This is a genomic window from Cellulomonas sp. SLBN-39 (assembly GCF_006715865.1).
GTDB lineage: Bacteria > Actinomycetota > Actinomycetes > Actinomycetales > Cellulomonadaceae > Cellulomonas.
Map to the genome: position 1 here is coordinate 2,743,369 of NZ_VFOA01000001.1, position 115,343 is coordinate 2,858,711.

Annotated in this window: 99 protein-coding genes, 1 tRNA gene and 1 riboswitch (2 of these 101 only partly in view); of the genes, 52 read left to right on the top strand and 48 right to left on the bottom strand. The window is 75.3% G+C overall.

The window, feature by feature from the left end; all coding sequences use genetic code 11:
- Nucleotides 1-2,042: the 3' portion of a DNA helicase PcrA gene (gene pcrA / locus FBY24_RS12685; protein ID WP_174243492.1), read on the top strand. The gene continues 538 nt to the left of window position 1, outside the view; 2,042 of the gene's 2,580 nt are visible here — the last part of the coding sequence; the start codon falls outside the window, past its left edge; the stop codon is at nt 2,040-2,042.
- On the opposite strand, the gene FBY24_RS12690 is transcribed toward pcrA, so the two are convergent.
- A complete protein-coding gene (locus FBY24_RS12690) occupies nt 2,039-2,740 on the bottom strand; it encodes a uridine kinase (protein ID WP_142161048.1) in 702 nt (233 codons plus the stop codon). The genes pcrA and FBY24_RS12690 overlap by 4 nt on opposite strands.
- A gap of 152 nt (nt 2,741-2,892) precedes the next feature.
- On the opposite strand from FBY24_RS12690, the gene sucC reads away from it, so the two are divergent.
- The 5 genes from sucC (at nt 2,893) to FBY24_RS12715 (ending at nt 10,201) form a co-directional block, all read left to right on the top strand.
- On the top strand, nt 2,893-4,074 hold the full coding sequence (gene sucC, locus FBY24_RS12695) for an ADP-forming succinate--CoA ligase subunit beta (RefSeq protein WP_142161050.1): 1,182 nt from the start codon (nt 2,893-2,895) through the stop codon (nt 4,072-4,074).
- A 34-nt stretch (nt 4,075-4,108) separates the two neighbouring features.
- Complete coding sequence (sucD, locus tag FBY24_RS12700) at nt 4,109-5,011, top strand: succinate--CoA ligase subunit alpha (protein WP_140457228.1); 903 nt, start codon at nt 4,109-4,111, stop codon at nt 5,009-5,011.
- Between the two features lie 153 nt (nt 5,012-5,164).
- Nucleotides 5,165-6,895: an ABC transporter ATP-binding protein gene (locus FBY24_RS12705; protein ID WP_142161052.1), complete on the top strand. Its 1,731-nt coding sequence runs from the start codon at nt 5,165-5,167 to the stop codon at nt 6,893-6,895.
- Nucleotides 6,892-8,763 (top strand): thiol reductant ABC exporter subunit CydC, encoded by a 1,872-nt coding sequence (gene cydC, locus FBY24_RS12710; RefSeq protein ID WP_142161054.1) that lies wholly within the window; start codon nt 6,892-6,894, stop codon nt 8,761-8,763. The genes FBY24_RS12705 and cydC overlap by 4 nt, the downstream gene beginning before the upstream one ends.
- 76 nt (nt 8,764-8,839) lie before the next feature.
- Complete coding sequence (locus FBY24_RS12715; RefSeq protein WP_222117246.1) at nt 8,840-10,201, top strand: DUF6350 family protein; 1,362 nt, start codon at nt 8,840-8,842, stop codon at nt 10,199-10,201.
- On the opposite strand, the gene FBY24_RS12720 is transcribed toward FBY24_RS12715, so the two are convergent.
- Nucleotides 10,164-10,727, bottom strand: coding sequence for a hypothetical protein (locus FBY24_RS12720; protein ID WP_142161056.1), 564 nt, complete (start codon nt 10,725-10,727; stop codon nt 10,164-10,166). The genes FBY24_RS12715 and FBY24_RS12720 overlap by 38 nt on opposite strands.
- A 65-nt stretch (nt 10,728-10,792) precedes the next feature.
- Between FBY24_RS12720 and purN the strand changes: the two genes are divergently transcribed.
- Entirely contained in the window at nt 10,793-11,452 is a 660-nt protein-coding gene (gene purN, locus FBY24_RS12725) for a phosphoribosylglycinamide formyltransferase (RefSeq protein WP_142161058.1), read from the top strand.
- 76 nt (nt 11,453-11,528) lie between these two features.
- Here purN and FBY24_RS12730 read toward each other — a convergent pair whose 3' ends face one another.
- Entirely contained in the window at nt 11,529-12,500 is a 972-nt protein-coding gene (locus tag FBY24_RS12730) for an NAD-dependent epimerase/dehydratase family protein (protein WP_142161060.1), read from the bottom strand.
- A gap of 129 nt (nt 12,501-12,629) precedes the next feature.
- Between FBY24_RS12730 and FBY24_RS12735 the strand changes: the two genes are divergently transcribed.
- Nucleotides 12,630-13,442, top strand: a complete 813-nt coding sequence (locus FBY24_RS12735) for a TetR/AcrR family transcriptional regulator (RefSeq protein ID WP_222117247.1) — start codon at nt 12,630-12,632, stop codon at nt 13,440-13,442.
- 31 nt (nt 13,443-13,473) lie between these two features.
- Here FBY24_RS12735 and FBY24_RS12740 read toward each other — a convergent pair whose 3' ends face one another.
- Nucleotides 13,474-14,436 carry a hypothetical protein gene (locus tag FBY24_RS12740; RefSeq protein WP_160158503.1) on the bottom strand — a complete coding sequence of 321 codons (963 nt, stop codon included), beginning with the start codon at nt 14,434-14,436 and terminating at the stop codon, nt 13,474-13,476.
- A gap of 283 nt (nt 14,437-14,719) precedes the next feature.
- Here FBY24_RS12740 and purH point away from each other — a divergent pair, with 283 nt between their 5' ends.
- Nucleotides 14,720-16,330, top strand: coding sequence for a bifunctional phosphoribosylaminoimidazolecarboxamide formyltransferase/IMP cyclohydrolase (gene purH / locus FBY24_RS12745; RefSeq protein ID WP_142161064.1), 1,611 nt, complete (start codon nt 14,720-14,722; stop codon nt 16,328-16,330).
- A 58-nt stretch (nt 16,331-16,388) separates the two neighbouring features.
- Here the strand turns inward: purH and FBY24_RS12750 are convergent, their stop codons facing one another.
- Complete coding sequence (locus FBY24_RS12750; RefSeq protein ID WP_142161066.1) at nt 16,389-17,612, bottom strand: NAD(P)/FAD-dependent oxidoreductase; 1,224 nt, start codon at nt 17,610-17,612, stop codon at nt 16,389-16,391.
- A gap of 116 nt (nt 17,613-17,728) precedes the next feature.
- On the opposite strand from FBY24_RS12750, the gene FBY24_RS12755 reads away from it, so the two are divergent.
- Nucleotides 17,729-18,145, top strand: a complete 417-nt coding sequence (locus tag FBY24_RS12755) for a DUF3017 domain-containing protein (RefSeq protein ID WP_142161068.1) — start codon at nt 17,729-17,731, stop codon at nt 18,143-18,145.
- A 65-nt stretch (nt 18,146-18,210) separates the two neighbouring features.
- On the opposite strand, the gene FBY24_RS12760 is transcribed toward FBY24_RS12755, so the two are convergent.
- The gene (locus FBY24_RS12760) at nt 18,211-19,284 is read right to left on the bottom strand and encodes an aquaporin (RefSeq protein WP_142161070.1); all 1,074 of its coding nucleotides are present in this window, start codon (nt 19,282-19,284) and stop codon (nt 18,211-18,213) included.
- A 244-nt stretch (nt 19,285-19,528) separates the two neighbouring features.
- Here FBY24_RS12760 and FBY24_RS12765 point away from each other — a divergent pair, with 244 nt between their 5' ends.
- The 11 genes from FBY24_RS12765 (at nt 19,529) to FBY24_RS12815 (ending at nt 37,741) form a co-directional block, all read left to right on the top strand.
- A complete protein-coding gene (locus FBY24_RS12765) occupies nt 19,529-20,746 on the top strand; it encodes an NADP-dependent isocitrate dehydrogenase (protein ID WP_142161072.1) in 1,218 nt (405 codons plus the stop codon).
- A gap of 186 nt (nt 20,747-20,932) precedes the next feature.
- The gene (locus FBY24_RS12770) at nt 20,933-22,237 is read left to right on the top strand and encodes a methyl-accepting chemotaxis protein (protein ID WP_142161074.1); all 1,305 of its coding nucleotides are present in this window, start codon (nt 20,933-20,935) and stop codon (nt 22,235-22,237) included.
- Nucleotides 22,238-22,326: 89 nt separating this feature from the next.
- Nucleotides 22,327-23,322, top strand: a complete 996-nt coding sequence (locus FBY24_RS12775) for a malate dehydrogenase (RefSeq protein WP_142161076.1) — start codon at nt 22,327-22,329, stop codon at nt 23,320-23,322.
- Nucleotides 23,323-23,353: 31 nt separating this feature from the next.
- Nucleotides 23,354-23,626, top strand: coding sequence for a DUF167 domain-containing protein (locus FBY24_RS12780; RefSeq protein WP_142161078.1), 273 nt, complete (start codon nt 23,354-23,356; stop codon nt 23,624-23,626).
- 180 nt (nt 23,627-23,806) lie between these two features.
- Entirely contained in the window at nt 23,807-29,725 is a 5,919-nt protein-coding gene (gene pulA / locus FBY24_RS12785; RefSeq protein WP_142161080.1) for a pullulanase-type alpha-1,6-glucosidase, read from the top strand.
- A gap of 394 nt (nt 29,726-30,119) precedes the next feature.
- Entirely contained in the window at nt 30,120-31,274 is a 1,155-nt protein-coding gene (chvE, locus tag FBY24_RS12790; protein WP_142161082.1) for a multiple monosaccharide ABC transporter substrate-binding protein, read from the top strand.
- A gap of 79 nt (nt 31,275-31,353) precedes the next feature.
- Nucleotides 31,354-32,904 (top strand): multiple monosaccharide ABC transporter ATP-binding protein, encoded by a 1,551-nt coding sequence (mmsA, locus tag FBY24_RS12795; protein WP_142161084.1) that lies wholly within the window; start codon nt 31,354-31,356, stop codon nt 32,902-32,904.
- Nucleotides 32,901-34,076 (top strand): multiple monosaccharide ABC transporter permease, encoded by a 1,176-nt coding sequence (gene mmsB / locus FBY24_RS12800; RefSeq protein ID WP_142161086.1) that lies wholly within the window; start codon nt 32,901-32,903, stop codon nt 34,074-34,076. Before mmsA ends, mmsB begins: the two co-directional genes overlap by 4 nt.
- 129 nt (nt 34,077-34,205) lie before the next feature.
- Complete coding sequence (locus tag FBY24_RS12805) at nt 34,206-35,378, top strand: ROK family transcriptional regulator (RefSeq protein ID WP_142161088.1); 1,173 nt, start codon at nt 34,206-34,208, stop codon at nt 35,376-35,378.
- A 154-nt stretch (nt 35,379-35,532) separates the two neighbouring features.
- Entirely contained in the window at nt 35,533-36,303 is a 771-nt protein-coding gene (locus FBY24_RS12810) for an ATP-binding cassette domain-containing protein (RefSeq protein ID WP_142161090.1), read from the top strand.
- 283 nt (nt 36,304-36,586) lie between these two features.
- Nucleotides 36,587-37,741, top strand: a complete 1,155-nt coding sequence (locus tag FBY24_RS12815) for a sugar-binding protein (protein WP_142161092.1) — start codon at nt 36,587-36,589, stop codon at nt 37,739-37,741.
- 103 nt (nt 37,742-37,844) lie between these two features.
- Here FBY24_RS12815 and FBY24_RS12820 read toward each other — a convergent pair whose 3' ends face one another.
- From FBY24_RS12820 to purU, 3 genes are all read right to left on the bottom strand, one after another.
- Complete coding sequence (locus FBY24_RS12820; protein ID WP_142161094.1) at nt 37,845-38,342, bottom strand: aromatic ring-opening dioxygenase LigA; 498 nt, start codon at nt 38,340-38,342, stop codon at nt 37,845-37,847.
- 177 nt (nt 38,343-38,519) lie between these two features.
- Complete coding sequence (locus FBY24_RS12825) at nt 38,520-39,947, bottom strand: PHB depolymerase family esterase (protein WP_142161096.1); 1,428 nt, start codon at nt 39,945-39,947, stop codon at nt 38,520-38,522.
- A gap of 146 nt (nt 39,948-40,093) precedes the next feature.
- Entirely contained in the window at nt 40,094-40,960 is an 867-nt protein-coding gene (gene purU / locus FBY24_RS12830; RefSeq protein ID WP_142161098.1) for a formyltetrahydrofolate deformylase, read from the bottom strand.
- Nucleotides 40,961-41,008: 48 nt separating this feature from the next.
- Between purU and FBY24_RS12835 the strand changes: the two genes are divergently transcribed.
- A complete protein-coding gene (locus FBY24_RS12835) occupies nt 41,009-41,509 on the top strand; it encodes a GNAT family N-acetyltransferase (RefSeq protein ID WP_142161100.1) in 501 nt (166 codons plus the stop codon).
- On the opposite strand, the gene FBY24_RS12840 is transcribed toward FBY24_RS12835, so the two are convergent.
- Nucleotides 41,496-42,431 (bottom strand): DMT family transporter, encoded by a 936-nt coding sequence (locus FBY24_RS12840; protein ID WP_142161102.1) that lies wholly within the window; start codon nt 42,429-42,431, stop codon nt 41,496-41,498. The genes FBY24_RS12835 and FBY24_RS12840 overlap by 14 nt on opposite strands.
- Before the next feature lie 117 nt (nt 42,432-42,548).
- Here FBY24_RS12840 and FBY24_RS12845 point away from each other — a divergent pair, with 117 nt between their 5' ends.
- From FBY24_RS12845 to FBY24_RS12855, 3 genes are all read left to right on the top strand, one after another.
- Nucleotides 42,549-43,028: a MarR family winged helix-turn-helix transcriptional regulator gene (locus tag FBY24_RS12845; protein WP_142163517.1), complete on the top strand. Its 480-nt coding sequence runs from the start codon at nt 42,549-42,551 to the stop codon at nt 43,026-43,028.
- Nucleotides 43,029-43,065: 37 nt separating this feature from the next.
- A riboswitch (ZMP/ZTP riboswitch) is annotated at nt 43,066-43,155 on the top strand.
- A gap of 83 nt (nt 43,156-43,238) precedes the next feature.
- Complete coding sequence (gene glyA, locus FBY24_RS12850; protein ID WP_142161104.1) at nt 43,239-44,519, top strand: serine hydroxymethyltransferase; 1,281 nt, start codon at nt 43,239-43,241, stop codon at nt 44,517-44,519.
- Between the two features lie 12 nt (nt 44,520-44,531).
- A complete protein-coding gene (locus FBY24_RS12855; protein WP_142161106.1) occupies nt 44,532-45,413 on the top strand; it encodes a bifunctional methylenetetrahydrofolate dehydrogenase/methenyltetrahydrofolate cyclohydrolase in 882 nt (293 codons plus the stop codon).
- Between the two features lie 62 nt (nt 45,414-45,475).
- On the opposite strand, the gene FBY24_RS12860 is transcribed toward FBY24_RS12855, so the two are convergent.
- Nucleotides 45,476-46,045 (bottom strand): GXWXG domain-containing protein, encoded by a 570-nt coding sequence (locus FBY24_RS12860; protein ID WP_142161108.1) that lies wholly within the window; start codon nt 46,043-46,045, stop codon nt 45,476-45,478.
- 155 nt (nt 46,046-46,200) lie between these two features.
- Between FBY24_RS12860 and FBY24_RS12865 the strand changes: the two genes are divergently transcribed.
- The gene (locus tag FBY24_RS12865; protein ID WP_370510987.1) at nt 46,201-46,674 is read left to right on the top strand and encodes a VOC family protein; all 474 of its coding nucleotides are present in this window, start codon (nt 46,201-46,203) and stop codon (nt 46,672-46,674) included.
- Between the two features lie 132 nt (nt 46,675-46,806).
- Here FBY24_RS12865 and FBY24_RS12870 read toward each other — a convergent pair whose 3' ends face one another.
- The 7 genes from FBY24_RS12870 to FBY24_RS12900 form a co-directional block, all read right to left on the bottom strand.
- Complete coding sequence (locus FBY24_RS12870) at nt 46,807-47,472, bottom strand: M15 family metallopeptidase (RefSeq protein ID WP_142161112.1); 666 nt, start codon at nt 47,470-47,472, stop codon at nt 46,807-46,809.
- Nucleotides 47,473-47,489: 17 nt separating this feature from the next.
- Nucleotides 47,490-48,173, bottom strand: coding sequence for a M23 family metallopeptidase (locus FBY24_RS12875; protein WP_142161114.1), 684 nt, complete (start codon nt 48,171-48,173; stop codon nt 47,490-47,492).
- Between the two features lie 133 nt (nt 48,174-48,306).
- Nucleotides 48,307-48,642 carry a hypothetical protein gene (locus tag FBY24_RS12880; protein WP_142161116.1) on the bottom strand — a complete coding sequence of 112 codons (336 nt, stop codon included), beginning with the start codon at nt 48,640-48,642 and terminating at the stop codon, nt 48,307-48,309.
- A 17-nt stretch (nt 48,643-48,659) separates the two neighbouring features.
- On the bottom strand, nt 48,660-49,088 hold the full coding sequence (locus tag FBY24_RS12885) for a hypothetical protein (protein WP_142161118.1): 429 nt from the start codon (nt 49,086-49,088) through the stop codon (nt 48,660-48,662).
- Nucleotides 49,085-49,984, bottom strand: a complete 900-nt coding sequence (locus FBY24_RS12890) for a peptidoglycan-binding domain-containing protein (protein WP_142161120.1) — start codon at nt 49,982-49,984, stop codon at nt 49,085-49,087. Before FBY24_RS12890 ends, FBY24_RS12885 begins: the two co-directional genes overlap by 4 nt.
- Entirely contained in the window at nt 49,981-50,358 is a 378-nt protein-coding gene (locus FBY24_RS12895; RefSeq protein ID WP_142161122.1) for a hypothetical protein, read from the bottom strand. The genes FBY24_RS12890 and FBY24_RS12895 overlap by 4 nt, the downstream gene beginning before the upstream one ends.
- Nucleotides 50,355-50,606: a helix-turn-helix transcriptional regulator gene (locus FBY24_RS12900; protein ID WP_142161124.1), complete on the bottom strand. Its 252-nt coding sequence runs from the start codon at nt 50,604-50,606 to the stop codon at nt 50,355-50,357. The genes FBY24_RS12895 and FBY24_RS12900 overlap by 4 nt, the downstream gene beginning before the upstream one ends.
- A gap of 153 nt (nt 50,607-50,759) precedes the next feature.
- Here FBY24_RS12900 and FBY24_RS19020 point away from each other — a divergent pair, with 153 nt between their 5' ends.
- The 3 genes from FBY24_RS19020 to FBY24_RS12910 are packed head-to-tail and all read left to right on the top strand — an operon-like array spanning nt 50,760 to nt 52,469.
- Nucleotides 50,760-51,197, top strand: coding sequence for a hypothetical protein (locus FBY24_RS19020; protein ID WP_160158504.1), 438 nt, complete (start codon nt 50,760-50,762; stop codon nt 51,195-51,197).
- Nucleotides 51,197-51,598 carry an ImmA/IrrE family metallo-endopeptidase gene (locus FBY24_RS19025; RefSeq protein WP_160158505.1) on the top strand — a complete coding sequence of 134 codons (402 nt, stop codon included), beginning with the start codon at nt 51,197-51,199 and terminating at the stop codon, nt 51,596-51,598. The genes FBY24_RS19020 and FBY24_RS19025 overlap by 1 nt, the downstream gene beginning before the upstream one ends.
- A 58-nt stretch (nt 51,599-51,656) precedes the next feature.
- A complete protein-coding gene (locus tag FBY24_RS12910; protein ID WP_142161137.1) occupies nt 51,657-52,469 on the top strand; it encodes an exodeoxyribonuclease III in 813 nt (270 codons plus the stop codon).
- A 57-nt stretch (nt 52,470-52,526) separates the two neighbouring features.
- On the opposite strand, the gene FBY24_RS12915 is transcribed toward FBY24_RS12910, so the two are convergent.
- The 12 genes from FBY24_RS12915 to FBY24_RS12970 all read right to left on the bottom strand — a co-directional run bounded on the left by FBY24_RS12915 (nt 52,527) and on the right by FBY24_RS12970 (nt 65,846).
- The gene (locus FBY24_RS12915) at nt 52,527-53,735 is read right to left on the bottom strand and encodes an ABC transporter permease (protein ID WP_142161139.1); all 1,209 of its coding nucleotides are present in this window, start codon (nt 53,733-53,735) and stop codon (nt 52,527-52,529) included.
- A complete protein-coding gene (locus FBY24_RS12920) occupies nt 53,732-54,583 on the bottom strand; it encodes an ABC transporter ATP-binding protein (protein WP_142161141.1) in 852 nt (283 codons plus the stop codon). Before FBY24_RS12920 ends, FBY24_RS12915 begins: the two co-directional genes overlap by 4 nt.
- The gene (locus FBY24_RS12925) at nt 54,580-55,602 is read right to left on the bottom strand and encodes a secretion protein HlyD (protein WP_142161143.1); all 1,023 of its coding nucleotides are present in this window, start codon (nt 55,600-55,602) and stop codon (nt 54,580-54,582) included. Before FBY24_RS12925 ends, FBY24_RS12920 begins: the two co-directional genes overlap by 4 nt.
- A 331-nt stretch (nt 55,603-55,933) precedes the next feature.
- Nucleotides 55,934-57,178 carry a galactokinase gene (gene galK / locus FBY24_RS12930; protein WP_142163519.1) on the bottom strand — a complete coding sequence of 415 codons (1,245 nt, stop codon included), beginning with the start codon at nt 57,176-57,178 and terminating at the stop codon, nt 55,934-55,936.
- Nucleotides 57,179-57,228: 50 nt separating this feature from the next.
- On the bottom strand, nt 57,229-58,419 hold the full coding sequence (gene galT / locus FBY24_RS12935; protein ID WP_142161146.1) for a galactose-1-phosphate uridylyltransferase: 1,191 nt from the start codon (nt 58,417-58,419) through the stop codon (nt 57,229-57,231).
- Complete coding sequence (locus FBY24_RS12940) at nt 58,416-59,249, bottom strand: DeoR/GlpR family DNA-binding transcription regulator (protein WP_142161148.1); 834 nt, start codon at nt 59,247-59,249, stop codon at nt 58,416-58,418. The genes galT and FBY24_RS12940 overlap by 4 nt, the downstream gene beginning before the upstream one ends.
- 106 nt (nt 59,250-59,355) lie before the next feature.
- Complete coding sequence (locus FBY24_RS12945) at nt 59,356-60,534, bottom strand: Mrp/NBP35 family ATP-binding protein (RefSeq protein WP_142161150.1); 1,179 nt, start codon at nt 60,532-60,534, stop codon at nt 59,356-59,358.
- A 99-nt stretch (nt 60,535-60,633) separates the two neighbouring features.
- Nucleotides 60,634-61,182, bottom strand: coding sequence for a DUF1003 domain-containing protein (locus FBY24_RS12950; RefSeq protein WP_142161152.1), 549 nt, complete (start codon nt 61,180-61,182; stop codon nt 60,634-60,636).
- Nucleotides 61,175-62,479 carry a magnesium transporter MgtE N-terminal domain-containing protein gene (locus FBY24_RS12955; RefSeq protein WP_142161155.1) on the bottom strand — a complete coding sequence of 435 codons (1,305 nt, stop codon included), beginning with the start codon at nt 62,477-62,479 and terminating at the stop codon, nt 61,175-61,177. The genes FBY24_RS12950 and FBY24_RS12955 overlap by 8 nt, the downstream gene beginning before the upstream one ends.
- 123 nt (nt 62,480-62,602) lie before the next feature.
- Complete coding sequence (locus tag FBY24_RS12960) at nt 62,603-63,403, bottom strand: energy-coupling factor transporter transmembrane component T (RefSeq protein WP_255432380.1); 801 nt, start codon at nt 63,401-63,403, stop codon at nt 62,603-62,605.
- The gene (locus tag FBY24_RS12965) at nt 63,400-65,172 is read right to left on the bottom strand and encodes an ABC transporter ATP-binding protein (protein ID WP_142161157.1); all 1,773 of its coding nucleotides are present in this window, start codon (nt 65,170-65,172) and stop codon (nt 63,400-63,402) included. Before FBY24_RS12965 ends, FBY24_RS12960 begins: the two co-directional genes overlap by 4 nt.
- Entirely contained in the window at nt 65,169-65,846 is a 678-nt protein-coding gene (locus FBY24_RS12970) for an ECF transporter S component (protein WP_160158506.1), read from the bottom strand. The genes FBY24_RS12965 and FBY24_RS12970 overlap by 4 nt, the downstream gene beginning before the upstream one ends.
- A 186-nt stretch (nt 65,847-66,032) precedes the next feature.
- Between FBY24_RS12970 and FBY24_RS12975 the strand changes: the two genes are divergently transcribed.
- The gene (locus tag FBY24_RS12975) at nt 66,033-66,662 is read left to right on the top strand and encodes a general stress protein (RefSeq protein WP_142161161.1); all 630 of its coding nucleotides are present in this window, start codon (nt 66,033-66,035) and stop codon (nt 66,660-66,662) included.
- 25 nt (nt 66,663-66,687) lie between these two features.
- Here the strand turns inward: FBY24_RS12975 and FBY24_RS12980 are convergent, their stop codons facing one another.
- Nucleotides 66,688-68,229 (bottom strand): aminopeptidase P family protein, encoded by a 1,542-nt coding sequence (locus FBY24_RS12980; RefSeq protein WP_142163523.1) that lies wholly within the window; start codon nt 68,227-68,229, stop codon nt 66,688-66,690.
- 68 nt (nt 68,230-68,297) lie between these two features.
- On the opposite strand from FBY24_RS12980, the gene FBY24_RS12985 reads away from it, so the two are divergent.
- Nucleotides 68,298-69,140, top strand: coding sequence for a PHP domain-containing protein (locus tag FBY24_RS12985; RefSeq protein WP_142161163.1), 843 nt, complete (start codon nt 68,298-68,300; stop codon nt 69,138-69,140).
- Nucleotides 69,137-69,754, top strand: coding sequence for a MarC family protein (locus FBY24_RS12990; protein ID WP_140460783.1), 618 nt, complete (start codon nt 69,137-69,139; stop codon nt 69,752-69,754). The genes FBY24_RS12985 and FBY24_RS12990 overlap by 4 nt, the downstream gene beginning before the upstream one ends.
- 75 nt (nt 69,755-69,829) lie before the next feature.
- Here the strand turns inward: FBY24_RS12990 and FBY24_RS12995 are convergent, their stop codons facing one another.
- Entirely contained in the window at nt 69,830-71,563 is a 1,734-nt protein-coding gene (locus tag FBY24_RS12995; RefSeq protein ID WP_370510988.1) for a DEAD/DEAH box helicase, read from the bottom strand.
- 397 nt (nt 71,564-71,960) lie between these two features.
- On the opposite strand from FBY24_RS12995, the gene FBY24_RS13000 reads away from it, so the two are divergent.
- Complete coding sequence (locus tag FBY24_RS13000) at nt 71,961-72,752, top strand: ferritin-like fold-containing protein (protein ID WP_142161167.1); 792 nt, start codon at nt 71,961-71,963, stop codon at nt 72,750-72,752.
- A gap of 594 nt (nt 72,753-73,346) precedes the next feature.
- A complete protein-coding gene (locus FBY24_RS13010) occupies nt 73,347-73,715 on the top strand; it encodes a hypothetical protein (RefSeq protein ID WP_142161169.1) in 369 nt (122 codons plus the stop codon).
- Between the two features lie 38 nt (nt 73,716-73,753).
- On the opposite strand, the gene FBY24_RS13015 is transcribed toward FBY24_RS13010, so the two are convergent.
- From FBY24_RS13015 to FBY24_RS13025, 3 genes are all read right to left on the bottom strand, one after another.
- Nucleotides 73,754-73,978, bottom strand: coding sequence for a hypothetical protein (locus FBY24_RS13015; protein WP_142161171.1), 225 nt, complete (start codon nt 73,976-73,978; stop codon nt 73,754-73,756).
- Nucleotides 73,979-74,497: 519 nt separating this feature from the next.
- Complete coding sequence (locus tag FBY24_RS13020; RefSeq protein ID WP_140460780.1) at nt 74,498-74,722, bottom strand: DUF3107 domain-containing protein; 225 nt, start codon at nt 74,720-74,722, stop codon at nt 74,498-74,500.
- A gap of 62 nt (nt 74,723-74,784) precedes the next feature.
- Nucleotides 74,785-75,453 (bottom strand): TetR/AcrR family transcriptional regulator, encoded by a 669-nt coding sequence (locus FBY24_RS13025; RefSeq protein WP_142161173.1) that lies wholly within the window; start codon nt 75,451-75,453, stop codon nt 74,785-74,787.
- A 170-nt stretch (nt 75,454-75,623) separates the two neighbouring features.
- Between FBY24_RS13025 and FBY24_RS13030 the strand changes: the two genes are divergently transcribed.
- Nucleotides 75,624-78,908: a UrvD/REP family ATP-dependent DNA helicase gene (locus FBY24_RS13030; RefSeq protein WP_174243494.1), complete on the top strand. Its 3,285-nt coding sequence runs from the start codon at nt 75,624-75,626 to the stop codon at nt 78,906-78,908.
- Nucleotides 78,905-82,411, top strand: coding sequence for an ATP-dependent DNA helicase (locus FBY24_RS13035; protein ID WP_142161177.1), 3,507 nt, complete (start codon nt 78,905-78,907; stop codon nt 82,409-82,411). Before FBY24_RS13030 ends, FBY24_RS13035 begins: the two co-directional genes overlap by 4 nt.
- Here the strand turns inward: FBY24_RS13035 and FBY24_RS13040 are convergent.
- Nucleotides 82,405-83,337, bottom strand: a complete 933-nt coding sequence (locus FBY24_RS13040) for a phosphotransferase (protein WP_142161179.1) — start codon at nt 83,335-83,337, stop codon at nt 82,405-82,407. The genes FBY24_RS13035 and FBY24_RS13040 overlap by 7 nt on opposite strands.
- A 127-nt stretch (nt 83,338-83,464) precedes the next feature.
- Between FBY24_RS13040 and nudC the strand changes: the two genes are divergently transcribed.
- Nucleotides 83,465-84,508 carry an NAD(+) diphosphatase gene (nudC, locus tag FBY24_RS13045; protein ID WP_255432382.1) on the top strand — a complete coding sequence of 348 codons (1,044 nt, stop codon included), beginning with the start codon at nt 83,465-83,467 and terminating at the stop codon, nt 84,506-84,508.
- A 49-nt stretch (nt 84,509-84,557) separates the two neighbouring features.
- Here the strand turns inward: nudC and FBY24_RS13050 are convergent, their stop codons facing one another.
- Nucleotides 84,558-84,818, bottom strand: a complete 261-nt coding sequence (locus FBY24_RS13050) for a mycoredoxin (RefSeq protein WP_142161183.1) — start codon at nt 84,816-84,818, stop codon at nt 84,558-84,560.
- Nucleotides 84,819-84,985: 167 nt separating this feature from the next.
- On the opposite strand from FBY24_RS13050, the gene FBY24_RS13055 reads away from it, so the two are divergent.
- The 3 genes from FBY24_RS13055 to FBY24_RS13060 all read left to right on the top strand — a co-directional run bounded on the left by FBY24_RS13055 (nt 84,986) and on the right by FBY24_RS13060 (nt 87,903).
- Nucleotides 84,986-87,058 (top strand): ATP-dependent helicase, encoded by a 2,073-nt coding sequence (locus tag FBY24_RS13055; RefSeq protein WP_142161185.1) that lies wholly within the window; start codon nt 84,986-84,988, stop codon nt 87,056-87,058.
- Nucleotides 87,059-87,242: 184 nt separating this feature from the next.
- Nucleotides 87,243-87,416, top strand: coding sequence for a hypothetical protein (locus FBY24_RS19030; RefSeq protein WP_160158507.1), 174 nt, complete (start codon nt 87,243-87,245; stop codon nt 87,414-87,416).
- A gap of 145 nt (nt 87,417-87,561) precedes the next feature.
- Nucleotides 87,562-87,903, top strand: a complete 342-nt coding sequence (locus tag FBY24_RS13060; protein ID WP_370510989.1) for a WhiB family transcriptional regulator — start codon at nt 87,562-87,564, stop codon at nt 87,901-87,903.
- A 132-nt stretch (nt 87,904-88,035) separates the two neighbouring features.
- On the opposite strand, the gene FBY24_RS13065 is transcribed toward FBY24_RS13060, so the two are convergent.
- A complete protein-coding gene (locus FBY24_RS13065) occupies nt 88,036-89,079 on the bottom strand; it encodes a ThiF family adenylyltransferase (protein ID WP_142161187.1) in 1,044 nt (347 codons plus the stop codon).
- A gap of 161 nt (nt 89,080-89,240) precedes the next feature.
- Between FBY24_RS13065 and FBY24_RS13070 the strand changes: the two genes are divergently transcribed.
- Nucleotides 89,241-89,852: a YgjP-like metallopeptidase domain-containing protein gene (locus tag FBY24_RS13070; RefSeq protein WP_142161189.1), complete on the top strand. Its 612-nt coding sequence runs from the start codon at nt 89,241-89,243 to the stop codon at nt 89,850-89,852.
- A 50-nt stretch (nt 89,853-89,902) separates the two neighbouring features.
- On the opposite strand, the gene FBY24_RS13075 is transcribed toward FBY24_RS13070, so the two are convergent.
- Complete coding sequence (locus FBY24_RS13075) at nt 89,903-91,315, bottom strand: zinc-dependent metalloprotease (RefSeq protein ID WP_142161191.1); 1,413 nt, start codon at nt 91,313-91,315, stop codon at nt 89,903-89,905.
- 150 nt (nt 91,316-91,465) lie between these two features.
- On the opposite strand from FBY24_RS13075, the gene FBY24_RS13080 reads away from it, so the two are divergent.
- Nucleotides 91,466-92,596 carry a PDZ domain-containing protein gene (locus tag FBY24_RS13080; RefSeq protein WP_255432384.1) on the top strand — a complete coding sequence of 377 codons (1,131 nt, stop codon included), beginning with the start codon at nt 91,466-91,468 and terminating at the stop codon, nt 92,594-92,596.
- A 34-nt stretch (nt 92,597-92,630) separates the two neighbouring features.
- On the opposite strand, the gene FBY24_RS13085 is transcribed toward FBY24_RS13080, so the two are convergent.
- Entirely contained in the window at nt 92,631-93,212 is a 582-nt protein-coding gene (locus FBY24_RS13085; RefSeq protein ID WP_255432385.1) for a PPA1309 family protein, read from the bottom strand.
- 103 nt (nt 93,213-93,315) lie between these two features.
- Between FBY24_RS13085 and FBY24_RS13090 the strand changes: the two genes are divergently transcribed.
- On the top strand, nt 93,316-96,324 hold the full coding sequence (locus tag FBY24_RS13090) for a UPF0182 family protein (protein WP_142161193.1): 3,009 nt from the start codon (nt 93,316-93,318) through the stop codon (nt 96,322-96,324).
- A gap of 148 nt (nt 96,325-96,472) precedes the next feature.
- On the opposite strand, the gene FBY24_RS13095 is transcribed toward FBY24_RS13090, so the two are convergent.
- Nucleotides 96,473-97,387 (bottom strand): LysR family transcriptional regulator, encoded by a 915-nt coding sequence (locus tag FBY24_RS13095; RefSeq protein ID WP_142161195.1) that lies wholly within the window; start codon nt 97,385-97,387, stop codon nt 96,473-96,475.
- Nucleotides 97,388-97,457: 70 nt separating this feature from the next.
- Between FBY24_RS13095 and FBY24_RS13100 the strand changes: the two genes are divergently transcribed.
- Nucleotides 97,458-98,471, top strand: a complete 1,014-nt coding sequence (locus tag FBY24_RS13100) for a DMT family transporter (protein ID WP_142161197.1) — start codon at nt 97,458-97,460, stop codon at nt 98,469-98,471.
- Nucleotides 98,472-98,491: 20 nt separating this feature from the next.
- Nucleotides 98,492-98,565, top strand: a tRNA-Met gene (locus FBY24_RS13105).
- Nucleotides 98,566-98,666: 101 nt separating this feature from the next.
- Here the strand turns inward: FBY24_RS13105 and FBY24_RS13110 are convergent.
- On the bottom strand, nt 98,667-99,233 hold the full coding sequence (locus FBY24_RS13110) for a TetR/AcrR family transcriptional regulator (protein ID WP_142161199.1): 567 nt from the start codon (nt 99,231-99,233) through the stop codon (nt 98,667-98,669).
- A gap of 138 nt (nt 99,234-99,371) precedes the next feature.
- Here FBY24_RS13110 and FBY24_RS13115 point away from each other — a divergent pair, with 138 nt between their 5' ends.
- The gene (locus tag FBY24_RS13115) at nt 99,372-100,208 is read left to right on the top strand and encodes an alpha/beta fold hydrolase (RefSeq protein ID WP_142161201.1); all 837 of its coding nucleotides are present in this window, start codon (nt 99,372-99,374) and stop codon (nt 100,206-100,208) included.
- 167 nt (nt 100,209-100,375) lie between these two features.
- Entirely contained in the window at nt 100,376-100,735 is a 360-nt protein-coding gene (locus FBY24_RS13120; RefSeq protein WP_142161203.1) for a RidA family protein, read from the top strand.
- A gap of 80 nt (nt 100,736-100,815) precedes the next feature.
- Here FBY24_RS13120 and FBY24_RS13125 read toward each other — a convergent pair whose 3' ends face one another.
- From FBY24_RS13125 to FBY24_RS13135, 3 genes are all read right to left on the bottom strand, one after another.
- Nucleotides 100,816-101,442, bottom strand: coding sequence for an alpha/beta hydrolase (locus tag FBY24_RS13125; protein ID WP_142161205.1), 627 nt, complete (start codon nt 101,440-101,442; stop codon nt 100,816-100,818).
- The gene (locus FBY24_RS13130; protein ID WP_142163529.1) at nt 101,439-102,308 is read right to left on the bottom strand and encodes a VOC family protein; all 870 of its coding nucleotides are present in this window, start codon (nt 102,306-102,308) and stop codon (nt 101,439-101,441) included. Before FBY24_RS13130 ends, FBY24_RS13125 begins: the two co-directional genes overlap by 4 nt.
- A gap of 171 nt (nt 102,309-102,479) precedes the next feature.
- Nucleotides 102,480-103,052 carry an MOSC domain-containing protein gene (locus FBY24_RS13135; RefSeq protein ID WP_142161207.1) on the bottom strand — a complete coding sequence of 191 codons (573 nt, stop codon included), beginning with the start codon at nt 103,050-103,052 and terminating at the stop codon, nt 102,480-102,482.
- Nucleotides 103,053-103,255: 203 nt separating this feature from the next.
- Here FBY24_RS13135 and FBY24_RS13140 point away from each other — a divergent pair, with 203 nt between their 5' ends.
- Both FBY24_RS13140 and FBY24_RS19545 read left to right on the top strand, forming a co-directional pair.
- The gene (locus FBY24_RS13140; RefSeq protein WP_142161209.1) at nt 103,256-104,218 is read left to right on the top strand and encodes a DUF808 domain-containing protein; all 963 of its coding nucleotides are present in this window, start codon (nt 103,256-103,258) and stop codon (nt 104,216-104,218) included.
- A 150-nt stretch (nt 104,219-104,368) separates the two neighbouring features.
- Nucleotides 104,369-106,366 (top strand): excalibur calcium-binding domain-containing protein, encoded by a 1,998-nt coding sequence (locus FBY24_RS19545; protein ID WP_160158508.1) that lies wholly within the window; start codon nt 104,369-104,371, stop codon nt 106,364-106,366.
- Nucleotides 106,367-106,387: 21 nt separating this feature from the next.
- Here the strand turns inward: FBY24_RS19545 and FBY24_RS13160 are convergent, their stop codons facing one another.
- Nucleotides 106,388-107,188, bottom strand: a complete 801-nt coding sequence (locus FBY24_RS13160) for a TetR family transcriptional regulator (protein ID WP_142161213.1) — start codon at nt 107,186-107,188, stop codon at nt 106,388-106,390.
- Between the two features lie 257 nt (nt 107,189-107,445).
- On the opposite strand from FBY24_RS13160, the gene FBY24_RS13165 reads away from it, so the two are divergent.
- On the top strand, nt 107,446-107,880 hold the full coding sequence (locus FBY24_RS13165) for a nitroreductase family deazaflavin-dependent oxidoreductase (protein WP_142161215.1): 435 nt from the start codon (nt 107,446-107,448) through the stop codon (nt 107,878-107,880).
- A 48-nt stretch (nt 107,881-107,928) separates the two neighbouring features.
- Here the strand turns inward: FBY24_RS13165 and FBY24_RS13170 are convergent, their stop codons facing one another.
- Nucleotides 107,929-110,433 (bottom strand): FAD-dependent oxidoreductase, encoded by a 2,505-nt coding sequence (locus FBY24_RS13170; protein WP_142161217.1) that lies wholly within the window; start codon nt 110,431-110,433, stop codon nt 107,929-107,931.
- A gap of 147 nt (nt 110,434-110,580) precedes the next feature.
- On the opposite strand from FBY24_RS13170, the gene FBY24_RS13175 reads away from it, so the two are divergent.
- Nucleotides 110,581-112,014, top strand: a complete 1,434-nt coding sequence (locus FBY24_RS13175; protein WP_142161219.1) for a 3' terminal RNA ribose 2'-O-methyltransferase Hen1 — start codon at nt 110,581-110,583, stop codon at nt 112,012-112,014.
- The gene (locus tag FBY24_RS13180; protein ID WP_142161221.1) at nt 112,011-114,587 is read left to right on the top strand and encodes a polynucleotide kinase-phosphatase; all 2,577 of its coding nucleotides are present in this window, start codon (nt 112,011-112,013) and stop codon (nt 114,585-114,587) included. The genes FBY24_RS13175 and FBY24_RS13180 overlap by 4 nt, the downstream gene beginning before the upstream one ends.
- Before the next feature lie 51 nt (nt 114,588-114,638).
- On the opposite strand, the gene FBY24_RS13185 is transcribed toward FBY24_RS13180, so the two are convergent.
- Nucleotides 114,639-115,343, bottom strand: partial view of a methyl-accepting chemotaxis protein gene (locus FBY24_RS13185; RefSeq protein ID WP_142161223.1) — the 3' portion only. Its footprint extends 882 nt past the window's final position; the window shows 705 of its 1,587 coding nt (coding positions 883-1,587); its start codon lies beyond the right edge, outside the window; it ends in the stop codon at nt 114,639-114,641.

Consider the following 115,343-nt stretch of genomic DNA (forward strand, 5'->3'; position numbering starts at 1 on the left):
GCACGAGCTTCTCCATCTACGACCAGGCCGACTCCCAGCGCCTGCTCACGCTCGTGGCGCGCGAGCTCGAGCTCGACCCCAAGAAGTACCCCGCCAAGGCCCTCGGCCACCGGATCTCCGCCCTCAAGGACGAGCTGGTCGACCACGAGGACTACGCGCGCACGCACGGTGGCGGCCCGGCGCACGAGTTCGACACCGTCCTGGCGCAGGTCTACACGCGGTACCAGCAGCGGCTGCGGCAGGCGCACGCGCTGGACTTCGACGACCTCATCATGAGCACGGTCCACCTGCTGCAGGGCTTCCCGCAGGTCGCCGAGCACTACCGGCGCCGGTTCCGCCACGTGCTGGTCGACGAGTACCAGGACACCAACCACGCCCAGTACGTGCTCGTGCGCGAGCTCGTCGGCGTGGGCGGGCCCGACGGGTCGGACGCGGAGGTGGTCGAGGGGTCCGTGGGCCGCGGCGAGCTCACCGTGGTCGGCGACGCCGACCAGTCGATCTACGCGTTCCGGGGCGCGAACATCCGCAACATCCTCGAGTTCGAGGCCGACTACCCCGACGCGCGCACGATCCTGCTGGAGCAGAACTACCGGTCGACGCAGACGATCCTGTCGGCCGCCAACGCCGTCATCAGCAAGAACTCCGGACGGCGGGCCAAGCGGCTGTGGACGGACTCCGGCGCGGGTGCGCAGATCGTCGCCTACGTGGCCGACGACGAGCACCAGGAGGCGCGCTTCGTCGCCGAGGAGATCGACCGGCTCGGCGACAGCGACGGCGTGCGGCCCGGCGACGTGGCGATCTTCTACCGGGCCAACGCCCAGTCCCGCGCGCTGGAGGAGGTGCTCGTGCGCGTCGGCCTGCCGTACAAGGTCGTCGGCGGCACGCGCTTCTACGAGCGCAAGGAGATCAAGGACGCGATCGCCTACCTGCGGGCCGTCGCGAACCCCGACGACGACGTGAGCACCCGGCGCATCCTCAACGTGCCCAAGCGTGGGCTGGGCGAGCGCTCGGAGCAGATGGTCGCCGCGTTCGCCGAGCGCGAGCGCGTCTCGTTCGGGGCCGCGCTGGTCCGGCTCGACGAGGTCCCCGGCCTCGGCACGCGGGCGGTGACGGGGCTGCGCGCGTTCGCGGGCATGCTGGACGAGCTGCGCGACCTGGCTGCGTCCGGCGCCGGCCCCGCCCAGGTGCTCGGTGCCGTGCTCGACCGCAGCGGCTACCTCGCCGAGCTGCGTGCCAGCGAGGACCCGCAGGACGGCTCCCGGGTGGAGAACCTCGCCGAGCTGCACGCCGTCGCCGCGGAGTTCGAGCAGTCGGACCCCGAGGGCGACCTCACCGACTTCCTCGAGCGCGTCTCGCTCGTCGCGGACTCCGACCAGATCCCGGTGCCCGACGGTGCGGGCGACGGCGCGCCCGTGCAGGACCCCGGGGTCGTGACGCTCATGACCCTGCACACGGCCAAGGGCCTGGAGTTCCCGGTCGTGTTCCTCACGGGCATGGAGGACGGCACGTTCCCGCACATGCGGTCGCTGGCCGACACCGACCAGCTCGCGGAGGAGCGCCGGCTCGCGTACGTCGGTCTCACGCGCGCCCGTGAGCGGCTCTACGTCTCGCGGGCCGCGCTGCGGACCGCCTGGGGCGTGCCGAACGAGCTGCCGCCGAGCCGGTTCCTCGACGACCTGCCCACCGACCTCGTCGACTGGCGCCGTCGGGAGTCCTCGACGTCGCGGCTGCGCGGCGGCTGGGGCTCCGGGTTCGGCAGCGCCGGGCGCGGCACGTCCGGCGGGAGCCGCGACGGCGGGACGCGCGCGGAGACCCGCGCACCCCTGCCGCGCACCGGTGCGTCGTTCGGGTCGGCGACCCCCCGCCCGTCCGGCGCCGTGCCGGACCTGCAGGTAGGGGAGAAGGTCACCCACGACTCGTACGGGCTCGGCACGGTCGTCTCGCTCGAGGGGTCGGGGCAGAACTCCGTCGCCAAGGTCGACTTCGGCTCGAACGGCACCAAGCGGCTGCTGCTGCGCTACTCGCCGGTGACCAAGCTCTAGGACCCGGTCGGGCGGCCGGAAGCTCCCGCGCCGTCGGGCCGCCGCACCACGGGATGCGCGGGGTCGGCGTTGTCGACGACGACGTCCGCGCGGCCGACGGGGTCGCAGGCGCGCAGGTAGAGCCGCTGCCCCTCGACGTAGCGGGCGTTGGCCGGGTCGGCGGGGTCGGGCGGGCAGCCGTCGCGGACCGCCATGCGTGCGAAGGTCACCTCGAACGGGGCGTCGACCCACACGGCCAGGTCCCACGCCCCGGCGAGCTCGTCGCGCTGGAGGAAGATCCCGTCGACGACGAGCGCGGCGTCCTCGTCGACGTCCAGCCAGGGCAGTCCGGGATCGGCGTCGGTCGCGAGGTCGTGCACGGCGGTGCGGACGCGCCGCGGCCCGGCGTGGTCGGCGGCGAGCGGGTCGAGGAGCACGGTCCGGAACGTGCCGAGGTCGTAGGAGTCGTGGAAGAAGCCCTCGGGGCTGGTGCCCCCGCGCCGGTGCCGGACCGCGCGGGGGTGGTGGAACCCGTCGACGGAGGCACGGACCACGGAGGCGCCGCGGGCGCGGAGCACGGCGGCCAGGTCGTCGGCAAGGGTGGTCTTGCCGGCGCCGTCGACCCCGTCGACCGCGACGCGCACCGGCCGGCCCAGGACGACGGGGGAGGGGACGAGGTCGGCGACGTGCCGGAGCACGACGTCCCGGGTGCTGGTCACGCGCGCACGGTAGCCGACCCCGGCCGACGGGTGACCCGGGCCACATTCTGTCGATGTCAAGGAACCTCGGTCCCGGGGATACGATCGTGCGCGGCGACGCGGCCGCACCGGGCCGTCGGCAGCATGCGGTCGAGGAGAGGAAACCGGACCAGGTGGACCTGTTCGAGTACCAGGCACGTGACCTGTTCGAGAAGCACGGCGTACCCGTGCTGGGCGGCATCGTCGCCACGACCCCCGACGAGGCCCGTGCCGCGGCGCAGCAGCTGCTGCCGGCCGAGGGCGGCGTCGTGGTCGTCAAGGCGCAGGTGAAGACCGGCGGGCGCGGCAAGGCGGGTGGCGTGAAGATCGCCCGGTCCGCCGACGAGGCGGCCGAGAAGGCCGGCGAGATCCTCGGCATGGACATCAAGGGCCACACGGTCCACCGCGTGATGATCGCCGCGGGGGCCCGGATCGCCCAGGAGTTCTACTTCTCCCTCCTGCTCGACCGCGCCGAGCGTCGCTACCTGGCGATGTGCTCGGTCGAGGGCGGCATGGAGATCGAGCAGCTCGCCGTCGAGCGCCCCGAGGCCCTCGCGCGCGTCGCGGTCGACCCGCGGACTGGCATCGACGCGGCGAAGGCCGACGAGATCGTCGCGGCCGCCGGGTTCCCGGCCGAGCTGGCCCCGAAGGTCGCCGCCGTGCTGCAGAAGCTGTGGGACGTCTACCGCGAGGAGGACGCGACGCTCGTCGAGGTCAACCCGCTCGTGCTGACCGAGGAGGGCGACGTCGTCGCGCTCGACGGCAAGGTCACGCTCGACGCGAACGCGGGCTTCCGGCACGCCGACCACGCGGCCCTCGAGGACGCGCAGGCCGCGGACCCGCTGGAGGCCCGCGCCAAGGAGAAGGACCTCAACTACGTCAAGCTCGACGGCGAGGTCGGCATCATCGGCAACGGCGCCGGGCTCGTCATGAGCACGCTCGACGTGGTCGCGTACGCCGGGGAGGCGCACGGCGGGGTGCGCCCGGCCAACTTCCTCGACATCGGCGGCGGCGCGTCCGCCGAGGTCATGGCGGCCGGGCTCGACATCATCCTCACGGACCCGCAGGTCAAGTCCGTGCTGGTCAACGTCTTCGGCGGCATCACCGCCTGCGACGCGGTGGCCAACGGCATCGTCGCGGCCCTGGAGATCCTCGGCGACGAGGCCTCCAAGCCGCTCGTCGTGCGGCTGGACGGCAACAACGTGCTCGAGGGCCGGCGCATCCTCGCCGAGGCCGCGCACCCGCTGGTGACGCTGGCCGACACGATGGACGGCGGCGCCGACACGGCGGCCGCCCTCGCGCACGCGGCCCGCTGACCGACCCGACGACACGAGAGAAGCAGAGACCACCATGGCGATCTTCCTCACCGAGGAGTCCAAGGTCATCGTCCAGGGCATGACCGGGGCGGAGGGCCAGAAGCACACCACCCGGATGCTCGCGTCCGGCACGAACGTCGTCGGCGGCGTGAACCCGCGCAAGGCGGGGACGTCCGTGACGTTCCCCGCAGGCTCGGGGGCGCCCGAGGAGACGGTGGACGTGCCCGTGTTCGGCTCGGTCGCCGAGGCGATGGAGAAGACGGGTGCCGACGTGTCGGTCGTCTTCGTGCCGCCCGCGTTCACCAAGGCCGCGGTCGTCGAGGCCGTCGACGCCGGCATGCCGCTCGTCGTGATCATCACCGAGGGTGTCCCGGTGGCCGACACGGCGGAGTTCTTCAGCTACGCGCAGGCCCAGGGTGTGCGCCTGATCGGCCCGAACTGCCCCGGCCTGATCAGCCCCGGCAAGTCGAACGTCGGCATCATCCCCGCTGACATCACGGGCCCCGGCCGGGTCGGCCTGGTGTCGAAGTCGGGCACGCTGACCTACCAGATGATGTACGAGCTGCGGGACTTCGGGTTCTCGACGGCCATCGGCATCGGCGGCGACCCGATCATCGGCACGACGCACATCGACGCGCTCGCCGCGTTCGAGGCGGACCCGGAGACCGAGGTCATCGTGATGATCGGCGAGATCGGCGGCGACGCCGAGGAGCGTGCGGCGGCGTACATCCGCGAGCACGTCACCAAGCCGGTCGTCGGGTACGTGGCCGGCTTCACGGCGCCCGAGGGCAAGACGATGGGGCACGCGGGGGCGATCGTGTCGGGCTCGTCGGGCACCGCGCAGGCCAAGAAGGAGGCCCTCGAGGCCGCCGGCGTGAAGGTCGGCAAGACGCCGTCCGAGACCGCGGCCCTCGCGCGGGAGCTCCTCACCGCCTGACCTCGTCCGGGCGGCGTGCCGCCCCTGCTCGACCCCGCGGACCCGGCTGCCCCCAGCGGCCGGGTCCGCGGTCGTCCGGGAGGTGGTCGGGCCCCGGACGTGCGACCTTGGTCCTGCCCCCTCCCGCGCCGGCACTTAGGTAAGGTTTACCTCATGAACTCGGTCGCTCGTGACCGCGCCACGCTCGCCGGAACCGTGCTCGTCTCGTGGCTCGGGTCGCTCGGGCTCGCGTGCGCCTTCCTCGTCGTCGGACGCGTCGCCGACGACGTCCTCGCCGGCCGGACCACCGGTGCCGGGACCTGGGCGCTCGGCGCCGCCGGTGCCCTCGTCGCCGGGCTCGCCTCCGCCTGGACCGTCGTGCGCAGCAGCGACCACGCCGCGCGCACGGAGGGCGCCGTCCGGCACGCCGTCGTCGCCCAGGTGCTCGACCTCGGCACGGCCCAGGGTGCCCGGGAGCGCACCGGGCGCGTGGTGTCCACCGCCACCGACGCCGCCGAGCGGGTGGGCACCTACCGCGGCACCTTCCTGGCCCCGACGTTCGCCTCGGTCACCGTGCCGGTCGTGGTGCTCGTCCTCGTGGCGGTCGTCCTGGACCCGCTCTCGGCCGCGCTGCTGGCGCTCGCCGTGCCGTTCGTGCCGCTCGCCGTCGGCGGCTTCCAGCGGCTGTTCCGCGGCTCGTCCACCGAGTACCGGATGACGGCGCGCCGCACCGCCGGGGCGTTCCTCGACGCGATCCAGGGCCTGACGACGCTGCGCCTGCTCGGCGCGGGCGAGCGTCGCGCGCGCCGGCTCGCCGCGACGTCCGAGGAGCTGCGCCGCTCCGTGATGAAGCTCCTCGCGGGCAACCAGGTCGTCATCCTCGTCGCCGACTCGGTGTTCTGGCTCGGGTTCGTCGCGCTCGCGGCGTGGCTCGCGACCACTCGGGTCGCCGTCGGGGTCCTGACGCCCGGCGAGGGGGTCGCGCTCGTCCTGCTCGGCACGCTGCTGCTCGACCCGCTCGACCGGATCGGGCAGTTCTTCTACCTCGGGCTCAGCGGCCGCGCGGCCCAGCGGGAGGTCGACGCGTTCGTCGCGCAGGAGGCGCTCGTGCGCGACCCGGCCCCCGCCGACGGCGGCCCCACCCCGGAGCGCACGCCGGACGGGATCGCCGTCGAGCTCGCCCAGGTCGGCCTCACCTACCCCGACGGCACGGCGGTGCTGCACGGCGTCGACCTGCGCATCGAGCCGGGGGAGCACGTCGTCCTGCTCGGCCGCTCCGGTGCCGGCAAGTCGACCCTCGTCGACCTGCTCGGCGGCGTCCTGCTGCCGAGCGCCGGGACGGTCCGGCTCGGCGGAGCCGCGACCGACGCGATGCCGCTGCACCGCACGCGGGGCCTCGTGGCGGTCGTCGCGCAGCAGACCTACCTGTTCACCGGGACCCTCGCGGACAACCTGCGCCTGGCCGACCCGGACGCCACCGACGAGCGGCTGTGGGACGCGCTCGAGACCGCTGCGCTCGCCGCCGACGTCCGGGCGATGCCGCTCGGGCTGGCGACCCCGGTGGGGGAGCGCGGGCTGTCGCTGTCCGGTGGGCAGGCCCAGCGCCTGGCGATCGCCCGCGCCGTGCTGCGCGACGCCCCGCTCCTGGTGCTCGACGAGCCCACCGCCCAGATCGACCTGGCTTCCGAGCGGCTCGTGGTCGAGGCGCTCGGCCGGGTGACCCGCGGCCGGACCGTGCTGACGATCACGCACCGGTCCACCGCCGTGCCGCCGGGCGCGCGCCTCGTGGTGCTCGAGGACGGGCGCCTGAGGCCCGCAGGGACCGACGTCCACGTCCAGGCCGACCGGGACGACCCGCCGGGCGACCCGGCCGCACCCACCACCCGTGAGGAGGTGACCGCGTGAGCGCGGCACCCGCCACCACCTCCGCCGGCCGCGCCGCGTCGTCCCGGCCCGCGTCGTCCTGGCCCGCCCCGGCCGGGACGAGCCGCGCCGACGACGCCCGCCGCCTGCTGCGGCTGGCCCGTCCCGTCCTGCCACCGCTGGCCGCGTCCCTCGTGTGCCGGCTCCTCGCCCAGCTCGCGTCGGTCGCGATCCTCGCGGTCGCCGTGCACGGCGTCGTGCTGGCGGTCGACGCCGCTGCCGGCGGGCCGCCCGTCCCGGTCGGTCGCACGGTCGCGACCCTGGTCGCGCTCGCCCTGGTCAAGGGTGTGCTGCGCTACCTGGAGCAGCTCAGCGGGCACACGGTGGCGTTCGCGGCGCTCGCGATCCTGCGGGTGCACTTCTTCACGAGGCTCGAACCGCAGGCACCGGCGGCCGTCGAGGGCCGCCGCACGGGTGACCTGCTCTCGCGCGTCACCCGGGACATCGACCGTGTCGAGGTGTTCTTCGCGCACACGCTGGTGCCGGCCGTGGCTGCGGTGCTCACGCCCGCCGTGGTGCTCGTCGCCCTCGCCGTGGGCGTGCACCCGCTCGTCGCCGCGCCGGCGCTCGTCGCCTGGCTGGTGGCCGGGGTCGTCGTCCCGCGCTGGGGCCGGGGGCGCACCGCCGAGGCGGCAGCCCGCCTCCGTGCCGGCAAGGGCGGGCTCGCGCAGCACGTGACGGACACCGTCCAGGGCGTCCGCGAGGTCCTCGCGTTCGACGCGGGCGGGCGCCGGCTGGCCGGGCTCGACGCCGTCGGTGCCGACGTCGACGCCGCGCAGCGCACGACCGCGCGGCAGGTCGCCGCCCGCCGCGCCGTCGCGGGCGTGCTCGTGCCGGGCGTGCTGCTGGCGGTCCTCGCCGTCGGGGCGCCCCTCGTCGCGGCCGGGACCATCACCTGGGGAGCCCTCGTCGTCTCGGTCGCCGTCGTGCTCGCCACGACCCCGGCGGTGCTCGCCGTGGAGGAGGTGGTCGCCGACCTCGACCAGGCCTTCGCGTCCGCGCGCCGCGTGTTCGAGATCACCGACGCCCCGCCCGCGACCTCCGACCCGGCGGAGCCCGTCTCGCTGCCGGCCGCTGCCGGGGGGCGTGCGGTGCGGTTCGCCGGCCTGACGTTCACGTACCCGCCGCGGGCGGACGACGGTGCCGCACCGGGCGGGGCGGCGCCTGCGGTCGTCGACGTCGACCTCGACGTCCCGGCCGGGTCGACCGTCGCGCTCGTCGGCGCGTCCGGTGCCGGCAAGTCCACGCTCGCCCACCTGCTGCTGCGCTACCACGACCCCGACGCCGGTGCGGTGCTCCTCGACGGCGTCGACGTGCGGGACCTCACGCTCGACGACCTGCGCCGTCAGGTCGCGCTCGTGCCGCAGCGCCCGCACCTGTTCGCCGGCACGCTGCGCAGCAACCTGCTGCTGGCCCGCCCCGACGCGGACGACGCCGCCCTCGACGCGGCCTGCGCGGTCGCACAGCTCACCGACGTCGTGGCCGGGCTGCCCCGCGGCTACGACACCCCGATCGGGGAGCGCGGGGCGCGGCTGTCGGGCGGGCAGCGCCAGCGGGTCGCCGTGGCGCAGGCCGTGCTCCGCGACGCCCCCGTGGTGGTGCTCGACGAGGCGACCAGCCAGCTCGACGCCGCCACGCAGGCGTCCCTGCAGGCCGCGTTCGACGCCCTCGGCGAGGGGCGCACCGTGCTGCAGGTCGCGCACCGGCTCGAGACCGTGCGCGCCGCGGACCTCGTCGTCGTCCTCGACGGCGGCCGCGTCGTCGAGCAGGGCACCCACGAGGAGCTGCTCGCCCGCGACGGCGCCTACGCCCGCCTCGTGGGACGCTCGCTCGAGCCCGCCGCCGGCTGACCGCGGCGCACCCCGGGCCGCACCGGACCCGACGCGCCGCCCGACCTGGCCACGCGCGCCCCCGCGAGCAGGGAGCATGGGGGGCGTGCCTCCCTCGACAGGTCCCGTGCCCCGCACCGCGACCCGGCGCGTGCTGTCCGACGAGCGCCGCCCCGCGTTCTTCGACTCCGCGGTCGACGGCGCACCCCGCTGGGCGACGGGTGCGCTCACCGCGCTGCAGGCCGTGACGCTCTCCCTGGCCGCTCTCGCGGTGCCCGCGGTCGCGGCGTTCGTCGCGACGTCGGCAGACCCGTCCAACGCGGACGTGGGCTGGACCCGGGCCGTGGTGGTCGCCGCCGGGCTCTGGCTGCTCGGCCACGGGGTCCCGCTGGACGTCGGCGGCGCGACGATCACCCTGGTCCCGCTGGGGGTGACCGCCCTCGCGCTGTGGACGGCCTGGTCGTCGTCGCGCCGCTCGGGGGTGCCGTCCCGCTCCGGGACGGCGGGGGCGGTCGGCACGTACGCGCTGCTCACGGTCCTCGTGGGGCTCGTCGCCGGCGCCGGCGGCGCGGATCTGCTCCGTGCGCTCGTCGGCGGCCTCGTCGTCGGAGGGGTCGGGCTCGGTGCCGGTCTGCTGCGGCGCCCGGGCGCGCCGACGCCCGCCGCGCTGCTCGCCCCCGTGCGCGCCCGCGTCGGCACGGACGTCCTCGCCGGCGCGCGCGCGGGGGTGCTCGCGGCCGCCGGGCTGGTCGCCGCAGGCGCCGCCCTGACCGCCGTGTGGGTCGTCGCGGGCCGGGCGACCGTCGGCGACGTCGTCGACGGCCTCGGGCTCGACGCCGTCGGCGGCGCGGTCCTCGCGGTCGCCGAGCTGGCGGTCCTGCCGAACCTCGTCCTGTGGTGCGTCGCGTGGCTCGCGGGCCCCGGGTTCGCCGTGGGTGCCGGCACCGTGTTCTCCCCGGCGGAGGTCGTCGCCGGCCCGCTGCCGGCGGTCCCGCTCCTGGGGGCGCTGCCGTCGCCGCACGTCTCCGGGGGGCTCCTGCTCGTGGCCCCCGCGCTGCTGCCCGCGGTCGGGGCGCTCGCCGGGCTGGCGATGCGCCGGGCCGCCGCGCCCGCGCGGCCCCGCGGGGTCTGGCTGCGGCTGCTGGCGCTCGGCGGGACGTCCGGGCTGCTCGTCGGCGCCCTCGTCGGCGCGGCGTCGGGCTCGGCAGGCCCGGGGCGCATGGCCGAGGTCGGCGCCACCGCATGGCTCGTGGGCCTGCTCGCCGGGGCCGGGTGCACGCTCGGCGCGCTCGTCGTCGCCGTGCCTACCGACCCGTTCGTGCGTGCCGGCGTGCGGGCGCGGCTGCGTCCCGGTGCCGGGGCGCGCGAGGCGGGCCCCGGCGCTGCGACCACGGGCCCTGCGCCCGCCGGTGCTTCGCCCGTCAGCCCTGCGGGACCGACGGCAGCAGGGAGCGTGTGAGCTCCTCGAGGTCGCGGCGCAGGTCCGCGTCGCACGTGCGCTGCGCCTGCTGCGTGAGCGCCCGCTCCTGGCACTGCGCGTGCTCGCGCAGTGCCGGCGTGAACAGCAGCGACTGCGCGGCGACGGCCGTCCACCCCAACGACGCGACCACGAGCACCGTCGCCATCACCACCACCGACGCCCGCGCGCGCGAGCGCCCCGCGTGGACGACGGCCACGATCGCGCACGCCAGCGCGAGCACGGCGAACGGGGTGGCGCCCAGCGCCCACGGGTACGGGGACGACAGCGTCAGCACGGAGACGAGCAGAGCTGCCGCGGCACCCGTCGCCCACCGGTGGGCGCGGACGACGCCCTCGGCGTCGGGCTCGCGCGGCGCCGGGCCGGGCGGCCCGTCCGCGGGGGGCGGGGGACCGGCCGGCGCACCGGCGGGTGCCTGGCGGGGATCGACGTCCTGCGGTGCGCCGTCGACCGGCGCGTGCTGCTGCTGCGCCGCCGGCTGCTCCGGCGGCGCGTACGGGTTGCCCATCTGCCCAGTCTCGCAGGCCCGGGCGGTGCGACGGGCGTCCGGGCGCGGCGGCTAGGGTCGGTCGCGTGCGCCACGACCGACCCACGCCGCCCCCGCCGACCCCCGCGACGAGCACGGCCCGCCGCCTCGTGGTGCTCGTCTCGGGCACCGGCTCGAACCTCGCGGCCCTCCTCGCCGCCCACGAGGACCCTGCCTACGGCGCGCGCGTCGTGGGCGTGGTCAGCGACCGGGCGGGCGTCGCCGCCTTGGACAGGGCGCGCGCGGCCGGCCTGCCGACGGCGGTGGTCGCGCTCGCGGACTTCCCGGACCGGGCCGCCTGGGACCGTGCGCTGGCCGAGGCGGTCGCCGTGTTCTCGCCGGACCTCGTGGTGATGGCCGGGTTCATGAAGCTCGTCGGCGAGGCGTTCCTGGACCGCTTCGGCGGCCGGGCGATCAACACGCACCCGGCGCTGCTGCCCGCGTTCCCGGGGGCGCACGGGGTCCGGGACGCCCTGGCGTACGGGGTCAAGGTGACGGGGTGCACGGTCATCGTCGTCGATGGCGGCGTGGACTCCGGCCCCATCGTCGCGCAGACACCGGTGGTCGTGGAGCCCGACGACGACGAGCACGCCCTGCACGAGCGGATCAAGGCGGTGGAGCGGACGCTGCTGGTCGAGACGGTGGGGGCGGTCGCGCGCGGCGGCCTGCGCGTGGACGGACGGCACGTGCGGGTCGGCGGCGCCTGAGGCGCGGCGGTGCCCGCCGCGCCCGCCGCCGCCCGGCCACGCCCGCCGCGCGGCGGATGGCGGGCGGGCCGCGGCGTCAGGCGGCGGCCTGCTCGTCCTGCCGGTAGGCGGCCAGGGTCTGCGTCACGACGTCGTCCCACGGCGTGGACGACGTGCCGAGCACGGAGCGGCTCGCGGCGTCGTCCGCGACGAACGGCGCGGTGAACTGGTACCCGACCGCGTGCACCTCGCGCATCATCGGCTGCGCGACGCCGAGGGCACGCACGAGCGCGAGCGGGACGGGGGAGATCCGCGGTGCGGGTGCCCCGGCGGCGGCGGCGAAGCGCTCGGCGACCTGCCGGTACGTCTGCGGCTCGGGCGACGGCACGTGCCAGGGGCGGCCCCAGGCGGCGGGGAGCGCGGCAGCGGCGGCGAGCGCGGCCGCGAAGTCGGGCAGGTACGTCCACGTGTGCGGCTGGTCGGCGGACCCGATCGGGCGCAGCACCCTGCCGGCGAGCAGCGGGGCGAGCATGCGCGGGCCGACGTGGGCGTGGGCCTCGGCGCCGGGGCCGAGGTAGTCGGACCCGCGCACCTCGACGGCGCGCAGCGCTCCGGCGTCGTGGCGGGCCAGCGCGTCGGCCCACATGCGCGCCCGCACCTGCCCCTTGGTCTCGCGCGTGGCCAGCGGGTCGTCCTCGTGCATGTGCTCGTTGCCCGCGCCGTAGGAGTAGAGGTTGCCGGCGACGACGAGCACGGCGCCGGTGCGCTCGGCGGCGGCGAGGAGGGCGTCGGCGACCGGGGGCCAGTCGCTGACCCACCGGTGGTAGGCCGGGTTGACGCAGTTGTACAGGGCGGCGGCGCCGTGGGCGTGCCGCGCGAGCGCGTCGGCGTCGGTCCCGTCGACCCGGTGCTGGGTGACGCTGCCCCCGCCGGCGACGACGGACCGGCCGGGCGCGCCGGGGCGGGGACCGGAGCGGGACAGGACGTGCACCTCGTGCCCCGCGGCGGCGAGGTGCTGGGCGAGCGTGCGGCCGATGGGGCCCTTGCCGAGGACGACGTGACGAGCCATGAGGATCTCCCGGACGATCGAGTGTGAGCACTGCTCTCTGATGTGAGCAATGCTCTGCCCGGATGCGACGCGCTGTCAAGAGCAGTGCTCTCGTTTGCGATCGCCGCTCTCGCCGGCGAGGATGTCGGCATGCCCAGAACGCAGGCCGCCCCCGCGGCCCCGGAGCCCTCGGTGCGGGTCTCGGCACGGGACCGAGCGCGGGCCGAGGTCATGCGCGACCTGCTCGCCGCCGCCCGCGCCCGGCTCGCCACCGAGGGGGCCGCCGAGCTCTCGCTGCGCGCCGTCGCGCGCGACCTCGGCCTCGCCTCCTCCGCCGTGTACCGGTACGTCCCCTCGCGCGACGCGCTGCTCACCCTGCTCGTCGTCGAGTCCTACGACGCCGTGGGCGCCGTCTGCGAAGGGGCGGCGAGCACCTCCGACGCCGCCGGCCACGCACCGGCCCGAGCCTGGCTCGAGGTGGCCCGCGCCGTGCGCCGCTGGGCGCTGGCCGACCCCCGCGGCTTCGAGCTGATCTACGGCACGCCGGTGCGCGGCTACGCGGCCCCGGCGGACACCGTCGTGCCCGCCACCCGCGTGTGGGCCGTCGTCAGCGGCCTGCTCGCCGCCGCACGCGCCGACGGCTCGCTGCGCCCGGCCGGGCCGACGTTCGCGACCGACGGGCTCGTCACCGACGACGTGTACGCGTTCGCCGCGGCCCACGGCGCCGACGTCGCCGCGCTGTCCGGCACCGACGACGACGCGCAGGACCGTCGGCGTGACGTCGTACGGTCGATCACGCTCTTCAGCAGCCTCCTCGGAGCCCTGACCGCCGAGCTCTTCGGCCACCTGCGCGGCGTCGGGCAGGACCCCGACCGGGTCTTCGACGTCACGGTCGCGACCGCCGCGGCCGGCGTCGGGCTGCACGTCGACCTCGCGGACGCGTGGGACGCGCCCGCGCGCTGACGTCCGCCGCGCCGGACGGCCGGCGGGTCGTTCAGCGCCAGAGGATCGCGCGCTCGCCGACGTCGGTGAACAGGCAGCCGACCGCGTGGCCCGCGTCGTTCACCGCCATGAGCGTCACCTCGCCCGCCGCCGGGTCGACGTACCGCACCGGGCCGCCGGAGTCCTGCGCGAAGGCCTGCTGACCCTGCCCGGGCGGGGCCACCCAGCCGATCGCCCGGCCGCGGTCGCTGAGGTCCGCGACGACGCCCAGCGCACCGCCCTGCGGCCCGACCTCCGCCACCGCGCCGGTCGCCGACCACCGCACCGGCCGCACGTCGCCCGACCCGGCCGACAGGTAGCTGTAGCCGGCCGCCCGCCCCCGGTCGTCCACCGCCGTGGCCAGGCTCGAGCCCGACCCGTCGCCGAGGCCCGCGAGCTGCACGAGCCGGCCGTCGGTCTCCCAGCGCACGGCGTGCTGGGTGTCGCCCACCCACGCGGCTCCCACGACCTGGCCGCGGTCGTTCACGTCGCTCGCGTCGGTCCGGCCCCCGAGGCCCTCCAGCTCCGTCATCACCCCGTTCCGCCACCGGAACGCGGCGGGCTCCCCGCCCCACGCCGCCGACGTGCCGACCAGCTCGCCGCGCTCGCTCAGCCCCGTGACGTAGACGAGCGTGTGATCCGGTGCCAGGGCCCCGACCATCCACAGCCGGCTGCCGTCCCAGAACGCGGCCTGGCCGTCGACCGTCCCGGCCACCTGGCCGCGGTCGTTGATCAGCCGCGCGGTCGTCAGCCCGCCGGGCAGGGGCAGGACCCGCCCGCCGTGCACGAGGTGCGTCGTGGTCAGGACCGTCCCGCGGTCGTTGACGTCCCACGCGCACTCCTCGACGCCGAGGTCGACGACGACGCCGGCCTGCTGGGGCGTGACCGTCGTGCCGCCGCCGGGCGGCCCGGCCAGCGGGGCGGCGCCCGTCACGGCGAGCGTGGTCACGAGCAGAGCGGTGGCGATCGCAGACATGGTTCCCCCCAGGTCGAGGCAGCCCGGCCCTGGGCGGCCGTCCACGATCGTGCACCCGGGACGAACCGTGCACAACGCGCACGGCCGGACTTCACCTGCACGGCCGCACCGGGGCGTCCGGGCGCCGCGCGCGGGGACCGGCGGGCGGGTCCCGGTAGACTCCGACCCGGTCGTGACTGGCGCAGGTGGAGGCAACCACCGGGGAGCGGCCGCAGCCGGTCCACCGTGCACCGCCCGCCTGGGTGCGCGGGTCCCCCGACCGACGCTTCCCCCGGGAGATGCCATGTCCGACGCGCCCACGCCCACCGCCGACGCCACCCGCCGCCCCGTGCGCCGCGCGCTGCTGTCCGTCTACGACAAGACCGGGCTCGTCGAGCTCGCGACCGCCCTGCACGCGGCCGGCGTCGAGCTCGTCTCCACCGGGTCGACCGCTGCGACCGTCGCCGCGGCCGGCGTGCCGGTCACGCGCGTGGAGGACCTCACCGGGTTCCCCGAGTGCCTCGACGGGCGGGTCAAGACCCTGCACCCGCGCGTGCACGCCGGGATCCTCGCCGACACCCGTCGCCCCGAGCACCTTGCCCAGCTCGACGAGCTCGGCGTCGCCCCGTTCGAGCTCGTCGTGGTCAACCTCTACCCCTTCACGCAGACCGTCGCGTCGGGCGCCGACGTCGACGCGTGCGTCGAGCAGATCGACATCGGCGGGCCGTCGATGGTGCGGGCCGCCGCCAAGAACCACCCGAGCGTGGCCGTCGTGGTCGACCCGGACCGGTACGAGCAGGTCGTCGCGGCCGTCGCGGCCGGCGGCTTCACGCTCGCCGAGCGCACGCGGCTGGCCGCGCAGGCGTTCGTGCACACCGCGACCTACGACGTGGCCGTCGCCTCGTGGATGGGCTCCGTGGCCACGACTACCGACGAGGTCGACGGCGTCAGCACCGGCTTCCCCGCCTGGGTGGGCGCCACCTGGGAGCGGGCCGACGTGCTGCGCTACGGCGAGAACCCGCACCAGCGCGCGGCGCTCTACACCTCCGCGCACGGCCCCGCGGGGCTCGCGCAGGCCACGCAGCTGCACGGCAAGGCCATGAGCTACAACAACTACGTCGACGCGGACGCGGCCTGGCGCGCGGCGCACGACCAGGACGGTCCGACGGTCGCAGTCGTCAAGCACGCCAACCCGTGCGGCATCGCCGTGGGCGCCGACGTCGCCGACGCGCACGCCAAGGCCCACGCGTGCGACCCCGTCTCCGCGTTCGGCGGCGTCATCGCCGCGAACCGCGTGGTCACCCGCGCCGCTGCCGAGCAGATCGCCGCCGTCTTCACCGAGGTCGTCGTCGCCCCCGGGTTCGACGACGACGCGCTGGCGGTGCTGCAGCAGAAGAAGAACGTGCGCCTGCTCGTCGTGGACGCCCCGCCCGCGGGCGCGGTCGAGATGCGGCCCGTCTCCGGCGGTCTGCTGCTGCAGGTCGTGGACCGCGTCGACGCACCCGGCGACGACCCGACGACGTGGACGCTCGCGGCCGGCGACGCGGCCGACGACGCGACGCTCGCCGACCTGGCGTTCGCCTGGCGGGCCGTGCGCGCGGTCAAGTCCAACGCCATCCTGCTCGCCCACGACGGTGCGTCGGTCGGGGTGGGCATGGGCCAGGTCAACCGTGTCGACTCGTGCCGCCTGGCCGTCGAGCGGGCGAACGCCGGAGGCGCGGAGCGCGCCCGGGGCGCCGTCGCCGCGTCCGACGCGTTCTTCCCGTTCGCCGACGGGCTGCAGGTGCTCCTCGACGCCGGGGTCCGGGCGGTCGTGCAGCCCGGCGGGTCCGTCCGGGACGAGGAGGTCGTCGCCGCGGCGCAGGCCGCCGGCGTCACGCTCTACCTGACCGGCACGCGCCACTTCGCGCACTGACGCCGACCCCGGTGCCGTCCCGCGGGGCGGCACCGGGGCGGCAGCTCCGGCGGGGGTGTCAGCGGCGGCGCAGCGCGGCCAGGCTCGTCGCGTCCCCGGGGTCGATCCGGGGCAGCGCGGCCGGGGCCAGCAGCCGCCGTGCGGCTCCGACGTCGCGGGGCCGGTCGGCGGCCAGCGCCGCGGTGGTCGTCCCGTCCGGCCGCGACCAGAGCACCGAGAAGCCGGCGTCGTCCGGGGCGCGCAGCACCGTCGGGACGTCGCCCGGCGACGGGAGGCCGAGCAGGGCGAGGTCGTGGCCGAGCTGGGTGGAGAACGCGTAGGGCACGAGGTCGTCGCCCGTCGCCGGGTCCGCCGGCACGCCGAGCAGGTGCCGGACGAGCACGTCGGGCCCGCGCAGCGCCGCGTCCCAGTGCCCGCCGGGCACCCACCCGTACCGGGCCGAGCGGCGCACCGCGACGTCCCCGACCGCGTGCAGGCCCGGCACCGGACCGTCCGGGCCGAGCACCCGGTACGCCTCGTCGACGCGCAGCCGGCCCTCGTCCCGCGGCAGCGCGTCGCCCAGCCACGCGGTCGCCGGACGGGCGCCCACGGCCACGAGGACCACGTCGGCGGCCAGCGTGCGCCCGTCCGCGAGCGTCACGGCGTCGGGGCGGACGGCCGCGACGCGGACGCCCGTGAGCAGGCGGACGCCCGCGGCCGCGTACCACGGGCGGGTCAGGGCGCCCACCTCGACGCCGAGCGGTCCGGCCAGGGGGGCGTCGGCGGCCTCGACGACGGTGACGTCGTGCCCCGCCGCGGCCGCGACGCCCGCGACCTCGGCACCGATCCAGCCCGCCCCCACGAGGACGAGCCGCCGCGTCCCGGCCCCGAGGAGGTCGCGCAGCCCCGCCGCGTCCTGCGCGGTGTGCAGGGTGCGCGCGTCCCACCCGGCGGGCCGGGCAGCGGCCGAGCCGGTGGCCAGGACGACGCAGGCCGCGGTGTGCTCCGCGACGTCGGTGACGACGGTCGTGCCGACCGGTGCGGGCCGCAGGGTGCGCGCGGGCTCGGCGAGCCGCACGTCGTCGGCCAGCGCGCCCAGGTCGGCGTCGATCTCGTCTGCCAGCCAGGCCGGACCGGTGCGGTCGAGCAGGTGCTTGGACAGCGGCGGGCGGTCGTACGGGGCGAGGCCCTCCGCGCCGAGGACCCGCACGTGGCCGTCGTACCCGTGCTCGCGCAGGGCGGCGACGGTGCGGGTGGCGGCGAGCCCGGCGCCGACGACGAGGACGTCCGGCGGGGTGGTCACGCACGTCACGGTATCCCGCGGGACCGGGCGTGCGGGCCCGGCCCCCGGGGCGGCCCGCGGCGGTAGTCTCTGCGGCGGACCACGCCCCTCCCGGCAGACAGAAGGCACACGCGCGCATGACGACGCAGCGGGACCCCCGGCCGCCGCACCCCGCCCCGGACGCCGAGCCGGCAGCGGACGCCGTCCCGGCCCCGGAGGACGTCCCCGAGGAGGAGGCGCCGCTCGACCCGCGGGCGATCGCCCGGGCGTCGTTGCAGGCGGGGCGCAACGCGTCGCTGTGGTGGTCGAGCGCCGGCGTCGCCGTCTCGGCCGCGCTGTCGGTCCTGTGGAGCCCGCGCCTCGGGCCGGTCGCCCTCGCGCTCGTGCTCCTCGCCGGTGCGGTGCTGCGGGCCGTGTCCCCGCCGCCCGGCCCCGTCGCGTTCAGCCCTCGGGCGCGCTGGATCGACCTGGTCACGCTCACGGGGTTCGCGGTGGTGCTGCTCGGGCTGACCTGGATCGTGCCCGCCTGGGGCCCGTACCCGACCTTCCCCTGACACGGGCAGGGCCCGGGTGCCGTGCACCCGGGCCCTGCCTGCGCCGGTGGTCCCGGCGGCAGCCGTCAGCGTGCGACGGCGTCCTCGAGGTCGTCGTCCTCGTCGAGCTCGTCGATCTCCAGCGGCTCGCTCGCGAACGCCCGGTACACCAGGGCGGCGACGGCGGCACCGACCAGCGGCGCGACCCAGAAGAGCCACAGCTGCTCCAGGGCCCAGCCCTCGGAGAAGATCGCGACGGCCGTCGAGCGCGCGGGGTTCAGGCCGGCGTTCGTGACGGGCAGCGCCACGAGCAGGAGCACGGCGTAGGTGAGGCCGATGGCGTACGGGGCGTGCCCGCGGGGCGTGCGGCGGTCGGTCGCGGCGAGCACGACGCCGACGAGCACGGCCGTGAGCACCACCTCGACGAGCAGCGCCGGCACCAGGCCGAACTCGGCGGACCCGGTCGACAGCCGCGACAGCGGGGAGTTCTCGGCGAAGCCGTTGGCCGTGGCGCCGACGAACGACCGCACGGAGGCCTCACCGGTCTGGCTGAGCAGCGCGGGCAGCGCGGCCGGCACCGTGAGGAACAGGACGGCCGCGGCGAGCGCGCCGCCCGCGACCTGGGCGAGCCAGTAGGGCAGCAGGTCGCGGGCCCGGGTGCGGCCGGCGAGCACGGCGCCGAGGGTCACCGCGGGGTTCACGTGCCCGCCCGAGACGTGCCCGAGGGTGGCGACCGCGGCGAGGGTCGCGACGCCGAAGCCGAGCGCGACCGTCAGGGTCGTCTGGGTGCCGCTGAAGCCCGAGTAGAGCCAGATCCCCACGCCGGCGAGCACCACGAGGAACGTGCCGAACGCCTCGGCGCCCAGACGGGCGAGCAGGCCGGGCCCGTCCGTCGTGGTGGTCGTGACGACGACCTCCTCGACGACGGCGACCTCCTCGACCACGACGGCCGGGGCGGGCGCCTGCGGGGCGGCGGGCGCTGCGTCGGGGGCGGGCGTCGCGTCGGCGGCGGGTGCCGCGCCGGTCGCCGGGGCCGCGTCGGCCGTGGCCCCGGGTGCCGTGACCTCGGGCGTCGCGTCCGCGGAGGGCGTGGTCTCAGGCGTCGTGGGTGCGGCGTCGGTCGGCGTCGCGTCGGTGTTCTCGGGCTTCTGCTGGGACATGGGGGTCCTGTCAGGTCGGAAGGGTCGGTGCGACGGGCGTCCCGGGCGCTGGGGGAGGTCGCCGCGGACACGTCCGTGCGCGTGCGTGGGCCAGCATGCCAGGCCAGGCTGTGCAGGACAGCCCGTCGGCGCCGCGACCCCGCGTCGGGCGCACGACCACGCGGCACCGGCGGCCCCGGCCCCAGGTCTCTCGACGTCGAGTAACCTGGCCCGGACACCCACGGCACAGGAGGCAGGCTCCCGCATGGCGAAGATCAAGGTCGTCGGCCCCGTCGTCGAGCTCGACGGCGACGAGATGACGCGCATCATCTGGCAGTTCATCAAGGAACGCCTGATCCACCCGTACCTCGACATCGACCTGCGGTACTACGACCTGTCGATCCAGAACCGCGACGTGACGGACGACCAGGTCACGATCGACGCCGCCCACGCGATCAAGGAGCACGGCGTCGGCGTCAAGTGCGCCACGATCACGCCGGACGAGGCGCGCGTCGAGGAGTTCGGCCTGAAGAAGATGTGGGTCTCGCCGAACGGCACGATCCGCAACATCCTCGGCGGCGTCGTCTTCCGCGAGCCGATCATCATCAGCAACATCCCGCGCCTGGTGCCGGGGTGGAACAAGCCGATCATCATCGGGCGCCACGCGCACGGCGACCAGTACAAGTCGACGAACTTCAAGGTGCCCGGCGCCGGGAAGGTCACGATGACGTTCGAGCCGGCCGACGGCTCGGAGCCGCAGCGGTTCGAGGTCGTGACGATGCCCGAGGGCGGCGGCGTCGCGATGGGCATGTACAACTTCAACGAGTCGATCCGCGACTTCGCGCGCGCGTCGTTCGCGTACGGCCTGCAGCGCGGGTACCCGGTGTACCTCTCGACGAAGAACACGATCCTCAAGGCGTACGACGGTGCCTTCAAGGACATCTTCCAGGAGGTGTTCGACACCGAGTTCAAGGCGCAGTTCGACGCCGCGGGCCTCACGTACGAGCACCGCCTCATCGACGACATGGTGGCCTCCGCGATGAAGTGGGAGGGCGGCTACGTCTGGGCGTGCAAGAACTACGACGGCGACGTCCAGTCCGACACCGTGGCGCAGGGCTTCGGCTCGCTCGGCCTGATGACGTCGGTCCTCATGACCCCCGACGGCCAGACCGTCGAGGCGGAGGCCGCGCACGGCACCGTCACGCGCCACTACCGCCAGCACCAGCAGGGCCGCCCCACGTCGACGAACCCCATCGCGTCGATCTTCGCGTGGACCGGCGGCCTGAAGCACCGCGGGAAGCTCGACGGCACGCCCGAGGTGACGCAGTTCGCGCAGACCCTCGAGGACGTCGTCGTCCGGACGGTCGAGAGCGGCAAGATGACGAAGGACCTCGCGGTCCTCGTGGGCCCGGACCAGCCGTGGCTGACGACCGAGGAGTTCCTCGCCGCGCTGGACGAGAACCTGGCCGCCCGCCTGGGCTGACCACGACGCACCGACGCAGGGGCGCCACCGTCCGCGGTGGTGCCCCTGCGTCGTCGGACCGGCTTCACCCGCCCGGGCGGGTGAAGCCGGGTGGTGCGGTGCCGATGGGGGGTCGTGCACCCCACGACCCCTCCGACGACCGTGACCTCGCCCGTACCGGGCGCCCCGCGCCCGCGGTCCGCGGACGTGCCGGCCGGGCTCCGGCTGCCTCGCGGGGCCACGCTCACGCCCGCGTCGTTCGCCGCCCGGCACCGCGTCGTCCAGGGCGTCGTGTGGCTCAACCTCGTCGGCCTGCTGGTCCTGGGGGTGCTGTCGGACGAGCCGTTCCTTCACGTGCTCGCCGCCGCCGCACTGATCGCCGTCCTCGCCGTGCTGGGTCGTGCCCTGCCGCGGCCGGGCACGCGGGCGGCGCTGACGAGCGTCGCGCTCATGGGGTGCTCGTACCTCGCCATCCACGTCGCCGGCGGCCGTGTCGACGCCCACTTCCACCTGTTCGTCGCCCTGGTGTTCGTCGCGCTCTACCAGCAGTGGTCCGCGCTGCTGTGGGCGGTGGTGGCGGTGGTCGTCCACCACGGCGTCCTCGGTCTCCTCGCGCCGCACGCGGTGTTCGGGGAGATGGCCTCCCACCACGGTGCCGACCTGCCGGGTGCGGCGCTGGTCGGGCTCGTGGCCCTGCACGCGGCGTTCGTCGTGGTCGAGGTCGTCGGGATCCTCGTCCTGTGGCACTTCGCCGAGCAGACCGAGCGGGAGGTCAACGACGCCGTCCTCGCGGCAGGCGCCGCCCGCGAGGAGGCGGTCCTGGCCACGGCGCAGGCGCAGCAGGAGGCCGCCGTCGTGGAGGAGGAGCGCGCTCGACGGCTCGACACCCTGCTCGCCTCGCTCACCGCGCAGGCCGACGAGATCGCGCAGGTCGCGCGCACCGCGGCGGAGCAGGTGGTCACGGCCGAGCAGAGGGCCGACTCCCTCACCGCGGCGGCGCAGGACGTGGCCCGACGGGCGCAGGACGCCGCCGAGGCCGCGGACCGCGGGCGTCAGGTCTCCGGCCGCTCCCGCGAGCAGATGAGCGCGCTCGACGCCTCGGCGGGCCGCATCGCCGAGGTCATCGGCTCGGTCAGCGCCGTCGCCGCCCAGACCAACATGCTCGCCCTCAACGCGACCATCGAGGCCGCGCGCGCCGGCGAGGCCGGGCGCGGGTTCGCGGTGGTCAGCGGGGAGGTCAAGGAGCTGGCGGCCAGCACCGCGCACTCGGCGGGCACCATCGAGTCCGCCGTCCGTGCGGTGCAGCAGGGATCGGCCCAGGTGGCGGAGGCCTTCGACGAGACCACTTCGGCGGTCGACCGGATCGCCGCCATCCAGGACGAGATCGAGGCGGCCGCACGCTCGCAGGTCGCGGTCGTGGCGCAGGTGCGCGAGGACCTCGCGGCGGCGGCCGCCGGGGCGACGGAGATCGTCCACCACGTCGACCGGCTCGTCGCAGGGATGCGGGTCTGAGCAGCGCGGTCGTCCGGTCGGGGGGTAGGTTCGCGGTGTACGCGTGACCCGCGTCGCGGGTCGCCGGGCCGACCGAAGGAGACCGCCCCGTGTCCGTCACCCCTGCCGTCGTCACCGTCACCGGCGGAGCCGGTCAGATCGGCTACGCCCTCGCCTTCCGCATCGCCTCGGGGCAGCTGCTCGGCCCGGACCGCCCCGTGCGCCTGCGCCTCCTGGAGATCCCCGCGGCCGTCCCGGCTGCTGCGGGCGTGGCCATGGAGATCGACGACTGCGCGTTCCCGCTGCTGGACGGCGTCGACGTCACGTCGGACGCCACCGCGGCGTTCGACGGGGTCGACGTCGCGCTGCTCGTGGGCGCGCGGCCGCGCACGAAGGGCATGGAGCGCGGCGACCTGCTGAGCGCGAACGGCGGGATCTTCGGCCCGCAGGGTGCCGCGATCAACGCCGGTGCGTCGGACGACGTGCGCGTGCTCGTCGTCGGCAACCCCGCCAACACCAACGCGTACATCGCGTCGGCGCACGCCCCCGACGTGCCGAAGGACCGCTTCACGGCGATGACCCGCCTCGACCACAACCGGGCCGTGGCGCAGCTGCGGCAGCGCACCGGTGCCGCGGTCGACGACATCGCGCGCCTGGCGATCTGGGGCAACCACTCCGCCACCCAGTACCCGGACCTGACGCACGCGACGATCGGCGGCCGCCCGGCGCTCGACGTCGTCGACGACGAGGACTGGGTGCGCGGCACGTTCATCCCGACGGTCGCGAAGCGCGGCGCGGCGATCATCGAGGCGCGGGGGGCCTCGTCGGCCGCGTCGGCGGCGAACGCGGCCATCGACCACGTCCGCACCTGGGTGGACGGCACGCCGGCGGGGGACTGGACGTCCGCCGCCGTCGTCTCGGACGGCTCGTACGGCGTGCCCGAGGGCCTGGTGTCGTCGTTCCCCGTGACGGCGTCCGGCGGCGCGTACACGATCGTGCCGGACCTGGAGCTCGACGCGTTCTCGCGCGAGCGGGTCGACGCCTCCGTGGCGGAGCTGGTCGAGGAGCGCGAGGCCGTGCGCGCGCTCGGCCTGGTCGGGTCGTGACACGCGTGGCGCACCGCGGCGCGCGGCGCCTGTGAGGGTCGCCGTCCGGGTGCGCCCCGGGGCGTCGCGCACCCGGGTCGGGGGCCTGCACGGCGACCGGCTCGTCGTGGCGGTGCAGGCGCGGGCTGTCGACGGCGCCGCGACCGAGGCCGCGCTCGCGGCGGTCGCCGACGCCCTGGGCCTGCGCCGCCGCCACGTGAGCCTCGTCGCGGGGGCGACGAGCAGGGACAAGGTCGTGGAGGTCGACGCGGGGCTGGTCGACGCGGCGCTCGCGGCGCGGCTGGAGGCGCTGCGCGACGCCTGAGCGCGGGCGTCGGCCGGCCCGCTGCCCCCTGGGCGTACGCGGTGGGCCGTCGGTGCGTCGGCTGTGCGCGCGGTATCAGGGACTTTGTCGGAACTCCTTGCAGCAACTTGATGCAAGGGGTTACGTTCGCGGGACAGCCCGCCTGCCGGCACGACGACGTGCCGCGACGAAGGAGTCCCGATGGTCGGCGTCCGTGTGCGTCCTGGCTCGTCCCCGTCCCCGTCCCCCCGCCCCGCCCCGGGCGCGACCGCGCCGTCGCGCCCCGGACCGGCGCGGCGCGTCGTCGCCGGGGGGACGGCCGCCGCCGTCGCGCTCGCGGGTCTCGTCGCCGCCCTCGCGCCGACGGCCGCGCAGGCCGACGCGACCGGCGTCGTCCTCGTCGGCAGCCTGCAGGACGAGCTCGGCTGCGGCGCCGACTGGGACCCGGCCTGCACCGCCACCGCGCTCGCCGCGGGTGACGTGCCCGGTCGCTGGACCAGCACCTTCACGGTGCCGGCGGGCGCGTGGGAGTGGAAGGTCGCCCTCGACGGCACCTGGGACGCCGCGTACGGCGCCGACGGCGGGGCCGACAACACGCCCCTGGTGGTCGCCGGGCCGGCCGAGCTCACGTTCACCTACGACGACGCCACGCACCGCACGTCCGTCGTGGTCGACGACCTCGCCGGCGGGTACACGGACGCGGACGCCGCCCTGGTCGCCGAGCCGGTGCGCGACCCCGGCGCGGGCGAGCAGCTCTACTTCGTCATGACCGACCGGTTCGCCAACGGCGACGCGTCCAACGACACCGGCGGCCTGACGGGCGACCGGCTGACGACGGGCCTCGACCCGACCGACAAGGGCTTCTACCACGGCGGCGACCTCGCCGGCCTGCGCGAGCGGCTCGACTACGTCGAGGGCCTCGGCGTCACGGGCATCTGGCTGACCCCGTCGTTCCTCAACCGGGCCGTGCAGGGCGAGGGCGCGAACGCGTCGGCCGGGTACCACGGGTACTGGATCACCGACTTCACGCAGATCGACCCGCACCTGGGCACCAACGCCGAGCTCGAGGCGCTCATCGACGACGCCCACGCCCGCGGCATCAAGGTGTACTTCGACATCATCACCAACCACACGGCGGACGTGATCGCGTACGCCGAGGGCCAGTACGCGTACGTGCCCCAGGCCGACGAGCCGTACCGGGCTGCGGACGGCACCCCGTTCGACCCGTCGGACGTGGCCGGCAGCGCGGACTTCCCCGCGCTGGACCCCGCGACGTCGTTCCCGTACACGCCCGTCGTGCCGGAGGCGGACGCCGACCTCAAGGTCCCGGGCTGGCTGAACGACCCGACGCTCTACCACAACCGGGGCAACTCGACGTGGACGGGGGAGTCGGTCACGTACGGGGACTTCGACGGCCTCGACGACCTCATGACCGAGCACCCGCGCGTCGTCGACGGCTTCGTCGACGTGTACGAGGCCTGGGTCGACCTCGGCATCGACGGCTTCCGCATCGACACCGTCAAGCACGTGAACACCGAGTTCTGGGAGACGTTCACCACCGAGGTCGCCGCGCACGCGGCCGCCGCCGGCAACCCCGACTTCTTCATGTTCGGCGAGGTGTACGACGCCGACCCGGCGCTGACGGCCCCGTACGTCCGGGACACCGACATGAACGCGATCCTCGACTTCTCGTTCCAGGCCGCCGCGGCGAGCTACGCGCGGGGGTTCGGCGCGTCGTCGCTGCACGCGCTGTACGCCGGCGACGACCTGTACACCACCCCGACGAGCAACGCGCAGGCGCTGCCGACCTTCCTCGGCAACCACGACATGGGGCGCATCGGGTACGCGGTCAAGGACACCGAGGACCCGCAGGGCCGCTCCGGCCTGGCGCACAGCCTCATGTACCTCACGCGCGGGCAGCCGGTCGTCTACTACGGCGACGAGCAGGGCTTCGTCGGCGACGGCACGCTCGGCGGCAAGGACAAGGACGCCCGGCAGTCGCTGTTCGCGTCCCAGGTGCCCGAGTACGCCGAGCAGGAGCTGCTGGACGGCACCCCGGCGGGTGCCGTGGACCGGTACGCGACCGACACCCCGCTGTACACGCACGTCGCCCGGCTCGCGCAGCTGCGGGCGGACACCCCGGCGCTGACGTCCGGCGCCCAGGTCGAGCGGTACGCCGACGGTGCGGTCTACGCGTTCTCGCGCGTCGGGGACGACGACGTCGAGCACCTCGTCGCCCTGAACAACGACGACGCGGCGACGACCGTCACGGTGGACTCGCTCACGCCCGGGGCGACGTTCACCCCGCTCCTGGCCACGAGCGGCACCGGCACGGCCGACGCGGCACCCGTGACCGCCGGCGCCGACGGCACGGTCGAGCTGGACCTGCCCGCGCTCGGCGCCCTCGTGCTGCGCGCCGACGCCCCGGTCGCGACCGGCGGGGACGCGATCACCCTGGCGTTGCCCGCCGCCGGTGCCGCCCTCGAGGGTCTGGCCCCGGTGGCGGCCGACGTCCCCGACGACGTGCACGCCACGACGTCGTTCGCCTGGCGCACCGTCGGTGACGACTCCTGGACCGCCCTCGGCACCGCCGAGACCACCGCGCCCCGGGTGTTCCACGACGTGCGCGACCTGGCCCCCGGCACCCTGGTCGAGTACCGGGCGGTGCGCGAGGACGCCGCCGGGCAGCGCACCGCCGCGTCGACCTTCGGCAGCGTCGGCGTGGCCGTCGACGGCGTCGAGCCCCCGCCGGGCCCCGGCGGCGAGGTCGTCACGGTGCCCGGCAGCCACAACGCCGCGATGGGCTGCGCGGGGGACTGGCAGCCCGGCTGCGAGGCCGCACGCCTGACCACGCTCAACGGCCTGGTGCACCACGGCACGTTCACGCTGCCGCCCGGCACCTACGAGTACAAGGTCGCCGTCGGCGGCACGTGGGACGAGAACTACGGCGCCGGCGGTGCACCGGGCGGGGCGAACATCACGTACACGGTGCCCGGGGACGAGCCCGTCGACGTGACGTTCGTGTACGACGCGACGACGCACCAGGTGACGACGTCCGTCGACGGCCCCCTGATCACGCTGCCCGGCTCGCACCAGAGCGAGCTCGGCTGCGCCGGCGACTGGGACCCCGCCTGCCTGGGCGCGGCCCTCGTCGACGGCGACGGTGACGGGACGGCCACGTTCACCGCTCCCGACCTGCCCGCCGGCACGTACGAGGTCAAGGTCGCGCACGGCCTGTCGTGGGCCGAGAACTACGGCGCCGACGGCGTGCGCGACGGCGCCAACATCGCGTTCGCCGCCCCCGGCGGCAAGCCCGTGACGTTCGTGTACGACCTGACCACGCACGTGCTCACGGTGCAGGTCACCGACCCGCCGCTGCCCGGCACCGGCCAGCTCGCCGCGCACTGGGTCGACGCGTCGACGATCGCCTGGCCCACGGCGTTCGTGCCGTCGGGCACCGACGCCGCCGACCTGACGTTCACGCTGCACGGCTCGACCGACGCGGCGCTCGAGGTCGACGACGGGCAGGTCGTCGGCGGCGAGGAGCTCCCGCTGACCGTGCTGCCCGACGGGCTCACCGACGCCCAGGCGGCGCGCTTCCCGGCACTCGCCGGGTACCTCGCGCTGCGCGTGGACGCCGACCGCGCCACCGTCGAGGACCTGCTCACCGGGCAGCTGCTCGTCCGTCAGGGCGCGGCCGACGGCACCGCCCAGGCGGTCACCGGCCTGCAGGTGCCCGGCGTGCTCGACGACGTCTACGCCGACGCCGCCGAGGCGACCCTCGGCACGACCTGGCGGCGCGGGGCACCGACGCAGACCCTCTGGGCGCCCACCGCCCAGGACGTCGACCTGCTCGTGTGGCCCGCCGACCGCCGCGGGCGCCTCGACACCTCGGCCGAGCCGGTCCGTCGGGCCGCGGAGCGTCGGGCGGACGGCACGTGGTCCGTCAGCGGGCCCCGGGCCTGGGCGGGTGCCGCCTACCTGTGGGAGGTCACGGTCTACGCGCCGACCACGGGCGAGGTCGAGGTCAACCGGGTCACCGACCCGTACGCCGTCGCCCTCACGCTCAACAGCACCCACGGCGTGCTCGTCGACCTCGACGACCCCCGCTACCGCCCCCGCCAGTGGGAGCGCACGCCCCAGCCCGTCGTGCGGCCCGTCGAGCAGACGATCTACGAGCTGCACGTGCGCGACTTCTCGATCACGGACGCGACCGTCCCCGAGCGGCTGCGCGGCACCTACGGGGCGTTCGCGGTGCGCCGCAGCGACGGCCGCGACCACCTGCGCCGCCTCGCCGACGCCGGGCTGACCACCGTGCACCTGCTGCCCACGTTCGACATCGCGTCGATCGAGGAGGACCGCGACGCCCAGGCCGAGCCGGCGTGCGACCTGGCGTCGCTGCCGCCGGACTCGCAGAAGCAGCAGGAGTGCGTCACGGCCGTCGCCGCCGGCGACGCCTTCAACTGGGGCTACGACCCGTGGCACTGGACCGCACCCGAGGGGTCCTACGCGGTCGACGCCACCGGCGGCGCCCGCCTGGCCGAGTTCCGCACCATGGTCGGCGCCCTGCACGCCGACGGCCTGCAGGTCGTGCTCGACCAGGTCTTCAACCACACCGCGGCCAGCGGCCAGGACGCCCGCAGCGTGCTCGACCGCGTCGTGCCCGGCTACTACCACCGGCTGAACGCCACCGGGCAGGTCGAGACGTCGACCTGCTGCCAGAACGTGGCCACCGAGCACACCATGGCCGAGAAGATGATGGTCGACTCCGTCGTCACCTGGGCCCGCGACCACAAGGTCGACGGCTTCCGGTTCGACCTCATGGGCCACCACTCCCGCACCACCATGGAGAAGGTCCGCGCCGCCCTGGACGACCTGACCCCCCGCCGCGACGGCGTCGACGGCTCGAAGGTCTACCTGTACGGCGAGGGCTGGAACTTCGGGGAGGTCGCCGACGACCGGCTGTTCGAGCAGGCCACGCAGGGCCAGCTCGGCGGCACCGGCATCGGCACGTTCTCCGACCGGCTGCGCGACGCCGTGCGCGGCGGCGGGCCCTTCGACGAGAACCCGAGGGTGCAGGGCTTCGGCTCCGGCGCCTTCACCGACCCCAACGGCGACCCCGTCAACGGCACCGCCGCCGAGCAGCGCGCCCGGGTCCAGCACCAGGGCGACCTCCTGCGCCTCGGGCTGGCCGGCAACCTGCGCGACTACGCCCTGCCCACGTCCGACGGCACCGTGCGCACCGGCGACGAGATCGACTACAACGGCCAGCCGGCCGGGTACGCCGACTCCCCGGAGGAGGTCGTCACCTACGTCGACGCGCACGACAACGAGACCCTCTTCGACAACCTGACCCTCAAGCTGCCGCAGGGCACCTCGATGGACGACCGGGTCCGCATGAACACGGTGTCGCTGGCCACGACCGCCCTGGCGCAGACGCCATCGTTCTGGCACGCGGGCGCCGACCTGCTGCGCAGCAAGTCCCTCGACCGCAACAGCTACGACTCCGGGGACTGGTTCAACGTGCTCGACTGGTCGCAGCAGACCAACGGGTTCGCGCGCGGCCTGCCGCCGGCCGCGGACAACGAGGCCAAGTGGCCGTACCAGCAGCCGCTGCTGGCCGACCCGGCGCTCGTGCCCACCCCCGAGCACATCGGCACCGCGCACGAGGCCGCGCTCGAGCTGCTCGAGATCCGCTCCTCGACCCGCCTGCTGCACCTGGGGTCCGCCGAGCTGATCGGCAGCCGCGTCACGTTCCCCGGTGCCGGTGCGGACGCCGACCCGGGCGTCGTGGTCATGCACGTCGAGGACCGCCGCGGCTGGGACCCCGCGGCGTACCGGTGGCGCACCGACGTCGACCGGCGCCTCGACGGCCTGCTCGTCGTGGTCAACGCCTCCGACGAGCCCACCACCCAGACCGTGGGCGCGCTCGCGGGCCGGCGGTACGCCCTGCACCCCGTGCAGGCGCGCGGGCAGGACGACGTGGTCCGCACGACCCGGTACGACCGGGCGACCGGTGCGGTGACGGTGCCGGCACGGACCGTCGCGGTGCTCGTCGAGCAGGCGGGCCGCGGCGGCTACGCCCCGACCCCGCCGCGGGGGGTGCCGGGCCGCTCCTGACCGCCCGCCGCCCGCCTCGTCGACCACCGCGGTCGACCCCGCCGGCCCGTCCTCGCCCGAGGGCGGGCCGGCGTGCGTGGTGCTGCGTTCCGGTCCCGAACCCGGACGAGTCCGGGCGAGCCGACCGGTGTCCGGTTCGTCCGGATCAGGTCCGACGTCCCGGGGGACAACGCTGTCCGGTGCGCCGTGACCGAACCGTGATGGTTTCGAGACCGGAGCGGTTGCCTCCGGCGTTGACTTCGAGAACCGAAGGCAACAGAGTGTGCGTGCTGCACCTCGGGACGACGACGACCGGCGTCCTGGAGTCAGTCGGGACACCGCGCGTGGGCACGGCAGCCGCGCACCGGACCCGCAGGGTTCGCACCGAACCTCTCAGCGACGAGAAGGAGCAGACATGCGACGCAAGATCACCATGACGGCGGCGACCGGGGCGGCGCTCGTCCTCGGCCTCGCTGCCTGCGGCGGTGGCGGCGCCGGCAGCACCGAGGGTGACGGCGAGGCTCCCGCAGCCGAGGACGTCCTCGTCGGGGTCGCCATGCCGACCGAGACGTCGGAGCGCTGGATCGCGGACGGCGACGCCGTCGAGGCCGGGCTCAAGGAGCTCGGCTACCAGGTCGACCTGCAGTTCGCGGGCGACGACATCCCGACCCAGACCCAGCAGATCGACTCGATGATCACGGGCGGCGCAGACGTCCTCATCATCGCGGCGATCGACGGCACGGCCCTGTCGAGCCAGCTCGACGCGGCCGCGGCGGCGAACATCCCCGTCATCTCGTACGACCGCCTCATCCGGGACAGCGAGAACGTGGACTTCTACGTCACGTTCGACAACTTCGCGGTCGGTGTCGCCCAGGCCAACGGCCTGCTCGCCGGCCTCGGCCTGACCGACTGGGCGGGCGAGCCCGTCGACGGCGCGCCCGAGGGCCCGTTCAACATCGAGCTGTTCGCCGGCTCGCTGGACGACAACAACGCGCACTTCTTCTGGGACGGCGCCATGTCGGTCCTCGAGCCGTACATGGAGGACGGCACGCTCGTCGTGCCCTCCGGCCAGACGGACATCGAGCAGGCCGCCACGCTGCGCTGGTCGCAGGAGACGGCGCAGGGCCGCATGGAGACGCTCCTCACCTCGACGTACTCCGACGGCACCGAGCTGCACGGCGTGCTCTCCCCGTACGACGGCATCTCGCGCGGCATCATCACGGCGCTCCAGAGCGTCGGCATGGGCCCGTCGCTCGAGGACGGCCTGCCGGTGGTCACCGGTCAGGACGCCGAGATCGCGTCCGTGAAGCTCATCCAGGACGGCATCCAGTCCTCGACGATCTTCAAGGACACCCGCAAGCTCGCCGACCAGTCGGTCACCGCGGTGGAGTCCTTCATCAACGGCGAGGACCCCGAGGCGAACGACACCGAGACGTACGACAACGGCGTGAAGGTCGTCCCGTCGTACCTGCTCACGGTCGACACGGTCCACGCGGACAACATCACCGAGCTGCTGGTCGACTCCGAGTACTGGACGCAGGAGGAGATCGACGCGGGCGTCGCGGAGTGATCTGACGCACCCCGGACGGGCCCGGTCCACGCAAGGGGCCGGGCCCGTCCCACGCCCGACGAGAGAACGGAGGACGCGCATGAGCGTGATCCTGGAGATGCGCTCGATCACGAAGACCTTCCCCGGCGTCAAGGCGCTGCAGGATGTGACGCTGACGGTCGAGCGTGGCGAGATCCACGCCATCTGCGGTGAGAACGGCGCCGGCAAGTCGACGCTGATGAAGGTGCTCTCCGGGGTCTACCCCCACGGCACCTACGAGGGCCAGATCCTCTTCGAGGACGAGGAGATGTCGTTCGGGTCGATCAACGACTCCGAGGCCAAGGGCATCGTCATCATCCACCAGGAGCTCGCGCTGGTGTCCTACCTGTCGGTCGCGGAGAACATCTTCCTCGGCAACGAGGTCCGCGGCGCCGGCGGCCTGATCGACTGGAACAAGACCAACGACGAGGCGGCCAAGCTGCTCGCCCGCGTCGGTCTCGACGAGAACCCGACGACGCCCGTCTCCCAGCTCGGCGTCGGCAAGCAGCAGCTCATCGAGATCGCCAAGGCGCTGTCGAAGGAGGTCAAGCTCCTCATCCTCGACGAGCCGACCGCCGCCCTGAACGACACCGACTCCGAGCACCTGCTCAACCTGCTGCGTCACCTGCAGGGTCAGGGCATCACGTCGATCATGATCTCGCACAAGCTCAACGAGATCGCCGAGATCGCGGACAGCACGACGATCATCCGCGACGGCCAGACGATCGAGACGATCGACATGAAGGAGCCCGAGTCCACCCAGGACCGGATCATCCGTGGGATGGTCGGCCGGGACCTCGAGCACCGGTACCCCGAGCGCACGCCGCAGATCGGCGAGGAGGTGCTGCGGGTCGAGGACTGGACCGTGCGGCACCCCACGCAGGCGGACCGGCTGGTCATCGAGGGTGCGTCGTTCGACGTGCGGGCCGGCGAGGTCGTCGGGATCGCGGGCCTCATGGGTGCCGGCCGCACCGAGCTCGCGATGAGCGTCTTCGGGCGCACCTACGGCCACTACGTGAGCGGACGGATCTTCAAGAACGGTGAGGAGATCCATGTCCGCAACGTCTCCGAGGCGATCGACCACGGCCTGGCCTACGCCACCGAGGACCGCAAGAAGTACGGCCTCAACCTCATCGACGACATCCGCCGCAACATCTCCAGCGCAGGCCTGCGCCGGATGGCCACGCGCGGCTGGGTCAACGGCAACGAGGAGCTGAAGGTCGCCAACGAGTACCGCGGCAGCCTGAACATCAAGACGCCCACCGTGCTGGCCGTCGTCGGCAAGCTCTCCGGCGGCAACCAGCAGAAGGTCGTCCTGGCCAAGTGGCTGTACACGCAGCCCGACGTGCTCATCCTCGACGAGCCGACCCGTGGCATCGACGTCGGTGCCAAGTACGAGATCTACACGATCATCAACCGCATGGTCGCCGAGGGGAAGGCCGTCGTGGTCATCTCCTCGGAGCTGCCCGAGCTCCTGGGCATCTGCGACCGCGTCTACACCCTGGCCTTCGGGCGCATCACGGGGCAGCTGCCGGTCGCCGAGGCGACGCAGGAGCGGCTGATGGAGCTCATGACCATGGAGCGAGAGACAGCAAAGGACCAGACATCATGACGGCCATCGCCGGCTTCCGCGAGATGGTGACGCGGAACTTCCGCCAGAGCGGCATCCTCATCGCCTTCGTCGCGATCGTGGCGCTCTTCTCGCTGCTCAACGGGAACTTCCTCAGCCCGGGCAACCTGACGAACATCGTCCTGCAGTTCTCGTACATCCTGATCCTGGCCATCGGCATGGTGATGGTGATCATCCTCGGGCAGATCGACCTGTCGGTCGGTTCGGTCGTGGCGCTCACCGGGGCCGTGTCCGCGGTGCTCGTGATCCGCAACGGCATGCCGTGGTACGTCGGCGTGGTGGCCGCCCTCGGGGTGGGACTCCTGGTCGGCATCTGGCAGGGGTTCTGGGTCGCGTTCGTCGGCATCCCCGGCTTCATCGTGTCCCTCGCGGGCATGCTCCTGTTCCGTGGTCTGACCTTCCGGGTGCTCGACAACGTCTCCCTCTCGCCGTTCGGCGGCGCGTACTACGACATCGCGAACGGGTTCCAGAACGGTCTGCTCGGTGGCTACGGCGTCGACGTCTTCACGCTGGTGATCTTCGCGATCGCCGTCGTCGGCTACGCGGTCTCGCAGTGGCGGACCCGGCGCGGGCGCGTGGCGTACCAGCAGACGGTCGAGTCCATGCCGCTGTTCGTCGCCAAGATCGTGGCCGTCGGCGCCGTCGTCATGTGGTTCGGCTACCAGCTCGCGCAGAGCCGCGGCCTGCCGAACGTGCTGATCATCCTCGCCGTCCTGATCCTCGCGTACACGGTGGTCACGCAGCGGTCCGTCTTCGGTCGTCACATCTACGCCATCGGTGGCAACCTGCACGCGGCGGAGCTGTCGGGCGTCAAGGTCCGGCAGGTCACCTTCTGGGTCTTCGTCAACATGGGCGTCCTGGCCTCCGTCGCCGGTGTCGTCTACTCCTCGCGCATGAACGGTGCCCAGCCCCGTGCCGGCGACATGTTCGAGCTCGACGCGATCGCCGCGTGCTTCATCGGCGGTGCGTCGACCACCGGCGGCGTCGGTCGGGTGACCGGCGCGATGATCGGTGCGCTGATCATGGCCGTCATGAGCAACGGCATGCAGCTCATGGGCGTCCCGCAGTCGATCCAGCAGGTGGTCAAGGGCCTCGTGCTCCTGCTCGCCGTGGCGTTCGACATCTACAACAAGCGTCGCGCCGGGACGCGCTGACGCAGCACGTGCCGGCGGTCCGGTCGGGGGCACGACCCGACCGGACCGCCGCACGCCAGACGCGGCGGGGCGGGTCGCACCCCTTCGACGACCCGCCCCGTCGCCAGGCTCACGCCGGGAGGGGGCGCGATGTCCGGGTCGCAGTCCTCGCTGCGTGAGGCCAACCGTGCCCTCATCGTCGACGCCGTCAAGAGGTTCGGCGGGATCACGCAGGTCGAGATCAGCGGCGCGACCGGCCTGTCGGCCGCCACGGTCTCCTCGATCGTCAAGGAGCTCCTCGCCGCCGGGGTCGTCGAGACCCGCACGACGACCCGCTCGGGCCGCCGTGCCCAGCTCGTCACCCTCGCCCGGCGCACCGGCCTGGCTGCGGGAGTGCAGTTCGGTCACCGCCACCTGCGGGTCGTGCTGTCCGACGTGACGCACGAGGTCGTCGCCGAGCAGACGCTCCCGCTGCCGTCCGACCACCGTGTCGACACGAGCCTCGACCGGGCCGCCCTGCTGCTCGTGGATCTCACCGAACGTGTCGGGTCGACCCTCGACGAGGTCGTCGGCATCGGCGTCGGCATCCCCGCACCCGTCGAGCCCGAGACCGGCATGGTCTCGGTGCGCGGCATGATGCGCGGCTGGGACGAGGTGCCCGTGGCCCACGTCCTGGCCAAACGGCTGGCCAAGCCGGTGTTCGTCGACAACGACGCCAACCTCGGGGCGCTGGCCGAGAGCCGCCTGGGCGCGTCGCGGTTCTACCGGGACTCGGTGTACGTCCGCGCCTCGTACGGCACGGGCGCCGGCATCGTCATCGCCGGTCAGGTGCACCGCGGCTTCGCCGGCACCGCCGGCGAGATCGGGCACGTGCAGGTCGACCCGCAGGGGCGGATCTGCCGCTGCGGCAGCCGCGGCTGCCTCGACACCGTCGTCGGGGACACGGCGCTGACGGAGCCCCTGTCGGCCAGCCACGGTCCCATGACGCTGCGCGACGTCGTGCAGCGCGCCGTAGACGGCGACCCTGGCTGCCGGCAGGTCGTCGCGGACGCGGGCGCCGCCATCGGCGCCGTCGTCGCAGGTCTCGGCATGGCCGTGAACCCCCAGTGCGTGGTGGTCGGGGGGGAGCTGGCGGAGACGGGTGAAGTTCTGCTCGGCCCGCTGCGCGAGGCGATCCGTCGCCGGGTGCTGCTCAACCAGATCGCCCCGCTCGAGGTCGTCCCGGCCGAGCTCGGTGCCCGCGCCGAGGTGGTGGGGGCCGTCGCGATGGTGCTGCAGGCCACGGACGTGCACGCAGGTGCAGACGACCTGACGGTCGGGTGAGGAAAACCGCACGCGTGCCGCGCGAGGTGCGTACGGTGTCGTCCCGACGCGGCACGCGGACCACGGGGGAGACCAGGAGGTCGAAGTTGACGAGGGCCCGGCGTGGGGTTTCACTGGCCGGACACGTGCGCGACGGAGGGCAGGTGAGCGTGTCATGAGTGCCGACGTGCGCGTCCCGCTCCTGTCGATGCGGCAGATCACGAAGCGGTTCGGTGCCGTCGAGGCGCTGGTCGGGGTGGACCTCGACGTCCATGCCCACGAGGTCGTCGCCCTGGTGGGCGACAACGGGGCGGGCAAGTCCACGCTCGCGAAGGTCGTCTCGGGCGTGCTGGCCCCCGACGCGGGCCTCATCGAGCTCGACGGCCAGCCCGTGACCTTCGGGTCGCCCGCGGACGCGCACCAGGCCGGCATCGCGACGGTCTTCCAGGACCTCGCGCTGTGCGAGAACCTCGACGTGACCGCCAACCTCTTCCTCGGCCGCGAGCTGCGCCGCGGCGGTGTCATGGACGACGGCGAGATGGAGCAGGTCGCCAAGCGGATCCTGCGCGACCTGACCAGCCGCATCCCGTCGGTCCGCACACCGCTGGCGCACCTGTCCGCCGGGCAGCGGCAGTCCGTCGCGATCGCGCGCACGCTCATCGGCTCGCCGCGCCTGGTGGTGCTGGACGAGCCGACGGCGGCCCTGTCGGTGGCGCAGACCGCCGAGGTGCTCATGCACATCGAGCGGCTGCGGCACCTCGGGCTCGGGGTGATCCTCATCTCCCACAACATGAACGACGTGCTCGCCGTGGCAGACCGGGTCGAGGTGCTGCGGCACGGGCGCAACAACGGCTCGTTCGAGGCCCGTCGCACCAGCCACGAGGAGATCCTCGGTGCGATCACGGGCGCCACGCGCCTCGACCACCCGGTGCACGCGCTGCGCTGACGTCCTCGCGCCCGGCGCCGCGAGGTCCCTGGTCACGGCCCTCACGGACGATCGTCCACCGGGATCACCCGCACGGGTGCTTCACCCGCGCACGCCTCGTCCCGATCCACTACGAGAAGACCATCCGCGGGACTACGCTGACCTCCGCCACGTGAACGACCTGCTGTCCACGCGATCAGGGGTCGACGTCCGGGCTCCCGACATGCACGACGGCTCGGCAGCGGCGCCCCCTGGAGACCCGGGAGGTTCGGACCGAACCGCCCGTCAACGAGAAGGAGCAGACATGCGACGCAGGATCACCATGGCGGTGGCGACCGGGGCGGTGCTCGTCCTCGGGCTCGCGGCCTGTGGCGGTGGTGACGACGGCGACGCTCCCGGCGGCGACGAGACGACGGCGGCCCCGACCGCGACCGTCGGCATCGCGATGCCGACGAAGACCTCCGAGCGGTGGATCCGGGACGGTGACGCGCTCGTCGCCGAGCTCGAGGAGCTCGGGTACGAGGCGGACCTGAACTTCGCGGACGACGACGTGGAGCTCCAGCTCGAGCAGATCGACGCGATGATCGAGGCCGACGTCGACGCGATCGTCGTCGCCGCGATCGACGGCACCTCGCTGGGGGAGCAGCTCGAGGCCGCGGAGGCCGCGGGCATCCCGGTCATCGCCTACGACCGTCTGCTCCGTGACACGGGCGACCTCGACTTCTACGTCACGTTCGACAACTACGCCGTGGGCGTCGCGCAGGCCAAGGCGCTGCTGGCCGGCCTCGGCCTGGTCGACTGGGCGGGCGTGCCCACCGACACCGCGCCGACGGGCCCGCTGAACGTCGAGCTGTTCGCCGGGTCGCTCGACGACAACAACGCGTTCTTCTTCTGGCAGGGCGCGATCGACACCCTCGAGCCGTACTTCGAGGACGGCACGCTGGTCGTGAAGTCCGGCCAGACGGAGATCGAGCAGACCGCGATCCTGCGCTGGTCCGAGGACGGCGCGAAGGCCCGCATGGACGAGCTGCTGGCCGCGCACTACTCCGACGGGTCCGAGATCGCCGCGGTGCTCTCGCCCTACGACGGCATCTCCCGAGGGATCATCACGTCCCTCCAGGAGGCCGGCATGGGCCCGACGCTGGCCGACGGTCTGCCCGTCGTGACCGGTCAGGACGCCGAGGCCGCGTCCGTCCTGCTCATGCAGGAGGGTGTGCAGTCCTCGACGGTCTTCAAGGACACCCGCCGCCTCGCGCACTTCGCGGCCCTCGCGGTCGAGTCGTACGTCAACGGCGAGGAGCCGGAGCCGAACGACACCACGTCCTACGACAACGGCGTGGAGGTCGTCCCGGCGTACCTGCTCGACGTGGAGTCCGTGTACCTCGAGGACATCACCACGCAGCTGCTGGACTCGGGCTACCTGACCCAGGAGCAGATCGACGCCGGGTCGGCGGGCTGACACCGCACCCTGACATCGCGCACTGACGCGGCGCACTGACGCGACGACGGGTCCGGTCCCCGCAGGGGACCGGACCCGTCGTCGTCCAGGCTGCGTCGGGTGGTCAGGCTGCCGTGCGGGCCGCGAGGCGGCGCAGCCCGACGCCGCCGAGGACGAACCCGAGGCCGACGCCCACGAGGGCCAGGGCCACGCCGAACGCCACGACGGAGGTCAGCAGCGAGGCACGCAGGAAGGTGCCGGTGGCGACCATGTCGCGCATCGGGTCCTCGCGGTCCATGTCCGCGTAGAGGCGGCCGTCGGTCGCCGCGAGGATGTCCGTGCGGATCGCCTCGGTCTGCGCCCACGCCTCCCAGGGGGTGTCGAGCGTGGCGCCGACGAAGGCGGGCGCGGTGTCGGCCACGACGACGTTCTCGCTGGCGAGGCCGACGGAGACGGCGGCCCACGTGCCGGCGCCGCCGAGGGCCATGAGCAGCCCGAGGACGACGAGCAGGGTGCCCAGCAGGTGCGGTGCGCCACCCCGCGCGGGTGCGGGGTGGTCGGGGGGCGTGCTGGAGGAGGTGCTGGTGGAGGTGCGGGTGGTCAGGTCGTCCGCGGTGGTCATGGTCGCTCCTGGGGTCGGCGCCGGAGATGACCTGGTAGAGGATTCAAGGATCCGTGGCGTGCCGACCAGACCCTGAAACGCTTAAGTCAGTGACGAGCATCACTTCTGTGTAAAACCTGTGTGACCAGTGGCGATCGGGCGTGGGGGCGGCGCGGGTCCGCGCCGCCCCGACCCGCATCACCCGACCGTGCAGGGGCGACCGTCCAGCCACACCGCCCGCGGTGCCGACGCGTCGCCGGTGTGCGAGGCGTTGAGCCCGAGCTGCTGCGACGCGCGGGGTGCCACGGTCGCGTTCCACGGCGCGTGGCTCGCGGTCACCCGGGTGCCGGACTGCGTCACGGTGGCGCTCCAGGCCTGCACGACCTGCTGCCCGGCCGGCGCGTCCCAGGTCAGGGTCCAGCCCTGCAGCGGCTGGTTCGACAGGTTGGTGAGCGTGATCGACGCCGTCAGGCCCGACGGCCAGGCGTGCACGGCGAACTCGACCCGGCACGTCGGCGCCGGGCCGGCTGTGGGCGTCGGGCTCGGCGTCGGCGAGGCGGTCGGCGTCGCCGTGGGAGTCGGCGTGGGCGTGGGGGGAGGGGTGGGCGAGACGGTGGGCGTGGGCGTGGGCGTGGGCGTGGGCGTAGGCGTCGGTGCCGTGCCGTCCAGGCCGAGGAAGCGCAGCACGGCCGCCGTGTCGACGGGCAGGTTGTGCCCGACGCCCTCGAACGTGGTCGCCTCGAGCGGCGCCCGGTCCCCGGTGCCCCCGTACCGCGCCCGCACCTGGTTCGCGGCGGGGCGGTCCGTTACGGACGGCGTGGCCGACAGGCCCAGCACGTCCGTCCACTGCTCGACGGCCTCGCGGTGGTTGGCGTAGGCCAGCACGTCGTCGAGGGCCCCGTGCCAGAGCTGGACCCGCGGACGCGGGCCGGTGTACCCGGGGTTGAGGGCCCGCACGCGCGCGCCCCACTGCGCGGGCGTGAGGTCGAGCGCCCCCGTCGAGCACTGCGAGCTCCACGGCGCCTGCTGCGTCGTCCCCGGGGGTGGCGACGTCGTCGCGAAGCACGTCGCGGGCACCCCGGCGAAGGCCGACCCCGCGGAGAACACGTCGGGGTACTCGGCGAGCAGGAGCTGCGTCGTCATCCCGCCCGAGGAGATGCCCGTGACGGCCGTGCGCGCGGGGTCGGTGCCGTACCGCTGCTGCGCCCACCGCACCATCTGCACGATGCCCTGCGGGTCGGACCCGCCGTCGCGGGTCAGGGCGGCGGACGACGACACGTCGAAGCACGACCCCGGCCGGTTCGCCGACGGGTAGACCACCACGTAGCCGTACCGCTGCGCGAGCTCGTCGTACTGCGTACCGTCGAACACGGCCTGCGCGCTGCCGGTGCACCAGTGCACGACCACGAGCAGCGCCGGGTCGGGGGGGAGGGTGTCGGGTGCGTAGACGTGCATCCGCAGCCCGGACGGGTTGGTGCCGAAGTTCTGGACCTCGACGAGCGACGCCGCCTGCGCGGGCGGTGCCGTGGCGAGGGAGCCCGCCCCCGCGGCGAGCCCGGCGACCAGCGCCAGTGCGGCGACGACGCGTGCGCGCCGTCCTCGTCGGTCCTGCGTCCGCGTGCGCATGCGTCCTCCTGGGCGTCGGCGGCGGGCGCCGCGGAGCGCGGGCCCGCGGCGATCCTCGCGGAGCCGGGGGAGGTCCAGGGCAGGGTGAACCGCTTCACCCCGCGGCTCGTCGCCGGTCGGGCGGCGCGGGCGGGCGGGTCAGGGCGTCAGCGGAAGACGATGGTGCGGTGCCCGTCCAGCAGGACGCGGTGCTCGGCGTGCCACCGCACGGCGCGGGCCAGCGCGCGCCGCTCGACGTCCTGGCCGAGGGCCACGAGGTCCTCGACGGACTGCGCGTGGTCGACCCGCTCGACGTCCTGCTCGATGATCGGCCCCTCGTCGAGGTCGCCCGTCACGTAGTGCGCGGTCGCGCCGATGAGCTTGACGCCCCGCTCGTAGGCCTGGGCGTACGGGCGGGCGCCCTTGAACGACGGCAGGAACGAGTGGTGGATGTTGATGACCCGCCCCTCGAGGGCGCGGCACAGGTCGTCCGAGAGGATCTGCATGTACCGGGCCAGCACGAGGAGCTCGACGTCGAGCTCCTCGACCAGGGCCAGGAGCCGGGCCTCGGCGTCGGCCTTGGTCGCGGCCGAGACCGGCACGTGGTGGAACGGGATGTCGTAGAACTGCGCGAGGGGAGCCAGCACCTCGTGGTTGGACACGACCGCGACGAGGTCGACGGGCAGGTTCTCGGACCGCTGCCGGAACGCGAGGTCGTTGAGGCAGTGCGCGGCGGTGGACACCATGACGAGCGTGCGCACGGGGCGCCCGACCACGTCGAGGGACCACTGCAGGTCGAACCGCGGGGAGAGCGCGTCGAGCGCTGCGCCGAGCTCGGCCGCGCTCGCGGACGACGTGACCTGCACGCGCATGACGAACAGCCCCGACTGCGGGTCGCCGAACTGCTGCGACTCGGTGATGTTGCCCCCGTGCTCTGCGAGCAGCCCCGCGACCGCCGCGACGATGCCGGGCTGGTCGGGGCACGTGAGCGTCAGCACCCAGTGCGTGGTCGTGGCTTCCGAGGTGTGGGACACGAGGTCCGAGAGTAGTGCGCCGGGCCGCCCGGCTGACACGATGCTCCCATGAGTGAGGCCGACCTCGAGATCCGCCCGGTGACCGTCGACGACGCGGGCGAGCTGCTGACGCTGCGCCGCGCCGCGTTCGTCACCGAGGCGCAGCAGTACGGCGACCCCCACATCCCGCCGCTGACGCAGACGTTCGAGGAGCTGCGCGCGGACCTCGTGGCCGATGGGGTCGTGACGCTCGGCGCCTGGTCCGGTCACCGGCTCGTCGGCTCGATCCGCGTGCTCGTCGAGGGCGCCAAGGCCACGCTCGGCCGGTTCGCCGTCGCGCCGGACCTGCAGGGCCGCGGGGTCGGCACCGAGCTGCTGACGGCGATCCTGCCGTACCTGCCGGACGGCATCGAGGAGGTCTGGGTCTTCACGGGCCGGGACTCCCTGCAGAACATCGCGCTGTACAACAAGGCCGGCTACGAGCACCAGCACGACCAGACGGCGGGCGACCTGACCTACGCGTACCTGCGCAAGCTGCTCGGCGACGGCGAGGTCGTCACCCCGGCCTGACCGACCCGGCGGAGACGCGGGTCGCCCCGGCCGGTGCCGGGCTCGGTCCTGCGGGAGCCCGCCGGTGCAAGAGGCGGGCGGCTGCCGGCTGGCCCGCCAGGACGCCGACGACCACGAGGGCCACGCCGGCGCCCTGCGTCGCGGTGAGGTGCTCGCCGGCCAGCAGGAGCCCGAGCGCGACTCCCGTGAGCGGGTTGAGCAGGCCGACCAGCCCGACGGCGCCGGCGGGCAGGTGCCGCAGCGCGGCGAACCACGCGACGAACGCCAGCGCGGTGGCGACGAGGGTGACGTAGGCGGCCCCGAGCCAGCCCCGGCCGTCGAGGGCGGGCGGGGCGCCCTCGACCAGCGCGGCGACGGGGACGAGCAGCAGGCCGCCGGCCACGAGCTGCCAGGCGGTGGAGGCGAGCACGTCGACGTCGTCCTTCCACCGCGTCGCCAGCACGAACCCGACGGAGGACAGCAGCATCGCGGCGACCGAGGCCGCGACCCCGGCCGGGTCCACCTCGACCGACCCGGTGACGAGCATGGCCACGACGCCGACGAGGCCGACGGCCGCCCCGACGAGCGAGGCGGCGCGGGGGCGCTGGCCGAGCAGCGGCCAGGCGACGAGCATGAGCGTGAACGGCGAGACGGCCATGACGGTCGCGGCGACGGACGTGGGCAGCAGCTGTGCGGCGAGGTACACGAGCACGAAGAAGCCGCTCATGTTGAGCGCGCCGAGCACGAGGGCGCGCCACCACCAGCGCCCGGAGGGTGCGCGGCGGGCCAGCGCGAGGAGCACGAGGCCGGCGGGCAGCGCGCGCAGGACGGACCCCCACAGCGGGGCGTCGGCGGGCAGCGTGTGCCGGGTGACGTAGTAGGCGGCGCCCCATGCGACGGGGGCGACCGCGGCGACCAGCGACCAGCGCCAGGTATTTTCCACGGAAGACAATCTATCTGACGCGGAAGATACGATCGACCGGTGAGCACCGACGAGCGCACGGCGACCCCCCGGAGCACCGCGGACGACGACGTCCGCCCGGACCGGCTCGACCTGATCATGGCGGCGTGGGCGCGCGAGCGGCCCGAGCTCGACGTCACCCCCCAGGGCGTCATCGGGCGGCTGCACCGCGTGGCCAACCACCTGACCAGCGAGCTCCTGGCCGTCTACCAGGAGCACGGCCTCACCGAGGGCGACTTCGACGTCCTCGCCACCCTGCGCCGCACCGGCCCGCCGTACGCCCGGTCGTGCGGCGAGCTCGCCGAGCACACCCTCGTCACGAGCGGCGGGGTCAGCAAGCGCGTCGACCGGCTCGAACGGGCCGGGCTCGTCGCCCGTCACGTCAGCCCCGCCGACGGTCGCGGCAGGGACGTGGTCCTCACCACCGCCGGGCGCATCGTCATCGACCAGGCCTTCGCCGCCCACATCGCCAACGAGCACCGCCTGCTCGCCGCCCTCGACCCCGCCGACGTCACCGCGCTGGAGGGCATCCTGCGCCGCTGGCTCGCCCGCCTGGAAGAGCCCCCCGCCACCGCCTGAGACGGCGCTGCTGCCCGCGCGCGGGCGTTGCTAGGCTGGGACGGGTCGCGACTGGCGCAACGGGTGGGGCACCACCGGGGAGCGACGCAGCAGCTGGACCAACGGGTCGGACGCCTGGGCCCTCGGTCACTCCCACACCGGCACACCCGTGTGTGCGGGTGCCGAGCGCGAGCCGGGCCCGCCACAGCTGACTGCGACAGGAGCACCTGCATGAGCGACAACCTGCTCGACCAGAACATCTCCGAGCTCGACCCCGAGATCGCCGCCGTCCTCGACGGCGAGCTGGCCCGCCAGCAGGGCACCCTCGAGATGATCGCCTCGGAGAACTTCGTGCCGCGCGCGGTCCTGCAGGCGCAGGGCTCGGTGCTCACCAACAAGTACGCCGAGGGCTACCCGGGCCGGCGCTACTACGGCGGCTGCGAGCAGGTCGACGTCGCCGAGACCATCGCGATCGACCGGGCCAAGGCGCTGTTCGGCGCCGAGCACGCCAACGTCCAGCCGCACTCGGGCGCCACCGCCAACGCCGCGGTCCTGCACGCGCTCATCAACGCCGGCGACAAGATCCTCGGCCTCGACCTCGCGCACGGCGGCCACCTCACGCACGGCATGCGGATCAACTTCTCCGGCAAGCTCTACGACGTCGCCGCGTACGGCGTGGACCCGCAGACCTTCCGCGTCGACATGGACGCCGTGCGCGCGGCCGCGCTCGAGCAGCGGCCCGACGTGATCATCGGCGGCTGGTCCGCGTACCCGCGCCACCTCGACTTCGCCGCGTTCCGCGAGATCGCCGACGAGGTCGGCGCCAAGCTGTGGGTCGACATGGCGCACTTCGCCGGCCTCGTCGCCGCGGGCCTGCACCCCTCGCCCGTCCCGCACGCCGACGTCGTCTCCTCCACGGTGCACAAGACCATCGGCGGCCCGCGCTCCGGCTTCATCCTCAGCAAGGGCGAGTACGCCAAGAAGATCGACTCCGCGGTGTTCCCCGGCCAGCAGGGCGGCCCGCTCATGCACGTGATCGCCGCGAAGGCCGTCGCGTTCAAGGTCGCCGCGAGCGAGGAGTTCGTGGCCCGCCAGCAGCGCACCATCGACGGTGCCCGGATCATCGCCGACCGCCTGACCGCGCCCGACGTGGCCGCCGCCGGCGTCTCCGTCCTCACCGGCGGCACCGACGTGCACCTCGTGCTCGTCGACCTGCGGCACTCCACGCTCGACGGCCAGCAGGCCGAGGACCTCCTGCACTCCGTCGGCGTCACCGTCAACCGCAACGCGGTGCCGTTCGACCCGCGCCCCCCGCGCGTCACGTCCGGCCTGCGGATCGGCACGCCCGCCCTGGCCACGCGCGGCTTCGGCGACGCGGAGTTCACCGAGGTCGCCGACATCATCGCCACGGCGCTCGTCGAGGGCACCGGCGCGGACGTCGAGGCCCTGCGCGCCCGCGTGCAGAAGCTGACCGAGGCGTTCCCGCTGTACGCCGGCCTCCAGCAGTACTGAGCGGGGAGCACCGTGACCGCACAGATCCTGGACGGCACCGCCACGGCGGCCGCCATCAAGTCCGAGCTCGCGGGGCGGGTCGCCGCCCTCGCGGGCAAGGGCGTCGTGCCCGGCCTCGGCACGCTCCTCGTCGGCGACGACCCCGGCTCGCGCTGGTACGTGGCCGGCAAGCACAAGGACTGCGCCGAGGTCGGGATCGCCTCCATCCGGGAGGACCTGCCCGCCGACGCCACGCAGGCCGATGTCGAGGCCGCCGTGCGGCGCCTCAACGAGGACCCCGCGTGCACCGGGTTCATCGTCCAGCTGCCCCTGCCCGAGGGCATCGACACCCACCGGGTGCTCGAGCTGGTCGACCCCGCCAAGGACGCCGACGGCCTGCACCCGACCAACCTCGGCCGCCTCGTGCTGCGCGTCAACGACCCCGTCACCACGCCGCTGCCGTGCACCCCGCGCGGCATCGTCGAGCTCCTGCAGCGCCACGACGTGCCGCTGCGGGGCGCGGACGTCGTCGTCGTCGGCCGCGGCGTGACCGTGGGGCGCTCCATCGGCCTGCTGCTCACGCGGCGCGAGGTCAACGCCACCGTCACGCTCACGCACACCGGCACCGACGACCTCGCCGAGCACACCCGCAACGCCGACGTCGTCATCGCCGCCGCCGGCGTCCCCGGCATCATCACGGCCGGCATGCTCAAGCCGGGCGCCGTCGTCGTCGACGTCGGCGTCTCCCGCGTCGAGGACCCGGAGACCGGCCGCAGCCGCGTCGTCGGCGACGTCGACCCCGGGGTGCACGACGTCGCCGCGTGGGTGTCGCCCAACCCGGGCGGCGTCGGTCCCATGACCCGCGCGATGCTGCTGCAGAACGTCGTCGAGACCGCCGAGCGCCTCGCCGGCTGACCCGCGGTGCGTGAGGGCCCGGCCGCACCGGCCGGGCCCTCACGCGTCCCGTGCCGCCCGGGTCACTCGCGGTGCAGCGTGAACACGAACGGGTCGCGCATCCCGCGCATGTCCATGACCCCGACCACCGTGCCGTCGTCGACCCGGCGGAAGTGGTCCTGCACGGGCAGCGCGTCGTAGACCATCGTCGCCGTCAGCACGCCGCGGTGCTCGACCCGGCGCAGCCGCGCCGCGGGCCGCCGGGTCCGCGCGGCCCGCAAGCACCGGCGGGCGACGGCACGCGCGGCACCGCTGCGCCCCAGGCCCGGGTGACGCACCAGCAGCCCCAGCGGAACGAGCGCCGGGTTCACCGCGAACAGCCCCCGCGCGTCCTCGAACACCAACGGGTCCACGTCCTCGGCGCTGGCGAACCGCTTGCCGTGCCACCCGCACGCCTCCAGCAGCCCGTCCCACGGGTGCCCCGTCGCCAGCCCGCCGCCGCGCCACGACCCGAGCATCTCCGCCGGCTCCACGGCCGGCAGCCCGTCGACGACGTCCAGCACCCGCGCGACCGGCACGCGCGCGCCCGGTCCGGTCACGTCCGCGACGAGCCCGTCCCACGCCGCCCGTGCGTCGGCCCCCGTCGTCGACATGCGTCCTCCCGTCGGTCGTGCGCCCCTCGGCCTGTGCCGCTCACCGTACGACGTGCCCGGCCCGGCGGGCAGGTCCGCGCCGGGCCGATGACTGCGCCCCGGCCGGACGGTCTGCCCCTGCGCACCGTCACGAGGAGAGGGGACCCGTCATGGGCATGGTCCGGTCGCATCTGTGGTTCGTCGAGCGCGGGCACGAGGCCGCGCAGTTCTACGTCGACGTCGTCCCGCGCTCGCGGATCACGCGCGTCACCACCGCCCCGCCCGGGGTGCCGGACGTGCCCGAGGGCGCACCGTTCCTCGTCGAGCTCGAGCTCGACGGTCACGCGGTGACGTTCCTCACGGCCGGGCCCGCGCTGCGGCTCGACGACGCGTTCTCGTTCCTGCTGTCCGTCGACGGGCAGGACGAGGTCGACCACTACTGGGAGGTCCTCGCCGCCGACGGCGGACGGCACGGGCAGTGCGGCTGGCTCACCGACCGGTTCGGTGTCTCCTGGCAGGTCGTGCCACGCGCGCTCGACGACATCATGACGCGCCCCGACCCCGCGGGCGTCGCCCGTGCCACCGCGGCGATGCTCACCATGACCAGGCTCGAGATCGCCCCGCTGGAGGCTGCGTACGCCGGACGGTGACCGCGGTGCCGTGGGTGGGTGCCAGGCCGTGTCCGGGAACGACGGACCGCCGCCCGCCCGGGAGCGAACCGGGCGGACGGCGGTCGTGGCGGGGTTCTTCGCCGTCACGCGTGACGAAGAACCGTGGCGACGTCAGGCGAAGAGGATCTCCGGCCCGTACGTCTTGATGTCGGCGACCTCGACCACGGCGCTGTCGATGCCCCACCGGTCGAGGCGGCGCTGCAGGACCTGCAGGTGCGACGTGTTGAGGACCTTGCGTCGCGTGACGAGGTCGGTGATGAAGATGGCGGCGGAGCCGGTCTCCTGGATGAGCATCAGCTGGGTCATGTCGTCCTCCGGGTCAGGTGTCGGTGTGATGCGGGCGGCCACCTCGGCGACCGTCGCGGGGGTGATGCCCTCGTTGATCTCGAAGTGCATCTCGTCCTTGCGGGTGTACGCGGCCCCTCCGCCCCAGCGCACGACCGGGTTGGTCGCGTCGAGGATCGAACGGATCGCGGACTGCTGTGCTGCGGTGAACGTCCCCTCGGCACCCAGCGGGTGCCGTGGGGCGTTGAGGTCGATCGCGGTGCCGGACGCGTGGTTGGACAGCGTGCCGCTGCCCGAGATCACGCGGTATGCCCAGCCCCAGGACGAGGCGGGGTCGACCGCCTCGACCTCGGCGTCGAACCGTCGGGCGACGTAGGCGAGCACGGTGAACACGTCGCCGACGAGCACCCGGCCGGTGACCCACGGGAACGGGCTCAGCCGAGGGTCGGTGCCGGACTCGATCGCGGTCCAGCCGTTCTCCGTCGTGGCCATGGGAGTCTCCCGGGCCGTCAGGCGAACGGGATCTCGGGGCCGTAGGCCCTGAGGTCCGCCACGTCGACGATCGCGCTGTCGATGCCCCACCGGTCGAGGCGTCGCTGGAGGATCGCCAGGTGGGTGTTGCTGATCACGTGGCGCCGGGACACGAGGTCGGTGATGAAGACGCCGGGCGTCCCCTCCTCGCGCACGAGCATCAGCTGGGTCATGTCGTCCTCCGGGTCGGTGGGCGGTTCGGTGATCGGCGGGGCCGTGCCCGCCTCGAGGCTGACGCCTCGATCGAGCATGAAGGGCTCGGGGTCGACGGCGTTGGTCGAGTACCCGTCGACGGCTGCCCCCGGCGGGAAGGTCTCGAAGTGCAGGTGCACGCCCGTTGCGACGCCCGTCGCTCCCATGACCCCGACGGGCGTACCGGTCGAGACGCGCTGACCGGCGGCGACCGAAGCGGCACCCGCCAGGTGCTGGTAGTGCGTCGTGGACTGGTCGTCGTGCCTCACCCGCACGTAGTACCCGCGGACATCGCTGCTTGCGGTCGACAGCACCACGCCGTCGCCGACCGATCGGACCGTGCGGTCCTGCTGGCCTGCCCGCGGGGCGATGTCGACGCCTCGGTGGAAGGTCGAGCCGCCCGCGACCGGGGCGCTGCGAGGGCCGTACGGCGAGGTGAGTACGCCGTCGGCCGGGAGTGTCCAGGACATGTTCCTCCGTTCGTTCTGATGGATGTTCGAACTGGTGTTCGAGTGGTGCGACAGTACCGCTTCGGCCGCCCGATACCGCCGCTGAGCAGGTGTTCTGCTCAGAAGTGAGGCTCCGGGGCCCGTCGGGCGGGGGCTAGGGCGGTGCGGTGCTCGACCCGACCGGTGCGGCGTACGACGGCGTCCGGGCGGAGCCCAGGGTGGCGCGGACCAGCCAGGGCGGCAGGCGCGCCTCCATCCGCCGCCACATCGCGTACCAGGCGGCGACGGCGGCGGCCACGGCGAGGGAGGTGGCCAGGTCGGACTGCAGGACGATGGCGACGAGGTCGGTCAGTGGCGGAGGCAGGTGTCCGGCGACCTGGACGATCAGCCACGAGGCCAGGGATCCCCAGAGCGCGGGAACCGCGGTCCGGAGAAGTGCGACGGCGCGGTCGGACCGCTCGTCCGTGGGTGGGTGGGTGGGGTCGGACATCGATCTCCTCGGTGGAGTCAGGGGGACAGGCGGGTGACGAGCGCGGTGACGGCGGTCGCTGCCGAGACGGCGCCGACCATCCACGAGGCGAGGTACCGGCGGTCCTCGCGGCGGCGGACCTCTGCGGCCTCGAGCGCCGCGCCCCGCTTGCGCTCGACCTCCTCGAGGCGGGCGCGCACGGCGGCGTCCCCGGCCTCGATCGCCGCGTGGGCCGCGAGGAGGCGGGCGTCCGCCTGGGACTCGAGAGTCGCCATCGCCTCGCGGGTCGCACGGCTCTCCGCGTCGATCCGCCTCACCTCCGCCTCGTGCTCGCGGCGCGACACCGTGGTGTCCAGGCGGGCGGACAGGTCCTCACGCAACGCCTGGATCGAGGCGGCCGTCTCGGCCCGCAGCGCGCCGACGTCGGTGCGCACGCCCTGGATCGCGGTGAGCGTCGGGTCGCTCACAGCGATCCTGCGGCGAGGCGTCGTTGCAGCTCCTTCACGAGCGTCGACACGGGGGAGACGGTGCCGTCGACGGGCGTGCCCAGGCGTCGCTGCATCGCGGCGACTGTGCTGCTCCCGAGGAGGCCGTCGACACGGATCCCGCCTCCGAGCCACTCCTGCACCGCCCGGACCAGCGCCGAGCCGAGCCGGGTCGTGTCGAACTGGGCCGACGTGATCGCGCGGTTCGACGCGTCGCGCCACTGGTGGGAGATCACCCCGTCCGGCGGGGTGCCGAACCGGCGCTGGAGCGCGCGAGTGGTGGCCGGTCCCCACCGTCCGTCGACCGCGACCGTGGTGGCACGTCCGGCCGCTGGTGCGGAGCCTGCCGGTGCCTGCGCGCGAGCGCGCACGAGGGCGCCCGTCGCGACCAGGTGCCTCAGGGGTCCGCCCGGGCAGGCCGTCGCCGCTCCGTGCACCTGGCCGTGGCCGACGACCGTCGTCGCGGACGGCCAGCGGGCCAGGACGTCCGAGCGGATCGTCGCGAAGGCGTCCAGGGCCTGCGTGGTGACCTGCTCGTCGTCGCCCACGACGAACAGGACGCCGACCCACCGGCTGTTCGCGTCCGGCTGCGTGGCGGACGCGCAGTGCGCGCCGACGTGGTCCAGCCCGCGCAGCTCCCAGGCTCGCCCCGCCTGGTCCACCGCCAGGTTGTAGCCGATGTCATCCCAGCCGCGGCGCAGGAGATGGTGCTCGCGGTAGCGGGTGAGGCGCGCGGCGGTCTCGGAGCGGGTGGCGGGCCCGATGGCTGCTCCGCCGTCACCGGGGTGGTGCACGACGATGCCGCCGACATCCCCCCAGGTGCCGTTCGACGACGGGCGGCTCGTGGTCCATGCCGACCTCGGCAGCAGCGCGCTCATCGCATCCCCCGCGGAGCGGCTGGTGCGGTGGCGTCCACGGCCCGTCGTCCTTCTCCTGTGCCGGTGGGCATGGCCTTGTCGCGATCGGAACACGTCGTGAGCCTCGTCTTGGTCGCGTGCTCGTCGTCGGCTCGAGCAGGCGCGGCCCGCCCGAGCAGGGAGACCAGCGGCGGGTAGGCGGGGAGGTCGCGCACGCCCGTCCACCACGCCGTCCGGTCGGCGTAGGCCTCGACCTCGGCGGCGACGGCGGCCGCGTGGTGGAGCGCGTCGGCGAGCTCGGCGGTCTCGATGGCGCGGTCGAGGGTGCCGGGCTCGTCTGCGTCCTCGAGGTCGCGCGCGGCCTGGGCCAGCCGCTCGGACAGGGGCGTGCTCATCTGCCCGCCCCGACCGGCTCCTGCGGCACCTCGAAGAGCTGTCCCAGGGTCAGTCCGGCCAGGCTCGCCAGCCCCGCCATGAACGTCGGTGACGGCGCGAGCTGCCCGGTCTTGACCCTCGTGAAGGTCGCGCGCGACACCCCGATGCGTACGGCGAGGTCCTCGTCACGAGCGGTGCCCGTCGTGCGCTTCACGTGCTCGAGCGCTCCTGCCCTGAGGCGGATCGCCGGCCCCCTGCTTCTCGTCATGCCTCGTTCTCCCGTCGTCTCCTGTCGGCCGTGATGCACTATGCCTCGAAGACGAGGACAACTGCAACAGGGCGGGGGTGTGTCGGGGCCACCGGGGACGGGCGGGCGTTGTGGCTGAGGTGCGGGCGCTGCGGATGAGGCATAGTGCCTCGGGTGAGCACCTGGAGCGCGTGGTTGGCCGCGACCGTCCCGTCGGCGGCGAGCGTTCGCGCCGTGGCCGCCGCGACCGGCACGGACAACAAGTCGGCCGGTCGCTGGCTCGAGCACCCCCGGGCGGAGTTCGTCGTCTCCCTCGCCCGTGCCTACGGCGCCGATCCCGTGGCCGGCCTCGTCGCCGCTGGCTTCCTCGACGTCCGCGAGGTCGAGCGCCACGCCCGCCTCGCGGCGCTGCGCGAGACGACCGACCTCGAGCTCGCCGAAGAGCTCGTCCGGCGCGCGTCGGCTGCCGCTCAGGTCCCCCCGGACCAGCTCGCCGCCCGACGGGCCGCGCGCACGACGACGGACGACCTCCAGGACCTGGACGGCATGCCGGACGCCGCGGACGACGCCCCCGACTGGGAGACCGAGGACGAGGAGCGCGAACGCGACTGATGGACGACCTGCTCCGCATGGCCGACGACGCGGGGATCCGCGTCATGTGGCGCGACCTCGGGCGCCGACGCGGCGAGTACCGGCACGACGCCCGCCTCATCACCCTGAACCCCCGCATGTCCGAGGTGCTGCAGCGGTCCACGCTCGCCCACGAGCTCGGGCACGCCCACCACGGCGACACCTGGACCGACGACCCGCGGCTCCTGGAGGAGCGTGAGCGCCGCGCGAACGTCTACGCGGCGCGGCTCCTCGTGGACCCCGTCGAGTACGCGCTCGCCGAGCGGCTCGTGGGTGAGCACGCCGGTGCGATCGCGCGCGAGCTCGGGGTGTCCCGCTACGTCGTCGACGCCTGGCGGGCCCAGCGTTCGGGCCACCTGCCCGCGCAGAGACGCACCGCCTGAGTGCCGCCCGCGGGCGGGCGCAGGTGGTCGTGTGGGTGACCTCGGGCAGGATGGTCCGGTGCTGACCGTCGCCACCGTCAACGTCAACGGGATCCGGGCCGCCTACCGTCGAGGCATGGGGGAGTGGCTCGACCTGCGCAAGCCCGACGTCCTCCTGCTGCAGGAGGTCCGCGGCTCCGACGAGATCCTCGCCGACCACCTCGACACCACCACCTGGCACCTCGCCCACGAGGCAGCGCAGGCCAAGGGACGGGCCGGGGTCGCGATCGCGACCCGCCTGCCGATGTCCGCCGTGCGCATCGGCCTGGGCACCGGCACGGCCACCGACAGCGGACGCTGGGTCGAGGCCGACGTCGAGCTGGCGGCCGAGGGGGACCGCCCCGCGCGGACCGTCACCGTGGTCTCCGCGTACCTGCACTCCGGCACGGCAGGGACGCCGTCGATGGACGAGAAGTACGCGTTCCTCGACCACGTCACCGCGCGCCTGGAGGCGCTCGCCGGCGACGGGCGGCTCGTCGTGGTCGGCGGCGACCTGAACATCGCGCACCGCGAGGTCGACATCAAGAACTGGAAGGGCAACCTGAAGAAGGCGGGCTTCCTGCCGCAGGAGCGGGCCTATCTGGACCGGTGGTTCGACGAGCTCGGGTGGCACGACCTCGGACGCGAGCTCGGCGGCCCCGGGCCCGGGCCCTACACGTGGTGGTCGTGGCGCGGGCAGGCGTTCGACAACGACTCCGGCTGGCGGATCGACTACCAGGTCGCCACGCCCGCGCTCGCCGACCTGGCGCGGTCGGCGTCCGTGGACCGGGCGGCGACGTACGACGCGCGGTTCAGCGACCACGCCCCCGTGGTGGTCGAGTACGACCTGTGACGTGCGGCGCCGCCCGCCGGGACGACCTCGGCGGGCGGCGCGCCGACATGCCCGCGTTCAGTAGCGGATCGCGTCGATCACCTTCACGCGCACCGCGACGACCGCGGGCAGCAGCCCGGCGATCGCGCCGACCCCTGTCGCGCACGCCATGCCGACGAGCGCGGCGGTCAGCGGGAACGGCGGCATGTCCTGGATGCCCCCGCCGAACACCGCGTCGACCGGGATGTTCTTCACGACCGCCACGGCGATGACCACGCCGACGAGACCCGCGACGGTCGTCGCGACCACCGACTCCATGAGCACCCCGAAGAACACCCGCGACGACGTGGCTCCGAACGAGCGGCGGATCCCGATCTCACGGATCCGGTGCTTGACCGTCACCAGCGAGATGTTCACCAGCCCGAGCCCGCCGAGCAGCAGCGCGAACCCGCTCACGCCCAGGACGACCCACCGGGTCGCGTCGTCCAGGAACCCGGAGGACATGTCCCGGTTGTCGTAGGCCTGGACGTCCCAGCCGGGCATCGCCGTCGCCATGTCGCTCTGCAGCCGGGGGACGAGCGTGTCGACGATCTCCTCGGGCACCCACAGGCGCACCGACGGGGCACTCGCACCCCACGACCCGTCGCCCTCCGTGCCGTACCAGCGCGCCAGCTGGTCGTAGAGGACGAAGGCCTCCGGGTCGGCGCCCTCCCACTGGTCGGGCACGACGCCGACGACGGCCGCGCGCACCGGCGCCTCCCGGCCGAGCAGCACGGTCGGCCGCTCCGTCAGGCCGCTCACGCCGAGCCGGTCGAGGAACGCCTCGTTGACCACGAGCCGCGGTGCGAAGGCCTCGGCGTCGGCTTCGGTGAACCACCGGCCCTCGGGCACGTCGAGCCGCTGCATCGTGGCGAGGGGCACGTCGACCGCCCGGGTGCTGACGGCCAGGGTGCCGCCGGGGAACCGGTACGGGACGCTGGTGTACAGGTCGCGGCTCGCCCACGTGATGTCGTACCGCTCCAGGGTGCGGGTGAACTCCGCGTCGAGCGCCGAGGCGTCGCCCGCCTGCTCGGTCATCGGCCACGCGTCGACCGTGACGGTGACGGCTCGCCCGTTGTAGCGCTCGCTCTGCTCGACGAAGCCCTGCTCGAGCATCTGCACGGCCGCGGTGATGCCTGTGATGGCGGTGACGGCGGCCGCGACGCCGATGAGCGCGAGCAGCACCCGCAGCTTGTGGATCCGCAGCTCGTCCCAGGCCTCGACGACCGCGCCGACGATCCCGCTCACCGGTCGGCCTCCGCCGGCACGGACGGGCCCAGCTCGGGCACGCCCGGCACCGGCAGGGACGACGCCGACCGGTACGGCGACGGGCCCGCGGGCAGCAGCGCGTGGCGGGCGGGCAGCAGCGTCGGCACGTCGCCGACCCAGTCCGCCTGGCGCCCGTGGCCGCCGAGGTCGACGGGCACGAGGACGCCCTCGGTGAGGCGGTAGTGGCGCTGGGCACGGGCCGCCACCGCGAGGTCGTGCGTGATGGTCACCAGTGCGGCGCCCGTCTCGGACGCGACGTCGTCGAGCAGGTCCATGATCTCCTGGCCCGTCTCGACGTCGAGCGCTCCGGTCGGCTCGTCGGCGAGGATCACGCGCGGCCCGCGCACGAGGGCACGGGCCACGGCGACGCGCTGCTGCTCGCCGCCCGAGAGCTTCTCGGGCATGGTGTCGAGGCGATCCCCGAGCCCGACGCGCGTCAGCATGGCGGCGGCCAGGCGGGTGCGCTGCCAGAACTGCCGGCCGCGGGCGTACATGAGCGGTGCGGCGACGTTCTCCAGGGCCGTGCGGCCGGGCAGCAGGTTGAACTGCTGGAACACGAAGCCGAAGTCGTCGCCGCGCACGCGCGTGCGCCGCCGGTTCGACAGCTTCGCGACCGGCGCGCCGTCGAGCACGTACGTGCCGGACGTCGGGGCGTCGAGCAGCCCGAGGATGTTGAGCAGCGTCGACTTGCCGGTGCCGGAGCGCCCGACGACGGCGACGTGCTCGCCCGCGTCGACGGCCAGGGTCACGCCCCTGAGGATCTCCAGCAGGCGGTCGTCGGGCAGCCGGACGGAGCGCGTGACGTCGGTGAGCTCGAGGAGGCTCATGCGCCGCAGACCGTGGGGTCGTACTGGCTCGGGTCGGCGCAGTCGACCTCGCCGGCGCCGGGCACGGGGATGAACTCCAGGACGAGGTCGCCCACCTCCAGGCCGTCGGTGATCTCGACGACCTCGCCGTCGGTCAGGCCGAGGCCGACCTCGCGCTCCTCGGGCTCCTCGCCCTCGGCGGCGACCACCCACACGTTGCCCTTCTGCACGGTGCCCTGGACGGACGTCACCGGCACGACGACGGCGTCCTTCGCGGTGCCGTTGACGATCTCGATGTCGGCGCCGAGACCCGCGAACGCCGTGACGTCGCCGGGCACCGCGCAGGTGACCGTGCCGGACGTCGACACGGACGGGTCCGCGACCTGCTCGAGGTCGGCGTCGTCCGTCGAGGCTGCTCCGATCCGCAGCCCCTGGCAGGTGAACGGCGCCGGTCCGCCCTTGAGCGTCACGGTGCCCTCCGCGGGCGCGCCGATCAGCCGGTACTGCTGGTCGGGGGTGAGGGTGCCGCTCACGGACAGCGACCCCGGGGCGACCTGGCCGACCGTGTCGCCGACCGCGACGACCTGGTCCTTGAGGGTCGGCAGCGCGAGCGTTCCCGCGACCGGCGCCTTCACCTCGACGATCTCGACGAGCGGCTTGCGCTCGATGACCGTGACGGCCCCGGTCTCGGGGTCCGTCTTCTCGATCGGGTCGCGCGGTGTCTCCTGGCGGACCTTGAGCACCACGGTGCCCGCATCGACCTTCTGGCCGTCGGCGACGAGCACCTCGCTGACGGTGCCGGCGAGCGTGGCGCGCACCGGGACGGCGGGGTCGGCCACGACCGATGCCGTCACCGTCACGGCGTTGGTGATGGTGCCGGTCGTAGCCTCCACGACGGGCTCGACGACCTGACCGGTCGGGACGATGCCCGTCTCCTCGGTCGTGACGTCCGCGCCGGCGAAGGCGAGCTTGACGAGGGCGGCGGCGATCACGGCCCAGATGAGGAGGCGCAGGGCAGGGAAGACGTAGCGACGTACCACGGGTGGGGTGCTCCTAGTGACGAGACACGACGAAGGTGTGCCCGGACCGGCGGTCTCGGTCGGACCTGATGTTCCAGGCCGGAGGGAGGACCTCGGCGCCACCGTGCCCGTCGGACGCTACCGGCTCGACCGGGCCCGCGGGGGGACTTTCGGACGTCGGGTCGCCACGTTGCATGACACGGTCGCCCGCGGCTGTGACGCCGCGCGGCGTCGGGCCGCCCCCGAGCGGACGTCCGCGGAGCGCGTCCGCCGGTCGCGCAGACGTCGCAGGGGCGGTGCGCGCGTCTCGACGACGTGCGCACCGCCCCTGCGGGACCGGTGGTGGTGGGGGTCAGCCGGCCGGCGGTCCGGCCACGGCGACCGCGAACGCCGGGGCGTGCAGGCCCGCCGCCGCGAACGCGTCGGCCACCGCCTGCGCCACGCCCTCGACGGCCCCGACGTCGACCAGCGCGATCGCCGAGCCGCCGAAGCCGCCGCCCGTCATGCGGGCACCGTGCGCGCCGGACGCCCGGGCCGTGTCGACCGCGAGGTCGAGCTCGCGGCACGACACCTCGTAGTCGTCGCGCAGGGAGTCGTGCGACGCGTCCATGGCCGGGCCCACGCCCGTGACGTCCCCGGTGCCCAGGTGCGTGACGAACTCCCCCACGCGGGCGATCTCGTCCACGACGTGCCGCACGCGGCGCACGAGCAGGTCGCCGTCGTCGCCGGCGGCCAGGGTCTCCAGGGCGCGGCCGACCGCCTGCGGGTCGTCCGCGACCTCGCGCAGCGTGCCCACGCCGAGGCGGCGGGCCGCCTCCTCGCAGGACGCGCGCCGCTGGGCGTACTCGCCGCTGACGTGGGAGTGCTCGGCACGGGTGTCGACGACGAGCAGCGCCAGGCCGTGCGCGGCCAGGTCGAACGGCACGTGCTGCACGCTGCCGTCCAGGCAGTCCAGCAGCAGCGCGTGGCCGGCACGGGCCCGCAGCGACGCCGCCTGGTCCATGCCGCCGGTCGGCGCGCCGGCCATCTCGTTCTCGGCGCGCACGCACACGTCGGCCAGCGTCGAGCGGCCCGCGTCGTCCGTGGCGGCCCCGGCCGCGTCGACGGTCCCGGCCAGGCCGAGCCCGTGCAGGGCGTCGAGGGCCACGGCGACCGACGCCTCGAGCGCCGCCGACGACGACAGCCCGGCGCCGAACGGCACGCACGAGTCGATGGCCAGGTCGAACCCGCCGACCGCGTGCCCGGCCTCGCGCAGCGCCCACGCGACGCCCACGACGTACGCGGCCCAGCCCGTCACCGCGCCCGGTGCCGCGTCCGCCAGGCGGACCTCGCGCACGCCGCTCGGCTCCTGGGCGGAGACGAGCCGGACCACGTCGTCGTCGCGCCGGGAGACCGCCGCGTACGTGCGGTGCGGCAGGGCGATGGGCAGCGCCAGGCCGCCGTTGTAGTCGGTGTGCTCGCCGATGAGGTTCACGCGGCCCGGGGCGGACCACACCCCCGCGGCCTCGGTGCCGTACACCGAGGCGAAGAGGGCGCGGGCGCGCTCCTCGCCCTCGGTGCGGTCCCACGCGGGGGTCCAGGTGACGTCGACGCTCATGGGGGTGCTCTCCGGTGCGGTGGTGGGGTCCGTGGGGGTGCCGGCGCCGCTCACACGATCTCCTTGAGGCGGTTCGCGATCCGCTCGGGCGTGGTGTCCGAGATCCACGCCGCCATGCCCGACTCCACTCCGGCCAGGTACTTGAGCTTCCCCGGCGCGCGGAGCACCGAGAAGATCTGCAGGTGCAGGCGGGAGACCTCGCGGCCCTCGCGCACCGGCGCCTGGTGCCAGCCGGAGATGTACGGCAGCGGGATCGACGCGCCGTCGCCGTCGACGAAGAACTGGTCGAGCCGGCGCAGCAGCGTCAGGTACGTCGTGGCCAGGTCGTCGCGCTCCGCGTCGGTCAGCGCCGGCAGGTCCGGCACGTCGCGCCGCGGGGCCAGGTGCACCTCGACGGGCCAGCGCGCCGCGAACGGCACGTACGCGACCCAGTGCTCGGACTCCAGCACCACCCGCTGCCCGTGCGCGAGCTCGGCGTCCAGGACGTCGCGGCCCAGCAGGCGACCCGTGGCCTCGTGGTGCGCGGCGGCCTGCGTGAGCATCGACCGCGTGCGGGGCGTGACGTACGGGAACGCGTAGATCTGCCCGTGCGGGTGGTGCAGCGTGACGCCGATCTCCTTGCCGCGGTTCTCGAACGCGAAGACCTGCTCGATGCCGGGCATCGCGTGCAGCGCGGCCGTGCGGTCGGCCCACGCCTCGACGATCGTGCGCATGCGGCGCGGCGAGACGCTGGACAGGGACGCCGTCGGGTCGGAGGAGAAGCAGATGACCTCGCAGCGGCCCGCGGCCGGGCGGCGCACCCACAGGTCCTCGCCGTCGACCAGCTCGACGGCGTCGTCCACGCCCGGCACGGCCATGAGCGAGGGGAACCGGTTCTCGAACACGACGACGTCGTAGTCGGTGTCGGGGATCTCCCCGTCCTGGTACGTGGCGCCGGGCCGGGCCGGCGCGAGGGGGTTCGCGTCCGCCGGCGGCAGGAACGTGCGGTTCATGCGGTGCGCGGCCATCGGGATCCACTCGCCGGTGAGCGGGTCGCGGCGCAGCTCGGGGCCGGTGACGGGCAGCGTGGTCCCGTCGGGGCCGGTCACGGGCGCGAACCGGTCGGGCAGGGGGCGCGGGTCGTCGAGGCGGCGGGTCGCGGCGCCCGAGACGTACGGCTCGGAGTCGTCGAAGTAGATGAGCTCGCGGCCGTCGGCCAGGCGGGTCGACGTGCGGCGCACGAGGGGGGTGCTGTCGGTCACGGGTTCGCTCCGGTGGGGGTGGTGCGGACGCCGGCGGGCGTGGTGCCGTCGGCAGGGTCGGCGAGGACCAGTCGGTCCACGGCCGCCTCGAGGTGGGTCCGCGCGTCGCGCGAGATCCCGGTGTCGACGACGATCGTGTCGATCTCGTCGAGCCCGCAGATGCGGGCCAGCCCGACCGTGCCCCACTTGGTGTGGTCGGTCAGGACGGTGGTGGCGGCCGCGCACCGCACGAGCGCGCGGTCGGTGGCGGCCTCGGCGAGGTTCGGGGCGGTGGCGCCGTCGACGTCGAGCCCGTGCACGCCGAGGAACGCCCGGTCCACGCGCAGCGCGCCGAGGGTGGCGTCGGCGACGGGCCCGACGAGCGCGTCGGACGGGGTCCGCGTCCCGCCGGTGAGCACGACCTCGAGGTCGCGCTGGCCGTGCAGCGCGTCGGCGACGTGCAGGCCGTTGGTCACCACGGTCAGCGGCCGCAGCGCGGTGTCGGCGACGATCAGCTGGGCGAGCAGCCAGGTCGTCGTGCCGGCCGACAGCACGACGGACTGGCCGGGCTCGACGTCGGCCAGCGCGGCCCGGGCGACGGCGGTCTTCTCGGCGCTCGACCACGTGCGCTTGGCCTCGAAGCCGGGCTCCTCGGTGGCGCGCGACGGGCTCTCGGGGGCGACGGCGCCGCCGTGCACGCGGCGCACGAGGCCGGTCCGGGCGAGCTCGGCGATGTCCCGGCGGACGGTCATGTCGGAGACGTCGAGCGCCTCGACGAGGTCGGCCACGCGCACGGCGCCGTGCGCGAGGACCTCGGCCAGGATGCGCTCCTGGCGCTGCGTCGCGAGCATGCGAACAGCATCCCACATGTCCGAACACGATCCAACACGCGGGGTGGGTGACGCCGCCGTCGCCCGCGCCCCGCCCGTCAGCGCCGGGGGCGAGGGTCGTGACCGTTCAGCGCCCGGCGGGCGAGAGCCCCAACGACCGTCCGGCCAGGTTCCGCGGGCGCGCCGCCAGGCGCCGCGCCACGTCCGCCAGGGCCAGCGCCGCGGGGGAGTCCGGGTGCGAGAGCACCACCGGCACTCCCGCGTCGCCCGCCTCCCGCAGCGTCACGTCGATCGGCACCTGGCCCAGCAGCGGCACGTCCGCGCCCGTCAGTCGCGTCAGGCTCTGCGCGACCGACGCGCCCCCGCCCGCGCCGAACAGCTCCAGGCGCGAGCCGTCGGCCTGCTCCAGCCACGCCATGTTCTCGATCACCCCGACCACGCGCTGGCGGGTCTGCACGGCCACCGACCCGGCGCGCTCGGCGACCTCCGCGGCCGCCGGCTGCGGGGTCGTCACCACGACGATCTCCGACCCCGGCAGCAGCTGCGCCACCGAGATCGCGATGTCGCCGGTCCCCGGCGGGAGGTCCAGCAGCAGGACGTCCAGGTCGCCCCAGAACACGTCGGCCAGGAACTGCTGCAGCGCGCGGTGCAGCATCGGCCCCCGCCACACCACCGGCTGCCCCGCGGGCACGAACATGCCGATCGAGACGACCTTCACGTCGTGCGCCACCGGCGGCAGCAGCATGTCGTCCACCTTGGTCGGCGGCCGGTCCACGCCCAGCATCCGCGGCAGCGAGAACCCGTAGATGTCCGCGTCGACCACACCCACCCGCAGGCCCTGCGCCGCCATCGCCACCGCCAGGTTCGCCGTCACGGACGACTTGCCCACGCCGCCCTTGCCCGAGGCCACCGCGATGACCTTGGTCAACGAGCCGGCCTGCGCGAACGGGATCTGCGGCTCGGCGTCAGTGCCGCGCAGCATCGTGCGCAGCGCCGAGCGCTGCTCCGCCGTCATGACGCCCAGGTCGACCCGGACGCCCGCGACGCCCGCGACCCGCTCCACGGCCGCCGTGACGTCCCGCGTCAGGGTGTCCTTGAGCGGGCAGCCCGGGGTCGTCAGGTCCAGCCCCACGACGACGAGCACCCCGCCCGCGGCGCCGTCCGGCACGACCTCGACCGAGCGCACCATGCCCAGCTCGGTGACGGGTCGGCGGATCTCGGGGTCCTGCACGCCGTCCAGCGCGGCGCGCACGGCCTGCACCAGCGCGTCGTCGGGCGTGCGGGGGTCTGCGGGCTGCGACGGCATGCGGCCATCGTAGGTCGACCCCGCGCGCGCCCCGACGGGACCGACGCCCCACGCACCGTCCCCGGTGCCGTGCCCCGACCGCGCAGGCCGGTGCCGCTGTCAGTCGCCGGTGCGCCGCCCCGGCTCGAGCCGGTCGTTGCCGCGCGGCGTCCGGTCCTCTCCCTGGCCGTCCTGCTCCTGCTCGGCCTGCAGCTCCTCGAGCAGGTTGCGCAGCTCCGAGCGCACGAAGTCGCGCGTCGCGACCTCCTGCAGCGCGATGCGCAGCGACGCCATCTCGCGGGCCAGGAACTCGGTGTCGGCGAGGTTCCGCTCGGCGCGCTGACGGTCCTGCTCGGCCTGCACGCGGTCGCGGTCGGTCTGCCGGTTCTGCGCGAGCAGGATCAGCGGGGCGGCGTACGACGCCTGCAGCGACAGCATGAGCGTCAGCGCGGTGAACCCGTTGCCGGCCTCGTCGAACCGGAAGCGCTCAGGTCCCCAGTTCGCGTTCCACGCGATCCAGACCAGGCAGAAGGCCGTGAGCCACAGGATGAACCGCGGCGTGCCGAGGAACCGTGCGATCGACTCCGAGACCCGCCCCGAGGCGTCCTCCTCGATGCGCGGCAGGACCAGGCGGCGGCTCTCGCGCGGGGTGTCCAGACGGTCAGCCACGGCGCACCCCCCGGGCGGTCACCGCGGGCGTCGGGCGCGTGAAGGGCCCCGGCTCGTCGTCGGTCTCGCGCCAGTCGTCGGGCAGCAGGTGGTCGAGCACGTCGTCGACCGACACCGCGCCCAGCAGGCGCCGCTGGTCGTCGACCACCGGCAGCGCGAGCAGGTTGTACGTCGCGAGCTCGCGCGTCACCGTCATCAGTGGCGCGTCGGCGGTGACCGGCTCGATGTCGGTGTCGACGATCTGCCCGATCGAGCCGTGCGGCGGCTCGCGCAGCAGGCGCTGCAGGTGCACGACGCCGATGAACCGGCCCGTCGGCGTCTCCAGGGGCGGTCGCGCCACGAACACCAGCGACGCCAGCGCGGGCGTCAGGTCCTGCCGGCGCACGTGCGCCAGCGCCGCCGCGATCGTCGTCTCCGGGCCCAGGATCACCGGCTCGGTGGTCATCAGACCGCCGGCCGTGTTGTCCTCGTACGCCAGCAGCCGGCGCACGTCCTTGGCCTCCTCGGGCTCCATGAGCTCCAGCAGCTCGGCCGCCTGCTCGCTCGGGAGCTCGCCCAGCAGGTCCGCCGCGTCGTCGGGCTGCATGGCCTCCAGGACGTCGGCGGCGCGCGTGAGCTCCATGGCGCGCAGGATCGCGACCTGGTCGTCCTCGGGCAGCTCCTCGAGCACGTCCGCGAGCCGCTCGTCGTCCAGCGCCGTGGCCACCTCGAGCCGGCGCGTCACGCCCATCTCGTGCAGCACGTCCGCCAGGTCGGCCGGCTTGAGGTCCTCGTACTGCGCGAGCAGCAGCTCTGCACCCTGCGCGGCGGACGCCCGGGCGAGCGTGCGCACCTGGTCGATCGGCACGAGCATCGTCTCCCCGCGCCGGCGCAGCAGCCCGCCGCGGTGCTCGGTGCGACGCACGAACACCTTGGTGACGTACCAGTCGCCGCTGCGCTGCAGCTCGATCGCGACGTCCTCGACCGTGGCCGTGCCCGAGCCGTCGACCAGGTCGACCGTGCGGTCCAGCAGCTCGCCGACCACGAGCGTCTCCGACGCGCGCTGCTCGAACCGGCGCATGTTCACGAGCCCGGTCGAGATGACCTGGCCCGCGTCCACCGCGGTCACGCGCGTCAGCGGCACGAACACCCGTCGACGCCCGGGCACCTCGACGACCAGGCCCACGGCCCGGGGGGCGCCCTTGAGGCGCACGAGCACGACGACGTCGCGCACCCGCCCGACCTCGTCCCCCAGGGGGTCGAAGACCTTCGTGCCGGCGAGGCGCGCGACGAACACCCTGGTCCCGACGCTGCTCACGGCGGTCAGCCTAGCCGCGGCCCCCGGGGACGGCGCGCGGCCGTGGTGGGCTGCGCCGGGACGGCCGTGCCGTCGGTGCGGGGCCGGCGGTGGGGGGTCGGCGGCACGGCGGGCGTCGCGCGGTCACGGCACCAGCAGGACGGCCGCGGTCAGCGTCCACCCGGCGACCACGAGCGCGGTGTCGCGCGTGCGCCACGGCACGCGGTGCCGCTCGGTGCGCGTCGGGTGCGCGCCGAAGCCGCGCGCGTCCATGGCGTACGCCGTGCGCTCGGCGTGCCGCAGCCCGCCGGCCAGCAGCGGCACCGACCACCCGACCCACCGGCGCACGGTCGCGACCGGCCCGGGGCCCTCGTCGCCGCCGCGCACCCGGTGCGCCGCCCGGATCACCGCGACCTCGTGCCCCAGCCGCGGCACGAACCGGAACGCCGCGAGGATCGTCCACGTCACCCGGTACGGCACCCGCAGCTGCTGCTGCAGCGCCCGGGCCAGGTCCGGCCCGGACGACGTCAGCCCGCCGACCAGCGCGAGCACCGCGACCGCCGCCAGGCGCGCGGCCGTCGCCAGCCCTGCGGCCAGCCCCGCCGACGTGTACTCCACCGGTCCGACCTGCAGCAGCACGCGCCCCGCGTCGTCGTCCGGCACGGCCACCCACAGGCCCAGGGCCGCCCCCAGCGCCACCGTGCCCAGCGGGGCGGCGACGAGCAGCGCGAGCAGGCCCCGCCGGCCCAGCCCTGCCCCGGTCACCAGCGCCAGCACCGCGACGGCCGTCAGCACCACGGCCGCCCGCGTGTCGTGCACGACGACGAGGGCCAGCATGGCGGGCAGCGGCGCGGCGAGCGTGGCCAGCGGGTTGTGGCGGCGCAGCCACCCGGGCCTGACGTCGGCCGCCCAGACGGCGGCCACGTCCGGGGTCGCCGCGCTCACCGCGCCACCGGTGCGGGCGTCAGTGATCCCGCCCACGACGTCGACGCCGCGGGGCGGTCGGGTCCGCCGTCGGGGACGTCCCTCAGGCGGGTGACCGCGTGCCACGCCGGGTGCCGGGCGACGGCGCGCGTGGCCCGGGCGAGCGGCGGTGCGAGCAGGCCCGCCTCGTCCAGCGCGGAGCCCGCGAGCACGTCGGCGGCGGTCCCGGCCGCGCTCACCCGGCCCTCGTGCAGCACCGCGACGTGCGTGGCGTGGTCGGCCACGAGCTGCAGGTCGTGCGTCACGACCACCACGGTCGTGCCGTGCGCGACCAGGTCGTCCAGCAGGTCGAGCAGCTCGGCCGCTCGAGCACGGTCCTGCCCGAACGTCGGCTCGTCGAGCACCAGCACCCGGGCGCCCGTGACCAGCGCCGTGCCGACCGACAGCCGGCGCTTCTGGCCGCCCGACAGCAGGAACGGGTGCACGTCGCGCGCGGCGGCCAGGCCGAGGCGGTCCAGCAGCTCGCCGACCCGGTGCTCGACCTCCGGCGCGGCGACGCCCTGCAGGCGCAGCCCGTGCGCGAGCTCGTCGTGCACGGTCGCGCGCACCAGCTGGTGCTCGGGGTTCTGGAACACGAACCCCACGTGCCGGACCCACGTGCGCGACCGCGTCGTCGCCGGGTCCAGGCCGGCGGTGCGGACGGTCCCGCGCGGCGGGCGCACCACGCCGCCGACCGCCTGCGCCAGGGTCGTCTTGCCCGCACCGTTGACGCCCACGAGCGCGGCCAGCGCCCCTGTCGGCACGTCGAGGTCGACGTCGTGCAGGACGGCGCGCCCGCCGCGGCGCACCGTCAGCCCGCGCACCTGCACCGCCAGGTCGGGGTCCGCCTCGCCGCCCGCCGTCGGGACGGGTCCCGCCGCGGACGTCGGGACCGGGTCGGGCAGCGTCGGGCACGCGTCGAGGGCCCTCGTCAGCGCCGCCGGGGTCAGCGGCAGCGGCACCAGGTCGACGCCCGCGCCGCGCAGGCGCAGGGCCGCGAGGGTCGCGACCGGCAGCCACACCCCGAGCGCGACGAGCTCGGACGCCCGGTCGGCCAGGACCGCGCGGGTCGGGCCGTCCATCACCAGCCGGCCCGACGCGTCCAGCACGAGCACCCGGTCGACCAGGTCGACGGCGGCGTCGAGGTCGTGCTCGACCAGCACGACGGTGCGGGTCCCGTCCGCGACGACCGCGCGCAGGGCGGCGTACAGCTCCTCGACGCCCACGGGGTCGAGGTTCGCGGTCGGCTCGTCGAGGACCAGGACCGGCGACCCCAGGGCCAGCGCGCACGCCACGGCCAGGCGCTGGCGTCCGCCGCCGGACAGCACGTCGGGCGCGTCGGCGCGCCGCTCCCACAGCCCGACCGTCCGCAGCGCGTGCTCCGCGCGCGCCAGCACCTGCTCGGCGGGCACCAGCAGGTTCTCCGGGCCGAAGCACACCTCGTCGAGGACCGTGCCCGTGACGACCTGGGCGTCGGGGTCCTGGAAGACCATCGCGACGTGCGCGGCCAGGCGCGGGACGGTCGTGCTCGTGGTCGGCACGCCGTCGACCACGACACCGCCGGTCATCTCGGCGGGCACCGCGTGCGGCACCAGGCCGTCCAGCGCGAGGGCCAGCGTGGACTTGCCGCAGCCGCTGGGGCCGAGCACCAGCACGACCTCGCCGGGGTGCAGCGTGGCGGTGACGCCGTCGGGCGTCCAGGCGTCGCGGTCCTCGTGCCGGATCCGGACGTCGCGCAGCTCGACCGTCACGCCGTCGGGGCGGCGGCGCCCACGACGGGCGTCGCGGCGCCGACCGGGCCCGTGCCGGCCGTGCGGGCGGGGTCCGCGTCGGCGGGGTCCGGGCTCGCGGCGCCCGGGACCGCGGCGCGGCGGCGACGGTCCTCGGGCAGGCGCAGCCCGCGCAGGGCCCCGGTCGCCGCCAGCCGCCCGGCGACGAGGCGCCCGAGCCAGGTGGACCCGACCAGGCCGACGAGCAGCAGGGACGGCAGCAGGGCCTGCGCCCACGCCGCGTACGTGCCCATGTCGTAGTAGGTCCACCACATCCACGTGTAGAGGCCCGCGGCACCGACGGCGAGGGCGTACGCGACGGGCGCCCTCCAGTACCGGTAGAGCGCCACGGCGTACGGCAGCTCCATGATCACGGCGATCCACAGCCAGCCGTAGACCGAGGCGAAGCCCGTCGGGGTGAACGGTGCGGAGACGACGCCGGCGAGCATCGTGGTGAGGAACCCGACGCCGGGGCGGCGGAACGCGGCCTGCGCGACGACCCCGGGCAGCACGTACAGCCCCGCGGCCAGGCCCATGAGGAACGGCGCGGCCACCGACAGCGCCGTGAAGAGGTGGTAGTTCGGGATGCCGAGGATCCCGCCCGCCACGCCGATCGCGGCGCACGAGAGCAGCAGGCGCGTGCTGAAGCCGGACATCGTCATCTCCTGGTGCGGGGTGCGGGTACGAGCGCCGCGGGGGACGGGCGACGCGTCGGCCCCTGCGCTCCGGCGACGCCCATCATGAGGGTTGCCTAACCTCACGTCAACGCCGCACGGCGGGCTCCCAGCCCGTTCCCGGCGGGCACCCTGGCAGCTCACGGGCGGGTGAGGGAGGATCGGCGCATGTCGTTCAGCCGGTCCAGCCGCATCCCGACGCTCCCGACGCTGCCCGAGGGGGAGTCCGTCGCGACCTACCCCACCTACCTCCAGGCCCAGAAGGCCGTGGAGCTCCTCGCGGAGAAGTCGTTCCCGGTGCGCGCCGTGACCATCGTCGGCACGGACCTGCAGATGGTCGAGCGGGTGCTGCGGCGGCTGTCGTACCCGAGCGCCGCGCTCGGCGGGTTCGCGTCGGGGGCGTGGTTCGGCCTGTTCGTCGGCCTGCTGCTCACGCTGTTCTCGTCGCCCGGGACCGCGAACGTGATCCTGCCCGCCATGCTGTTCGGCGGCGCCTTCGGCCTGCTGTTCAGCGTCATCACCTACTCGCTGACCCGCGGGCGGCGCGACTTCGCGTCCTCGTCGCAGATCGTCGCGACGTCGTACTCGGTGCTGTGCCTGGCCGAGCACGCGCACCGCGCGCGTGCCCTGCTGGTCGAGTCCGGCCTCGGCGGCGTGGTCGACGGCTGGGGCACCCGCGGCGCGACCCCGCCGGCCCCGCCCGTGACCGCGGCGCGTCCCGACCAGCCGTCCACGCCGCCCGCACCGCCGCAGGCCGGCGGCACGGTCGGCGACGACGTGCCGCGGCCGCCGGCCTGAGACGACCGGCGGCCCGCGGAGGGCGTCAGGCCCGCAGCGACGCCATCCACGCCTCGACGGCGTCGGGGTCGCGGGGGAGCGCGGCCGAGAGGTTCTCGTTGCCGTCGGCCGTGACCAGCACGTCGTCCTCGATGCGCACGCCGATGCCCCGGTACTCCTCGGGCACCAGCAGGTCGTCGGCCTTGAAGTACAGGCCCGGCTCGATGGTGAACACCATGCCCGGCTCGAGGACGCCGTCGAGGTACATCTGCGCCCGGGCCTGCGCGCAGTCGTGCACGTCGATGCCCAGGTGGTGGCTCGTGCCGTGCACCATCCAGCGCCGGTGGTGCTGGTTCTGCGGCAGCAGTGCCTCCGCCGCGCTGACGGGCAGCAGGCCCCACTCCTCCAGGCGGGCCGCGATCACCTGCATCGCGGCCTCGTGCACGTCCCGGAACCGGGCGCCGGGCACGGCGGCCGCGAACCCGGCGTCGGCCGCGTCGAGCACGGCCTGGTAGACGCGGCGCTGCACGTCGGTGAACGTCCCGTCGACCGGGAGCGTCCGCGTCACGTCGGCCGTGTACAGGGAGTCCACCTCGACGCCCGCGTCCAGCAGCAGCAGCTGGCCCGGGCGGACCGCGCCGTCGTTGTCGGTCCAGTGCAGCGTCGTCGCGTGCTCGCCGGCCGCGGCGATTGTCTCGTACCCGACGTAGTTGCCCTCCTGGCGGGCGTGCCCGAGGAACGTGCCCTCGACGACCCGCTCCCCGCGCCGGTGCGCCAGCGCGTCGGGCAGGGCGCGCACGACCTTGGCGAACCCGTCGATCGTCGTCGTCACGGCCTCGCGCATCTGCTCGACCTCGTACGCGTCCTTGACGAGGCGCAGCTCCGAGAGCGCCTCGGCGAGGCGGTCGTCGCGCTCGCCGGCCTCCTCCGTGGCGCGGATCTCCTCGACGACGGCCTCGACGGTCGGGTCGGACTCCCGCACGACGAGGAGCTCGACGCCCCCGGTGCCGACGTCCTTGGCGAGCGCGTCGCGCAGGTCGTCCAGGTGGGCGGTGCGGATGCCCGTGCTGGTCGCGACGTCCTCCAGCGTGGGCCGGGCACCGACCCAGAACTCGCCGTACCGCGCGTCGGAGAAGAACTCCGGGGTGTCCCGCCCCGCCATCGGGCTCATGTACAGCACGGCCGTGTGCGCGCTGCCGTCGTCGCCGGTGCCGTCCTCGACCGGGTGGAGCACGAGCACCGCGTCGGGCTCCTGCTCCATGCCCAGCCCGGTGAGGTGCACGAACGCCGCGTGCGGGCGGAACCGGTAGTCGGTGTCGTTCGAGCGGACCTTGAACGTGCCGGCGGGCACCACCAGCCGCGCGCCGGGGAAGTGCGCCGACAGGGCGCTGCGCCGGGCGGCGGTGAAGTCCGCGACCGCGGCCCGCTCGACCGGTGCGCTCGTGCGCGGCCCCCAGCCGGAGGTCACGTACTCCACGAAGTTCTGCGTGCGCCCCAGCTGCGAGCGGTTCGCGCCCCGGTCGGCCAGCGGCTGGCCGTCCGTGCCGAGGGGCGTCTCGTCGGCCGCGGCCGGGTCCTGCGGGGTCACGTCGTCCTGGGTCACCGCCCCAGTCTCGCACCGTCGGGGCGGCCCGCGGGGGCCGCTAGCGTGTGCCGGTGCGCATCGACCTCCACACCCACTCGCGCGCGTCCGACGGCACGGACGCGCCCGCGCGCGTCGTCGTCGACGCCCGCGCCGCCGGCCTCGACGTGGTGGCCCTCACCGACCACGACACCACCGCCGGCTGGGACGAGGCGGCCCGCGCCGCCACCGAGGTCGGCGTCGCGCTCGTGCGCGGGACTGAGGTCTCCGCCAAGGCGCACGGCATCAGCGTGCACGTGCTCAGCTACCTGCAGGACCCCACCGCCACGGTGCTCACCCGCGAGCTCGACGCCGCCCGCGAGTCCCGCGTGCACCGCGCCGAGCGGATGGTCGAGCTGCTCGCCCGCGACGTCCCGATCACCTGGCAGGACGTGCTCGACCAGTCCCGCGACGCCGTCGTCGTCGGCCGCCCGCACATCGCCGACGCGCTCGTCGCCCGTGGCGTCGTGCCCGACCGCAGCGCCGCGTTCACGCACCTGCTCGCCTCCGGCGGGCCGTACCACGTGCACCACTACGCCCCCGAGGCCGCCGCGGCGGTCGCCGCGGTCCGTGCCGCCGGCGGGGTCCCCGTCTTCGCCCACCCCGGTGCCGACGTCCGCGGCCGGGTCGTGCCCGACCCCGTCTTCGACGAGCTCGCCGAGGCCGGGCTCGTCGGCCTCGAGGTGCACCACCGCGACCACACCCCCGCCCAGGTCGAGCGCCTGCTCGCCATCGCCGCCCGCCTCGACCTGCTCGTCACCGGGTCCAGCGACTACCACGGTGACGGCAAGCCCAACCGGCTGGGGGAGAATCTCACCGACCCGCAGGTGCTGGCCGCGATCGTGGCCCAGGGGACGACGGAGGTGGTGGGCGCGTGAGCAGCGTGCTCGACGTGCAGCTGTTCATCTCGGCGTTCGTGACGCTGTTCGTCATCATGGACCCGCCGGGGACCGTGCCGATCTTCCTCGCGCTGACCAGCTCGATGACCCGCCAGCAGCGCGCCCGGGCCGCACGGCAGGCGATCCTCGTCGCGTTCGGCGTCATCGTCGGCTTCGCGCTGTTCGGCCAGTCGGTGCTCAACTACCTGCACGTGTCGCTGCCCGCGCTGCAGGGCGCCGGCGGCCTGCTCCTGCTGCTCGTCGCCATGGAGCTGCTCACCGGCAAGCTCGACAACAACGAGGCGCTCGAGGGCACGCAGGGCAACGTCGCCCTCGTGCCGCTGGGCACCCCCCTGCTCGCCGGCCCCGGCGCGATCGTCGCCACCATGGTGTTCGTCCAGCAGGCCACCGAGCCGCCGGACTGGGTGGCCATCTCCCTCGGGGTGGTGCTCGTGCACATCTGCCTGTACCTGTCGATGCGGTTCGCCAACGCGATCCACCGGGTGCTCAAGGACTCCGGCACGCTGCTCGTCAGCCGCATCGCCGGTCTGCTGCTCGCCGCCATCGCCGTGCAGCTGCTCGCCGACGCGGTCCTCGCCTTCGCCCGCGGCTGACCGCACGCAGCAGGGCCCCGGTCGACGACGGTCGACCGGGGCCCTGCTCACCTGAGGACCAGGTGCACGTGAGGATCAGGCCTCGGCGTCACCCGTGGCCGGGGCACCCGCCCCGTCGCCCTGACCGGCACCGCCGCGCGACCGGCGACGGCGGCGACGGCGCGCCGCGCCCTCGCCGGAGCCCTCCGTCGTCGCGTCCCCGGGGGCGGGGGCGTCGGGGCCCGTGCCGGCCGGGGCGTCGGCCGTCGCCTCGACGGGCGCGCCGTCCTGGCCGCCGCGACGACGACGCCGCGACCGGCCCTCGCCCTCGGACGTGCCCGCCTCGCCCTCGCGACGCGGAGCCGCCTCCCGCTCGTCCTTCTCGCCGCGACCCGCACCGCGACCGCGACCGCGAGCCTCGCCGCGGGAGCCGTCCCCGCGCGAGCCCTCGCCGCGCCCGGCGGGACGCGCGTTGCGCTTGCCCGTCTCGCCGACGTCCTCGAGCGTCTCGGCGCCCAGACCGGCGCGCGTGCGCTGCGCCTTCGGCAGCCGGCCCGTCGTGCCCTCGGGGATGTCGAGGTCCGTGCGCACGTGCTCCGACGAGGAGTACGTCTCCACCGGCTCCGGGATGCCCAGGCCGAGCGCCCGGTCGATCAGGCCCCAGCGCGGGATGTCGTCCCAGTCGACGAACGTCACGGCGGTGCCCTGCGCACCCGCGCGGCCGGTGCGGCCCGTGCGGTGCAGGTACGTCTTCTCGTCCTCGGGGCACTGGTAGTTGATGACGTGCGTGACGTCCTCGACGTCGATGCCGCGCGCCGCGACGTCCGTGGCGACCAGCACGTCGACCTTGCCGTGCCGGAACGCGCGCAGCGCCTGCTCGCGCGCACCCTGGCCGAGGTCGCCGTGGATCGCGCCGGCGGCGAAGCCGCGCTCGACGAGCTCGTCCGCGACCTTCGCCGCGGTGCGCTTGGTGCGCGTGAAGACGATGGTCAGGCCGCGCTCGCGGGCCTGCAGGATCCGCGCCAGCAGCTCGACCTTGTCGAGGGCGTGCGCGCGGTAGACGACCTGACGGATGTTCTTGACCGTCTGGCCCTCGTCGTCGGGCTCGGCGGCTCGGATGTGCGTGGGCTGGCGCATGTAGCGGCGCGCCATCGCGACGATCGCGCCCGGCATGGTCGCGGAGAACAGCATGGTGTGGCGGGTCGGCGGCGTCGCGGCCAGCAGCTTCTCGACGTCGGGCAGGAAGCCCAGGTCGAGCATCTCGTCGGCCTCGTCGAGCACGACCTCGGTCGCGCGCGACAGCTTGAGGTGGCGCTGGTTGAGCAGGTCGATCATGCGGCCAGGGGTGCCGACGACGACGTCGGCCCCGCGCTGCAGCGCCTCGATCTGCGGCTCGTACGCGCGCCCGCCGTAGACCTGCACGATCCGCACGGCGCGCTTGCGCGAGGCCATGGCGAGGTCGCCGGCGACCTGCACGGCCAGCTCGCGCGTCGGGACGACGACGAGGGCTTGCGGCAGGCCCGGCTCGGGCAGCCGGTCGTAGCCGTCCTCGCCGGGTGCGACGACCCGGTGCAGCAGCGGGACGCCGAACCCGAGGGTCTTGCCGGTGCCCGTCTTGGCCTGGCCGATGATGTCGTGGCCGGCCAGCGCGACCGGCAGCGTCATGGCCTGGATGGGGAACGGGTGCGAGATGCCCGCGGCAGCGAGGGCCTCGACGATCTCGGGGCGGACCTCGAAGTCCGCGAACGACGCGTCGACGGCCTGCACGGACGACGCGCGGCGCGCACCCGTCGGCACGGGGGTCGGGACCGCGTCGGCGGAGGTGGTCACGGTGTCGATGTCAGGGGATCCCTCACCGGGGAGGGTGGACTGCTCGGTGGTCACACGGGGCTCTTCACTGCGAGGGTGGCGGCTCGCGCCACGGCCCGGCGTCCGAGCGGGTCGGATCGGGCAGCGACGGGCGGCACCACGCGGTCGGGCGGCAGCCGATCGTGGAGTGTCCTCGCGCGCGAGCGTCGTCGCTGCGACACCGCGTCGTGCGGGGAAGGTCGCGGACACGTGTCCTGCGACCCGGGGCAACCGAGACGACCGGGCAAACCGATGTACGGGTGTACACCGGCCACTGTAACCGACACGGCCGTCGCGGCCCGGGTGAGGTGCGCCCGCGCGCCGCGGTCACCCGCACACGGCCACCCGCCGGCACGGGGCCCGGCGTTACGATCGCCGGATGACGACCCGCGCCGACGACCCCGCCGCACCCGTCCCGACCGCGGCGCCGCCGGCGGGCGCCGGTGCGGACGCCGCCGAGGTCCCTGCCGAGGTCACCGGCCAGGACGCCGCCGACGCGGTCGAGGTCCTCGGCCTCGTCGCGGCCCTCGAGCACCGGGCGTTCGTGCGGCTCGCCGCCGACACCGCGCAGGCCCCCGACGTCGAGCAGGCCCTGGCGCTGAGCCGGTTCGCCGCCGCGTGCACCGGCCGGCGGGACCGGGTCCTGGCCCGCATCGACGAGCTCGGCGGCGACCCCGTCGCAGCCCTGGCGCGCTTCGACCAGGTGCTCGACGAGTTCGACGACCGCACGCCGTCGAGCACCTGGTGGGAGCGGCTGCTCAAGGCCTACGTCGGGTACGGCGTCGCCGACGACTTCTGCCGGCTCGCCTCGCGCGGCCTCGACCCCCGCTCGCGCGATCTCGTCGCCGAGCTCCTCGAGGACGCCTCGCACGCCGAGCTCGTGGTCCGCGAGCTCGACCGCGCGTGCGCCGACGACGAGGTCCTCACGTCCCGGCTCGCCCTGTGGGGGCGGCGCCTGGTGGGCGAGGCCCTCAACGTCGTGCAGCGGGTCGTGCAGCAGCGTCCCGGCGTGGCCCGCGCCGTCGACCGCGCCACCGCGGACGAGCCTGTCCCGACGTCCGCGCAGACGGCGCCGGTCGCCGACGTGCCGGCGCAGGCCCCGGCACGCGTCATCAACGAGCTGACCGCCGAGCACACCCGGCGCATGTCCCGCCTGCACCTGACGGCCTGACGGGCTCCGCACCTCTGCGCCGCAGACGCGCCTGACGGCTCACCACCGACTGGCTGTCCTGACCGGAGACGTTGGTCGAGCGGGGTGCGACGCGCTGATGCCGTGATGGTGCGAGGAGCCTGCCGCGGTGGAGCGGAGCTGCTCAGGTGTCCACGTCGCTCGCAGGAGGCCCTCGTGGTCCGCGCTCATGCCGCCCTGACGAGACCGCTGCGACCGCCGGCGGTGTCCTGCGCCGGGCGGCGTCCTGGTTCGCCGAGCGCGGGATCACCGTCGAGCGGGTGCTGTCCGCCAACGGCTCGCCCCACATCTCCGACCCGGGGCGCGGGACCTGCACCGGCCTGGCGGTCGAGCGCCGCCGCGACCGGCCCCACGCCGCCCGCGGGAACACGCCACCCATCACCCGATTGACCACCATGCCCGGTCGGTGCAGCTAGGCGGATTGAGCGAGGCGCACCGACCGACGACTCGGGTCCGTAGGGGTAATGTTAGAATCGGAACGACCGTCGGCGGAGGTGGGTATCAGTGCAATTGATGGATAGCTTGACGACGGTCGTTAGCCCCACGTCGGCGATTCTTGCCCGAGTGGTCGCCTGGATGAGCGACCGAGGAAGGGCTGAGGAGCACTATCGGATCTGGCGCTCACATTGGACCGACGAGCCGATCAAGGGGTACGCCAAGGCGCACGCCTTCGAGACCGCGATCTACTGGACCGTGGCTGCGGCCCCCGTGCTGTTCGTCGCCGCCCTGCTCGATGCACTCTTGTCGAGTCTTGTGAGCCCTGTCCGTACCGGTGGCATCTATGAGTTTTCTATGTGGTTCGTGGCTGGTCAGGTTCTCGCGAGATGGGTGATCTATCTGTCTGTCGACAGAAGTTCCACCTCCCGTGCGGCCACCAAGGTGACGACTGGCGTTCTTCTCGACGTCTTCATCGTGCTGGCGATCGGCCTGGGGTACATGCTCTAGCGGTCGTCGCTGTCACCCTGAGTCGCGCCGGTCCGGTTTCAGTCCATGTCGTTGCGCGGTGCGTAGTACACGGTGATGGACGGCCAGTCGCCATCAGCAGTGATCTCGTTGTGGAGGACCAGGTCGGTGACTTGAATGTCTCCGAGTTCCTCGATGGACTCAGCGACGGCTCGAAGTAGTGCCGGGTAGTTCGCCTGGTCGGGCCCGGCGGGGTTCCCCCGGGAGAATGTAAAAGAAAGCCACGGTGAGGGTGTGTCGTTCATGGCATGCGTCCTCGAGGAGAACTAGTTTTCGCTGGACATGTCGGCGGCGACTGCTGGGAGCCTGCGACCCGCATTCTGGACAGCTGCAGTGCGGTGATCACATGCCCCGCGGTAGCGGTGGTCTGGAAGTCCTCGACCGGGATTGCGGCTCGGTCGTCAAGGCCGCGGTTGCGCCCGACAAGCTGACCGAGGGCTTTGATCACGAGATCGGTGGACAACCTTGAGCTCTCCTGCCTCGGCCGGCAGCTGGCGAAGGCGCACTCGTCCAGATTCAGACCAGCTCGTCCAGCGTGAGCGGGTGGGGCGTGCGCGAGTCCAAGAGACAAGGGCGGCCGGAGGTCCGAGCTGCGCCGTTGCCTCGGCCACGAGGTGTGTCTGCTCGTCCACCGGGTTCTCGGCCGATGGGCCCGGGGGTGATGGGCGGGGGCAGCCTGCTGCTCGTGCCTCGGATGACGGGAGCGACGACGGGCGCCGCCCGGCCGGGGCCGGGGCGACGCCCGTGAGCATGCAGCGATGCGGTCAGATCGCGCCGAAGCCGACCCGGCCCTTGCTCTCCGCGCCGATCTCGACGTAGCCGATCGACGCCGTCGGGACGATGACGCGGCGGCCGCGCACGTCGGTCAGCTCGAGCGTCGGGCGGCCGGCGAGCGCGGCGTTGACGGCGGCGGTCACCTGCTCGGCGCTCTGGTCGGACTCGATCGTGATCTCACGCGTGAGGTGCTGCACGCCGATCGTGATGTCCACGGGTGTCTCCTTCGGCCCTCGGCCCGGTGCGGGTGCGCGCCGGGCGCTGCTCGGCGTCGATCCTAAGCGCCCTCGTGCGTGACGTCGGGCCGCAGCAGCCCCGCCACGCCGCGCCACACCAGCGCGGACACCAGGGCGACCACGTGCGCGGGGTCGGTGTGCCGGGCGTGCCGCCACCAGTACGTGGCCGCGCCCTGGGCGGTGCTGATGAGCGTCGCGGCGAGCACGTCGGCGTCCTCGGCCGGCAGCGTGGTCACCTGCAGGAGCACGTCGCGGATGCGGTGCGCGGCCTCGACGGGCCCGCGCTCGACGCGGGCGCGCACGTCGGCGTCGTGCGTCACGTCGGACTCGAAGAGCAGCGCCGACGCCTCGCCGGCGACCTGGACGAAGTCGAGGTACGCGGCCACGACGGCCGCCACGACACGTCGTCCCTGGCCGGGCTCGACCGGCCCGCGCTCGACGGGCTCCACGGCCCGCTCCACCGCGGCACGCAGCGTCTCGCCCTGGGCGTCGACGACGGCGAGGTACAGGTCGAGCTTGGACGGGAAGTGGCGGTACAGGACGGGCTTGGAGACCTCGGCGCGGTCGGCGATGTCGTCCATCGAGACGTGGTGGAAGCCCTCGGACGCGAACAGGTGCTGGGCGACCGCGAGGAGCTGGGACCTGCGCTCGGCGCGCGCCATGCGCGGGCCGCGGTGGCGACCCGCCGTGGGGGGCTCGGCGTCGGTCATCTGGCGATCGTAGCCAGGGCGCGCGCCCGACCGGCCTGCGACCTGCCGGGACGTGCCGTCCGGCGTGCTGCCGGACCAGCTGCCCGGGGCCCGTCCCGCCCCGGACCGACGTGCACCGCCGGTGCGCCGGCGCGCGCGGGTGTCGGTGGCCCGTGGTCTCATCGGACATCGTGACGACCCCGACGACCACCCGGCTCCTGCGCCCGACCGTCGAGGCGCCCGTCGCCCTCGACGCGCAGCAGCAGGCGGCCGTCGACCGGGTCGTGGCGGGTGCCGACGCCGCGGTCCTGGTGACCGGGGCGCCGGGGACGGGGCGCACCACGGTCGGGATCGAGGCCGTCGTGGCGGCCGTGGACGCGGGTCTGGCGCCCGACGACGTGCTCGTGCTGACCGCGGACCGGCGCACCGCCGGCGAGCTGCGCGACCGGCTCACCGCCCGGCTGGGTCGCACCAGCGGGCGTCCGCTGGTGCAGACGCCGGCCGCCGTGGCGTTCGCGGTGCTGCGGGCCCGTGCGGCCGCGCTCGGCGAGCCCTCGCCCGTGCTCGTCTCGGGCCCGGAGCAGGACGTCGTGCTGGGCGAGCTCCTCGCGGGGCACGCCGCCGGCGACGGCCTCGGCCCCGTGTGGCCGCCGTCGGTGCCGGAGCAGGCGCTGACCGCCCGGGCGTTCCGCGACGAGCTGCGCGACCTGCTCATGCGTGCCGCCGAGCGGGGCCTGGACCCCGGGGACCTGGCCGCGCTGGGCCGCAGCGCGGACCGGCCCGAGTGGGTCGCCGCCGCGCACCTGTACGGCGAGTACCTCGACGTCATGACCCTGGCGACGTCGACGCCCGACGCGGGGGAGCGGCTCGACCCGGCGGTCGTCGTGGACACGGCGGTCGCGGCCCTGCGGCACTGGGAGGACGACGTGCCCGGCACGCCGCGGCCCGCCCGGCGGCTCGTGGTCGTCGACGACCACCAGGAGACCACCGCCGCCACGGCGCGGCTGCTGCGCGCGCTGGCCGACGACGGCGCCCGGCTGCTGCTGCTGGGCGACCCCGACGTCGCCGTGCAGACCTTCCGCGGCGGCCAGCCCGGGCTCGTGGCGCGCGCGGCGGTCACCGGCCGCGGGCTCGGCGAGCTCGGGGCCGCGCACGTCGTGCTCCGCACCGTCTGGCGCCAGAGCGTGGCGCTGCGCGCCGTGACCGCCCGCATCACCGACCGCGTCCCGGTCGCGGGGACCGCCGCGCACCGTCGCGTCGACGTCGCGCCGTCCTGCGCCGCCGGCCCTCCGGCCCAGGTCGCGGTGCTGCCCAGCGCCGCGCAGGAGGCCGCGTGGGTCGCGCACGCGCTGCGCCGCAGCCACCTGCAGGACGGCGTGCCGTGGGACGCGATGGCGGTCGTCGCCCGCTCCGGCACCCGGGTCACCGCCCTGCGACGGGCGCTCGCGCAGGCCGGCGTGCCCGTCAGCGTGCTCGGCAGCGACGTCCCGCTGCGCGACGAGCCGGCCGTGCGCCCGCTGCTCGACCTGGTGCGCGTCGCCGCAGGCGCGCCGCTGGACGCCGAGACCGCCGCCCGGCTGGCCTGCTCGCCCGTCGGCGGGCTGGACGCCGTCGGGCTGCGCCGCGTGCGCCGCGCGCTGCGCGCCGAGGAGCTCGCGGCCGGCGGCGGACGCTCGAGCGACGCCCTGCTCGTCGAGGTCCTCGACGCCCCCGGGCGCGCGGTGACCCTGCCCTCGCACGTGGGACGGCCCGTGGACCGGCTCGCCGCGGTGGTCGCCGCCGGGCGGGCTGCTGCGCAGGCGCCCGGCGCCGACGTCGAGTCGGTGCTGTGGGCGGTCTGGGACCGGGCCGGGCTCGCCGAGACGTGGCGCCGGGTCGCGCTCGCGGGCGGGGCGTCCGGCGAGCGGGCCGACCGCGACCTCGATGCGGTCCTCGCGCTGTTCCGTGCGGCCGAGACGTTCGTCGACCGCAACCCCCGGGCCACGCCGGAGGCGTTCGTCACCTGGGTCGAGGACCAGGACCTGCCCGCGGACTCCCTGGCGGCGCGCTCGCGGACCGCGGGCGTCGGTGTGCTCACGCCCCCGGGCGCGGCCGGGCGGTCCTGGGACGTGGTGGCCGTCGTCGGCGTGCAGGAGGGCACGTGGCCCGACCTGCGGCTGCGGGACTCGATGCTCGGCGCGCAGGCCCTGGTCGCGGCCGTGGCAGGCCGCGAGCCGGACGCCCCGGCCGACGCCCGCGCCGCGGTCCTGGCCGACGAGCTGCGCTCCTTCGCGCTCGCGTGCTCCCGGGCCCGCACCCGGCTGCTGGTGACGGCGGTCGCCGACCAGGACGACTCCCCGTCGCCGTTCCTCGACCTCGTGCAGCCCCCGCCGGCCGACGGCCCGGACCCGCGCCGCACGAGCGCCCCGGCCCCGCTGGACCTGCGCGGCCTCGTCGCCCGGCTGCGCGCGCACCTCGAGCGGACCGCCCGCGAGCACGGCACGCCCGACCCGGCGGCGGCGCGCACCCTCGCGCGGCTCGCCGTCGTCGGCATCCCCGGCGCCGACCCCGACCGGTGGTTCGGGCTGCCCGAGCCGTCGAGCGACGAGCCGCTGTGGTCCGACGGCGAGAAGGTGCCCGTCTCGCCGTCGAAGGTCGAGACGGCGCAGCGGTGCGCGCTGCGCTGGGCCCTGGAGGCCGCGGGCGGCACGCCGTCGCAGTCGTGGAGCCAGTCGCTGGGCACTCTCGTGCACGCCATCGCCCAGGAGCACCCGCGTGGCGACCGCCCCACCCTCGCCGCCGAGCTCGACCGGCGCTGGCCCGAGCTGGGCCTCGGCGACGGGTGGGCGTCGCTGTCCGCGCGCCGCCGCGCCGACGCGATGATCGACCGGCTCGCGGTGCACCTGCGGACCAGCGGCGCCCCCGTGCTCGTCGAGGCGGACTTCGTGCTCGAGACCGACCGGGCGCTCGTGCGCGGGTCGATGGACCGGGTCGAGCTCGCGGACGTCGGTGGTGGGACGGCCCGCGGCGAGGACGCGCCCGGCGGCGAGGGCGCGCCCGGCGGCGACGACGCGCCCGGCGGTGACGACGCGCCCGCCGCCGTGGACGCCGCCGTGCCGCCGTCCGCCGTGCGGGTCGTCGACCTCAAGACCGGCACCCGGGTGCCGACCGTCGCGCAGACGGCCGAGCACCCCCAGCTCGGCCTCTACCAGCTCGCGGTCGACGCCGGTGCCGTGCCGGGCCTGCCCGAGGGCACCACGAGCGCGGGCGCCGCCCTGGTGTTCGTCGCGTCCGGCACGCGCGGACCCACGACGCGCGAGCAGGACGCGCTCGGCCCGGAGACCGACGGGCCGTCGTGGGCGCGGGCCCTCGTCGACGACGTCGCCGACCAGATGGCCGCCGCGCAGTTCGAGGCGCGCGGCAACGAGCTGTGCGACCGGTGCCCGGTGCGCCGGTCCTGCCCGCTGCGCGCCGAGGGCGGGCAGGTCGTCGCATGAGCGCGCGCCCCTCGACCACGTCCGTCGCGCTGTCGGCCGTGCAGATCGCCCAGCTCCTCGGGCAGCACCCGCCCACGGACGAGCAGCGGCAGGTCATCGAGGCGCCGCTCGCGCCGTCGCTGGTCGTGGCCGGTGCCGGCTCGGGCAAGACCGAGACGATGGCCGGTCGCGTGGTCTGGCTCGTCGCCAACGGCCTGGTCACCCCCGACCAGGTGCTCGGGCTGACGTTCACCCGCAAGGCCGCGGGCGAGCTCGCCGAGCGCGTGCGCCGCCGCCTGCGCGCGCTGGTGCGGGCCGCCGCGGCGCAGGGTGTCGACCTGCCGGGGGCCGCCGACCTCGCCGACGAGCTCGCCCGCCCGCAGGTCTCGACCTACCACGCCTACGCCGGCTCGCTCGTGTCCGAGCACGCCCTGCGGGCCGGCATCGAGCCCGGTGCGCGGCTGCTGGGCGAGGCCGCGCAGTGGCAGCTCGCGTCCGAGGTCGTCGAGCAGTGGGCGGGCGACCTCGACACCGCCGCCGCGACGTCGACCGTCGTCGAGGCCGTGCTGAGCCTGTCGGGTGCGCTCGACGAGCACCTGCTCGACCCCGCGGGTGCGCGCGCGGCGATCGACGACCTCGTCGCGGCGATGGACGCGACCCCGCCCGGCACCCCGCCCCGCGCGCCCTACGCCAAGGTCCGCGACCTGCGCTCCTCCCTCGGGGAGCGGTCCCGGGTGCTCGAGCTCGTCGCCGCCTACCGGGCGCGCAAGCGGGCCGCCGACTCGCTCGACTTCGGCGACCAGGTGGCGATCGCTGCGCGGATCGCCCGCGACGTCCCGGAGGTCGGCGCCGGGGAGCGCACCCGCTGCCGGGTCGTGCTCCTCGACGAGTACCAGGACACCTCCTACGCCCAGCTCGCGCTGCTGTCGGCGCTCTTCGGCGGCGGGCACCCGGTCACGGCCGTCGGCGACCCCCACCAGTCGATCTACGGCTGGCGCGGTGCCAGCGCCGGGGGACTGGCCCGCTTCCCCGACACGTTCCCCGCCGTCGGCCCCGACGGGGACCGGCGCCGCGCCGAGGTCGTCCAGCTGTCCACGTCGTGGCGCAACGACCACGCCGTGCTGGACGCCGCCAACCGGGTCGCCGCGCCGCTGCGCGGCGACGGCAGGGTCGACGTCCCCGAGCTGCGGGCGCGGCCGGGAGCCGGCGCGGGGGTGGTGCAGGCCCGCGTCGACGCGACGGTCGAGGACGAGGCCCGCGGCGTCGCCCAGCTGGTCGCGGCGCACTGGCGGTCCGGCACCCACCCCGACGGGCGACGGACCGCCGCGGTGCTGTGCCGCAAGCGGTCCCAGTTCGAGCCGCTGCGCCGCGCGCTGCGGGCCGAGGGGCTGCCCGTCGAGGTCGTGGGCCTCGGCGGCCTGCTGGCGGCGCCGGAGGTCGTGGACCTCGTGGCCGTGCTCCAGGCGGCGCACGACCCGACGCGCGGCGACGCCCTCGTGCGGCTGCTCACCGGTGCCCGCACCCGGCTCGGTGCGCGCGACCTGCACGCCCTGGGGGACTGGGCGCGGCACCTGGCCCGGCTCTCGGCACCGCGGCAGGCCGACCCCGCCGACCCCGCCGACGCGGGCGGGGGCGAGGCCGGCACCGGGCAGGTCGTGGTCGAGGGTGACGTGGTCGACGCGTCCAGCCTCGTCGACGCGCTTGACGACCTGCCGCCGGCCGGATGGGTCAGCGGTGCGGGCCGACGCCTCACGCCGCAGGGCCGGGCCCGGCTCGCGGACCTGGCGGCGGTGCTGCGGGCGGTGCGCCGGCAGGCGGGCCTGTCGCTGCCCGAGCTGGTCGGCGAGGCCGAGCGGCTCTTCGGCCTCGACATCGAGGTGCAGTCCCGCTCCGACGTCACCCCCGCCCGGGCCCGCGCGCACCTGGACGCGTTCCGCGACGTCGCCGTCGAGTTCGCCCGCGCCGCGGACCGGCCCACGATCGGGGCGTTCCTGGCCTGGCTGGAGGCTGCCGAGCAGCGCGAGGACGGGCTGGACCTGCCCGTGACGGAGCCGGACCCGGACGCGGTCCAGCTCATGACGGTGCACGCTTCCAAGGGGCTGGAGTGGGACGTCGTGGCGGTGACCGGTCTGGTCGACGGCGGGCTGCCCGCCACGGCCGTCCTGGGCAAGGACGGTCCGCTGGACTCGGGCTGGCTCACCGGGCTCGGGGTGCTGCCCTACCCGCTGCGCGGCGACCGCGACGACCTGCCCGCTCTCGACCTCGGCGGTGCCGCGGACCCGAAGGAGCTCGCCGAGCGCCTGGTCCGGTTCCGCCAGGACGCCGGCGAGCACGAGGTCGCCGAGGAGCGCCGCCTCGCCTACGTCGCCCTCACGCGGGCCCGGGAGCGGCTGCTGCTCAGCGCCGCCCGGTGGGGTGACGCCAAGACGCCCCGGCGCGTCTCGCCCTTCCTGTCCGAGCTGGTCGAGCACGGCCTCGCCGAGGTGCTGGCCTGGGCGGACGAGCCCGAGCCGGGCACCGACAACCCCCGGACCGGCGACGTCGAGACGGCGGTGTGGCCCGCCGACCCGTTCGCCGTCGACGGTGCCGCGCCCCGGCGCCCGGCGGTCGAGGCGGCCGCCGACGCCGTGCGGGACGCCCTGCGCGCGGTGCGGGCGGCGGCCGGAGCCGATCGCGGTCCGGCCGGGGACGGGCCTGGCTCGCCCGGGGGCGGGCCTGGCTCGCCGCGACGGTCGGACGGCCCGGGAGCCGCGGGTCCGGGCGCGCCAGACGCCCCACCGCCGAGCCCGCCGGACGCCCTACCGCCGACCGACTGGGACGCCCTCGCCGACCGGCTGCTCGCCGAGCAGCTCGAGCGTCGCACCGGGAACCAGCAGGTCGACCTGCCCGCGCACCTGTCGGCGTCCGCACTGGTCCGCCTCGACGCGGACCCGGCAGCCTTCGCGCTCCAGCTGCGCCGCCCGGTGCCCCGCGAGCCGTCCCGGCAGGCGCGGCGCGGCACCGCGTTCCACGCCTGGGTCGAGGCCTACTACGGGCGCACCACGCTCGTCGACCTCGACCTGCTGCCGGGCGCCGACGACGACTCGCTGCCGGTCGACGCCGACCAGGACGCCCTGCGCGCGGCGTTCCTGGCGACGCCCTGGGCGGACCGCACGCCGCTGGCCGTCGAGGTCGACGTCGAGACCACCATCGGCGGGCACGTGCTGCGCTCCCGCATCGACGCGGTGTTCCGCGACCCCGACGGGCCCGAGGGGTCGGTCGTCGTCGTGGACTGGAAGACCGGCGCCCCGCCGACAGACCCGGCGCACGAGGCGTCCCGCGACCTGCAGCTGGCGGTGTACCGGCTCGCGTGGTCACGCTGGACGGGCACCCCCGTCGAGCAGGTCGCCGCGGCGTTCTGCTACGTGGGTGCCGGCGTCACGGTGCGCCCGCGACGGCTGCTCGACGCCGACGAGATCGCCGCGCTCCTGCACGCCGCGACGGGCGCACCCGGGGACGGGCCGGTGCCTGCCGCCGCTCAGTAGGCGGCCTCGGCCTCCGCGTGCACGTGCTCGTCGAGCTCGGTGAGCATGGCCACCGCGTCGTCGACGACCTCGGGGCTCTGCGTGCGCACGCCGTGCAGCAGCCACCGGGCGAGCGCGAGCTCCCCGGCGAGCAGGGCGCGGTCGGCCAGGTGCGGGTCGCTCAGCTCGGTGCGCCGCAGCAGGTACGACTCCATGATCGCGTCGACCGCGTCCTGCGGGGCCGCCACCAGCAGCCACGACAGATCGTCGGCGGGGTCGGCCACCATCGCGTCGCCCCAGTCGAGGACGGCGGTGACCGTGCCCTCCGCGACGAGCAGGTGCGCGCTGGTCAGGTCGGCGTGCACGACGGTGGGCCGGAACCGCCACATCGCGACGTCCTCGAGCATGTCCTCCCAGCGGCGCAGGAGCGACGGCGGCACGAGCCCGGTCCGGGCGGCCTCGTCGACCTCGGCCTGGCGCCGCTCGCGGTACCCGGCGGCGTCGTACACCGGCAGCCCGGCCTCCTCGACGACGGACGTCGGCAGCTCGTGCAGCGCGGCCAGGGCACGGCCGATCTCGGCGGCCAGGCCGGGGCCGGGGCGGAGGGTCTCCAGGCGCAGCGGGCGCCCGATCAGCTGCCGGTGCACGGCGGCGCGGCCGCCCTCGGGCAGGTGCGCGAACCCCTCGGTGCGCGGCACCGCGAACGGCAGCGTGCCGTCGTCGACGAAGGGGCGCAGCGCGGCCAGGAGGGCGATCTCGGCCTCGAGGGCCGCACCGGCGGCGGCGTGCTGCGGGGCGCGCACGACCCACCGGCGGCGCACCGAGTCGATGACCACGGCCTCGTCGAAGTCGGGGCCGGTGCCGCTCGGACGGCGCACGTCGTACGCGTCGAGCCCCGGGATCGCGACGGTCGCCAGGGCGGCGAGGGCGAGCGGCGAGCGTGTCACGGGAGCCAGCGTAGGTGCCCGTGCCGTGGACGGGGTGCCGTCGCCGCGGTGTGTCCGCGTCCGGTTCGTCCCGGTGCGGGCGTCGCTGACCGGGTCGTCGGGTCGTCCGGGACGTACCGTGGGCGCCGTGACGAGCGCGACGCTGGCCCACCTGCCCCTGGCCCGGGCCTCCGTGCCCCGAGCGGCCGAGCGCCGCACCGAGCCGGACGTGATCGGCTCCGCCGTGCGGGACCCGCGCACGCGCGTGCTGCTGGTGCGCGCGGGCCAGGTGCTCACGCAGGACCCGGCCCGGGTGCTGTGGCTGACCCCCGCGCAGGCGTCGGCCGCGTGGGGCCCGCGGGCCGCCGACGGCGTCGGCGAGCACGACGGCGTGGCACACGACGGCGTGGCGCACGACGGCGTGGGGCCGGGCGACGACGCCTGGCTGCTGCTCGGCCAGGAGGACGACGGCGGCGACGTGCTGGCGCTGCGGATGCCCGACCACGAGGCGCTGCCCCGCACGGGCGCCGCGGCGGACGCGGCCGTCCACCAGGACGCGGCGGCGGCGGGGGCGTGGCGCGGGCTGCGCGCCGTGGGGGCCGCCCTCGACGCGCACGACGCGGGCCTGGCCACGACGGCGGTCGCGCTCGACACGTGGCACGACCGTCACCCGCGCTGCCCGCGCTGCGGGTCCGCGACCCGGGTCGCGCAGGCGGGCTGGTCGCGGGTGTGCGTGCAGGACGGGTCGGAGCACTACCCGCGCACCGACCCGGCCGTGATCATGGCCGTCGTCGACGACGCGGACCGCCTGCTGCTCGGGCACGCCGCCGCCTGGGCGCCGGGCCGGTTCTCCACGCTCGCGGGCTTCGTCGAGGCGGGGGAGTCCGCCGAGCGGGCGGTCCGCCGGGAGGTCCTGGAGGAGGCCGGCGTCGAGGTCGGCGAGGTCGTCTACCGCGGCAGCCAGCCGTGGCCGTTCCCCGGGTCGTTGATGCTCGGGTACCGGGCGCACGCCACGAGCACGGACGTGCGCGTGGACGGCGTGGAGCTGACCGACGCCCGCTGGTTCACCCGGGACGAGCTGGCGCGGGCCGTGCTCGCGGGCGAGGTCGTGCTGCCGAGCGGGGCGTCGATCGCCCGGGCCCTCGTCGAGGAGTGGTTCGGCGGGCCGGTGGCGGAGCCCGAGCAGGCCTGACGCCGGGTCCGACCAGGAACCGCCGGACCCGGGCGGGCCCCGCCGCGGCTCACACGCCCAGGCGGGCCTTGACCTGCGCGAGCGACGGGTTCGTCGCGGCCGTGCCGTCGGGGAAGACCACGGTGGGGACGGTCTGGTTGCCGCCGTTGACCGAGGCCACGTACTCGGCGGCGTCGGGCTGCTGCTCGATGTCGACGACGTCGTACGCGATGCCCGCGGAGTCGAGCTGCGTGCGCAGCCGGTGGCAGTAGCCGCACCACGTGGTGGAGTACATCGTCACGGTGCCGGCAGGCGGTGCGGTCGTCGTCATCGTCCCTCGTCGTCGCTCGTCGTGGGCCGGTCGCACGCGGCGCCCGGCGGCCCCGGTGCGGGGCTCCCGGCCGCGTCAACGCCCGGGGGCGGCCGTGTGTTCCCCCCGGGGGCACCGCCTGTGGACGGTGCACGGGTGCGGCGGTGCGGCTGCGAGACTGGTCGACGATGCCCGTCCACGCCTCCGCCGACGCCCTTCTCGACGCCCTCGACCCCGAGCAGCGTCAGGTCGCGAGCACCCTGACCGGTCCCGTCTGCGTCCTCGCGGGGGCCGGCACGGGCAAGACCCGCGCGATCACGCACCGCATCGCCTACGGCGTCCGCACGGGGGTGTACCGCCCGGCGTCGGTGCTGGCGGTGACGTTCACGGCACGTGCCGCGGGCGAGATGCGGGTGCGGCTGCGCGACCTGGGCGTCGCGGGCGTGCAGGCGCGGACCTTCCACGCGGCGGCGCTGCGCCAGCTCGGCCACTTCTGGCCGCGCGTCGTCGGCGGGTCTGCACCGCGCATCGTCGAGCAGAAGTCGGTGCTGGTGGCCGAGGCGGGGCGGCGCGTGGGGCTGCCGGTGGACCGGGTCGCCGTGCGCGACCTGGCCGGTGAGATCGAGTGGTCGAAGGTCTCGCTCGTGACGGCCGACGACTACCCGGCGGCCGCGGCCGCGGTGATGCGCCCGGCGCCGGCGGGGCACGACGCGCACGCGGTGGCCCGGCTCATCACGGCGTACGAGGACGTGAAGACCGAGCGCGGCGTCGTCGACTTCGAGGACGTGCTGCTGCTGCTCGCCGCGATGCTGGGGCAGCGTCCGGAGGTCGCCGAGGAGGTCCGCGGCCAGTACCGGCACTTCGTCGTCGACGAGTACCAGGACGTGAGCCCGCTCCAGCAGCACCTGCTCGAGCAGTGGCTCGGCGGGCGGCGCGAGCTGTGCGTCGTCGGCGACCCGAGCCAGACCATCTACTCGTTCGCGGGCGCGTCCCCGCACCACCTGCTGACGTTCCGCAAGCGGTACCCCGGCGCGGCCCAGATCAAGCTGGTCCGCGACTACCGCTCGACGCCGCAGGTCGTGGCCCTGGCGAACCGCCTGCTCACGGCCACCCGCCGGCCGGCGGACCCCACGCCGCTGCACCTGGTGGCCCAGCAGCCCGACGGCCCGCGCGTGCGGTGGACGGCCTACGACCACGACGAGGCGGAGGCGGCGGGCGTCGCGGCGCGCGCGGCACGGCTCGTCGCGTCGGGGGTCCGGCCCAGCGAGATCGCCGTGCTGTACCGGACGAACGTGCAGGCCGAGGCGTTCGAGCAGGCCTTCGCGAGCGCCGACGTGGGGTACCAGGTGCGGGGCGGCGAGCGGTTCTTCGCACGTCGCGACGTGCGGGACGCGCTGGTGCTGCTGCGCGGCGGCGCCCGGTCGGCTGACCCGGGCACGCCCCTGGGGCAGACGGTGCGCGACGTGCTGACGAGCGTCGGCTGGGCGCCGACGCCCCCGGCGTCGCGCGGTGCGGCGCGCGAACGGTGGGACGCGATGCACGCGCTGGTCACGCTCGCGGACGACCTCGCCGCGGCCCGGACGCCGGGCGCCGCACCGGGCGAGGACGTGCTGGACCTCGGCGCCGGGCGGACCCTCGTGCCGGCCGACGGCGGTGCGTCGCTCGCGGACCTCGTGGCCGAGCTCGACGAGCGCGCGGCCGCCCAGCACGCGCCCACCGTCGAGGGGGTCACCCTCGCGTCGCTGCACGCGGCGAAGGGGCTGGAGTGGGACGCGGTGTTCCTCGTCGGCCTCTCGGACGGGCTGCTGCCCATCTCGCTGGCGCAGACCGACGCGGCGGTGGCCGAGGAGCGGCGCCTGCTCTACGTCGGCGTGACCCGCGCCCGCCGGCACCTGGAGCTGTCCTACGCCGGGGCCCGCACGCCGGGCTCGCGCGCGTCGCGCCGGCGCACCCCGTTCCTGGACCGGCTGTGGGGGCAGGACGTGGACGAACGGCGCGGCACCGCGGACGGCGACGTCGACCGCGCGCTCGTGGAGCGGCTGCGCCGCTGGCGCGAGGAGGTGGCGCGCGAGCGCGGCGTCCCGCCGTCGCGCGTGCTGACCGACGGCATGATCACCGACGTCGCGGCGCTGCGGCCGTCGAGCCCGGCCGAGCTGCGGCAGGTGCCCGGCCTGGGGCAGACGCGTCTGGCGGACGTGGGTGCGGCGCTCCTCGCCGTGGTGACCTCCCAGGACGGGGCGGGGTCCGCCGGCCAGCCCTGACGTCCGCGATGCGGCAGTCCTCCGGCGATGTCCGGGGCGGTCGGCGGGTCCGCAGAAACTCGTCGAGAACTTTCTCGTTATTCGCTTGTCGCGTTCGCGCGCGGCGTCCTACGGTGAACCCGTCGCTGATCGAGCGGTGCCGTCCTGGGGGACGGTGCCCGACCCGGAGGGAGGTGTGCACGACATGGAGAGCATCACGATGACCGGCTACGCCGCCGTGACCGCCGTGCGTCTGCGCACCCTCGCGCCCACCGGGACCTCGTTCCAGGGGCGCAGTGTGTCCACCGCCGGCCACGTCGAGCGCCGGACGGGCACCCCGAAGCAGCTCGGCACCGATCTTCCACGCAGGACTCCCTAGGCCTCACCCACTGAGGCGTTCAGGCCGCGGAGTCCTTCTCGGACCCGCGGCCTTTCTCGTTCCTCCGGCACCTCGCCGGCGAGAGGGCACGTCGGTCCGTCACCGACGCACCACAGCTCATCAGCGAGGACACCAGGAGGACATCGTGCAGCTCACGACGCTGCCCGACACCACGACCCCGGGCGCGACCAGCACCTGGGCCGGTACCACGGTCACGGAGGACCGCGAGCAGTTCGACCGCATGGTCGCCGACCTCGTGCCGTGCCGGTCGAACGACCCCGAGCTCTGGTTCGCCGAGCGGCAGGCCGAGGTCGAGCGCGCCAAGGCGCTGTGCCGCGGCTGCCCGCTGGTCGAGGGCTGCCTCGCCGGCGCCGTCGAGCGGGCCGAGCCGTGGGGGGTCTGGGGCGGCCAGGTCTTCGTCGGCGGCGTGGTCGTGCCGACGAAGCGGGGCCGGGGCCGTCCGCGCAAGGACGCGGCCGCGGCCTGACGGGACGCCGCCGTGCACGCCGGACGCCCTGCCGCACCCACCACCCACCACCACCGGACGCCGGGTCCCGCGCTCGCGGGGCCCGGCGTCGTGCGTCGTACCGCAGCCCGGGGGGCTGACGGCGCCGGTGGATCAGGGGCCCGGCGGACCCGGCAGCCGGGAGCACCCGCAGTCGGGGTGGGCCGGCCAGTCGCGGACGCGGCCGACGACGTCGGGCAGCGCGAGCTGCACCGTCGCACCGGTGAGGGACGGGACAGCGCCGTCGACGTGCACGAGGACCTGCGCCGCGGCCAGCGCGGCGCTCGCACCGGCGACGACGCCGACCTCGCCGCCGCGGCGACCCGCCGCACCGGTGCCGGCGCCGCCCGCGGTGAGGCGGGCCAGCACCGTCGGCCAGGCGGGGTCGATGTCGGCACGGTGCAGGTCGAGGCAGTGCAGGCACGGGTCGAGCCCGGGGCGCACGAACGGTCCGACGGTGGTGTCCGCGGCGCGCACCACCACCGACAGGTGCGCGAGCCCGTGCGCCATGAGCAGCGTGGCCCGCGCCGGGTCGGCCGCGTCGTGCTCGACGACCACCACGACGTCGGGCGCGGCGTCGACGTCGACGCGCACACCCGGTGCGGCGTCCTGCAGGGCCCGCCGCGCCGCGGTCGCGCGCGGCACCCCCACGTCGGCCCACCGGTGCGCCCCGCCCGCCACGTCGACCGAGCCGACGGGGGAGTCGTCGTCCAGCAGGAGGGTGCCGACGCCGGCCGTCGCCAGGTGCGTCGCCACGGCCATCCCGGTGGCGCCGAGGCCGACGACCCCCACGACGGCCCGCGACCGGGCGAGGACCTGCCGCTCGCCGTCCCCGTCGGCGGTGAGCAGGGACCACGCGTCGGCGTCCGCGGACGCCGGGCCGTGCACCGCGGTGCCCGGCGCGGGGTCGGGCCGGGTCAGGCCCGCCGCCGCGAGATCGGCGACGGTCTGCCGGACGCGGGCCGCCCGCGCGCCGGCGCCGCGGGCGAGCGCGTCGAGGTCGGTGCCGGGCCCGACCCCGCACCACAGCCGCACCTCGTCCGGGTCGAGCCCGTCGACGCGGACCGCCCAGCGGGGGTCGAGGCCGACCTGCACCTCGTCCGCTCCGCGGGGCAGCACCTGCACACCCGGCCGCAGCCGTACCGTCCTCGTCCGCACGGCGGGCACTGTCGCAGGTCGGCACGCGTCCCGTCGCCCGCCGTCCACAGCGCCCGCCCGCCCGCCGCCCGCACTCCTCGCCGCCGGCCCGGCCACGCCCGTCGTGCGCCGCGCCGGGGGTGGTCGACGCCGCCGTCGGCGGTCGGCGCTAGCGTGCAGGGGTGCCGGTCCCCGAGGAGCCGCCCCGCACGGGCGCGCACGCGCGCGGCCCGGACGCGCCGGTCGAGGTCCGCCGGTCGCGGCGCAGGTCCCGCACCGTCAGCGCGTGGCGGGAGGGCGACGTCACCGTCGTCGCGATCCCCGCGGGGTTCACCCGCAGCCAGGAGCGCGAGTGGGTGGGGCGCATGGTCGCCCGGCTCGCGGCGCAGGAGGGTCGCCGTCGCCCGTCCGACGCCCAGCTCGCGTCGCGGGCGACGGACCTGTCCCGGCGGTACCTCGGCGGGCGGGCCGTCCCGACGAGCGTGCGCTGGTCGAGCAACCAGGGGCGCCGCTGGGGGTCGTGCACCCCCACCGACGGCACGATCCGCATCTCCGACCGCGTGCGGGGCATGCCCCGCTGGGTCCTGGACTACGTGCTGCTGCACGAGCTCGTGCACCTGCTCGTGCCCGGGCACGGCCCCGACTTCTGGGCCGAGCTGGCCACGTACCCGCACACCGGGCGCGCCCGCGGCTTCCTCGAGGGGTACGGCTACGCCCAGGACCGCGGGCCACGTCCGTCGCCGGACGGCGCCGACGAGCCGCCGGGCGACGACGAGGACGACGTCGACGCCTGACGCCGCCCGAGCGGCCCGCTCGCGGGCCCGGGCGGCGTCGGGCGCCCGCGTCAGGCCGGTGCGGGACCGTCCTCGTCGCCGAGGATCTCCGCGAGCGCACGGTCCAGGTCCGCCGACCCCTCCACGGCCGCCGCCCGCCGCGCGTCGTAGCCGGCGGGGTCGTCGAGGTCCTCCGCGGCGGGCACGAGGTCGGGGTGCGCCCACACCGCGTCCCGGCCGTCGACGCCGCGCGTGGTCGTCAGGTGCGCCCACACGGCGGCCGCGTCGCGCAGCCGCCGGGGCCGCAGCTCCAGGCCCACGAGGCTCGCGAACGTCTGCTCGGCTGGCCCGCCCGCGGCACGCCGGCGCCGCACCATCTCCTGCAGCGGGACCGCGTGCGGCAGGTGCGGCAGCGCGGCCCGGGTCGCGACCTCGTCGACCCAGCCCTCGACGAGCGCGAGCGCCGTCTCCAGCCGCGCGAGGGCCGCCTGCTGCTCGGGCGTGGTCTGCGGCGCGAACACCCCGCCGGACAGCGCCTGCTGGAGCGCGGCCTGGTCGGTGGGGTCGATCGCGCCGACGGCCTCCTCGAGCTGGTCGACGTCGACGGTGATGCCCCGGGCGTACTGCTCGACGGCGTCGAGCAGGTGGGCGCGGACCCAGGGCACGTGCGCGAACAGGCGGGTCGCGGCGACCTCGCGCAGCGCGAGGTACAGCCGGACCTCCTCGGGCGGGGCGTCCAGGCCCTCGGCGAACGCGTCGACGTTGCCGGCGACGAGGGCCGGCGCGGGCTTCTCCAGCAGCGGCAGGCCGATGTCCGTGGTGCCGAAGACCTCGCGTGCGAGTGTCCCGGCCGCCTGCCCGACCTGCAGGCCGAAGACCGCCGAGCCCAGCCCGCGCAGCAGGCGCTGCGGGTCGCCGAGGGGCGAGCCGCCGCCGTCGGGCAGCCCGCCGAGCAGGCCGTCCTCGCCGGCGGCCCGGCCGAGGGCCTGCGCGAGGGCGGTCGACAGCGACGACGCCACCGGCTCGGTCAGGGCCCGCCACGTGGGCAGCGTCGCCTCGACCCACTCGGCGCGGCTCCACGCGTGCGGGGTCCCGCCCGACGGGGGCAGCGACGTCGCCGCGTCCAGCCACAGCTCGGCCACGGACAGCGCGTCGAGGACCTCGCGGCGGCGCGCGGGCGACAACGACGGGTCCCCGCCCTGCGCGGCCTGCTGGCGGGCCAGGTCGTGCGCCATCTGCCAGTTCACGGGCTCGTCGCCGGACGCGGCGAACATGCGCTGCACCTGCGAGACCACCTGGGCCAGCAGCGCCGGGTCCGACGGCAGGCCCGAGGCGGCGGCCATCGCGGCGGGGTCCATGCCGCGCTCGCGCATCTCACGGATCGCGTCGTCGGCGGCGGGGCCGAGCACGGCGCGCAGCATCTCCTCCCACGGCTGCGGGCCGTCCTGGTGCGGACCGCTCGGGGCGGGGACGTCGGGGCTCATGCGGGGCCTCCCGGGATCGGTGACGGCTGCGGACCTCACGGTAACCAGCCGCCGTGGGCCGCACCCCCGCGCGGGCTGCCCGGTTCGCTCACGGCGCAGCGACCCGCTGGTGCGCACGGACCGCACAGCGGCGTGGGGGATGATCGGGGGGTGCTCGACGACCACACCCAGGACGGACCCGTGCCGCACCCCGCCGCGTCGCAGGCCGACCCGCCCGAGGAGGCCCCCCGGGTGACGCCGCGCGCGGTCATCCTCTCGCTGGGCATGCTCGTGACGTCCGCGCTCGCGGCCGTGCTGGTGGTGGTCCCCGCCCCCTACGCGGTGACGAGCCCCGGCCCCACGCGGGACGTCCTCGGCGAGGTCGACGGCACGCCCCTGATCGCGGTCGACGGTGCGACCACGTACCCGTCGACGGGCGAGCTGCGGCTGACCACGATCAGCAGCACGGGCGGCCCCGGCTACCCCTCCAGCGTGCTGGACACGCTGCGTGGCTGGGTGTCGTCGACGAGCGTCGTGCTGCCCCGCGAGCAGGTCTACCCGCCGGCGACCACGCAGGACGAGATCGACGAGACCAACACCGAGGAGATGGTGTCCTCGCAAGAGAACGCCACGGTCGCGGCGCTGACCGAGCTCGGCTACGACGTCCCCGCGACGCTCGTGGTCGCCGGGACCGTCGAGGGCTCGGGTGCGCAGGGCCTGCTGGAGGAGGCGGACGTCCTCACGCAGATGGACGGCGTGGACCTGCCCGACTACCAGACGCTCATCGGGGCGCTCGCGGACGTGACGCCCGGGGACACGGTGACGCTGACGGTGCAGCGCGAGGGGCAGGCGCGCGACGTCGAGGTCGTGACGGGGGAGCGCGAGGACGGTGGCGCGCAGATCGGCGTGTTCATCGACCCGCAGTTCGACATGCCGGTGGACGTGACGATCAACATCGACGGCATCGGCGGCCCCAGCGCCGGCACGATGTTCGCCCTCGGGATCGTCGACCTGCTCACCCCGGAGGACGAGGCGGGCGGCGAGGTCATCGCGGGCACGGGCACGATGGACGTGTCCGGGGCGGTGGGGCCGATCGGCGGGATCCGGCAGAAGCTCGCGGGCGCGCAGCGCGACGGGGCGGCGTGGTTCCTCGCACCGGCGGACAACTGCGCGGAGGTCGTCGACCACGTGCCGGACGGCCTGCGGGTGGTCAGCGTGCAGACGCTGCACGAGGCCCGTGAGGCCGTCGTGGCGATCGGCGCGGGGACGGCGGACGACCTGCCGACCTGCACCGCCGGCTGACCGGCGGGCACCTGACGGGCCGCTGCCCGCGGTGTCAGTCGAGCGTCGCGCGGACGGCCGCGACCAGGCCCGGGACGAGGTCCGCGCCCTGGGCGACCGCGTCGTCGGTGTCGTGCGCCCGGGTGCGCAGCGCGCACCAGGACGTGCCGTCGCGCAGGGCGCCCACGGCGAGACGGACGTCCTGCCGCTGCGGGTGCGCGAGGAGCTGCTCCAGCGCCGCCGCGGGGTCGGCGGGCAGCGCCTCCTCGGCCTCGGGCGGCAGCACGACACGCTCGACGGTCACGGCGACCCCGTCCACGGCGTCGGGCCACGACAGGGCGGCGAGGAGCTGCTCGAGGTCGTCGGCGGCCGGCAGGCCCTCCTGCTCGACGGACGTCAGGTGCCAGTCGTCGGCCCGCGCGGCCGCCAGCACGTCGGGGGTCAGCTGGTCGGCCAGGCCGGGCTCGGCGGCGAGCGCCGCCTGCGTGCGCACGAGCGCGAAGACCCGGACGGGTGCGTCCCAGCCGGCGGCGGCCACGTGGTGCTCGACCTCGCGGACCGCGTCGGCGAGGGCGTGGCCGGCGCGTGCCTGCGGGGTGCGGGCGGGGGAGGGCTGGTCGGGTGCGGTGCTGCTCACGGGCCCATCGTCGCACCGTGTGGGAACCTGAGGCCCACGCTGTGCGTTCCACCGCACGACATCCCCAGGCCCGACCCGCCCCGACGACGAGGACCTCTGCACCGTGACCTCCGCCTCACCCCCCCGCCCCCGCCCGGTCGCCGGCCGGCGTCGTGGCGTGCTCGTGCCCACGCTCGTCACGCTCGGCGTGATCGTGGTCGCCGTGCTCGTCCTCGCGCAGGTCTGGACCGAGGTCATGTGGTTCGACCAGCTCGGCTTCGTCGAGGTCCTGCGCACCGAGTGGGCGACCCGCGGCCTGCTGTTCGTCGCGGGCTTCGCGCTCATGGCCGGCGCCGTCGGCTTCAGCCTGAGCTTCGCCTACCGCTCCCGCCCGGTGTACGCGCCGACGACGCAGGAGCAGGCCAGCCTCGACCAGTACCGCGAGGCCATCGAGCCGCTGCGCCGTCTGGTGCTGATCGTCGGCCCGGTGGTCCTCGGGCTGTTCGCCGGCGGTGCCGCGTCGCAGCAGTGGACGACGGTGCAGCTGTGGATCCACGGCGGCCAGGTCGGCGAGGTCGACCCCGAGTACGGCATGGACCTCGGCTTCTTCCTGTTCACGCTGCCCGGCCTGCGGTTCGTGGTGTCGTTCCTCATGGCGGTGACGGTGCTGTCGGCCATCACGGCGGTCGCGACGCACTACCTGTACGGCGGGGTGCGGATCGGCGGCGGCTCGGGCACGCCGCGGACCACGCGGGCCGCGCGGGTGCACCTGTCGGTGCTCGGTGCGGCCGTGCTGGTGCTCATGGCGGCCAACTACTGGCTCGACCGGTACTCGATCCTCACCAAGCAGCAGAGCGGGGACAACCGCTGGCAGGGTGCCGGGTTCACCGACATCAACGCGGTCGTCCCGTCCCGGGCGATCCTCGCGGTCGCCGCGCTGGTCGTCGCCGGCGCGTTCGTCGCGACCGCGATCACGGGCAACTGGAGGCTCCCGGCCATCGGCGTGGGCCTCATGGTCGTGGCGGCGATCGTCGTCGGCGGCGTGTACCCCGCGATCGTGCAGCGCTTCCAGGTGCAGCCGAACCAGCAGGACGCCGAGAGCGACTACATCCAGCGCAACATCGACGCGACCCTGGCGGCGTACGACCTCGAGGACGTGCAGGTCGAGGAGTACGACGCGTCGGTGACCGCGGAGCCGGGCGCGCTGCGCGAGGACGCCGAGACGACGGCGTCGATCCGTCTGCTCGACCCGACGATCGTGTCGCCGTCGTTCAAGCAGCTGCAGCAGATCCGTGGCTTCTACGACTTCCCGGAGTCGCTGTCGGTCGACCGGTACGAGATCGACGGCGAGAGCCGCGACACCGTCATCGCCGTCCGCGAGCTCGACCTCGCGGGCCTGAACGACGCCCAGCGCAACTGGACGAACGACACCACGGTGTACACGCACGGGTTCGGGGTGGTGGCCGCGTACGGCAACACCCGCGGTGCCCGGGGTGCGCCCGAGTTCTGGGAGGGCGGCATCCCGTCCACCGGTGAGATGGGCGACTACGAGCCGCGCATCTACTTCGGCCAGTCGTCGCCGGAGTACTCGATCGTCGGCGGGCCCGAGGGGACCGACGGCTGGGAGTTCGACTACCCGGACGACGAGACCGGCACGGGCTCGGTGCCGTACCGGTTCCCGACGCAGGACGTCAGCGCGGGCCCGGAGATCGACGACCCCTTCAGCAAGCTGCTGTACGCCCTGAAGTTCGGCGACGAGCAGATCCTCTTCTCCGACCGGGTGACGCCCGACTCGCAGATCCTGTACGACCGTGACCCGCGCGAGCGCGTGGCCAAGATCGCGCCGTACCTCGACCTCGACGGGCGCGTGTACCCGGCGGTCGTCGACGGGCGGGTCAAGTGGGTCATCGACGGCTACACCACGTCCGACCAGTACCCGTACGCCGCGCTGCGTTCGCTGGAGGAGGCGACGACCGACTCGCTCACGGAGACGTCGGCGACGGTGCAGACCCTGCTGCCCAAGCAGGTGAACTACATCCGCAACTCCGTGAAGGCCACGGTCGACGCCTACGACGGGTCCGTGGACCTGTACGCGTGGGACACGCAGGACCCGGTCCTCGCGGCCTGGCAGGAGGTCTTCCCGACGTCGCTGCAGCCGATGAGCGAGATCAGCGGCGAGCTCATGAGCCACCTGCGCTATCCCGAGGACCTGTTCAAGGTCCAGCGGAACCTGCTGAACCAGTACCACGTGACCGACGCGGCGCAGTTCTTCTCCGGCAACGACTTCTGGGCCAACCCGTACGACCCGACGGTCACCAGCACCGAGGTCCCGCAGCCGCCGTACTACCTGACGCTGCAGATGCCCGGCGCGGACGAGGCCCGGTTCTCGTTGATGTCGACGTTCATCCCGTCCGGGGCGAACGCGCGCAACGTGCTCACCGGCTACCTCGCGGTCGACGCGGAGGCGGGCGACACGCCGGGCCAGGTGTCGGAGAGCTACGGCACGCTGCGGCTGCTGGAGCTCTCCCGCGACTCCACGGTGCCCGGGCCCGGCCAGGCGGCGTCGAACTTCACCGCCGACCCGACGGTGTCGAACGAGCTGAACATCCTGGCCCGCGGCGACTCCCTGGTGCGGCGCGGGAACCTGCTGACGCTGCCCGTCGGCGGCGGCCTGCTGTACGTGCAGCCCGTGTACGTGCAGGCGTCCAGCGGCACCACGTACCCGCTGCTGCAGCGCGTGCTCGTGTCGTTCGGCGACGAGATCGGCTTCGCCGAGACCCTCGACGGGGCGCTCGACCAGGTGTTCGGCGGTGACTCCGGTGCGGAGGCCGGCGACGCGGGCACCGAGGGCGAGTCCGGGACCCCGCCGACCGAGGAGCCCACGGACGGCGCGACGGCGGAGCCGACGGCCGAGCCCACGGCGGAGCCGACCGCCGAGCCCAGCCCGGGCTCGGGCGTCGTCACCGACGCGCGCACGGCGCTCGACGAGGCCCTCGCCGACGCCCAGCAGGCGATCGAGGACGGGCAGGCGGCCCTGGCCGACGGCGACTTCGCCGCGTACGGCGAGGCGCAGGACCGGCTCGACGCGGCCATCGCCGAGGCCCTGGCCGCCGAGGGTCGCCTCGACGACTGACGACTCGCACGGCCCGACGCCCGCCCCGGTCCACCGGGGCGGGCGTCGTCGCGTCCACCGCGGCTGGCCCCGGTAGACACCGCCCCGAGCGGGGCCGACCGGGGAGGGCCCGCGGGGTGCCCGGCCCGGCGCACCCCGCCGCCGAGGCCTACCCCGCGAGGGCGTCGGCCAGCGGGACGGGTGCGGGCAGGTCGGCCCGGGCGTCGCGAGGGTCGGCCGGGGCCGCGTCGACGATCGCGTGCACGAGCGGGTGCCACGGCCGCTGCGTGGGGCCCGTGAGCACGAGCGTCCGCACCGCCTGCGGCACGAGGGGCCGCATGACGACCTCCGCAGGCAGCATGGCCTGCCCCAGGCTCGGCATGAGCGAGACGCCGATGCCCTCGGCGACCATCCGGATCACGGTGCCGAGCTCGCGCACGTGCTGCGCCGGCGCCCACGGCAGGCCCGCGGCCGCGTGGATCCGCGCGATCTGCGGCTCGCACCCGCTCGGCGAGGACAGGATGCCGTCGTCCTGCAGGTCGGCGAGGTCGACGTACGGCTCGCCGGCCAGCGGGTGGTCGCGCCGCAGCAGGGCCCGGAAGTCGTCGCGCGCGACGACCAGCCCCCCGGCGGGTATCGGGTCGGGGTCCACGAGGACCGCCGCGTCGACCACGCCGTTGGCGAGCCACTGCGGCAGCTCTTCGTCGTCGCCCTCGAACACGCGCACCTGCACGTCGGGCAGCTGCTGGGCCCAGTGGTGCAGGAGCTGCGGCAGCAATCCCTGGCAGACGGTGGGCACGGCGCCCAGGCGCACGGTGCCGGCCACGCGGCCGGCGGCGGTCTCGGCGACGAAGGCGTCCGCGGAGGCCAGCGCAGCCCGGGCGTGCGGCAGCACCCGTGCGCCGAGCGCCGTCGGCCGTGCGGGCGACTCCCGCTCGACCAGGCGCCCGCCGGCCTCCCGCTCGAGCGCCGCCACGGCGTGCGAGACGGCCGACTGGCTCACGTGCAGCGCCGCTGCGGCGTCGGTGAAGGTGCCGCGGTCGACGACCGCGACGAGGATCCGCAGCTGGGCGAGGGTGGGCATGAGCAGAATCTATCCGGGCATGAGCAGGATTCGTTTGATTCATGCCCGCGCCAGGGTGCACCGTGGGCCCATGCCGACCTCGGAGCGCCGCACCTGGGCGTACTTCCTCGCCGCCGCCCTCGTCTGGGGTGCGTCGTTCCTCTTCATGAAGGTCGGCCTCGAGGGCCTCTCGCCGACGCAGGTCGCCACGGCCCGCGTCGTGCTCGGTGCCCTCGCGCTCGGGGTCGTCATGGCCGTCCAGCGTCGGGCGTGGCCGCGGGACCGTCGCACGTGGGGCCACCTGGCGGTGCTCGGCGTGGTGCTGTGCGTGCTGCCGTTCCTCGCGTTCTCGTGGGCCGGGCAGCACCTGGCCTCCGGGCTGTCGAGCATCCTCAACGCCACGACGCCGTTGATGACCGCCCTCGCCGCCGGCCTGCTGCTGCCCACGGAGCGGCTCGCCGCCCGCCAGCGCCTGGGCCTGCTCGTCGGCGGTGTCGGCGTGGTCGTCATCGTCGGCCCCTGGACGTACCTCGGCGAGGGGGCGCTCGCGGCGCCCCTGCCCGCGGTGCTGGCCTGCCTGGGGGCGACCGCCTGCTACGGCGTCGGCCTGACGTACCTGCGCCGCTTCGTCGGCCCGCTCGGGCTGCCGGCCGAGACCATCGCCGCCGGTCAGGTGGCCGTCGCGGCCGTCGTGATGCTGCTGGCCGCACCCGTGGTGGCGCGGGGCCCGGTGGACCTCGACTGGGCCGTGGTCGGCTCGATGGTCGCCCTCGGTGCGCTCGGCACCGGAGCGGCGTACGTGTGGAACACCCGGGTCGTCCAGGCCTGGGGTGCCCAGCGCGCGTCGACGGTGACCTACCTCACGCCGGTGGTCGGGGTGGTGCTCGGGATGCTCGTCCTCGGGGAGCGGCTGCACTGGTACGAGCCCGTCGGGGGCGTGCTCGTGGTGCTCGGGATCCTGGTCGCGCAGCAGGTCAGAGGCTCGAACGAGCCGATCGCGCCGGTCCCCGCCGCCGTCGCGCCCGCCGTCGACGCACCGCCCGCCGCCCCGCTCGGTGCCCGCGCGCAGGCCTCCGACCTCGATTTGGACACCAGGAGCAACTGACGTAGAGTTCTATTCACCGACGCGGGGTGGAGCAGCTCGGTAGCTCGCTGGGCTCATAACCCAGAGGTCGCAGGTTCAAATCCTGCCCCCGCTACAAGATGACGAAGGCCCGGACCATCAGGTCCGGGCCTTCGTCGTTGTCATGCCTCGCGAGGCCTGCGCGCTCCTCGTGCGCGCCGCCGACGCGGTCGTCGGCTACCCGTGGGTCGCGGCGTCGAGGAGGGTCGTCGCGGCGTCGCGGGCCTCGGCGGCGGGCTCGGTGGTGCCGGTGAAGGCGGCCGTCGTCTGGGCGCCCTCGACGAGGAGGGCGATCTGCGCGCCGAGGCGGGCGTCACCTCCGGCCTGGACGGTGAGGTCCTGCACGTAGGCGCGGAACGCGAGCTTGTGGGCGCGGGCCGCCTCCGCGACGGCAGGGGACTGGGCGCCCATCTCGCCGAAGGTGTTGATGAACCCGCAGCCGCGGAAGTCGTCGCCGGCGAACCAGTCCTCGAGGAAGTCGAACACCGACAGCAGCCGCTCGCGCGGGGTGGTGGCGGAGGCGGCGGCGCGCGCGACGCCCTGCTCCCAGAACTCGTGCCGCGCGTCGAGCACGGCGAGCACGAGCTGCTCCTTGCCGGGGAACTCCTGGTAGAGGCGCTTGAGGGAGACACCCGCGGCCCCGCGGACCTCGTCCATGCCGACGGCCTGGACGCCCCGGGCGTAGAAGAGCGCGTCGGCGGCCTCCAGCACCCGTGCGCGGGGGTCGGCTGCTGCGTCCGTCATGGCGTCGTCCCTTCGTCCGGCGTCGGTGTGGACATCGTCCTGACGCCACCCCCTTGCGGGGAGAACCAACGTTCTCTACTGTAGTCGACATCGGCAGAGAACGACCGTTCTCCGCCTTGTCGGGAGAGGACCAGGACCATGGGACGCATCACGGTCGGCACGGAGAACTCGGTCGACATCGAGCTGCACTACACGGACCGCGGCACCGGCGCGCCGGTGCTGCTCATCCACGGGTTCCCGCTGGACGGCAGCTCGTGGGAGGCGCAGGAGGCCGCGCTGCTCGACGCCGGCTACCGCGTGATCACGTACGACCGGCGCGGGTTCGGGCAGTCGAGCCAGCCGTCGGTCGGGTACGACTACGACACCTTCGCGGCCGACCTGAACACCGTCCTCGAGACCCTCGACCTGCGCGACGTCACGCTGGTCGGCTTCTCGATGGGCACCGGCGAGGTCGCGCGGTACCTGTCCACGTACGGATCGGCGCGCATCGCCAAGGCCGCGTTCCTCGCCTCGCTGGAGCCGTACCTGGCGATCACCGACGACAACCCCGAGGGTGCGGCGCCGCCCGCGTTCTTCCAGGGCGTCGCGGACACCGTGCGTGCCGACCGGTACGCCTACTTCACCGGCTTCTACCAGGACTTCTTCAACCTCGACGAGACGCTCGGCTCGCGGATCAGCGAGGAGGCCGTCCGGCACGCGTGGGACCTGGCGTCGCGGTCCGGCGCCGTCGCGTCGGCGGCGGCCCCGCTGACCTGGCCGACCGACTTCCGGGCCGACATCGCGGCCGTGGACGTGCCGGCGCTGATCCTGCACGGCACCGCCGACCGCATCCTGCCGATCGACGCCACCGGCCGGCGCTTCGCCCAGGCGCTGCCGGGCGCCCGGTACGTCGAGGTCGAGGGTGCCCCGCACGGGCTGCTCACCACCCACGCGGCCGAGGTCAACGAGGCGCTCCTGGCCTTCCTCGCGAGCTGACGTCCGCAGGGCGCCGGGTCGGCGTCGCAGGGCACGGCCTCGTCGGACAGGCTCCGGCGAGGCCGTGCGCCGCGCTGTGGGTGGGCGGCCGTACGGTCGGGCGTCGGCCCGGCCGGGGCGACCCTGCGGGGCGGTCGTCCCGCCCCTGCGAGAGCGAGCGTGCTGCCGTGCCCGACGTCCTGAGGATCCCGACCCCGCACAGCTACTCGGCCGCCGTGGCGGCCGGCGACCTCGTCTTCCTGGGGCTGCACCGCGGCTTCGGCGAGACGTTCGACGCGCAGCTGCACGACGCTCTCCGGCAGGTCGGCGCGACCCTGGAGCAGTGCGGGGCGCACCTGCACGACCTGGTCAAGGTGCAGGTCTGGCTCGCGGACGTCGCGGACCTGCCGGCCATGGAGCACGCCTTCGTCGAGCACTTCCCGGCCGACGGCTTTCCGGCGCGGATGACGGCGACGACGCAGTTCTGGGACGCGGACTGCCGCGTGATGGTCGAGGGAGTCGCCTACCGCGGCCAGGGGCGCCCCTGAGGTCGTGGCGCACCCGTCGCCGGCGGAGGTCCGACCCTCCGCCGGTCACCTGTCCGGGCGCGCCGACCCGGACGGGTCGGTCAGGAGGCTGAGGGCACCGTCCTCGTGAGGAAGGCGCGGACGTCGGCGACCTCGGCGGCGTGCACGCCGTGCGCGAGGCCGTCGTACACCCTGGCCTCCAGGGTGGTGTGCGCGGGGAGCCACTCCTGCGTGCGGGTGATCGCGTGCGCGGCGATCACCCGGTCGTCGGCGCCCCGGCCCCAGAACGCGGGCGGTCGCGTGGCGGCGAGCGTGCCGTCCGCGGGCTGCGGGGCCCCGAGGACGAAGCCGCCCAGCACGACCGTCGCCGCGACGCGCCCGGGGCGGGTGCGCAGCAGCTGGGTGGCCAGGAGCCCGCCCTGCGAGAACCCGACGGGCACCACCGTCGCGTCCGGCCCCAGCTCCGCGTCGACCCACGCCCAGACCGCGGCCGTCGCCTGCTCGACGGGTGCGGGGTCCGGGGAGCCGGGCGTCGTGATCGCGAACCAGGCGTGCCCGCCGTGCGGGAGGGCGAGCGGGGCGCGCAGCGACGCCCACGGCAAGTCCGCCACGGCCGGCCCGAGCCCGGCGAGGTCGCCCTCGTGCGAGCCGTAGCCGTGCAGGAGCAGGACCGTGGGGGAGCCGGTGCGGGACGGCGGCGCCGAGCGCAGGGCGGTGAGCGTGCTCATCGGGCGAGGAGCTCCTCGGTGGACGTGCCGGGCACGGACACGGTGACCTGCGTGCCCCACGGGTCGTGCACGACGAGCGAGCGGCCGTCGTCCGAGAACGGCAGCGCCGCCGCGCGCAGGCGGGCCGCGAGCGCGGTGACGTCGTCCCGCGTCGGCACCGTCACGGCGACGTCGCCGAGCCCGAGGCTGGCGGCGCGGGGCCCGGCGCCGCCGGAGTTCCACGTGTTCATGGCCAGGTGGTGGTGGTAGCCGCCCGCGGAGGCGAACAGCGCCCCGGGGTACTCGGTGAGCGTGGCCTCGAAGCCGAGGGTGTCGACGTAGAACGCGCGGGCGACGGCGAGGTCGCCGACCTGCAGGTGCACGTGGCCGACGCGGCCCGCGAGCGCCGGTCCGGCCTCGACGGCGTCGTCCGTCAGGTGGGAGCGCAGGTAGGCGTTGGGGTCGAGCCACGCGGTGCGCATGAGGATCTGCCCGCGCTCGATCTGCCACTGCTCGCGGGGGCGGTCGGTGTAGAGCTCGACGCCGTTGCCCTCGGGGTCGGTGAAGTAGAACGCCTCGGACACGCCGTGGTCGCTGGAGCCGACGAAGGTGCCGCGCTGGTCCTGGGCGGCGCGCAGCACGGTCGCGGCCAGGCTCGGGGCGTCGTCGAAGAGGAACGCGGTGTGGAACAGGCCGGCCTGGCGGGGGTCGACGCCGGGCAGGTCCGGGGTGTGCACGAGGCGGACCATCGGGGTGGTGCCGCGGCCGAGGACGCGGTGGACCTCGCGCCCGCGGGTGCGCTCCTCGAGGGGTTCGAGCGCGAAGGCGGCGGCGTAGTAGCCGGACATGCGCTCGAGGTCGCCGACGCGCAGGGTGACGGCGTCCATGGACGTGGCGGGGTGCAGGACGCGCTCGTCGACCGCGGGTGCGGCGGGGGTGGTGGTCACGGCGGCCTCCGAGGCTCGGACGGTATCGGGTAGTTGAACGTACAACTACTACGGTACGCCGGATGTTCCCGCCCCGACAAGCCGCCCCGCGCCGCTGCCGTGGTCGCGCCGCTACGGCAGCCGGGAGGGCGGGCGCCGGACCGCGTCCCCCGCGCGGGTTGCGTTCAGGGGCACCGGGCTGACCAGCGTGGCGGGGCCGGCGTGCAGGACGCCGTCGGTCAGGGGGCGGCAGCGCAGCCCGCCGCGCCCGCGCAGCGCCGCGTGCGCGCCCGGGGCCAGCACGCGGTCCATCCACGCGCACGGGTGGGCCGGGCGGCCGGCGCGCAGGCGGACGGCGTCCCCGCCGGACTCCAGCACCAGCTCCTCGCCCAGCAGCGGGGCCAGCTCGGCGCCCCGCAGCACCACGTTGCGGCGGGCGAGCAGCGGGTCGAACGCCTTCACGCCCAGCTCCGCCGCCACGGCGTCGAGGGCCTCCGCGGCGATCAGCGTGACCGCGGCGTCCATGTGCGCGGCCTTGCCGAAGAACCGGTCACCCACGAGTCCCATGCCGGCCACGACCTCGGCCCGCGGCGCGTCGTGCGTCACGACCGCGGCGGCACCGTCACGCGGGCGGCCGAAGTACGCGTGCTCGGGGGAGACCAGCAGGTGCTCGATCCGGACGTCGTACCGGTACGTGGTGCTCATGCGCCGAGCATCGACGCACCGCGCCGCGGGCACCACCCGTCGACGGCGCACCGGGACCGCTGCGTCGGTGCCGCCGGGACCCGGGACGCCGGCAGCGGGGGTGGGGGCGCAGCCGTCGCGCGGCGTCCGCGCGGCCTACCCTTGCCCCGGGTGGTCGGGCGCAGCGGGCGTCCCGGAGCCCACGGCACGGACGAAGGTGGCACATGGCAGGCGGTCTCGCGGCGCTCCTGGACGACATCGCGGTGTTCGCGAAGCTCGCGGCGGCCTCGGTCGACGACGTCGGCGCGGCCGCGGGCCGGGCCAGTGTCAAGGCGGCCGGCGTGGTCATCGACGACACCGCGGTGACCCCGCGCTACGTGCACGGCTTCACCGCCGACCGCGAGCTGCCCGTCGTCTGGCGCATCGCCCGCGGCTCGCTGCGCAACAAGCTGCTGTTCATCCTCCCGGCCGCGCTGCTGCTCAGCCAGTTCGTGCCGTGGCTGCTCACGCCCATCCTCATGGTCGGCGGCACGTACCTCGCGTTCGAGGGCGCCGAGAAGCTGTGGGAGGCGGTCGGCGGCGGCCACGGGAAGGCCGGTGCCGAGGGTGCCGGGCAGGAGCTCCCTGCCGCCGCGCAGGGCCCGGAGACCGAGCAGAAGATGGTCACGAGCGCGATCCGCACCGACTTCATCCTGTCGGCCGAGATCATGGTCATCGCGCTCAACGAGGTCGCCGACGAGCCGTTCCTGTCCCGCACGCTCATCCTCGTGGTCGTCGCGCTCGCGATCACCGCGCTCGTCTACGGCGTCGTCGCCCTCATCGTGAAGATGGACGACATCGGCCTGCGGCTCGCCCAGACCCGCAACGGTGCCGTGGCCTCCGCGGGTCGCGGCCTGGTCACCGCCATGCCGAAGGTGCTCAGCGTGCTCTCCACCGTCGGGATCGTCGCGATGCTGTGGGTCGGCGGGCACATCCTGCTGGTCGGCGTCGACGAGCTCGGCTGGCACGCGCCCTACGAGCTCGTGCACCACCTCGAGGAGGCCGTGCACGGCGTCGCGGGCGTCGGCGGCTTCCTCTCCTGGCTCGTGGGTACCGCGGCCTCCGCGCTCGTCGGCGTCCTCGTGGGCGCCGTCGTCGTGCTGGTCGTGCACCAGGTCCACCGGCTGCGGCACCGCACGGCGCACTGACCCCTCCCCGCGGGCCCGCGCGGCCGGGCGGGTGAAACACGGCTCGGAGGCGCAGCCGGGTCGCCCGTTCCTCCTCGCCCGGGCCGCGCCGCCGCTAGCGTGCGACCGGGGCGCGCGCCGTGCGCGTCCCGAGTCCTTGGGGGGACCGTGGTGGAGCACCGTTCGCGCGCCTGGCTGACGCCGGCGCTGGCCGTCGTCCTCGTCCTCGTCGGGCTCGTGCCCGCCGGCGCCGCCCGGGCGGACGAGCCGGACGTCGACCCGCCCGTCGTCGCGCTGGTCGACGTCGCACCCGCCGTCGTCGACGTCACCGAAGGGCCCGGCACGGTCGAGGTCACGCTCCAGGTCGCCGACGCCTCGGGCGTCGCCGGACCGGTGCAGGTCGCGCTGGCCGGACCGTCGCAGGACGCGGTCCTCGGCCCCGTCGACGCGGTCCTCGCCGCCGGGTCGGCGACGGACGGCACCCACGTCGCCGAGGTCGTCGTGCCGCAGGACGCCGCGGTCGGCTCCTGGGACGTGGTCGTCACCGCCGCCGACGTCCTGGGCACCACCCTGCCCGCCTCGACCGTCGGCGCGGTCGACGTGGTGCGCGTGGTCCCCGACGTGCAGGCTCCCGTCCTGTCCGGCCCCGTGGTGACCGCGTCGGCCGGGGGCGACCTGCGCCTCGGCACGGTCACCGTCACGGCGTCGTTCGTCCTGCACGACCCGGCCGGGGTCGACGTGCCCACGGTGCGCCTCACGCCCCCGACGGGCGACCCGGTCGAGGCGCAGGCGTCGCTGACCTCCGGCGACGTGCAGGAGGGGACGTGGACGGCGGCCCTCGCGGTGCCCCGGGGGGCGGCTGCCGGCACGTGGACGGCGAGGCTGCCCGCGCCGGCCGACCTGCTCGGCAACGTCGCACCGGAGCAGACCCTCGGCACCGTCACGCTGCGGTACTCCACGCCGGTCCCCGGCGCGCCGACGATCACGGGCACCGCGCGCGTCGGCTCCACGCTCACCGCCGTCCCCGGCAGCTGGCTGCCCGGGGGAGTGACGTTCGCGTACCGGTGGCTGCGGGACGGCAAGGCCATCGCCGGCGCCACCGGCCCCACGTACAAGGTCGTCACGGCCGACGCGGGCAGGACCCTGAAGGTCGAGGTCCGGGGCACCGCGGCAGGCGCCACGAGCGTGGCGTCCGCCACCCGCTCCGTGGAGCGCCTGCTCACGGCGACGCCCGTGCCGACGGTCTCCGGCACGGCCCGGGTGGGCTCGACGCTCACCGCCACGGCCGGCAGCTGGAAGCCCGCACCCGTGACGCTCGCGTACCAGTGGCGTCGTGACGGTGCCGCGATCCCCGGCGCGACCGCCCGCACCTACCGCCTCGTCACGGCCGACGCCGGTGCCGTGATCACCGTGCAGGTGCGCGGCTCCCGCACCGGCTACACCCCGGTCGCGCGGACGAGCGCCGCGCGCCGCGCCGAGCGGCTGCTGACCGCGACGCCCGTGCCGACGATCTCCGGCGCCGGGCGCGTCGGCAGCCGGCTGACCGCCTCCGCCGGCGCCTGGCGGCCCTCACCCGTGACGCTCACCTACCAGTGGCGTCGCAACGGCGCGGCGATCGCGGGGGCGACGTCCCGCACCTACGTCCTGACGAAGGCCGACGCGGGAGCGTCGGTCACCGTGAGCGTGCGCGGTACGCGGTCCGGCTACACACCGGTCGCGAGGACCAGCGCCGGCCGCTCCGTCGATCGGCTCCTGACCGCCACCCCGACCCCGAAGATCACCGGGACGCGCCTGCCCGGCAAGGTGCTCACGGCTGCGCCCGGGGCGTGGAAGCCCTCGTCCGTCGCGCTGTCGTACCAGTGGCGCCGCAACGGCGCGGCGATCAGCGGGGCGACGGGACGGACGTACACGGTGCGCACCGCGGACGCGGGCGCCGCCATCTCCGTCGTCGTCACGGGGCGCAGGGCCGGGTACACGACGGTGGCGCGGGCGAGCGCCGCGGTGCGGATCGGCCCCGCGCGCCCCGCGGACAAGGACTGCGCGGACTTCTCCACCTGGTCCGCGGCGCAGGCCTGGTTCCTGAAGTACTTCCCCCACTACGGCGACGTCGCCCGCCTGGACGGCGACAACGACCGCATCGCCTGCGAGTCGCTGCCCGGGGCGCCCTGACGCCCTCCGCCGTCGCGTCGCTCAGGCCATGGCAGCGGCGGCGGTCTGCCCTGCGTCGACGAGGCTCTGCAGCGCGCGGCTGACCGCGGCTGGGTCGAGCGGCGGTGCGGCCGGGTCGGGCTCGAGGTGGTTGAGCACGAGGCCCGTCAGCGTCAGCACCGGGACGGACCAGTCCGCGGTGCGGGTCGTGCCGAACGGGGCGAGGGGCGTGGTGGCGGCGACCAGGTCCGGGTCCGCGAGCGCGGCGACCGCGAAGCCGGTGGTCGTCGCGCTGACGGCTCGTGCGACGGTACGGCAGCCCTCGGGGCCGGTCAGCGGGTGGACGAGCCGCAGCCCCAGCGTGGGCAGGGCCGCGGCGACGACGGCGGCGCCGCGGGCCACGGTGCGCTGCTCGGCCCGGCGCAGCTCGCGCCCGAGCGCGTCGCGCAGGTCGGGGTCCGGGACGCCGGCGAACGCAGCGCGCAGGACGAGGTAGGCGGTGAGGCGGGGGGAACCCACGACTCCCGCGAGGTCGGCCCGGAACATCAGCCGCAGCAGCTCGACGAGCAGGTCCCGCCGACCCTGTGCGGACGACGGGTCCATCTCGCTCCCGCGCAGCGCGGCACGGGCCTCCGCGACGACGCGGGGGCCGATGGTCGGGTCCTCGACGCCGCGGGCGACCTCGAGCAGGACGTCCGCGAGGAACGCGTCCCGGGTGGGCCAGCGCCGGTACGCGGACGTGCGGGACACGTCGGCGCGGCGGATCACGTCCTCGAGGAGCAGCCCGTCGAGGCCGACCGTCACACCGCGCTCGGCGAGCAGCGCGAGTGCCGCGGTGAGCATCCGGTCGCGGGTGTCGGCCTCGGAGAGCCGCGGCCGGCGGGCGGGGTGTTGACGCTCCGGGGCACCGGCCTAGCGTACGCCGTGGTACATGAGACTCCATGTACCAAACTCGCAGGGAGGCACCGATGGAGCCAGATCGACCGGCCGCACCGGGAGCGCGGGAGCGCCACGCCACGGCCCGCGCTCCGCGGGGCGGGTGGCGGTACGCGACGCGACGACGGTGGTACCGGGGCGACCGCCCCGCCGCCGTGGCCCGCATGCTCAACAGGGTCGCCGCGTGGCAGTACGCGCACGGCATCCTCACCGTCGGAGGTCGTGGCGTCACGCTGGAGGTGCGCCGTGCCTCGACCGGGCTGCCGCTCCGGCTGCCGCTCGTGCTGACCCGCCTCGACGGGCAGCGCTACCTCGTCGCCATGCTCGGGGAGCGGGCCCGCTGGGTCGGCCACGTCCGGGCCGCGGACGGGCGTGCGCGGCTCGTCGGCCCCCGGCGGGTCGAGGACGTGCGGCTCGTGGAGGTGCCCGTCGCCGAGCGCGGACCGGTCCTGCGGCGGTTCCTCCAGGTCGCCCCGGGCGCACGGCCGCACGTGGCGGTGCGCCACGACGCGCCGGTCCGTGACTTCGACGCCGTCGCGGCCGACCATCCCGTCTTCCGCGTCGTCACCGACGCGGCGGCCGGAGCCGTCGCCGGGTAGGGCGCGTCGGCGGGCCCGGGCCGCCCCGGGCCCGCCGACGGGAGTCGTTCAGATGAACAGCGTCGTGCCGGAGCGCTCCGCCGCCGCGAGGAACGTCGCGACGCCGCCCAGGTCCACGCCCTCGCGCAGGTCGGACGTCGCGATACCCAGCAGGTCCATCGTCATCGTGCACGCCGTCAGCCGCGCCCCGCCGGCCACGGCCGCGTCCACCAGCTCGGGCAGCGACGGCGCCGCGTGGTCCTTCATGACCTTCTTGATCATCGCCGTGCCCGCACCCGCCATGTGCATCTGCGAGAGCGTGAGCCGGTCGGGGCCGGCGGGCATCATGGTCGCCAGCATGCGGTCCATGGGGCTGCGCTCGCGCGGCGGCGCATCCGGCCGGCGCAGCGCGTTCAGGCCCCAGAACGTGAAGAACATCGACACCGGCTGCCCCATCGCCAGCGCACCGTTGGCGATGATGAACGCGGCCAGCACCTTGTCGAGGTCGCCGCTGAAGACGACGAACGACGTGCCGGTGCGCGCCGGCGCCGTGCTCGCCGCCCGCGTGCCGCCCTTGCGGATCGTGGCGCGGTACCCGGGGCCCTCCGGGACCATCGCGACGAGGCGGTGCCCCTGCGCGTCCGCCCAGGCGGGGGCGTCCTGCGCGAAGCCGGGGTCCGAGACGTGCACCACGACGTCGTCGCCGGGCTCCAGGTCGGCGACCGTGGCCGCCAGGCGCATGATCGGGCCGGGGCAGGCCAGCCCGGTGCAGTCCAGGTCGACGACGGTGCCCGTGCCGTCCTCCACGGCCAGGCGCTCGCGGGTCGCGGTCGCGGCCAGCACGTCGTGCGCCTCGGCGTACGCGACGACGGCCGGCTGCGCCTGGGCGCCCTCGGCCTCGACGTCGTGCCACGCGCGGTACGTGGTCGAGCCGCCGGACAGCGTCGCGACGTCGGTGAAGCCGCGCCGCACGAGTGCCCGGTGGGCCAGGTACGAGCGGAACCCGACGGCGCAGTAGAGGCGCACGGGCTGCGTGCGGTCCCAGTCCGCGCAGGCCTCGCGCACGGTCGCCAGCGGCACGTTCTCGGCCCCCGGCAGGTGCCAGATCGCGAACTCCTCCGGCGTGCGCACGTCGACCAGCCGGGCGCCGTCGACCGCGGCCGGGACGTCCTGCGCGTACCAGAGCGTGAGGTCGCCGCGCAGGGTGTTCGCCGCGACGAAGCCCGCCATGTTGACCGGGTCCTTGGCGGAGCCGAACGGGGGCGCGTAGGCGAGCTCGGCCTCCTCCAGGTCGTACGCGGTGAGCCCGCCGCGCACGGCCATCGCCAGGACGTCCAGGCGCTTGTCGACACCGTCGAAGCCCGACGCCTGGCCCCCGAGCACGCGACCGTCGGACGGGTCGACGAGCAGCTTGAGGTGCATCATCGCGGTGCCGGGGTAGTACCCCGCGTGCCCGGAGGGGTGCACGTGCACCGCCCGGTACGGCACGCCCAGGTCCCGCAGCTGGCGCTCGGTGGCGCCCGTGCCGCCCGCGACCATGTCGAACACCTTGACCACCGAGGTGCCCTGCGTGGAGCGGTACACGGTGCTGCGGCCGCAGATGTTCTCCGCCGCGACCCGCGCCTGCCGGTTCGCCGGGCCCGCCAGCGGGGCCAGCCAGGTCCCGGGCAGGACGGTGTGCGGGGTCTCCACGACGTCCCCGGCTGCCCAGATCGCGGGGTCGGACGTGCGCATGTGCTCGTCGACGACCACGCCACCGTGCGGCCCGACCTCCAGGCCCGCGGCGACCGCGAGGTCGGTCGCCGGGCGCACACCCACGGCGAGCACCACGAGGTCCGCGTCCAGCGTGGTCGCCGACGTCAGCTCGACCCGCACGCCGCCGGCCTCCCCGGGGCGGAACGCGGCGACGGCCGTCGACAGGTGCAGCGCGACGCCGCGGGCGCGCAGGTGGTTCTCCACCGGGACCGCGATCTCGTGGTCGACGGGCGGCAGGATCTGGTCGGACGCCTCGACGACCGCGACCTCGACGCCGCGGTGGTGCAGGTTCTCGGCCATCTCCAGGCCGATGTACCCCGCGCCGACGACCACGGCGCGCACCGGGCCGCGCGTGCCCGCGGCGTGCTCGGCCAGGGCCGCGTCGAGGTGGGTCTTGATGCGGTCCATGTCGCCGATGCGGCGCAGCACCATGACCTCCGGCAGGTCGATGCCGGGCAGCGGCGGGCGCACGGCCTGCGCGCCCGGGCACAGCGCCAGCGCGTCGTACGCCTCGACGTACTCGCGCCCGGTGTCGACGTCGCGCACCGCGACGGTCTTCGCCTCGCGGTCGATCGCGACGACCTCCTGGGCGATCCGCACGTCGACGTCCAGGCTCTCGCGCAGGGACTGCGGGGTCTGCAGGAGCAGCCGGTCGCGGTCGGTGATGACCTCCCCGACGTGGTAAGGCAGCCCGCAGTTGGCGAACGACACGTGGTGCCCCCGCTCGAGCACGACGATCTGCGCGTGCTCGTCGAGCCGCCGCGCCCGGGCCGCCACCGAGGCGCCCGCTGCGACGCCACCCACCACCACGATCTTCACGTCGTCCTCCTCGTCGTCCTGTGCGTTCCCTGCCAGGCTACGGATACCCCCAGGGGTATTCATGGGACCTCTGGTCCGGGTCCAGGCGCAGACGCCGGTCGGCGCGGGGAGGAAACCTGCCGCGATCCGGCCACCCCGTCTGCAACGATGCCCGGCGTGCTGCTCACCCTGACCGCCCGCTCCGACGGGACGCCCCCCGCCACCGACCTCGGGCACCTGCTGCACAAGCACCCCGACCGCGTGCAGCGCTTCGAGCAGTCCACCGGCGTGCTGCACGTGCTGTACCCCCAGGCCGACGAGCGCACCTGCACCGTCGCGCTGCTCCTCGAGGTCGACCCCGTCGCCCTCGTGCGTGGCCGCGACGGCAAGGACACGTCCTTCACGCTCGCCCAGCACGTCAACGACCGCCCGTACGTCGCGTCCTCGCTGCTCGCCGTCGCCATGGGCCGCGTGCTGCGCTCCGCCATGGCCGGCCGCTGCGCGTCCCGGCCCGCCCTCGTCGACCACGTCTGGGACCTCGAGGTGCGGCTCCCCGCCGTCCCGGCCGCCGGCGGCAGCGCCCAGGTCGAACGCCTCTTCGCCCCGCTCGGGTGGGACGTCACCGCGACCGCCCCGCCCCTCGACCCGCACGTGCCGGCCTGGGGCGACGCCCCGCACGTCGACCTCGTGCTGCGCGGCCGGCACCGGGTCGCCGACGCGCTGTCCCACCTGTACGTGCTGCTGCCCGCGCTCGACGGCGCCAAGCACTACTGGGTCGGCCCCGACGAGGTCGACAAGCTCGTGCGCGTCGCGGGCGGCTGGCTCGCCGACCACCCCGCGCGCGAGGAGATCGCCCGCCGATCCCTGGCCCACCAGCGCTCCCTCGCCGCCGACGCCCTCGCCCGGCTCGCGGAGGTCGACGAGACGGTTCCCGACGACGTCGACGACGCACCCGCCGCCGACGACGTGCCCGCGGTGCCGTCGCTGGCCCGCACCCGGCAGGACGCCGTCGTCGCCGTGCTCCGCGAGGTCGGTGCCCGCACCGTCGTCGACCTCGGCTGCGGCGAGGGCGCCCTCGTCGCGCGCCTGCTCGACGAGGGCGTGGACCGGGTCCTCGGCACCGACGTGTCCGTCCGCGCCCTGCGCGCCGCCCGCCGCCGCCTGCACCTGGACGAGCTGCCCGAGCGCGTGCGCGCCCGCGTCGACCTCGTCCAGTCGTCCGTCACCTACACCGACGCGCGGGTCGCCGGCTTCGACGCCGCCGTGCTCATGGAGGTCGTCGAGCACGTCGACCCCCCGCGCCTGCCCGCCCTCGCCCGGGCCGTGCTCGGCGCCGCCGCACCCGCCACCCTCGTGCTCACCACCCCGAACGCCGAGCACAACGTGCGCTACCCGGCCCTGGCCGCCGGCACGGTGCGCCACCACGACCACCGCTTCGAGTGGACCCGCGCCGAGCTCGCGGCCTGGGCCCACGACGTCGCGCGCACCTACGGCTACGACGTCGAGCTGCGGCCCGTCGGCGACGACGACCCCGAGGTCGGACCGCCCACCCAGATGGCCGTCTTCCGGCGCACCACGACCGACCCGCAGGAGGACCGATGACCGCGCTCGCGGTGCCCGCCCTGTCCCTCGTCGTCCTCGTCGGGGTGACCGGGTCGGGCAAGTCCACGTTCGCGGCCCGGCAGTTCGGCCCCTACGAGACCGTCAGCTCCGACCACTGCCGCGGCCTGGTGTCCAACGACCCGAACGACCAGGGCGCGACGAAGGCCGCGTTCGAGCTGCTGCACCACCTGGTCGGCGTGCGCCTGCGCGCCGGGCTGCTCACGGTCGTCGACGCGACCAACGTGCAGCCCGCGGCGCGGCGCTCCCTCGTCGATCTGGCCCGCGCGCACGACGTGCTGCCCGTCGCCGTCGTGCTCGACGTGCCCGAGGACGTCTGCGTGGCCCGCACGCGCGCCCGCGCCGACCGGTCCTTCGGCGACGGCGTCGTGCGCCGCCAGCGCGACCAGCTGCGCCGCTCGCTCAAGGGCCTGGGGCGCGAGGGCTTCCGCACCGTGCACGTGCTCGACGGCGTCGACGCGGTCGAGCAGGCGGTCGTCGAGCGGCACCCGCTGCGCTCCGACCGCCGTGATCTCACCGGACCGTTCGACGTGATCGGGGACGTGCACGGCTGCCGGTCCGAGCTCGAGACGCTGCTCGAGCGCCTCGGGTGGGAGCTCGTCCGCGACGCGCAGGGGCGCCCCGTCGACGCCGTCCACCCCGACGGGCGCACCGCGGTGCTGCTCGGCGACCTCGTCGACCGCGGCCCCGACAGCCCCGGCGTGCTGCGCCTGGCCATGGGCATGGCCGCCGCCGGGCACGCCCTCGTGGTGCCCGGCAACCACGAGGCCAAGCTCGTGCGCGCCCTCGACGGGCGCAAGGTCACCGTCTCGCACGGGCTGGAGACGACGCTCGCCCAGCTCGGCGAGGAGCCCGAGGAGTTCCGCCGCCAGGTGCGCGACTTCGCCGACGGGCTCGTCGCGCACCTCGTCCTCGACGAGGGACGGCTCGTCGTCGCCCACGCCGGGCTCGCCGAGCACCTCCAGGGGCGGGCCTCGGGGAGGGTGCGCTCGTTCGCGCTGTACGGCGACACGACGGGGGAGACCGACGAGTTCGGCCTGCCCGTGCGCTACCCGTGGGCGAGCGAGTACCGCGGCGCCGCGACCGTCCTCTACGGGCACACGCCGACGCCCGTGCCCGAGTGGGTCAACCGCACGATGTGCCTCGACACCGGGTGCGTGTTCGGCGGGCACCTGACCGCGATGCGGTGGCCCGAGAAGGAGGTCGTGCAGGTGCCGGCCGAGCAGGTCTGGTACGAGCCCGCGCGCCCGTTCCCGACCGCCGGCACGACCGCGCCCGGCGACCGCGACCCCGACGTGCTCGACCTCGCCGACGTCGCCGGGCGCCGCGTCGTGGGCACCGCGCTGCTCGGCTCCGTCACGGTGCAGGAGGAGAACGCCGCCGGTGCGCTGGAGGTCATGAGCCGGTTCGCGCTCGACCCGCGCTGGCTCGTGCACCTGCCGCCCACGATGAGCCCGTGCCCGACCCCGCCCGACGGCGACCTGCTCGAGCACCCCGCGCAGGCGTTCGACGTGTACGCCCGCGACGGCGTCGACCGCGTCGTCTTCGAGGAGAAGCACATGGGGTCGCGCGCCGTGGTGCTGCTGTGCCGCGACGAGGCCACCGCGCGCGAGCGGTTCGCGCTGCCCGCCGGGCGCACGGGCGTCGTGCACACCCGCACCGGCCGGGCCTTCCTCGACGACGCCGCCACCGAGGACCTGCTCACGGTGCTGCGTGCCGCCGCCGACGCCGCCGGCACGTGGGCCGCGCTCGGCGACGGTGCGACGAGCTGGGTGCTCCTCGACGCCGAGCTCATGCCCTGGTCGTTCAAGGCCCGGGAGCTGCTGCGCGAGCAGCACGCCGCCGTCGGGGCCGCGGCCCGGGCGTCGACCGCCGCCGCCGTCGACGTGCTCGCCGCCGCCGCGGCCCGCGGCCTGGACGTGGCCGCGCTCGCCGCCCGCACGCGGACCCGGGCGGCCGAGGCCGACGCGTTCACCGACGCCTACCGCCGGTACGTGTGGGCGACCGACGGGCTCGACGGCGTGCGGCTCGCCCCGTTCCAGGTGCTCGCCGCGGGCACCACGACCGGGGGGACCACGTTCGAGGAGCGCGACCACCTGTGGCACCTGGGCGTCGCCGACGCCCTCGTCGACGCCGACCCCACGGGTCTGGTCGTGACCACCCGCCGACTCGTCGTCGACCTCGCCGACCCGGCCTCCCGGGCGGCGGGCGAGCAGTGGTGGACGGACCTGACCGACGCGGGCGGCGAGGGGATGGTCGTCAAGCCGCTCGCCAACCTCGTGCGCGGGCCCCGCGGCCTCGTCCAGCCGGGCGTCAAGGTGCGCGGCCGGGAGTACCTGCGCCTGGTCTACGGCCCGCAGTACACGGCCCCGGAGAACCTCGGGCGCCTGCGCGAGCGGCACCTGGGGCGCAAGCGGTCGCTGGCCCTGCGCGAGTACGCCCTCGGGGTGGAGTCGCTGCGCCGGCACGTCGCCGGCGAGCCGCTGTGGCGCGTGCACGAGGCGGTGTTCGCGGTCCTGGCCCTGGAGTCCGAGCCGGTCGACCCGCGCCTGTGACACGGTGCCGGGCCCGCGCCGTCACGGCACGGGCCCGGCACCGCCCACGGGTCAGACCCGGAAGAGCTGCACCGCGTCCTTGAGGCTCGCGCTCATCTCCAGCAGCTGGTGCGCGTGCCGGCGGGCGTCCTCGGCGCCGGCGCTGGACCGCGACGACGCCTCGGCGACGCCCGCGATGGTGGCGGCGATCGAGGACGTCGAGCCCGCGGCGTCGCCGACCGAGCGGCTCATCTCCGACGTCGTGGCCGTCTGCTCCTCGACGGCCGAGGCGATGCGCGCCTGGTAGTCGTTGATCTCGGCGACGATCTCGCCGATCCGGGCGAGCGCGGAGGCCGCCTCCTGGCTGTCGCCCTGGATGGCCTGCACGCGCGCCGCGATGTCCTCGGTGGCCTGCGCGGTCTCGTGCGCGAGCTCCTTGACCTCGCCGGCCACGACCGCGAAGCCCTTGCCGGCCTCGCCCGCGCGGGCGGCCTCGATGGTCGCGTTGAGCGCCAGCAGGTTGGTCTGCTCGGCGATCGCGGTGATGGCCCGCACGACCTCGCCGATCTCGCGGCTCGAGACCCCGAGCTGCTCGACCTTGCTGTTGGTCTCCGCGGCCACGTCCGTGGCCTGCTGGGCGACGCGCGCGGCCTCCTGCGCGTTCTGGGAGATCTCGCCGATCGCGCCGGTCATCTCCTGCGTGCCCGTCGCGACGGTCGTGACGTTGAGCGACGCGGTCTCGGCGGCGGCCGCGACGCCCGACGCCCGCTCGGTCGT

Coding starts and splice junctions, on each gene's coding strand:
- sucD (WP_140457228.1), top strand. CDS start 4,109: ATGGCGATCTTCCTCACCGAGGAGTCCAAGGTCATCGTCCAGGGCATG.
- FBY24_RS12705 (WP_142161052.1), top strand. CDS start 5,165: ATGAACTCGGTCGCTCGTGACCGCGCCACGCTCGCCGGAACCGTGCTC.
- FBY24_RS12715 (WP_222117246.1), top strand. CDS start 8,840: ATGGGGGGCGTGCCTCCCTCGACAGGTCCCGTGCCCCGCACCGCGACC.
- FBY24_RS12720 (WP_142161056.1), bottom strand. CDS start 10,727: ATGGGCAACCCGTACGCGCCGCCGGAGCAGCCGGCGGCGCAGCAGCAG.
- FBY24_RS12730 (WP_142161060.1), bottom strand. CDS start 12,500: ATGGCTCGTCACGTCGTCCTCGGCAAGGGCCCCATCGGCCGCACGCTC.
- FBY24_RS12735 (WP_222117247.1), top strand. CDS start 12,630: ATGCCCAGAACGCAGGCCGCCCCCGCGGCCCCGGAGCCCTCGGTGCGG.
- FBY24_RS12740 (WP_160158503.1), bottom strand. CDS start 14,436: ATGTCTGCGATCGCCACCGCTCTGCTCGTGACCACGCTCGCCGTGACG.
- purH (WP_142161064.1), top strand. CDS start 14,720: ATGTCCGACGCGCCCACGCCCACCGCCGACGCCACCCGCCGCCCCGTG.
- FBY24_RS12755 (WP_142161068.1), top strand. CDS start 17,729: ATGACGACGCAGCGGGACCCCCGGCCGCCGCACCCCGCCCCGGACGCC.
- FBY24_RS12760 (WP_142161070.1), bottom strand. CDS start 19,284: ATGTCCCAGCAGAAGCCCGAGAACACCGACGCGACGCCGACCGACGCC.
- FBY24_RS12765 (WP_142161072.1), top strand. CDS start 19,529: ATGGCGAAGATCAAGGTCGTCGGCCCCGTCGTCGAGCTCGACGGCGAC.
- pulA (WP_142161080.1), top strand. CDS start 23,807: ATGGTCGGCGTCCGTGTGCGTCCTGGCTCGTCCCCGTCCCCGTCCCCC.
- chvE (WP_142161082.1), top strand. CDS start 30,120: ATGCGACGCAAGATCACCATGACGGCGGCGACCGGGGCGGCGCTCGTC.
- mmsA (WP_142161084.1), top strand. CDS start 31,354: ATGAGCGTGATCCTGGAGATGCGCTCGATCACGAAGACCTTCCCCGGC.
- mmsB (WP_142161086.1), top strand. CDS start 32,901: ATGACGGCCATCGCCGGCTTCCGCGAGATGGTGACGCGGAACTTCCGC.
- FBY24_RS12805 (WP_142161088.1), top strand. CDS start 34,206: ATGTCCGGGTCGCAGTCCTCGCTGCGTGAGGCCAACCGTGCCCTCATC.
- FBY24_RS12810 (WP_142161090.1), top strand. CDS start 35,533: ATGAGTGCCGACGTGCGCGTCCCGCTCCTGTCGATGCGGCAGATCACG.
- FBY24_RS12815 (WP_142161092.1), top strand. CDS start 36,587: ATGCGACGCAGGATCACCATGGCGGTGGCGACCGGGGCGGTGCTCGTC.
- FBY24_RS12820 (WP_142161094.1), bottom strand. CDS start 38,342: ATGACCACCGCGGACGACCTGACCACCCGCACCTCCACCAGCACCTCC.
- FBY24_RS12825 (WP_142161096.1), bottom strand. CDS start 39,947: ATGCGCACGCGGACGCAGGACCGACGAGGACGGCGCGCACGCGTCGTC.
- FBY24_RS12835 (WP_142161100.1), top strand. CDS start 41,009: ATGAGTGAGGCCGACCTCGAGATCCGCCCGGTGACCGTCGACGACGCG.
- FBY24_RS12845 (WP_142163517.1), top strand. CDS start 42,549: ATGGCGGCGTGGGCGCGCGAGCGGCCCGAGCTCGACGTCACCCCCCAG.
- glyA (WP_142161104.1), top strand. CDS start 43,239: ATGAGCGACAACCTGCTCGACCAGAACATCTCCGAGCTCGACCCCGAG.
- FBY24_RS12860 (WP_142161108.1), bottom strand. CDS start 46,045: ATGTCGACGACGGGGGCCGACGCACGGGCGGCGTGGGACGGGCTCGTC.
- FBY24_RS12865 (WP_370510987.1), top strand. CDS start 46,201: ATGGTCCGGTCGCATCTGTGGTTCGTCGAGCGCGGGCACGAGGCCGCG.
- FBY24_RS12870 (WP_142161112.1), bottom strand. CDS start 47,472: ATGGCCACGACGGAGAACGGCTGGACCGCGATCGAGTCCGGCACCGAC.
- FBY24_RS12875 (WP_142161114.1), bottom strand. CDS start 48,173: ATGTCCTGGACACTCCCGGCCGACGGCGTACTCACCTCGCCGTACGGC.
- FBY24_RS12880 (WP_142161116.1), bottom strand. CDS start 48,642: ATGTCCGACCCCACCCACCCACCCACGGACGAGCGGTCCGACCGCGCC.
- FBY24_RS12890 (WP_142161120.1), bottom strand. CDS start 49,984: ATGAGCGCGCTGCTGCCGAGGTCGGCATGGACCACGAGCCGCCCGTCG.
- FBY24_RS12895 (WP_142161122.1), bottom strand. CDS start 50,358: ATGAGCACGCCCCTGTCCGAGCGGCTGGCCCAGGCCGCGCGCGACCTC.
- FBY24_RS12900 (WP_142161124.1), bottom strand. CDS start 50,606: ATGACGAGAAGCAGGGGGCCGGCGATCCGCCTCAGGGCAGGAGCGCTC.
- FBY24_RS19025 (WP_160158505.1), top strand. CDS start 51,197: ATGGACGACCTGCTCCGCATGGCCGACGACGCGGGGATCCGCGTCATG.
- FBY24_RS12920 (WP_142161141.1), bottom strand. CDS start 54,583: ATGAGCCTCCTCGAGCTCACCGACGTCACGCGCTCCGTCCGGCTGCCC.
- galK (WP_142163519.1), bottom strand. CDS start 57,178: ATGAGCGTCGACGTCACCTGGACCCCCGCGTGGGACCGCACCGAGGGC.
- FBY24_RS12940 (WP_142161148.1), bottom strand. CDS start 59,249: ATGCTCGCGACGCAGCGCCAGGAGCGCATCCTGGCCGAGGTCCTCGCG.
- FBY24_RS12945 (WP_142161150.1), bottom strand. CDS start 60,534: ATGCCGTCGCAGCCCGCAGACCCCCGCACGCCCGACGACGCGCTGGTG.
- FBY24_RS12970 (WP_160158506.1), bottom strand. CDS start 65,846: ATGTCCGGCTTCAGCACGCGCCTGCTGCTCTCGTGCGCCGCGATCGGC.
- FBY24_RS12975 (WP_142161161.1), top strand. CDS start 66,033: ATGTCGTTCAGCCGGTCCAGCCGCATCCCGACGCTCCCGACGCTGCCC.
- FBY24_RS13000 (WP_142161167.1), top strand. CDS start 71,961: ATGACGACCCGCGCCGACGACCCCGCCGCACCCGTCCCGACCGCGGCG.
- FBY24_RS13010 (WP_142161169.1), top strand. CDS start 73,347: ATGAGCGACCGAGGAAGGGCTGAGGAGCACTATCGGATCTGGCGCTCA.
- FBY24_RS13015 (WP_142161171.1), bottom strand. CDS start 73,978: ATGAACGACACACCCTCACCGTGGCTTTCTTTTACATTCTCCCGGGGG.
- FBY24_RS13025 (WP_142161173.1), bottom strand. CDS start 75,453: ATGACCGACGCCGAGCCCCCCACGGCGGGTCGCCACCGCGGCCCGCGC.
- FBY24_RS13035 (WP_142161177.1), top strand. CDS start 78,905: ATGAGCGCGCGCCCCTCGACCACGTCCGTCGCGCTGTCGGCCGTGCAG.
- FBY24_RS13050 (WP_142161183.1), bottom strand. CDS start 84,818: ATGACGACGACCGCACCGCCTGCCGGCACCGTGACGATGTACTCCACC.
- FBY24_RS13055 (WP_142161185.1), top strand. CDS start 84,986: ATGCCCGTCCACGCCTCCGCCGACGCCCTTCTCGACGCCCTCGACCCC.
- FBY24_RS19030 (WP_160158507.1), top strand. CDS start 87,243: ATGGAGAGCATCACGATGACCGGCTACGCCGCCGTGACCGCCGTGCGT.
- FBY24_RS13075 (WP_142161191.1), bottom strand. CDS start 91,315: ATGAGCCCCGACGTCCCCGCCCCGAGCGGTCCGCACCAGGACGGCCCG.
- FBY24_RS13095 (WP_142161195.1), bottom strand. CDS start 97,387: ATGCCCACCCTCGCCCAGCTGCGGATCCTCGTCGCGGTCGTCGACCGC.
- FBY24_RS13100 (WP_142161197.1), top strand. CDS start 97,458: ATGCCGACCTCGGAGCGCCGCACCTGGGCGTACTTCCTCGCCGCCGCC.
- FBY24_RS13110 (WP_142161199.1), bottom strand. CDS start 99,233: ATGACGGACGCAGCAGCCGACCCCCGCGCACGGGTGCTGGAGGCCGCC.
- FBY24_RS13115 (WP_142161201.1), top strand. CDS start 99,372: ATGGGACGCATCACGGTCGGCACGGAGAACTCGGTCGACATCGAGCTG.
- FBY24_RS13125 (WP_142161205.1), bottom strand. CDS start 101,442: ATGAGCACGCTCACCGCCCTGCGCTCGGCGCCGCCGTCCCGCACCGGC.
- FBY24_RS13130 (WP_142163529.1), bottom strand. CDS start 102,308: ATGGACGCCGTCACCCTGCGCGTCGGCGACCTCGAGCGCATGTCCGGC.
- FBY24_RS13135 (WP_142161207.1), bottom strand. CDS start 103,052: ATGAGCACCACGTACCGGTACGACGTCCGGATCGAGCACCTGCTGGTC.
- FBY24_RS13140 (WP_142161209.1), top strand. CDS start 103,256: ATGGCAGGCGGTCTCGCGGCGCTCCTGGACGACATCGCGGTGTTCGCG.
- FBY24_RS13160 (WP_142161213.1), bottom strand. CDS start 107,188: ATGCTCACCGCGGCACTCGCGCTGCTCGCCGAGCGCGGTGTGACGGTC.
- FBY24_RS13165 (WP_142161215.1), top strand. CDS start 107,446: ATGCTCAACAGGGTCGCCGCGTGGCAGTACGCGCACGGCATCCTCACC.
- FBY24_RS13175 (WP_142161219.1), top strand. CDS start 110,581: ATGCCCGGCGTGCTGCTCACCCTGACCGCCCGCTCCGACGGGACGCCC.
- FBY24_RS13180 (WP_142161221.1), top strand. CDS start 112,011: ATGACCGCGCTCGCGGTGCCCGCCCTGTCCCTCGTCGTCCTCGTCGGG.